The 108,665-nt window shown below is 62.9% G+C and carries 121 protein-coding genes, 2 tRNA genes and 4 pseudogenes (2 of these 127 only partly in view); 49 read left to right on the top strand and 78 right to left on the bottom strand.

Annotated features, from left to right (window positions below; translation table 11 throughout):
- The 9 genes from IVB18_RS24880 to IVB18_RS24840 all read right to left on the bottom strand — a co-directional run.
- Positions 1-86: the beginning of a hypothetical protein gene (locus IVB18_RS24880; protein ID WP_247991531.1), read on the bottom strand. 499 nt of this gene lie to the left of the window's left edge; 86 of the gene's 585 nt are visible here — the first part of the coding sequence; its start codon is at positions 84-86; its stop codon lies off the left edge, out of view.
- On the bottom strand, positions 86-313 hold the full coding sequence (locus tag IVB18_RS24875; RefSeq protein WP_247991530.1) for a hypothetical protein: 228 nt from the start codon (positions 311-313) through the stop codon (positions 86-88). Before IVB18_RS24875 ends, IVB18_RS24880 begins: the two co-directional genes overlap by 1 nt.
- 143 nt (positions 314-456) lie before the next feature.
- The gene (locus IVB18_RS24870; protein ID WP_247989419.1) at positions 457-1,740 is read right to left on the bottom strand and encodes an IS256 family transposase; all 1,284 of its coding nucleotides are present in this window, start codon (positions 1,738-1,740) and stop codon (positions 457-459) included.
- Positions 1,741-1,774: 34 nt separating this feature from the next.
- A complete protein-coding gene (locus IVB18_RS24865; RefSeq protein ID WP_247991529.1) occupies positions 1,775-2,047 on the bottom strand; it encodes a hypothetical protein in 273 nt (90 codons plus the stop codon).
- Between the two features lie 517 nt (positions 2,048-2,564).
- Positions 2,565-3,527 carry a hypothetical protein gene (locus tag IVB18_RS24860; protein ID WP_247991528.1) on the bottom strand — a complete coding sequence of 321 codons (963 nt, stop codon included), beginning with the start codon at positions 3,525-3,527 and terminating at the stop codon, positions 2,565-2,567.
- 230 nt (positions 3,528-3,757) lie between these two features.
- Complete coding sequence (locus tag IVB18_RS24855; RefSeq protein ID WP_247991527.1) at positions 3,758-4,600, bottom strand: bifunctional DNA primase/polymerase; 843 nt, start codon at positions 4,598-4,600, stop codon at positions 3,758-3,760.
- A gap of 259 nt (positions 4,601-4,859) precedes the next feature.
- Positions 4,860-5,834 carry an AAA family ATPase gene (locus IVB18_RS24850; RefSeq protein WP_247991526.1) on the bottom strand — a complete coding sequence of 325 codons (975 nt, stop codon included), beginning with the start codon at positions 5,832-5,834 and terminating at the stop codon, positions 4,860-4,862.
- Positions 5,812-6,069, bottom strand: coding sequence for a hypothetical protein (locus IVB18_RS24845; RefSeq protein ID WP_247991525.1), 258 nt, complete (start codon positions 6,067-6,069; stop codon positions 5,812-5,814). Before IVB18_RS24845 ends, IVB18_RS24850 begins: the two co-directional genes overlap by 23 nt.
- A gap of 15 nt (positions 6,070-6,084) precedes the next feature.
- On the bottom strand, positions 6,085-6,369 hold the full coding sequence (locus tag IVB18_RS24840; RefSeq protein ID WP_247991524.1) for a hypothetical protein: 285 nt from the start codon (positions 6,367-6,369) through the stop codon (positions 6,085-6,087).
- Between the two features lie 40 nt (positions 6,370-6,409).
- Between IVB18_RS24840 and IVB18_RS24835 the strand changes: the two genes are divergently transcribed.
- Both IVB18_RS24835 and IVB18_RS24830 read left to right on the top strand, forming a co-directional pair.
- Positions 6,410-7,251 (top strand): IS5 family transposase gene (locus IVB18_RS24835; protein WP_247801096.1). Its coding sequence is split into 2 segments (ribosomal slippage): positions 6,410-6,782 and positions 6,782-7,251, totalling 843 coding nucleotides; the frame shifts between segments, so codons are not numbered across the junction.
- Between the two features lie 94 nt (positions 7,252-7,345).
- Positions 7,346-8,187, top strand: a protein-coding gene (locus IVB18_RS24830) for an IS5 family transposase (RefSeq protein WP_247801096.1) whose coding sequence is annotated in 2 segments (ribosomal slippage) — positions 7,346-7,718 and positions 7,718-8,187 — 843 coding nt in all. Because the reading frame shifts where the segments join, the coding sequence is not laid out codon by codon here.
- A 368-nt stretch (positions 8,188-8,555) separates the two neighbouring features.
- On the opposite strand, the gene IVB18_RS24825 is transcribed toward IVB18_RS24830, so the two are convergent.
- A complete protein-coding gene (locus tag IVB18_RS24825; RefSeq protein ID WP_247991523.1) occupies positions 8,556-8,798 on the bottom strand; it encodes a hypothetical protein in 243 nt (80 codons plus the stop codon).
- A 145-nt stretch (positions 8,799-8,943) separates the two neighbouring features.
- Between IVB18_RS24825 and IVB18_RS24820 the strand changes: the two genes are divergently transcribed.
- Positions 8,944-9,153: a hypothetical protein gene (locus tag IVB18_RS24820; RefSeq protein ID WP_247991522.1), complete on the top strand. Its 210-nt coding sequence runs from the start codon at positions 8,944-8,946 to the stop codon at positions 9,151-9,153.
- Positions 9,154-9,486: 333 nt separating this feature from the next.
- Here the strand turns inward: IVB18_RS24820 and IVB18_RS24815 are convergent, their stop codons facing one another.
- Complete coding sequence (locus IVB18_RS24815) at positions 9,487-10,770, bottom strand: IS256 family transposase (protein ID WP_247989419.1); 1,284 nt, start codon at positions 10,768-10,770, stop codon at positions 9,487-9,489.
- A 999-nt stretch (positions 10,771-11,769) separates the two neighbouring features.
- Here IVB18_RS24815 and IVB18_RS24810 point away from each other — a divergent pair.
- A complete protein-coding gene (locus IVB18_RS24810) occupies positions 11,770-13,113 on the top strand; it encodes an IS1182 family transposase (RefSeq protein ID WP_247986834.1) in 1,344 nt (447 codons plus the stop codon).
- Positions 13,114-14,089: 976 nt separating this feature from the next.
- On the opposite strand, the gene IVB18_RS24805 is transcribed toward IVB18_RS24810, so the two are convergent.
- Entirely contained in the window at positions 14,090-15,376 is a 1,287-nt protein-coding gene (locus IVB18_RS24805) for a hypothetical protein (protein WP_247991521.1), read from the bottom strand.
- A gap of 484 nt (positions 15,377-15,860) precedes the next feature.
- On the opposite strand from IVB18_RS24805, the gene IVB18_RS24800 reads away from it, so the two are divergent.
- Together IVB18_RS24800 and IVB18_RS24795 are read left to right on the top strand one after the other, a co-directional pair.
- Positions 15,861-16,085 (top strand): hypothetical protein, encoded by a 225-nt coding sequence (locus IVB18_RS24800; RefSeq protein ID WP_247991520.1) that lies wholly within the window; start codon positions 15,861-15,863, stop codon positions 16,083-16,085.
- A 20-nt stretch (positions 16,086-16,105) separates the two neighbouring features.
- Positions 16,106-16,264 carry a hypothetical protein gene (locus IVB18_RS24795; protein WP_247991519.1) on the top strand — a complete coding sequence of 53 codons (159 nt, stop codon included), beginning with the start codon at positions 16,106-16,108 and terminating at the stop codon, positions 16,262-16,264.
- A 207-nt stretch (positions 16,265-16,471) separates the two neighbouring features.
- Here the strand turns inward: IVB18_RS24795 and IVB18_RS24790 are convergent, their stop codons facing one another.
- Both IVB18_RS24790 and IVB18_RS24785 read right to left on the bottom strand, forming a co-directional pair.
- Positions 16,472-16,648: a hypothetical protein gene (locus tag IVB18_RS24790; RefSeq protein WP_247991518.1), complete on the bottom strand. Its 177-nt coding sequence runs from the start codon at positions 16,646-16,648 to the stop codon at positions 16,472-16,474.
- Between the two features lie 220 nt (positions 16,649-16,868).
- Positions 16,869-17,177: a hypothetical protein gene (locus tag IVB18_RS24785; RefSeq protein WP_247991517.1), complete on the bottom strand. Its 309-nt coding sequence runs from the start codon at positions 17,175-17,177 to the stop codon at positions 16,869-16,871.
- A 237-nt stretch (positions 17,178-17,414) separates the two neighbouring features.
- On the opposite strand from IVB18_RS24785, the gene IVB18_RS24780 reads away from it, so the two are divergent.
- The gene (locus IVB18_RS24780) at positions 17,415-17,576 is read left to right on the top strand and encodes a hypothetical protein (protein WP_247991516.1); all 162 of its coding nucleotides are present in this window, start codon (positions 17,415-17,417) and stop codon (positions 17,574-17,576) included.
- A gap of 118 nt (positions 17,577-17,694) precedes the next feature.
- On the opposite strand, the gene IVB18_RS24775 is transcribed toward IVB18_RS24780, so the two are convergent.
- The 3 genes from IVB18_RS24775 to IVB18_RS24765 all read right to left on the bottom strand — a co-directional run bounded on the left by IVB18_RS24775 (position 17,695) and on the right by IVB18_RS24765 (position 19,162).
- Complete coding sequence (locus tag IVB18_RS24775) at positions 17,695-18,465, bottom strand: hypothetical protein (RefSeq protein WP_247991515.1); 771 nt, start codon at positions 18,463-18,465, stop codon at positions 17,695-17,697.
- A gap of 173 nt (positions 18,466-18,638) precedes the next feature.
- The gene (locus tag IVB18_RS24770) at positions 18,639-18,851 is read right to left on the bottom strand and encodes a hypothetical protein (RefSeq protein ID WP_247991514.1); all 213 of its coding nucleotides are present in this window, start codon (positions 18,849-18,851) and stop codon (positions 18,639-18,641) included.
- Positions 18,852-18,925: 74 nt separating this feature from the next.
- Entirely contained in the window at positions 18,926-19,162 is a 237-nt protein-coding gene (locus IVB18_RS24765) for a hypothetical protein (RefSeq protein ID WP_247991513.1), read from the bottom strand.
- 266 nt (positions 19,163-19,428) lie between these two features.
- Between IVB18_RS24765 and IVB18_RS24760 the strand changes: the two genes are divergently transcribed.
- The gene (locus IVB18_RS24760; protein WP_247991512.1) at positions 19,429-19,776 is read left to right on the top strand and encodes a DUF6481 family protein; all 348 of its coding nucleotides are present in this window, start codon (positions 19,429-19,431) and stop codon (positions 19,774-19,776) included.
- Between the two features lie 139 nt (positions 19,777-19,915).
- Here IVB18_RS24760 and IVB18_RS24755 read toward each other — a convergent pair whose 3' ends face one another.
- Entirely contained in the window at positions 19,916-20,158 is a 243-nt protein-coding gene (locus tag IVB18_RS24755) for a pentapeptide MXKDX repeat protein (RefSeq protein ID WP_247991511.1), read from the bottom strand.
- A 320-nt stretch (positions 20,159-20,478) separates the two neighbouring features.
- On the opposite strand from IVB18_RS24755, the gene dctP reads away from it, so the two are divergent.
- From dctP to IVB18_RS24720, 7 genes and pseudogenes are all read left to right on the top strand, one after another.
- Positions 20,479-21,501: a TRAP transporter substrate-binding protein DctP gene (gene dctP, locus IVB18_RS24750; RefSeq protein ID WP_247991510.1), complete on the top strand. Its 1,023-nt coding sequence runs from the start codon at positions 20,479-20,481 to the stop codon at positions 21,499-21,501.
- Entirely contained in the window at positions 21,498-22,052 is a 555-nt protein-coding gene (locus IVB18_RS24745; protein ID WP_247991509.1) for a TRAP transporter small permease, read from the top strand. The genes dctP and IVB18_RS24745 overlap by 4 nt, the downstream gene beginning before the upstream one ends.
- A complete protein-coding gene (locus IVB18_RS24740) occupies positions 22,049-23,407 on the top strand; it encodes a TRAP transporter large permease (protein WP_247991508.1) in 1,359 nt (452 codons plus the stop codon). Before IVB18_RS24745 ends, IVB18_RS24740 begins: the two co-directional genes overlap by 4 nt.
- Before the next feature lie 108 nt (positions 23,408-23,515).
- A pseudogene (locus tag IVB18_RS24735) lies at positions 23,516-23,911 on the top strand (TRAP transporter small permease); the annotation flags it as partial.
- Positions 23,911-25,175, top strand: a pseudogene (locus tag IVB18_RS24730) (TRAP transporter large permease). The pseudogenes IVB18_RS24735 and IVB18_RS24730, both read left to right, overlap by 1 nt.
- Before the next feature lie 22 nt (positions 25,176-25,197).
- The gene (locus IVB18_RS24725) at positions 25,198-26,181 is read left to right on the top strand and encodes a TRAP transporter substrate-binding protein (protein WP_247991506.1); all 984 of its coding nucleotides are present in this window, start codon (positions 25,198-25,200) and stop codon (positions 26,179-26,181) included.
- Between the two features lie 99 nt (positions 26,182-26,280).
- Entirely contained in the window at positions 26,281-27,207 is a 927-nt protein-coding gene (locus tag IVB18_RS24720) for a dihydrodipicolinate synthase family protein (RefSeq protein WP_247991505.1), read from the top strand.
- Positions 27,208-27,212: 5 nt separating this feature from the next.
- Here the strand turns inward: IVB18_RS24720 and IVB18_RS24715 are convergent, their stop codons facing one another.
- From IVB18_RS24715 to IVB18_RS24700, 4 genes are all read right to left on the bottom strand, one after another.
- Entirely contained in the window at positions 27,213-28,124 is a 912-nt protein-coding gene (locus IVB18_RS24715; protein WP_247991504.1) for a hydroxymethylglutaryl-CoA lyase, read from the bottom strand.
- Between the two features lie 7 nt (positions 28,125-28,131).
- Positions 28,132-30,135, bottom strand: coding sequence for an acetyl/propionyl/methylcrotonyl-CoA carboxylase subunit alpha (locus IVB18_RS24710; RefSeq protein WP_247991503.1), 2,004 nt, complete (start codon positions 30,133-30,135; stop codon positions 28,132-28,134).
- Between the two features lie 4 nt (positions 30,136-30,139).
- The gene (locus IVB18_RS24705) at positions 30,140-31,744 is read right to left on the bottom strand and encodes a carboxyl transferase domain-containing protein (RefSeq protein WP_247991502.1); all 1,605 of its coding nucleotides are present in this window, start codon (positions 31,742-31,744) and stop codon (positions 30,140-30,142) included.
- Positions 31,745-31,825: 81 nt separating this feature from the next.
- The gene (locus IVB18_RS24700; RefSeq protein ID WP_247991501.1) at positions 31,826-32,998 is read right to left on the bottom strand and encodes an isovaleryl-CoA dehydrogenase; all 1,173 of its coding nucleotides are present in this window, start codon (positions 32,996-32,998) and stop codon (positions 31,826-31,828) included.
- A 100-nt stretch (positions 32,999-33,098) separates the two neighbouring features.
- On the opposite strand from IVB18_RS24700, the gene IVB18_RS24695 reads away from it, so the two are divergent.
- A complete protein-coding gene (locus IVB18_RS24695) occupies positions 33,099-34,127 on the top strand; it encodes an AraC family transcriptional regulator (RefSeq protein ID WP_247991500.1) in 1,029 nt (342 codons plus the stop codon).
- 101 nt (positions 34,128-34,228) lie between these two features.
- Here the strand turns inward: IVB18_RS24695 and IVB18_RS24690 are convergent, their stop codons facing one another.
- The 3 genes from IVB18_RS24690 to IVB18_RS24680 all read right to left on the bottom strand — a co-directional run bounded on the left by IVB18_RS24690 (position 34,229) and on the right by IVB18_RS24680 (position 35,776).
- On the bottom strand, positions 34,229-34,525 hold the full coding sequence (locus IVB18_RS24690; protein ID WP_247991499.1) for a DUF3551 domain-containing protein: 297 nt from the start codon (positions 34,523-34,525) through the stop codon (positions 34,229-34,231).
- Positions 34,526-34,757: 232 nt separating this feature from the next.
- A complete protein-coding gene (locus IVB18_RS24685; RefSeq protein ID WP_247991498.1) occupies positions 34,758-35,252 on the bottom strand; it encodes an Lrp/AsnC family transcriptional regulator in 495 nt (164 codons plus the stop codon).
- A 218-nt stretch (positions 35,253-35,470) separates the two neighbouring features.
- The gene (locus tag IVB18_RS24680) at positions 35,471-35,776 is read right to left on the bottom strand and encodes an ETC complex I subunit (protein WP_247991497.1); all 306 of its coding nucleotides are present in this window, start codon (positions 35,774-35,776) and stop codon (positions 35,471-35,473) included.
- Between the two features lie 269 nt (positions 35,777-36,045).
- Here IVB18_RS24680 and IVB18_RS24675 point away from each other — a divergent pair, with 269 nt between their 5' ends.
- Positions 36,046-37,215: an OpgC domain-containing protein gene (locus tag IVB18_RS24675; protein WP_247991496.1), complete on the top strand. Its 1,170-nt coding sequence runs from the start codon at positions 36,046-36,048 to the stop codon at positions 37,213-37,215.
- Positions 37,216-37,237: 22 nt separating this feature from the next.
- On the opposite strand, the gene IVB18_RS24670 is transcribed toward IVB18_RS24675, so the two are convergent.
- Positions 37,238-37,432 (bottom strand): hypothetical protein, encoded by a 195-nt coding sequence (locus tag IVB18_RS24670; protein WP_247991495.1) that lies wholly within the window; start codon positions 37,430-37,432, stop codon positions 37,238-37,240.
- A gap of 303 nt (positions 37,433-37,735) precedes the next feature.
- Here IVB18_RS24670 and IVB18_RS24665 point away from each other — a divergent pair, with 303 nt between their 5' ends.
- From IVB18_RS24665 to IVB18_RS24655, 3 genes are all read left to right on the top strand, one after another.
- On the top strand, positions 37,736-37,978 hold the full coding sequence (locus IVB18_RS24665) for a hypothetical protein (protein ID WP_247991494.1): 243 nt from the start codon (positions 37,736-37,738) through the stop codon (positions 37,976-37,978).
- A 371-nt stretch (positions 37,979-38,349) separates the two neighbouring features.
- Complete coding sequence (locus tag IVB18_RS24660) at positions 38,350-38,490, top strand: hypothetical protein (RefSeq protein ID WP_247991493.1); 141 nt, start codon at positions 38,350-38,352, stop codon at positions 38,488-38,490.
- 46 nt (positions 38,491-38,536) lie between these two features.
- Complete coding sequence (locus IVB18_RS24655; RefSeq protein ID WP_247991492.1) at positions 38,537-38,815, top strand: hypothetical protein; 279 nt, start codon at positions 38,537-38,539, stop codon at positions 38,813-38,815.
- Here the strand turns inward: IVB18_RS24655 and IVB18_RS24650 are convergent.
- On the bottom strand, positions 38,779-39,525 hold the full coding sequence (locus IVB18_RS24650; RefSeq protein ID WP_247991491.1) for an outer membrane beta-barrel protein: 747 nt from the start codon (positions 39,523-39,525) through the stop codon (positions 38,779-38,781). The genes IVB18_RS24655 and IVB18_RS24650 overlap by 37 nt on opposite strands.
- Before the next feature lie 206 nt (positions 39,526-39,731).
- Here IVB18_RS24650 and IVB18_RS24645 point away from each other — a divergent pair, with 206 nt between their 5' ends.
- Positions 39,732-40,001 carry an RNA-binding protein gene (locus tag IVB18_RS24645; protein ID WP_247991490.1) on the top strand — a complete coding sequence of 90 codons (270 nt, stop codon included), beginning with the start codon at positions 39,732-39,734 and terminating at the stop codon, positions 39,999-40,001.
- Positions 40,002-40,065: 64 nt separating this feature from the next.
- On the opposite strand, the gene IVB18_RS24640 is transcribed toward IVB18_RS24645, so the two are convergent.
- From IVB18_RS24640 to IVB18_RS24610, 7 genes are all read right to left on the bottom strand, one after another.
- Positions 40,066-40,794 (bottom strand): outer membrane beta-barrel protein, encoded by a 729-nt coding sequence (locus IVB18_RS24640; protein ID WP_256477076.1) that lies wholly within the window; start codon positions 40,792-40,794, stop codon positions 40,066-40,068.
- Positions 40,795-40,987: 193 nt separating this feature from the next.
- Positions 40,988-41,064 (bottom strand) — tRNA-Pro (locus IVB18_RS24635).
- A gap of 111 nt (positions 41,065-41,175) precedes the next feature.
- Complete coding sequence (locus IVB18_RS24630) at positions 41,176-41,661, bottom strand: DUF192 domain-containing protein (RefSeq protein ID WP_247991489.1); 486 nt, start codon at positions 41,659-41,661, stop codon at positions 41,176-41,178.
- Between the two features lie 283 nt (positions 41,662-41,944).
- The gene (locus tag IVB18_RS24625) at positions 41,945-43,249 is read right to left on the bottom strand and encodes an IS701 family transposase (protein WP_247991488.1); all 1,305 of its coding nucleotides are present in this window, start codon (positions 43,247-43,249) and stop codon (positions 41,945-41,947) included.
- A 246-nt stretch (positions 43,250-43,495) separates the two neighbouring features.
- Positions 43,496-45,220 carry an IS1634 family transposase gene (locus IVB18_RS24620; RefSeq protein ID WP_247983724.1) on the bottom strand — a complete coding sequence of 575 codons (1,725 nt, stop codon included), beginning with the start codon at positions 45,218-45,220 and terminating at the stop codon, positions 43,496-43,498.
- Between the two features lie 183 nt (positions 45,221-45,403).
- Entirely contained in the window at positions 45,404-46,036 is a 633-nt protein-coding gene (locus IVB18_RS24615) for a cold-shock protein (RefSeq protein WP_247991487.1), read from the bottom strand.
- 198 nt (positions 46,037-46,234) lie between these two features.
- Positions 46,235-46,996 (bottom strand): Sir2 family NAD-dependent protein deacetylase, encoded by a 762-nt coding sequence (locus tag IVB18_RS24610; protein WP_247991486.1) that lies wholly within the window; start codon positions 46,994-46,996, stop codon positions 46,235-46,237.
- A 257-nt stretch (positions 46,997-47,253) separates the two neighbouring features.
- Here IVB18_RS24610 and IVB18_RS24605 point away from each other — a divergent pair, with 257 nt between their 5' ends.
- A complete protein-coding gene (locus IVB18_RS24605) occupies positions 47,254-47,418 on the top strand; it encodes a hypothetical protein (RefSeq protein ID WP_247991485.1) in 165 nt (54 codons plus the stop codon).
- Positions 47,419-47,492: 74 nt separating this feature from the next.
- Here IVB18_RS24605 and IVB18_RS24600 read toward each other — a convergent pair whose 3' ends face one another.
- On the bottom strand, positions 47,493-47,792 hold the full coding sequence (locus tag IVB18_RS24600; RefSeq protein ID WP_247991484.1) for a hypothetical protein: 300 nt from the start codon (positions 47,790-47,792) through the stop codon (positions 47,493-47,495).
- Positions 47,793-48,051: 259 nt separating this feature from the next.
- Between IVB18_RS24600 and IVB18_RS51670 the strand changes: the two genes are divergently transcribed.
- Positions 48,052-48,183, top strand: coding sequence for a hypothetical protein (locus tag IVB18_RS51670; RefSeq protein WP_256477075.1), 132 nt, complete (start codon positions 48,052-48,054; stop codon positions 48,181-48,183).
- On the opposite strand, the gene IVB18_RS24595 is transcribed toward IVB18_RS51670, so the two are convergent.
- The 6 genes from IVB18_RS24595 to IVB18_RS24570 form a co-directional block, all read right to left on the bottom strand.
- Positions 48,180-48,377 carry a hypothetical protein gene (locus IVB18_RS24595; RefSeq protein WP_247991483.1) on the bottom strand — a complete coding sequence of 66 codons (198 nt, stop codon included), beginning with the start codon at positions 48,375-48,377 and terminating at the stop codon, positions 48,180-48,182. The two genes, IVB18_RS51670 and IVB18_RS24595, sit on opposite strands and share 4 nt — an antisense overlap.
- Before the next feature lie 279 nt (positions 48,378-48,656).
- The gene (locus IVB18_RS24590; protein WP_346732675.1) at positions 48,657-49,007 is read right to left on the bottom strand and encodes a GrlR family regulatory protein; all 351 of its coding nucleotides are present in this window, start codon (positions 49,005-49,007) and stop codon (positions 48,657-48,659) included.
- 553 nt (positions 49,008-49,560) lie between these two features.
- A complete protein-coding gene (locus IVB18_RS24585; protein ID WP_247991481.1) occupies positions 49,561-49,698 on the bottom strand; it encodes a hypothetical protein in 138 nt (45 codons plus the stop codon).
- A gap of 295 nt (positions 49,699-49,993) precedes the next feature.
- Positions 49,994-50,290, bottom strand: coding sequence for an HU family DNA-binding protein (locus tag IVB18_RS24580; RefSeq protein WP_247991480.1), 297 nt, complete (start codon positions 50,288-50,290; stop codon positions 49,994-49,996).
- 369 nt (positions 50,291-50,659) lie between these two features.
- The gene (locus IVB18_RS24575; protein ID WP_247991479.1) at positions 50,660-50,887 is read right to left on the bottom strand and encodes a hypothetical protein; all 228 of its coding nucleotides are present in this window, start codon (positions 50,885-50,887) and stop codon (positions 50,660-50,662) included.
- The gene (locus IVB18_RS24570) at positions 50,881-51,114 is read right to left on the bottom strand and encodes a hypothetical protein (RefSeq protein ID WP_247991478.1); all 234 of its coding nucleotides are present in this window, start codon (positions 51,112-51,114) and stop codon (positions 50,881-50,883) included. Before IVB18_RS24570 ends, IVB18_RS24575 begins: the two co-directional genes overlap by 7 nt.
- A gap of 434 nt (positions 51,115-51,548) precedes the next feature.
- On the opposite strand from IVB18_RS24570, the gene IVB18_RS24565 reads away from it, so the two are divergent.
- On the top strand, positions 51,549-51,734 hold the full coding sequence (locus tag IVB18_RS24565) for a hypothetical protein (RefSeq protein WP_247991477.1): 186 nt from the start codon (positions 51,549-51,551) through the stop codon (positions 51,732-51,734).
- A 379-nt stretch (positions 51,735-52,113) separates the two neighbouring features.
- On the top strand, positions 52,114-52,416 hold the full coding sequence (locus tag IVB18_RS24560) for a hypothetical protein (RefSeq protein ID WP_247991476.1): 303 nt from the start codon (positions 52,114-52,116) through the stop codon (positions 52,414-52,416).
- Positions 52,417-53,121: 705 nt separating this feature from the next.
- On the opposite strand, the gene IVB18_RS24555 is transcribed toward IVB18_RS24560, so the two are convergent.
- From IVB18_RS24555 to IVB18_RS24530, 6 genes are all read right to left on the bottom strand, one after another.
- Positions 53,122-53,508, bottom strand: a complete 387-nt coding sequence (locus IVB18_RS24555) for a hypothetical protein (RefSeq protein WP_247991475.1) — start codon at positions 53,506-53,508, stop codon at positions 53,122-53,124.
- Positions 53,451-53,690, bottom strand: a complete 240-nt coding sequence (locus tag IVB18_RS24550; protein WP_247991474.1) for a hypothetical protein — start codon at positions 53,688-53,690, stop codon at positions 53,451-53,453. Before IVB18_RS24550 ends, IVB18_RS24555 begins: the two co-directional genes overlap by 58 nt.
- A gap of 3 nt (positions 53,691-53,693) precedes the next feature.
- Positions 53,694-54,134: a DUF3800 domain-containing protein gene (locus IVB18_RS24545; RefSeq protein WP_247991473.1), complete on the bottom strand. Its 441-nt coding sequence runs from the start codon at positions 54,132-54,134 to the stop codon at positions 53,694-53,696.
- A 42-nt stretch (positions 54,135-54,176) separates the two neighbouring features.
- The gene (locus IVB18_RS24540; protein WP_247986834.1) at positions 54,177-55,520 is read right to left on the bottom strand and encodes an IS1182 family transposase; all 1,344 of its coding nucleotides are present in this window, start codon (positions 55,518-55,520) and stop codon (positions 54,177-54,179) included.
- A gap of 592 nt (positions 55,521-56,112) precedes the next feature.
- Positions 56,113-56,709, bottom strand: a complete 597-nt coding sequence (locus IVB18_RS24535; protein WP_247991472.1) for a group II intron maturase-specific domain-containing protein — start codon at positions 56,707-56,709, stop codon at positions 56,113-56,115.
- The gene (locus IVB18_RS24530; protein WP_247983521.1) at positions 56,676-56,957 is read right to left on the bottom strand and encodes a helix-turn-helix domain-containing protein; all 282 of its coding nucleotides are present in this window, start codon (positions 56,955-56,957) and stop codon (positions 56,676-56,678) included. Before IVB18_RS24530 ends, IVB18_RS24535 begins: the two co-directional genes overlap by 34 nt.
- A 38-nt stretch (positions 56,958-56,995) precedes the next feature.
- Between IVB18_RS24530 and IVB18_RS24525 the strand changes: the two are divergent.
- Positions 56,996-58,126, top strand: a pseudogene (locus IVB18_RS24525) (IS630 family transposase).
- A gap of 5 nt (positions 58,127-58,131) precedes the next feature.
- Here the strand turns inward: IVB18_RS24525 and ltrA are convergent.
- From ltrA to IVB18_RS24510, 3 genes and pseudogenes are all read right to left on the bottom strand, one after another.
- Positions 58,132-58,832, bottom strand: a pseudogene (gene ltrA / locus IVB18_RS24520) (group II intron reverse transcriptase/maturase); the annotation flags it as partial.
- A gap of 574 nt (positions 58,833-59,406) precedes the next feature.
- Entirely contained in the window at positions 59,407-60,180 is a 774-nt protein-coding gene (locus IVB18_RS24515; RefSeq protein ID WP_247991471.1) for a reverse transcriptase domain-containing protein, read from the bottom strand.
- Positions 60,141-60,554, bottom strand: coding sequence for a hypothetical protein (locus IVB18_RS24510; protein WP_247991470.1), 414 nt, complete (start codon positions 60,552-60,554; stop codon positions 60,141-60,143). The genes IVB18_RS24515 and IVB18_RS24510 overlap by 40 nt, the downstream gene beginning before the upstream one ends.
- On the opposite strand from IVB18_RS24510, the gene IVB18_RS24505 reads away from it, so the two are divergent.
- Entirely contained in the window at positions 60,553-60,738 is a 186-nt protein-coding gene (locus IVB18_RS24505) for a hypothetical protein (protein WP_247985493.1), read from the top strand. The two genes, IVB18_RS24510 and IVB18_RS24505, sit on opposite strands and share 2 nt — an antisense overlap.
- Positions 60,731-62,941 (top strand): recombinase family protein, encoded by a 2,211-nt coding sequence (locus IVB18_RS24500; RefSeq protein WP_247991188.1) that lies wholly within the window; start codon positions 60,731-60,733, stop codon positions 62,939-62,941. Before IVB18_RS24505 ends, IVB18_RS24500 begins: the two co-directional genes overlap by 8 nt.
- Here IVB18_RS24500 and IVB18_RS24495 read toward each other — a convergent pair.
- Positions 62,929-63,489 (bottom strand): hypothetical protein, encoded by a 561-nt coding sequence (locus IVB18_RS24495; RefSeq protein WP_346732656.1) that lies wholly within the window; start codon positions 63,487-63,489, stop codon positions 62,929-62,931. The two genes, IVB18_RS24500 and IVB18_RS24495, sit on opposite strands and share 13 nt — an antisense overlap.
- 691 nt (positions 63,490-64,180) lie before the next feature.
- Here IVB18_RS24495 and IVB18_RS24490 point away from each other — a divergent pair.
- Both IVB18_RS24490 and IVB18_RS24485 read left to right on the top strand, forming a co-directional pair.
- A complete protein-coding gene (locus IVB18_RS24490) occupies positions 64,181-64,633 on the top strand; it encodes a VOC family protein (RefSeq protein ID WP_247991469.1) in 453 nt (150 codons plus the stop codon).
- Between the two features lie 287 nt (positions 64,634-64,920).
- Entirely contained in the window at positions 64,921-65,559 is a 639-nt protein-coding gene (locus IVB18_RS24485) for a glutathione S-transferase (protein WP_247991468.1), read from the top strand.
- Between the two features lie 130 nt (positions 65,560-65,689).
- Here the strand turns inward: IVB18_RS24485 and IVB18_RS24480 are convergent, their stop codons facing one another.
- The 3 genes from IVB18_RS24480 to IVB18_RS24470 are packed head-to-tail and all read right to left on the bottom strand — an operon-like array spanning position 65,690 to position 66,421.
- Complete coding sequence (locus tag IVB18_RS24480; RefSeq protein WP_247991467.1) at positions 65,690-65,857, bottom strand: hypothetical protein; 168 nt, start codon at positions 65,855-65,857, stop codon at positions 65,690-65,692.
- Between the two features lie 6 nt (positions 65,858-65,863).
- Positions 65,864-66,109, bottom strand: coding sequence for a hypothetical protein (locus IVB18_RS24475; RefSeq protein WP_247991466.1), 246 nt, complete (start codon positions 66,107-66,109; stop codon positions 65,864-65,866).
- Positions 66,110-66,166: 57 nt separating this feature from the next.
- Positions 66,167-66,421 (bottom strand): PilZ domain-containing protein, encoded by a 255-nt coding sequence (locus IVB18_RS24470; protein ID WP_247991465.1) that lies wholly within the window; start codon positions 66,419-66,421, stop codon positions 66,167-66,169.
- A 224-nt stretch (positions 66,422-66,645) separates the two neighbouring features.
- Here IVB18_RS24470 and IVB18_RS24465 point away from each other — a divergent pair.
- Positions 66,646-66,720, top strand: a tRNA-Glu gene (locus tag IVB18_RS24465).
- Positions 66,721-66,837: 117 nt separating this feature from the next.
- Here the strand turns inward: IVB18_RS24465 and IVB18_RS24460 are convergent.
- The 3 genes from IVB18_RS24460 to IVB18_RS24450 all read right to left on the bottom strand — a co-directional run bounded on the left by IVB18_RS24460 (position 66,838) and on the right by IVB18_RS24450 (position 70,499).
- Entirely contained in the window at positions 66,838-68,025 is a 1,188-nt protein-coding gene (locus tag IVB18_RS24460; RefSeq protein ID WP_247991464.1) for a 6-phosphofructokinase, read from the bottom strand.
- 161 nt (positions 68,026-68,186) lie between these two features.
- Entirely contained in the window at positions 68,187-69,332 is a 1,146-nt protein-coding gene (locus IVB18_RS24455) for a fructose-1,6-bisphosphatase (RefSeq protein ID WP_247991463.1), read from the bottom strand.
- Between the two features lie 816 nt (positions 69,333-70,148).
- Positions 70,149-70,499 carry a hypothetical protein gene (locus IVB18_RS24450; RefSeq protein WP_247991462.1) on the bottom strand — a complete coding sequence of 117 codons (351 nt, stop codon included), beginning with the start codon at positions 70,497-70,499 and terminating at the stop codon, positions 70,149-70,151.
- Here IVB18_RS24450 and IVB18_RS24445 point away from each other — a divergent pair.
- The 7 genes from IVB18_RS24445 to IVB18_RS24415 all read left to right on the top strand — a co-directional run bounded on the left by IVB18_RS24445 (position 70,498) and on the right by IVB18_RS24415 (position 76,303).
- Positions 70,498-70,701 carry a hypothetical protein gene (locus IVB18_RS24445; protein WP_247991461.1) on the top strand — a complete coding sequence of 68 codons (204 nt, stop codon included), beginning with the start codon at positions 70,498-70,500 and terminating at the stop codon, positions 70,699-70,701. The two genes, IVB18_RS24450 and IVB18_RS24445, sit on opposite strands and share 2 nt — an antisense overlap.
- Positions 70,702-70,839: 138 nt before the next feature.
- A complete protein-coding gene (locus IVB18_RS24440) occupies positions 70,840-71,466 on the top strand; it encodes a PilZ domain-containing protein (protein ID WP_247991460.1) in 627 nt (208 codons plus the stop codon).
- A 123-nt stretch (positions 71,467-71,589) separates the two neighbouring features.
- A complete protein-coding gene (locus IVB18_RS24435; protein ID WP_247991459.1) occupies positions 71,590-72,603 on the top strand; it encodes an acyl-CoA desaturase in 1,014 nt (337 codons plus the stop codon).
- Between the two features lie 135 nt (positions 72,604-72,738).
- Positions 72,739-72,981 carry a hypothetical protein gene (locus tag IVB18_RS24430; RefSeq protein WP_247991458.1) on the top strand — a complete coding sequence of 81 codons (243 nt, stop codon included), beginning with the start codon at positions 72,739-72,741 and terminating at the stop codon, positions 72,979-72,981.
- A gap of 312 nt (positions 72,982-73,293) precedes the next feature.
- The gene (locus tag IVB18_RS24425) at positions 73,294-74,334 is read left to right on the top strand and encodes a PrsW family glutamic-type intramembrane protease (protein ID WP_247991457.1); all 1,041 of its coding nucleotides are present in this window, start codon (positions 73,294-73,296) and stop codon (positions 74,332-74,334) included.
- Positions 74,335-74,402: 68 nt separating this feature from the next.
- Positions 74,403-74,981 carry an HdeD family acid-resistance protein gene (locus IVB18_RS24420; RefSeq protein ID WP_247991456.1) on the top strand — a complete coding sequence of 193 codons (579 nt, stop codon included), beginning with the start codon at positions 74,403-74,405 and terminating at the stop codon, positions 74,979-74,981.
- A gap of 236 nt (positions 74,982-75,217) precedes the next feature.
- On the top strand, positions 75,218-76,303 hold the full coding sequence (locus IVB18_RS24415; RefSeq protein ID WP_256477068.1) for a 3-deoxy-7-phosphoheptulonate synthase: 1,086 nt from the start codon (positions 75,218-75,220) through the stop codon (positions 76,301-76,303).
- Positions 76,304-76,359: 56 nt separating this feature from the next.
- Here the strand turns inward: IVB18_RS24415 and IVB18_RS24410 are convergent, their stop codons facing one another.
- Genes IVB18_RS24410 through epmA form a run of 3 tightly spaced genes read right to left on the bottom strand, consistent with a single transcriptional unit; the run spans position 76,360 to position 78,797 of the window.
- The gene (locus IVB18_RS24410) at positions 76,360-76,611 is read right to left on the bottom strand and encodes a hypothetical protein (protein ID WP_247991455.1); all 252 of its coding nucleotides are present in this window, start codon (positions 76,609-76,611) and stop codon (positions 76,360-76,362) included.
- 42 nt (positions 76,612-76,653) lie between these two features.
- Positions 76,654-77,748: a lysine-2,3-aminomutase-like protein gene (locus IVB18_RS24405; RefSeq protein ID WP_247991454.1), complete on the bottom strand. Its 1,095-nt coding sequence runs from the start codon at positions 77,746-77,748 to the stop codon at positions 76,654-76,656.
- Positions 77,745-78,797 (bottom strand): EF-P lysine aminoacylase EpmA, encoded by a 1,053-nt coding sequence (epmA, locus tag IVB18_RS24400; RefSeq protein WP_247991453.1) that lies wholly within the window; start codon positions 78,795-78,797, stop codon positions 77,745-77,747. Before epmA ends, IVB18_RS24405 begins: the two co-directional genes overlap by 4 nt.
- A gap of 162 nt (positions 78,798-78,959) precedes the next feature.
- On the opposite strand from epmA, the gene efp reads away from it, so the two are divergent.
- The 3 genes from efp to IVB18_RS24385 all read left to right on the top strand — a co-directional run bounded on the left by efp (position 78,960) and on the right by IVB18_RS24385 (position 82,349).
- Positions 78,960-79,526 (top strand): elongation factor P, encoded by a 567-nt coding sequence (gene efp, locus IVB18_RS24395; RefSeq protein ID WP_247991452.1) that lies wholly within the window; start codon positions 78,960-78,962, stop codon positions 79,524-79,526.
- 46 nt (positions 79,527-79,572) lie between these two features.
- A complete protein-coding gene (locus IVB18_RS24390) occupies positions 79,573-81,174 on the top strand; it encodes a M23 family peptidase (RefSeq protein WP_247991451.1) in 1,602 nt (533 codons plus the stop codon).
- Positions 81,175-81,440: 266 nt separating this feature from the next.
- Positions 81,441-82,349: an amino acid ABC transporter substrate-binding protein gene (locus IVB18_RS24385; protein ID WP_247991450.1), complete on the top strand. Its 909-nt coding sequence runs from the start codon at positions 81,441-81,443 to the stop codon at positions 82,347-82,349.
- A gap of 131 nt (positions 82,350-82,480) precedes the next feature.
- On the opposite strand, the gene IVB18_RS24380 is transcribed toward IVB18_RS24385, so the two are convergent.
- Complete coding sequence (locus tag IVB18_RS24380; protein WP_247991449.1) at positions 82,481-82,984, bottom strand: cupin domain-containing protein; 504 nt, start codon at positions 82,982-82,984, stop codon at positions 82,481-82,483.
- A 21-nt stretch (positions 82,985-83,005) separates the two neighbouring features.
- Positions 83,006-83,485, bottom strand: a complete 480-nt coding sequence (locus tag IVB18_RS24375) for a carboxymuconolactone decarboxylase family protein (RefSeq protein WP_247991448.1) — start codon at positions 83,483-83,485, stop codon at positions 83,006-83,008.
- Between the two features lie 54 nt (positions 83,486-83,539).
- On the opposite strand from IVB18_RS24375, the gene IVB18_RS24370 reads away from it, so the two are divergent.
- Positions 83,540-84,088, top strand: a complete 549-nt coding sequence (locus IVB18_RS24370; RefSeq protein WP_247991447.1) for a MarR family transcriptional regulator — start codon at positions 83,540-83,542, stop codon at positions 84,086-84,088.
- Positions 84,089-84,201: 113 nt separating this feature from the next.
- Here the strand turns inward: IVB18_RS24370 and IVB18_RS24365 are convergent, their stop codons facing one another.
- Positions 84,202-84,453 (bottom strand): hypothetical protein, encoded by a 252-nt coding sequence (locus IVB18_RS24365; protein WP_247991446.1) that lies wholly within the window; start codon positions 84,451-84,453, stop codon positions 84,202-84,204.
- Positions 84,454-84,615: 162 nt separating this feature from the next.
- Between IVB18_RS24365 and IVB18_RS24360 the strand changes: the two genes are divergently transcribed.
- Complete coding sequence (locus IVB18_RS24360; RefSeq protein WP_247991445.1) at positions 84,616-85,848, top strand: lytic murein transglycosylase; 1,233 nt, start codon at positions 84,616-84,618, stop codon at positions 85,846-85,848.
- 6 nt (positions 85,849-85,854) lie between these two features.
- Here the strand turns inward: IVB18_RS24360 and IVB18_RS24355 are convergent, their stop codons facing one another.
- The 3 genes from IVB18_RS24355 to recJ form a co-directional block, all read right to left on the bottom strand.
- Entirely contained in the window at positions 85,855-86,652 is a 798-nt protein-coding gene (locus IVB18_RS24355) for an aldolase (protein WP_247991444.1), read from the bottom strand.
- 109 nt (positions 86,653-86,761) lie between these two features.
- A complete protein-coding gene (locus IVB18_RS24350) occupies positions 86,762-87,571 on the bottom strand; it encodes a glucose 1-dehydrogenase (RefSeq protein WP_247991443.1) in 810 nt (269 codons plus the stop codon).
- 21 nt (positions 87,572-87,592) lie between these two features.
- Positions 87,593-89,434: a single-stranded-DNA-specific exonuclease RecJ gene (recJ, locus tag IVB18_RS24345; RefSeq protein ID WP_247991442.1), complete on the bottom strand. Its 1,842-nt coding sequence runs from the start codon at positions 89,432-89,434 to the stop codon at positions 87,593-87,595.
- Positions 89,435-89,722: 288 nt separating this feature from the next.
- Between recJ and IVB18_RS24340 the strand changes: the two genes are divergently transcribed.
- Positions 89,723-90,805 (top strand): methyl-accepting chemotaxis protein, encoded by a 1,083-nt coding sequence (locus IVB18_RS24340; protein ID WP_247991441.1) that lies wholly within the window; start codon positions 89,723-89,725, stop codon positions 90,803-90,805.
- Between the two features lie 466 nt (positions 90,806-91,271).
- Positions 91,272-92,015 carry an SDR family oxidoreductase gene (locus IVB18_RS24335; RefSeq protein WP_247991440.1) on the top strand — a complete coding sequence of 248 codons (744 nt, stop codon included), beginning with the start codon at positions 91,272-91,274 and terminating at the stop codon, positions 92,013-92,015.
- 8 nt (positions 92,016-92,023) lie between these two features.
- On the opposite strand, the gene IVB18_RS24330 is transcribed toward IVB18_RS24335, so the two are convergent.
- The 7 genes from IVB18_RS24330 to IVB18_RS24300 form a co-directional block, all read right to left on the bottom strand.
- A complete protein-coding gene (locus tag IVB18_RS24330; RefSeq protein ID WP_247991439.1) occupies positions 92,024-93,064 on the bottom strand; it encodes a L,D-transpeptidase family protein in 1,041 nt (346 codons plus the stop codon).
- Between the two features lie 131 nt (positions 93,065-93,195).
- The gene (locus IVB18_RS24325) at positions 93,196-94,215 is read right to left on the bottom strand and encodes a 4-hydroxythreonine-4-phosphate dehydrogenase PdxA (RefSeq protein WP_247991438.1); all 1,020 of its coding nucleotides are present in this window, start codon (positions 94,213-94,215) and stop codon (positions 93,196-93,198) included.
- Positions 94,212-95,753, bottom strand: a complete 1,542-nt coding sequence (locus IVB18_RS24320) for a tripartite tricarboxylate transporter permease (RefSeq protein ID WP_247991437.1) — start codon at positions 95,751-95,753, stop codon at positions 94,212-94,214. Before IVB18_RS24320 ends, IVB18_RS24325 begins: the two co-directional genes overlap by 4 nt.
- Before the next feature lie 11 nt (positions 95,754-95,764).
- Entirely contained in the window at positions 95,765-96,247 is a 483-nt protein-coding gene (locus tag IVB18_RS24315) for a tripartite tricarboxylate transporter TctB family protein (RefSeq protein ID WP_247991436.1), read from the bottom strand.
- A 57-nt stretch (positions 96,248-96,304) separates the two neighbouring features.
- The gene (locus tag IVB18_RS24310) at positions 96,305-97,297 is read right to left on the bottom strand and encodes a tripartite tricarboxylate transporter substrate binding protein (RefSeq protein WP_247991435.1); all 993 of its coding nucleotides are present in this window, start codon (positions 97,295-97,297) and stop codon (positions 96,305-96,307) included.
- Positions 97,298-97,372: 75 nt separating this feature from the next.
- Positions 97,373-98,632 (bottom strand): CoA transferase, encoded by a 1,260-nt coding sequence (locus tag IVB18_RS24305; protein WP_247991434.1) that lies wholly within the window; start codon positions 98,630-98,632, stop codon positions 97,373-97,375.
- 10 nt (positions 98,633-98,642) lie between these two features.
- The gene (locus IVB18_RS24300; protein WP_247991433.1) at positions 98,643-99,440 is read right to left on the bottom strand and encodes an enoyl-CoA hydratase/isomerase family protein; all 798 of its coding nucleotides are present in this window, start codon (positions 99,438-99,440) and stop codon (positions 98,643-98,645) included.
- A gap of 117 nt (positions 99,441-99,557) precedes the next feature.
- On the opposite strand from IVB18_RS24300, the gene IVB18_RS24295 reads away from it, so the two are divergent.
- The 3 genes from IVB18_RS24295 (at position 99,558) to IVB18_RS24285 (ending at position 102,121) form a co-directional block, all read left to right on the top strand.
- Positions 99,558-100,223 (top strand): GntR family transcriptional regulator, encoded by a 666-nt coding sequence (locus IVB18_RS24295; protein ID WP_247991432.1) that lies wholly within the window; start codon positions 99,558-99,560, stop codon positions 100,221-100,223.
- 143 nt (positions 100,224-100,366) lie between these two features.
- Entirely contained in the window at positions 100,367-101,338 is a 972-nt protein-coding gene (locus tag IVB18_RS24290) for an MBL fold metallo-hydrolase (RefSeq protein WP_247991431.1), read from the top strand.
- Between the two features lie 135 nt (positions 101,339-101,473).
- Positions 101,474-102,121, top strand: a complete 648-nt coding sequence (locus IVB18_RS24285) for a glutathione S-transferase family protein (protein WP_247991430.1) — start codon at positions 101,474-101,476, stop codon at positions 102,119-102,121.
- A 71-nt stretch (positions 102,122-102,192) separates the two neighbouring features.
- Here the strand turns inward: IVB18_RS24285 and IVB18_RS24280 are convergent, their stop codons facing one another.
- The 5 genes from IVB18_RS24280 to IVB18_RS24260 form a co-directional block, all read right to left on the bottom strand.
- Entirely contained in the window at positions 102,193-102,912 is a 720-nt protein-coding gene (locus IVB18_RS24280; RefSeq protein ID WP_247991429.1) for a haloacid dehalogenase type II, read from the bottom strand.
- A gap of 139 nt (positions 102,913-103,051) precedes the next feature.
- Positions 103,052-104,053 (bottom strand): class II fructose-bisphosphatase, encoded by a 1,002-nt coding sequence (glpX, locus tag IVB18_RS24275; RefSeq protein ID WP_247991428.1) that lies wholly within the window; start codon positions 104,051-104,053, stop codon positions 103,052-103,054.
- A 142-nt stretch (positions 104,054-104,195) separates the two neighbouring features.
- Positions 104,196-105,512 (bottom strand): homoserine dehydrogenase, encoded by a 1,317-nt coding sequence (locus IVB18_RS24270; protein ID WP_247991427.1) that lies wholly within the window; start codon positions 105,510-105,512, stop codon positions 104,196-104,198.
- Positions 105,513-105,540: 28 nt separating this feature from the next.
- Positions 105,541-106,761, bottom strand: a complete 1,221-nt coding sequence (locus IVB18_RS24265; RefSeq protein ID WP_247991426.1) for an LL-diaminopimelate aminotransferase — start codon at positions 106,759-106,761, stop codon at positions 105,541-105,543.
- Positions 106,762-106,990: 229 nt separating this feature from the next.
- A complete protein-coding gene (locus tag IVB18_RS24260; protein ID WP_247991425.1) occupies positions 106,991-107,269 on the bottom strand; it encodes a hypothetical protein in 279 nt (92 codons plus the stop codon).
- Positions 107,270-107,523: 254 nt separating this feature from the next.
- Here IVB18_RS24260 and phaC point away from each other — a divergent pair, with 254 nt between their 5' ends.
- On the top strand, positions 107,524-108,665 hold the 5' portion of the coding sequence (phaC, locus tag IVB18_RS24255; RefSeq protein ID WP_247991424.1) for a class I poly(R)-hydroxyalkanoic acid synthase. 667 nt of this gene lie beyond the right edge of the window; the window shows 1,142 of its 1,809 coding nt (coding positions 1-1,142); it begins with the start codon at positions 107,524-107,526; the stop codon falls past the right edge of the window.

Raw genomic sequence — 108,665 nt, 5'->3', positions numbered from 1 at the left:
TGCAGTAGTGCCGCATACATCGGATCGGCGTCCGCCAAGGACGGGATGCGGTATTCAGCCGCCTCTTTCTTCTTAAGCAATACCATCAAAACAAATCCTTCATTAAATTTACGAACGCCTCGCCCTTCACGACGCCAGCAATACGATGAGGTGCCTGTTGATGCGATGCCAACTGTCCCGGCAAAACAAATCGCTTCACCGTGCCTTCCGGCGTGTGCGCCGAAAGCTCGCGCCACCCGTGGACAAATTGAAAGCCATGGCCGCGGACGTCGTCCACGGCGTCGGACGCCCCGCCGATAGCGATCTCGGACATTACGTCCAGATATTCCAACGCCGAGCGCGGAATGGAGTCGGGTGCGTCGGTCGTTAGCACTGCACCGCCGGGAGTCATCGCGTTATAGGCCCGAGCATGATCGACGGGAGCTATCGCCAATTTTTGGTGACGGCCGGAGCCGGTCAGGCGGCGGCGGTTGCGGGCTGACGGTCGGTCGGCTTGGCGATGACCTCGATCCCGTTGTTGAATGTCACACCGAGAACGAGTTTTGGCAACTGGTTGTGGCCATCGAGACGACGCCAATTTTTCTGGGCGCCCTCGACCAGTTTGAAGACCATCGCGAGCGCGGTCTTGTTGGATAGACAGCCCTTCGATCGGATCGTGCGATGACGCACGGTGGCGAAGGTGCTTTCGATGGGGTTGGTCGTGCGCAGGTGTTTCCAATGCTCTGCCGGGAAGTCGTAGAAAGCCAGCAGCGTGTCTCGATCCTTGCGCAGGCAATCGGCGGCCTTCTCGTATTTCAGCGCGTAGCTCTCGATGAAGGCGTCGAACGCCAGCTCGGCTGTGGCCTTGGTTTCGGCCATCCATATCTCCTGCAACGCGCGTTTGGCTTTCGGCTGCTGGCTCTTCGGCAGCTTGGCAAGTACGTTGGCGGTCTTGTGCACCCAGCAGCGCTGCTCGCGCGTTTTCGGCCAGACCTCACCGGCCGCCTTCCAGAACCCGAGTGCGCCATCGGCGATGACGAGCTGCGGGGGCACGTCGAGCCCGCGCCGCTTCAGGTCGAGCAGCAGATCGCGCCAGTCGTGCGCGCTCTCACGGGCGCCATCGGTGAAGCCGACCAGTTCCTTGCGGCCCTCCGGCGTCGCGCCGATCAGCACGAGGATGCACTGCTTTTCGTCTTCGAGGCGGGCTTCGAGATGGATGCCATCAGCCCAGATGTAGACGTAGCGCTTGGCCGACAGATCGCGCTTCTGCCACGCGCCGTGCTCGTCGAGCCAGCCGTCCTTCAGTCGGCCGATGGCGGATGCCGACAACCCGGCAGCATCCTTGCCAAGCAGCGCCGCCAGCGCTTCGGAGAAGTCGCCAGTCGAAATACCCTTCAGATATAGGATCGGCAACAGCGTTTCGATCGACTTCGAGCGGCGCATGTAGGGCGACAGGATCGACGGCGAGAACCGGATGCGGCCAGGATCGGCAGCGGCCACCTCACGATCGCGTACACGTGGCTGGCGGACGGCGACCGGACCGATGCCGGTCATCACCTCGCGCTCCGGCAGGTGACCGTGGCGGACGACGCGCTGGTGGCCGTCCCGGGTCTTCAAATCGGCATGCTGGCCGAGAAAGTCCGCGACCTCAGCCTCGACCGCTTTGGCGAGAAGGGCACGTGCCCCGTTGCGCAAGACTTCTGTGAGTTGATCGTCGAAGATTCCTGGCTGAATCAGTTGGATGACGTTATCGTTGGACACGGCATATCGCTCCTTCGGTGGAGAAGTGGAGGCGTCAAGCACCCCCACGATATGCCGCCTTCCCGATTCCCGCCGTCACCAACTTTCGGCGACAGCTCTGATCGACGGCTTCGTGCAGTTTCGGTGCCGACATCAGCGTGGCAAGTAGGAGGCATACGTCGCGCTGATCCAATTCCGGCGCGATGCCGGGCGCGCCCACGGGCAGAAGGTCGGCCTCTTGCAAGCGCCGCGCGACGCCAGAACTGCGCGAGCGGGGAAAACCGATATGCGTCTCGATAGAATCGAGCACGCTGTTCAAAGTGGCCATACGGCCATACTCCTATGTTGGGAATTGCGATTGATGGGGGAAATAAAAAGCCGCTTGGCGGCTTCACGGCGCTTAGGCCGAAAAGGGTGCGCCGGGATCGAACCGGCGCGCGCCGAAGTCGTCACGTCGGGATCAGCATCCCTACAACTCAATACGGTCCGAGTTCAGGGTAGGGACGTGCGTCTACAAAGACATTGGCGGTCAGTTCAGAAACTTCACAGCGAGACGGCGCTCATCACGCCATACAACCGAGCAATCAATATCCAAGCCAGCACTTGGAACACGCAGGCCGAAAGCCGCGGGCACGAAAGGCGCGTTATCGATTTGGACGATCGCAGAGGAATCCGTGAGGTGGCGGACCTTGCACCGCACAGCACTGCCGTCGACCAATATCTGCGCAGCATAGACATTACGTCGCCGCTCGTTCGCCACGTCTCGCAGTCTCCCCCGCTCTAGCGCACGGGAGATATTGATCGGCGATTCCAGTCTCAAATGAGGCTAGACCATGGTTTCCTTGCTAGGCCGCGAGCTTTTTCTCCATCCCAGCCAACACCGCCAGCGCATCGTCCTGCGCTGCCACGGCCTTGCGCTCACCAACCTTGGTATTTCCCCAGCCATTAGCGGCGGCGATCTCGCGGGCCGTCAGGCCATCTAGGCTAGCCTCCAACACCGCCGCATGGGCCGCCAGTGCGGCAGCGATTTGCGGCGCGTCTAGCGCGGCGATAAGGGCATCTTCGGGGCCGCTCGCCGGGCCGGCGAAGCTGCCGGGTGTCGCTGTGACGTTGTGGTGCTGGCGATGCCCCACGAACTCGGCGCCCGGGGCGATGGCAGTCATGTACCTTGGAATACGACAGGCCAGCGGCAAACCCGCATTGGCCCAGGCCTCCCCGAACGCGTGCCCGCCGCCGACGCCAAGGCGGTCAATCTCCCGGCGCCTATTATCGTTGCATGCGGATAATGTCTGCGCCCAGCGGGCCGCGCGATTGCGCCGATAGTCTTGGCCTTCCGAGCCGCTCTCGACATAGCCCGATCGCTCGGGGAACGCGCCCGTGGCCGGAATGGAAAGGTGCCTGGCGTTATCTGCCTGCCGCTCTTCATCTGTCTTGCGGCGCTTGCCTTTGGGCTGGCGGAAAAGCTCTGCAGTGTCATGCCAGCGCCCATCAGATCCGAGCCAAGCGGTGATCTGCCCTCGCCTATCAATGCGCAGGCGCGCCCGCATCGGCGCATCAAGCTCCGCGGCAGTGATGGGGCCATATCCGTCGCGGGCGCGAATAGCGTCCTTCGCGGCGAGCCGAACCATTTCGTCGGGCGACGGCCGGATCTCGGCCACGCGGTCAACCTGGGTGCCGCTAGCACCGTTATCGTTCGCCGGCATCCAGGCCGACGTCACCGGTGGCGCGGCGTAATCTTGCAGGAGCCGCAAATCAGAGCGCCTGCCGGCGCGCGCAAGGCGGGACTCGAGTGGGGTGTGCCTTTTCATGAAAACCTCGACGTGGTGCTTATATCTGGCCGCTTCAGCGGCTCTAGTACGGCTTTCGCCGCCGAATGCTAAAGGCCGGCTATTCGAAAATCCGTACGGCCGGCGGGTTTTCTAGAAGTGTCACTAGTAAAAATAATCTCGAAATCTGCGGAATTTAGCTTGCTACTGTGCGGCCGGTCCGTAAGTACCATATCCAGAGAGAGTCAGGCCGCCCCTACCCCCGCCTCCTGTCATGCCCTGCACTTGCGCAGCAGCTTGGTGACGTCGATTAGCGGCGTGTTATCCCGCTCGGGCAGTGCACGCGGCTGTCTGGTGCCCGCGTCCAGGCCGCGCCTTATGGCTGCCCGGACCGCACGCTCGCCGTCGACTGCTATCAGCCCGCAACTATGAGCGGCGTTTAGCAAGCCATGCTCGGCCTCTCCTCGATCCAAGGCACCAGCACCGACCAGCGTGCCGAGCGTGAATGCGGTGCGGTTCAGCAGCGTGCCGCGTGAGCCAGCTGCTGCACCAGCCAACGCGGCAAGCTCTGCCAGCACAGCAGCGTCAACGTATCGGTCGTGGTCCGGCGCCGCGTATGGCTGGCTCGGGCGCGGCGTATAGGGCTTGGGCCGGATCATGGCCAATAGCCACTCGGGCGCCTCGGCGGGCGGCAGGTCGCGCTCCAGCACGTAGCCGGGATTGCCCGGCACGAGGACAAACCCGCCCTGGCCTCGCACGTCCCATGCCGCAGGCAGCCTGCCCGGTGAATTGCCCAGCCCGACATGCTTAAAGTAGAAGTGCTTCCCGCCGCTGCGGGTACGTACTGTTTTGGTCTGCGGCAGTTGGTGCGGCAGGTCTGCCTCGGTGGCGCCCTTATACGCGTCTATGTCCAGCACCCAGACGCCGGTCCGCTCGCCGGTAGGCATTCCGACTAGCGCATCAGGCCAGTCGAACCACCATCGTTGAATCACATGCTGAAAGACCGAGGCCGCCTTGAACCCGTTTGAAGTCAGCGGTCGTTTGTCGGCGGGCTTGCACGGGAACACCGGGACGCCTGCCGTGGCAAGTGAAAGGGCTAGGTCTATAAGGAGCATTTAGAGGAAACTCTTCGTGTCATTGCTCGGAGTCTTATCGACTCTGAACGCTACATTTTCCGTAGCGATCAGAGTCTGCACTAATCTCAACCGCCCCCGATCAAAGTGATAAGTGCGATCAGAGTTCTTATATTTTGATTTTATATCAATGGGTTATAGGGGCTCCAACTCTGATCGTTACTCTGATCGGTGAGGCTTAAGCGGTCAGACTTACCGACTCTGATCGGTCTTACCGGGTGCTGGTGTGGGGCGGTCATTTTTAGGCGGCACGGTCTACTGGTCGCCACGCTCCGTATGCGTAGCTCTGCACCAAGCCGTCCTTCGACATCTTGCGGAGGAGACTGCTTACGCCCTCCGATTTCATTCCAACCGCTTTTGCTATTTCACTCGGTGACATTGCCGCGTTTGTGCTGCGCATTGCCTCAAGGATTGCCCTGCGCTGCTCGGATTGTTTCACCTCGTCAGCGTCGCCAAGGACGGTCCAAAAGCCGCCGTCGAACTTCATGGCGACTTCGTATTCCTCCGCGTCGCGGCCGCGGCCATATAGCTTCGCGCCTTTCTCGTCGCGGTCGAGCACAATTATCATGTCGGCCGCACCGGTAACGCCGGTGGTGCCAGACACCTGCTCGATAGGGTCGCCAGACGAGCCTTCCATTTTTCTGAGGTGCGTGACGAGGATAGTTGTCAGACCGTGCTCGCCCGAAAACTCCTGAAGCGGCACTATCGCCGAGTAGTCCGACAGATACGGGTCTTGGTTGCCCCTGCGCTGCTCCTTAATCTTTGCGTGTGTGTCGATGATCAGGAGACGAGGATTCTCGGCGCGGCTGTGCCACTCCGTAACTTCCTTCATAAACCCGCGGTCCATTGTGGGCGCCGCCGTGCGGATGGTCAGGCGGTCAAGGCTCGGTCGCGGCATGCCAAGCTTGGGCGGGAGGAGCGTGACAATTCGCGACTTGGCTCTGCGAAAGTTGTCTTCAAGCGAATATTGAAGTACGTCGCCCTGCTCGCAGTCGACGCCAAGCACCTTCCCGCCCGTCGCGATTGCGATGGCCGTGCTATACGCGAGCCACGTCTTGCCCAGCTTCGGGCGGCCCGCCAAAATGATAAGGCCTTCCGGGATGTAACGCTTAACGGCCCATTTGAGCGGAGGGAATTCCGTCTGTAGGAGGTCTTCCGCGTTGTACTCAGTACGTCTATTGTCGTTAGCTGCCTTAGGCTGCGTCGCATTCGTCATTGTTAATTTTGCTCCAGGCCTGCGCTGCGGCGCGAGTGATTTGCTGATGAAGCTCACGAGTGAATGTTGCGGCCTTCACGCCGTGAATATTGGCGGCGTGAACAACGTATTGTCCGCCGCTTCCGGTCACCAACTTGAAGCCGAATATCCGGCAATCATCGGTCAGTTGCAGATCGAAATGAGCCACAGTCCGGCCCACACCGGGAGGCGCGGGTTTCATGTTAAGAACAAGCAATGCTATTCCCCCCAATCAAAAAACGACCGGCACCATGAACGGTGCCCCTAGGACGGGATGCGGCTCAAACCTGACATCCCATTGAGGCTTGGGCTTAGGAGCCTGCTGCGTCGGCTTGCTCTTTGTGGTCGAGGTCTGAACTTGCATCACTTCACCTCCGAAATGGTTTGCTATCTCAGCAGTACGAGTTTGCGGGCCGGACGCTAAAGGCGCTTCAGCAAAAATATGTGCGGGTTGCGCCTTGGCGCGCTGCTCCTCGCTTAGTGTCTGTCCGGGAACATCTTGAATCATCGGAATCATTTGTGATTCAAGGGTGGCGGTCCGATTCGAAGGGGCGCCCATGTGGACGAAGGAGAACCGCGGTCGTTACGACCGAAGCCGGCTACGCTATCCAAGCGATTTGACTGATGAGGAATGGGCGTTGGTGGAGCCGCTGATTGCGCCAGCCAAGCGAGGCGGCAACAAGCGCACGGTCGATGTGCGCGAGGTGATCAATGGCCTGATGTATGTGCTGAGCACCGGTTGCCAATGGCGAGCGATCCCGAAGGACCTGCCGCCACGCAGCACGGTGCACGACTATTTTGACTTGTGGGCTTGGAACGGCACGCTCGATCGCATCCATCACGCGCTCTATGTACAATGTCGAGAATTGGCTAACCGAGAACCCAGCCCGAGCGCCGCCATCATCGACAGTCAAAGCGTCAAGAGCGCGGAAAAAGGGGGGCGTGGATCGACCCGCATGGCTACGATGCGGGCAAGAAGATCAAGGGCAAGAAGCGCCACATCCTAGTCGATACTCAAGGCTTGCTGCTCCACGCCCTCGTGCATTCGGCGGACATCCAGGATCGTGACGGTGGGGTGCTGGTGATGGCCACGCTGTTTGGCCTGCATCCATTCCTGCTGAAGCTCTATGCTGACGGCGGCTATCAGGGGCCGATCTTTCAGTCCGCCGTTCGCAAAATCCTCCGGCAAATCGACGTCGAGATCGTCAAGCGCTCCGATACAGCAAAGAGTTTTGCGATCTTGCCCAAGCGATGGATCGTCGAACGCACCATCGCCTGGCTCAACCGCTGCCGCCGTTTGGCCAAGGATTGGGAGTGCCTCAACCGAAAGGCATTGGCGTTCTTGCGCCTCGCCTCAATCCGCCTCATGCTGCGAAAGCTCTGCCAAAAAACAGCATGATCCCGGACAGACTCTTAGTGTCTGTCCGGGAACATCTTGAATCATCGGAATCATTTATGATTCAAGGGTGGCGGTCCGATTCGAAGGGGCGCCCATGTGGACGAAGGAGAACCGCGGTCGTTACGACCGAAGCCGGCTACGCTATCCAAGCGATTTGACTGATGAGGAATGGGCGTTGGTGGAGCCGCTGATTGCGCCAGCCAAGCGAGGCGGCAACAAGCGCACGGTCGATGTGCGCGAGGTGATCAATGGCCTGATGTATGTGCTGAGCACCGGTTGCCAATGGCGAGCGATCCCGAAGGACCTGCCGCCACGCAGCACGGTGCACGACTATTTTGACTTGTGGGCTTGGAACGGCACGCTCGATCGCATCCATCACGCGCTCTATGTACAATGTCGAGAATTGGCTAACCGAGAACCCAGCCCGAGCGCCGCCATCATCGACAGTCAAAGCGTCAAGAGCGCGGAAAAAGGGGGGCGTGGATCGACCCGCATGGCTACGATGCGGGCAAGAAGATCAAGGGCAAGAAGCGCCACATCCTAGTCGATACTCAAGGCTTGCTGCTCCACGCCCTCGTGCATTCGGCGGACATCCAGGATCGTGACGGTGGGGTGCTGGTGATGGCCACGCTGTTTGGCCTGCATCCATTCCTGCTGAAGCTCTATGCTGACGGCGGCTATCAGGGGCCGATCTTTCAGTCCGCCGTTCGCAAAATCCTCCGGCAAATCGACGTCGAGATCGTCAAGCGCTCCGATACAGCAAAGAGTTTTGCGATCTTGCCCAAGCGATGGATCGTCGAACGCACCATCGCCTGGCTCAACCGCTGCCGCCGTTTGGCCAAGGATTGGGAGTGCCTCAACCGAAAGGCATTGGCGTTCTTGCGCCTCGCCTCAATCCGCCTCATGCTGCGAAAGCTCTGCCAAAAAACAGCATGATCCCGGACAGACTCTTAGGACCCACAACAAACAGTAAGGTTGGCGAAGAGGAATACTAAAGGTGGCAAAGAAATAATGGCCGGGACGGTGGCTATGGCTGCCAGGTGCTTGCCGGTGGTTAGGCAATCGCCAAATTTTTCTATGGGAAACAATGGCAGGAAAATTGCCTAACCTGTGCCTTAAGTGCCTGTAATTGTTGAAATCAATCAATCCTGCTGGGATCGCCAGTAATATCAGACGCTTACTGGCAACTAGCCCTATCAAAACGTGTTGCGCTTGTTGCGCAAAATTCCCCTTATTTCTCAACGGCTCCCCGCCCCTCCCGGCTAGTCGGCGCGACAAGGGGCGCAACATGATCGCGCTTTGGATCATGGGTGGCGCAGTGCTGCTGCTATCGCTTCCGCCAGAAAGCCCTGTTCGGCCATCGAACTGAAATCGGCATTTTGCTTGGCGGCTGGAGGCAGTTGCTGAAGTTGAGCCGCGACCGATCCATAAACGCAGTCGTCGTAGGCCTTGCGAAGTTGAACTACTGGCGCCGTGGGATCGGCCTGTTGCGCGGTCGCTGAGCTGCCAAGCAACGATATCCCTATGGCGGCGGCGATAATCTTCATGGTGCAATCAAAATTGGCCGCTCTCGATCAGCGCGCCCTGAAACGGGAATGCAACCGTAGGGCAAGACTGAGCGCGCGACAACCTTGTTAGCGATTTGTTAACTATGGTCTCGGCAAGCTTTAGAGCCACCGAGGGTCCGTAGCCGTGTTCAACACCCGAAACGCCATTCTCTTCGCGCTCATGACGGCCTTCATCGTCGGCATGAATTGGGCGCTGGTGGCGCTCTCCAAGGCGATGGAATTCTCGAACTTCATCGTCTTCGGCCTCTGCCTGATCGCAACCATGATCGCAGGCGGGTACGCATGGGATTGGTGGACGGCCGCCCCTCGCGACAATCACGACCGGCGCGCCTAGAACCCCGCGTTCAGGATGTGTTCTGGAGTTGCCGATCTGTTCCCATGCGCCGCCGGGTACTGGTCTGTTTTAACTCCTAGTGGCTTAAGTTGAATTTCGCGGTGGCCTAGTTTGTTCTCGAACGCCACAACCTGTTCTTAGGTGAATCGGTCTATGCACTTTTGAGTAATCCAAAATTTCCTGCCGCCTCAGTTGGCGGCCTCTTTCGGTTCACAGGATACTCAGCAGATAAGCCAGCTCCCGTTGATAACGCTCTGCGGATGAGTTCACCTGCAGTCGCTTGCCCTCCACCATATGGAGCTATCGCCAATTTTTGGTGACGGCCGGAGCCGGTCAGGCGGCGGCGGTTGCGGGCTGACGGTCGGTCGGCTTGGCGATGACCTCGATCCCGTTGTTGAATGTCACACCGAGAACGAGTTTTGGCAACTGGTTGTGGCCATCGAGACGACGCCAATTTTTCTGGGCGCCCTCGACCAGTTTGAAGACCATCGCGAGCGCGGTCTTGTTGGATAGACAGCCCTTCGATCGGATCGTGCGATGACGCACGGTGGCGAAGGTGCTTTCGATGGGGTTGGTCGTGCGCAGGTGTTTCCAATGCTCTGCCGGGAAGTCGTAGAAAGCCAGCAGCGTGTCTCGATCCTTGCGCAGGCAATCGGCGGCCTTCTCGTATTTCAGCGCGTAGCTCTCGATGAAGGCGTCGAACGCCAGCTCGGCTGTGGCCTTGGTTTCGGCCATCCATATCTCCTGCAACGCGCGTTTGGCTTTCGGCTGCTGGCTCTTCGGCAGCTTGGCAAGTACGTTGGCGGTCTTGTGCACCCAGCAGCGCTGCTCGCGCGTTTTCGGCCAGACCTCACCGGCCGCCTTCCAGAACCCGAGTGCGCCATCGGCGATGACGAGCTGCGGGGGCACGTCGAGCCCGCGCCGCTTCAGGTCGAGCAGCAGATCGCGCCAGTCGTGCGCGCTCTCACGGGCGCCATCGGTGAAGCCGACCAGTTCCTTGCGGCCCTCCGGCGTCGCGCCGATCAGCACGAGGATGCACTGCTTTTCGTCTTCGAGGCGGGCTTCGAGATGGATGCCATCAGCCCAGATGTAGACGTAGCGCTTGGCCGACAGATCGCGCTTCTGCCACGCGCCGTGCTCGTCGAGCCAGCCGTCCTTCAGTCGGCCGATGGCGGATGCCGACAACCCGGCAGCATCCTTGCCAAGCAGCGCCGCCAGCGCTTCGGAGAAGTCGCCAGTCGAAATACCCTTCAGATATAGGATCGGCAACAGCGTTTCGATCGACTTCGAGCGGCGCATGTAGGGCGACAGGATCGACGGCGAGAACCGGATGCGGCCAGGATCGGCAGCGGCCACCTCACGATCGCGTACACGTGGCTGGCGGACGGCGACCGGACCGATGCCGGTCATCACCTCGCGCTCCGGCAGGTGACCGTGGCGGACGACGCGCTGGTGGCCGTCCCGGGTCTTCAAATCGGCATGCTGGCCGAGAAAGTCCGCGACCTCAGCCTCGACCGCTTTGGCGAGAAGGGCACGTGCCCCGTTGCGCAAGACTTCTGTGAGTTGATCGTCGAAGATTCCTGGCTGAATCAGTTGGATGACGTTATCGTTGGACACGGCATATCGCTCCTTCGGTGGAGAAGTGGAGGCGTCAAGCACCCCCACGATATGCCGCCTTCCCGATTCCCGCCGTCACCAACTTTCGGCGACAGCTCCACCATATGGAAACTTCCGATCTTCAAGCGCGAGATCGGGATACTCTTTGCGCCGCTGATACGCCCTGCGGACACGAAGTCATCCGTAATTACGAATGAGTCGGCGGGGTTATCGTGGTCAAAGAACTTATGATACTTCTCCGCAATTGAAAGAGCCCGCTCAACGTACATGCGCGAAGCGCGGTCGGGGGTGGCCCTAAGCTGGCTCTTTGATCCGACCATTGTCATTACGATTGCAGCGACGCGCGGCGAGCTTCTTCCACCGGCTCTCTCATTCCACATCACAAAATCCCGGGTCGGGTTCGAGAGCAAATCCAGCGTCAATTCCGGTACTGGCCTGTTTTGGCCTTTTGAACGATTGTCCACTTTGGTACTTAGAAACACCTCAATAGAGGGGGTGATTCGTGTTTGGTATGATCTTCATCATGGCAGCCGTCGGGCTGACGATGGTCGGATTGATTGTCGCCCTGTTCGAGACCCGCGCGGCACTGGATCGCAGGCGACTCAAGGGGTGAGCGTAAATTTCCCAATAGACAGGGAGTAAGGCCGCCTCAGTTGGCGGTCGGGTTCCATATTGCGAGCAAGTAATGATTCCAATAAGAAGCCACGGCGCAGACGACACTTTGGTTTGCCCGGTCTGTGGCAGCCGAATGAGCCTGTCCCGACGACGGCCTCACCTCGACAAGGTGGGGGACTACGAAGCCCAGACATTTGAATGCAGCAAGTGCAGACACGAGATCACACGCGATGTCGGGATAGACGGCAAGCCACTAGAGTAAGCCGCCTCAGTTGCCGCCTCTTTCGTTTGGAATGCGCCGCAGATCAATCCCGCCGCCTAGGAGCCTGTCCGAGTAATCGGATTTTTCTCGACGAAGCACAAGCGTCGTGATTCAAACGGCGGATGAGCAAGACATTTCGTCCTTGGGACGTTGATCAGGTTTGGCTGCTGCCGCCGTCGGTCCAGGATTTGGTGCCTCCCGGGCACGTGGCCCACTTTGTTCGCGACACGGTTCGCACGGGTTTGGACCTGTCGGCGATCATGGATGCCTACGACGAGGAGCGCGGCTTTCCGCCCTATCATCCTGGCATGATGGTGGCGCTGCTGCTTTATGCTTACAGCCAGGGGATCTACTCGTCGCGCAGGATCGCTCGGGGCTGCGAGGAGCGGCTGGATTTTGCGGCAGTAACGGGGATGCAGCGTCCGGACTTCCGCACGATCAGCGAGTTCCGCAAGCGCCATCTGGCCGCGCTATCGGGCCTGTTCCGGCAGGTCTTGAAGCTGTGCCGCGAGGCCGGCCTTGTGAAGCTTGGCCATGTGGCGCTCGATGGCACCAAGATCAAGGCCAATGCCGGGATCAACAAGGCGATGAGCTATGGCCGGATGAAAGAGGCCGAACCGAGGCTTGCTGCCGAAGTCCAACGCTGGTTCGCCGAAGCCGCTCAGACCGACAAGGCCGAGGACCGCCAGTTCGGAGCCTTGAAGCGCGGCGACGAGATGCCGGACTGGATGGCCAATAAAGAGAAGCGGCTCGAGAAGATCCGGGCCGCCAAGGCCGCGCTGGAAGCCGAAGCCAAGGCTGCTGCCGAAACCAAAGCCGCCTCGAAGCCGGACGACGACGGCTCCGGCGACGGCGGCAGGGGCCGGCCGGGACGCAAGTCCAAGCCTGTCACGGCAGAGCCGAGCGACAAGGCGCAACGCAACTTCACCGATCCCGACAGCCGCGTGATGCCGACCAAAAACGGCTTCATCCAGGGCTACAACGCACAGGCCGCCGTCGATGGCGCCCATCAGATCATCGTGGCGCACACGCTGACCAACTCGCCGAGCGATCAGGCGCAGCTCGCACCCTTGCTCGATGCCATCAAAGCCAATCTCGGGACGAACCCGGATGAAGCATCGGCCGATGCGGGCTATTGCTCGCAAGCCAATCTTCGCACGCTCGTTCGACGCCGGATCGAGGGCTACGTCGCCACTGGACGGCAAAAGCACGGCACCAAGGCGGCCACGGCAAAAAGGAAGCTCAAATCCGGCACGCTGATCGCCAGAATGAGCACAAAGCTCAAGCGCGCAGGCTATCGAAGCCGGTATCGATTGCGAAAACAGATCGTCGAGCCCGTCTTCGGCCAGATCAAGCAGGCAAGAGGCTTCCGCCAGTTCCTCCTGCGCGGCATCGACAAGGTCAAAGCCGAATGGGCCATGATCTGCACCGCCCACAACCTCACAAAACTCGCAGCAGTACGCTAAGGAGAAACTTGTCTCCAAAAAAACGCTCAGAACTCGATTCGCTTGATCCCAAGTCCATTACCGGGACAGGCTCCTAGCGTAAGCATTCGCCCCGATTGCACCCACAAGCGCTGTCCGATCGCCCACCGCAGACGATAGCGCCGCATTCCCCTGCCGCCGCTTCAGCGCACTGATGATTGAATCGATGCGGGCGTCGCGAGCCGCGCCCTGCTCTGTCAGCGCCTTGGCTACTTCGCCATAATGCCGCGTCGGATCCGATCGCACAGCGCCCCATGCCGCGTTTGCAGCCTTCTTCGCGCCCGTGGCCAAGAAGCCGGTAATACTCATGCTCGGGTTGAGCATTACGCCGATTGCTCTCGCCGTCGGGTAACTAACGTGCTTGAGGCTGCTCGAGTCAAACGACATCAGTGCGCGCCTCTGGATACGATCGCCGCACTAGTGGTGTTCGCATCCTCGCTCGAAAAGCCCATCTGCCGCAAGTTTTCGCGGCGATTCCGCTTAGTCTATTATTTCTCAGGATACAAAACTAAAGGCGGACAGCTCATTGCGGCTACAAGCTGGTCAGAGCAGCGCCTGACACTCTCAAAAGACCGCTTTGGTTCGCACCGGGTTGGAAATCCGCAAATCTTTCCAGCCCGTAGGATGGGTAGAGCCCTTGAGGCTGGGCAAGTATTCATTGCGGCGGCCGCGTCGTAGAACATCGTTCTTATCGCGTGGGCCCAAGGCGACTTTGATGGAATTTCCTGACTGCCTCCTCGTACAACAACGGATAATTTTCTACGGCATTGAAGATGCATTGGATACTTGCCCAGCCTCCCTTGCGAAACCCATCAAGCCCTTCACCTCTCGGTGCTGGCATTTGAGCGAACATGCTCCCCTCCTGCTGATATATACGCATGTGTGGCGATGACGGCGGTCACTCGACCGACGCAATACGAGCGATGGGTTTCGCAAGGGCTCTACCCATCCTACGAGCCTAATCTTCGCCAAGCTGCCCGTGATGCGCCGCCCACCACCGGGCGATCGCCGCCGTAAGATCCCGCCACAGCTCCGTCGGTAGATCAGGCACCGCCACCCGGACGCTGTACTCATCCGTCGTCGCATCGTGAAACCACTCGGTCGCGGCGAAATCAAAACCAAAACTGCCGGCGTGTCGAATGGGAAAGCCGTCGCGGCTCAGGTCGCGGCTCATGTCTTCGGCGGCTTGCCGCGCGGTCGCCTCGTCGAGGGCATGCCTGCCGCGGAGCGTGACATAGAGGCCGTGGGTGAAATGGAGCTCGGCCGACAGCGCCGCTAGTTCGGAGGCGAAATATCGCGCCGTGTGACGGCCGTTGCGCAAGATCGCCGCGACGCGCTTTTTCGTGAGTGCCCAATAGGCCGCTGTGCCCACAAAGGGCGGAAAATGTGCCGGCAATGCCGCGCCACCGAGAAGCCGTACGGCATTGCCGGTTTCCGCCGCCAGGCATTCGGACATCAAACGGCTTGCCCTGAGATCCTTCCCGCTCCAGCGAACGAAAACCGCAGAGCCGAGCCGGCCGTATTCCACCCCGAGCGAATCCAGCTTGTTATGACTTCGCACCAACACGACGGGAATTTCCCATCGCGCGGCCCATCTCATGACACGCCGGATCCGGCCCGATCTGCCGGCGAAGCATGTCGTGTCGAAGATCAACAGATCGAGCGCCGAGCCGTTACAGCGCAAAGCCGATTCGAACGCCGCCGCAGGGGCGCACGAATCCAGCAGGAGAATCTGCGCCGAGGCTGCCGGAGCAAATGCTTCGTCCAGCGGCAGCCTGGAGGTGACAAGGCGCAAATGAGGGACAAAGCGCTCGATCAGCTCCAGCGTCTCGCCGTAGGAGCCCGGCAGCACCAGGATGTCGGCCTTGTCGATGATCTCTGCGGAGGCGAGCAGCAGCGCCGAGATCGCGGCCATGCCGGAGGCGGTATAGATCGTCTCGCTCGTGCAGCCGGTTTCAGGTTCATAGAACGAAGGGCCGCGCACCCTGAGATCCGCGCGCTGATAGTCGTAGCTGAACTCGAACGGACCGCTGGTGGGACACGCCGCGTGCGACCAGGCCGTCTCCGTCGCTTTCCAATCGTGCAGCGCATGTTCCGCGCGCAGTGCCGCGGCGATCCGGAATTTGGACTTGACGACTTCATCGACCGATTGCGCACGAGCCAAATGCAACGGGCTTCTCAGGCAATCATTCAGCAGCCCGATTTCCCGGTGCTTTCGTTCCAGATAGGCCTGAATGGTCTCCATGCGGATCTTGGCAATCGCGACTTGCCGTTCAACGCTTGGCGAGTGCATTGGCTCCTGGGATCGGCTCCCGCCACCAACCAGGCCCCTTCGGGGGCTTCTTGTTTGTTCACGGTCCGACTCCGCTTCGTTCCCAAAGCACGAATCGTAATCGCGAAAAGCGACACTGTGCGTTTCTTAACGCCTGGTTTCGGCGAACGGGATTGATCATGCGTCTAGCGTCACGAGCATGGGCCGAAACCGGTAAGCATCGATCGCGGCGTTCGACAGCAGCAGTCTGCGCCGCTCGCCGCGCAACATCAGAGATATTTCCAGGCAATCTCGAACGATTGCGCGCGCAACGCGGGATCGGTCATAGCCGTCCAACGTCAGCAAAGATCGGAAGTTCCTGGCTGCGAACCCGGCCAGGTAGATGCGCCTAGTCAAAATTCATGCGGGGCGGAACAACTCCTCGGCGCACAGGTAGTCTGGCAAAAGGGAGACAGCCATGAAACAGATCATCGCACTCGCCGCATTCGCCGTCATGTGCGGCTCCGCTCTCGCCCAAAATACCGGTCCTGCCCCACAGGCGGGCATGGAGAGACCAGAGAACACGAACGGGGCCACGGCAACGGGCTCGATGGATACCACCGGCATGAACGTGGGCCGCGCCGACCAATCCGAGATGAAGGACAAGAAGGCTCCAGCCAAACAGGATCGTAGGAGCAGATAACGAGACCGATGTGAGGGCCCATGAAGCCGGCAAAGTCACTCAAGCAACAGGCGCGTGTGGCGGAGAAGGCTGCCCAGAAGGCCGCCGACGAGTTTGTCGCAGGCCAGATGAAGGCGCTGGCCTCTGGGTTTCGGGCCCAGGCAAAAATCCTCAAGAAGAAAAGGAAGAAGCCGTCGTAGCGCGCGTGCCCTGCACGGCAATTTGGAGGCCACGAAAGGTTTGGCGTTTCTCGATTGAACAGCTGCGGAACAAGCGCGCGACCAGCGTGTTGAACCTGCGAACTGAGTGGTGCCGACTTGCCAGCCCCAGTCGGCTTTGAAGAACCCCGTGCTTGTCCCCCGAGCACGGGGTTTTTCTCATGGCTGCCGCAGCGCTTGGGTCGGATGTCACAGCAGCACACCCCGCGGGTCCGCAATGGACCAGCCTTGACGACGATAGCTCGTAACGCGCGCGATCAGCTCGTCCGCTCCGTCGCGGCGATCGCGGGCGAGGTGATGCCAGGCCAAAGCCAGTTCGATGAGTCTCTGCCGGTCGAGGCCCTCGGACGCGACCGCCTGCTTCATGGCCGCCTCAGCTTCGCGCTGTGGATCGTACTTGGTACACATGAGGCCGACTCTAACCGGCCGATCTGGACAAGCGCGTGGCAATTTTGTCCGTATGATTGCGGTGAAGACTGGCTTGCCGCCCGCCAATCCTGCGACTTGCATTAAGAAATGTACCACAAGACCGACACAACGATCGCCGTGCCGGTCTTCTGGTTTTCGTGATCGGATGCGGACAGGCTTAGCGGCCCGTGGTCGGGTTCGGAGGCGGGGCCGGCTGCGACGGATTTTGGCCGCTTGGCAGCAGCGTGTTGCCCGAGGGATTGATTGTCGTGTTCATTCCGCCATTGGCACCGGTTACGCCGCCCGTACCGGTGCCTGTGCCGGTGGTGGTTCCGGACGAACCGGATGAAGTGCCTCCCGACGTGCCGACGCCGCCGGAAGCCCCCGCCGATGCGCCGCCTCCGGCGGAGCCACCCGCGCCTTGTGCAAGAACGGTCGTCGACGAAATCGCCAGTGCCAGTCCCAAGGTGATCGTCGCCAATTTCATGAAACACTCCTTCTGATCGCTTGCTGACCGAAGGGCTAAGCCACGAGCCGCGCGAATGTTTCCAAAACCTCTCCCGCACGAAACAGTGAGGCCGAGCTTCATGCAGCCGGATCTGTGAATTGCGTCACAGCCTGGGAGCGGCGCCTCCGCTAAACAACGTCGCAACGCTCCGCTGAGCGCGAGAAGGCACAGCGTGACAAGACAAAGCGTGACAAGACATGGGTGGTCTTTCCCGTCATGATACAAGAAGCAGCAGCACAGGCTGACGTAGCCACACGACGACGAAAGCCCGATCTGTTCGGCGCCGCCTGCCTCGCAACCATCGGCATCGTGATGCTGGTCTGGATTGGCGGCCTGATCTGGGCCGCAATGGCCATGCTGAACTGGCTCGCGTCCTAGGATGCTGCCGCGAGCAGCGCGCCAGATGCCCGAGACGCCGTCGAATCGACGGCGGGTCCGCTGAAACAAAAGAGGCGGGCCTGCGCCCACCTCTTTCACCTCAGAATGCAATTTGGCCTTAGCGGCACGCCCTCGGATCGGCCATCACGTATTGGCCGTTCGGGTAGCGGTAGTAGCAATTGTCCTGCGCCCAATAATAGCCGGGCTGCGAAGCGGCCGTGGCGCCTGCGATCGCGCCGGTCGCCCCGCCGAGAACCGCGCCCGCGGCTGCACCGGTCGCGTTGCCCGAAATCAGGCCACCGAGCACGCCGCCGACGATGGCGCCACCAAGAGCACTTGCGCCGGGATCGGCCGGTGGGGGCGGCGGAGGCGGCGCATAGGCGACTGGAGGCAGCGACGCATAGGCCACCGACTCGTCGTCGATATAATCTTCGGAGATGTAGGCGGGCGGGCCGTCCATTCGCTGCGGATAATAGTACCAGACGCCGCCAACGTCCCACCACCAGCCAGAACGGCCGTTGTGGACCTCATGGCGCCAGCGCCCGCCATCCCAGGCGAGGTTGCCACGATAGCCATGTCCGTCCCAGTCGCGCACAGGCGCGGGACCGCGCGCCAGATAGCGTCCGGGCGGCGGGCCACCAGCGCCATGCGGACCAGCACCGGGACCGGCATGGACCGGGCCGCCGGGCTGCGGCGCTGGCCGGGCGGCTTGCTGCGGCGGGGGCCCCTTCCGCATGTTCTGCGGATAGTTCTGGGGCGCGCCGGCGCCTGGCCCTGGCGGCGGGCCGTCCCTTCTCGGACCTGCGTCTTGTGCCTGCGCGGAAAGCGCCAGCAATGCCATGGCCGAAACCAACGGAGTGATGATCTTCATGCGGCTGGACGCACTCATGCGTGCTTAATCCCCTGCTCTCTCGATTGCCGTGGTCCCTGCGCGATAGACGATTCGGGTCGCGCCTGGCTGATGCCGGCTGACATAACAGACCTGCGTGGTCGGCTAAGTCCCGTTACAAACGTTTAAGATCACGGCAATTTTTCGTCCGGGCGGGCCGCGCTGGACCGTTTCTAACGGGTCGGCTCGATCACATTGCAGTTGCTGCGCCCCGACATCAGGCAGTCCTGCATCTTGCTGGCGGCGGTGAGGTTGCGGGCGAGCCACCAGCCGACGCCCAGGATCACGATGGCGATGATCAGTCCGGCGATCGCCCCGCGGCGGTTGTCGCCGGCTTGAGGCTTTGGTTGAATTTTGGGCTTCTCAGCCGGTTCGGGCTTGGGCATGACGACCTGATCGCGCGCGAGACGGCTTTATCACCTCTGCGACGTCGCGTCACATCCCGATCAGCCGCTCCAGTTCAGCCTCGGGTCGGCCTGACCAAATCCTTGCGCGAGGTTTCGACGGCCGGGGTGGCCTGCTGGACCCGCGGCGCGCAGGTCGTGAGCACGAACGCGGTCTGGCTGCACTCCCAACCGGCGCCCAGAACGGGATTCTCGATCGGCTGCGGACGGGCCAGCAGTAACGCGGCGCCGGCCAGCGCCGCCACCACGACCGTGATTGCGAGAGCTTTCAGGCCCTGCCGGAAGAAAGTCATGCCCATGCTCCGTCTCGTAACGCGGCGGACGCTAGGCGCCGCCCCCGTCGCCCCTTATGAGGGACATCACAATTCGGCAGTCTTTCCGGGCTACGAAGAGATCGGCTGGTCTAGCGATTTTTCGTCTACCTGATCGGCTGCGATTATGGGTGGCTTTGCGACGCGCTTGGATGTACACGCTGGCGTCACGCGGCACGCGTTTAATGCGGCCTGCGTACCCACCGACTTGATGTAGGACTGAAAGCGAGGATGACAAGGTTCGTTCGATGAGTGGATTCAGGGAACCAGGCTTCACAGACCGGCAAAAGGCGGCGCAGGAAGCACGTAAAAATCTTTTGAACAAGTTCAAGTCCCAACCGGGGCCTGACGATCCAGCCGTCGTGGCGCGGCGTGCCGAGCGCGAGACGCTCGCGGCGAAGCGCGCCGAGGTGAAGGCTTCGCGCGAGGCCGAGAAGACCGAACAGAAGCGTCGCGAGGAAGAGGCCGCGGCACTGGAAGCCGCGCGGATCGCCCGCGAAGCGGAAGAAGCGGTGATGAAGGCGGCTGAAGCCGAGGCCGAGCAAAAGGCCAGGCGGGACGCCCGCTACGCCGCCCGCAAGGCCAAGCGGAAGTAGCGTTCAACTGAAGTTGAACTGAGGCGCGCCTCAGTTCATCCATCACTACGGGACGGTGTTACCGGGCTCGCGCGAAAGCGCGGCCCGATGACAGGCTCCGGTTCGCCTCATCGAGGCGCCCCGGCATGACGGCACGAGATCAATTCTTCTTCATCATCCCGTCGTCTTTCTTCATGCCGTCCTTCGACATCGTATCCTTCTTCATGCCGTCGTCCTTGGACATGGCATCCTTCTTCATGCCGTCCTTGGCCATCGTGTCCTTCTTCATCATGCCGTCGTCCTTGCCCATCTTGTCCTGAGCAAAGGCAGCCGGCGAAAGCGCCAGGCCAAGCGAGAGAGCGGCAGCCGAGACGCCGAGCACGATGCGGGTACGAATGGTCATGATTGTTCTTCCCTTCGAGATGGTGTTTGTCAGCGACGGATGCCGCTATCTGATCTCGACGGATTGCCGGCAGGCGTTGTTACGCGGCCGCTGACAAATTTTCCGCGGGCCAGCTGCCATCCTTCGTATGGCGTGGTCTCGCGTGGACCGGTGGACCGCGAGTGTGCAGCGCAGCAAGGCCGACACTTGCCGCGGCATTCGGTCTCGAACTATCAGATGAGAGAATATCGGGTGAAAGACCGGCTAGGATGGGCCTCAGCGTCGGTCTCAAAGACCCACCCAAATGACACCCAACAAGAACCGTCCAAGGGGATCAAGCCATGCTCACGCGCCGCCACCTGCTTGCGACCGCCGTCGCCGCACCCGCCATTCTTCGCTTCGGTACCGGTACCGCGCATGCCGCGACCACGCTGAAGATCTCGCATCAGTTTCCGGGCGGCACCATCGACAAGGGTGATTTTCGCGACCGGCTCTGCCGCATGTTCGCCACTGAGGTGGCCAAGCGCAGCAATGGCGACATCGCCGCGGAAATCTATCCGAACTCCTCGCTGATCAAGACCAACGCGCAGTTCTCCGCGATGCGTAAAGGCGCACTCGACATCAGCCTCTATCCGATGCCGTACGCCGGCGGCGAATTGCCGGAGACCAATATCGGCCTGATGCCGGGTCTCGTGACAACCTACGACCAGGGCCTGCGCTGGAAGAAGGAGCCGGTCGGCAAGGCGCTGACCGACTTCCTCGCCGACAAGGGCATCATCCTGCTGACCTGGGTATGGCAGGCCGGCGGCGTCGCCAGCCGTTCCAAGCCGATCGTATCGCCGGAAGATGCCAAGGGCATGAAGGTACGCGGCGGCTCGCGCGAGATGGACATGGTGCTCCAGACCGCCGGCGCCTCGGTGCTGTCGGTCCCGTCGAACGAACTCTACGCGGCGATGCAGACCGGCGCGTGCGATGCCGGCATCACCTCCTCCACCAGCCTGATCTCGTTCCGGCTCGAAGAGGTCGCGAAGTCGCTGACCTCGGGCGCAGGCGCCTCCTACTGGTTCATGCTGGAGCCGCTGATGATGTCGAAGGCGATCTTCGACAAGCTGCCGAAGAACCAGCAGGACGTCCTGCTCGCGGTCGGCACCGAGCTCGAAGCTTTCGGCCGCAAGGGCGCGCAGGACGACGACGTCGAGGTTGCCAAGGTCTACGAGAAGGCCGGCGCCAAGGTCAGCGCGCTCGATGCCACGACCGTCGGCAAGTGGCGCGACATCGCCCGCGACACCGCCTGGAAGGACTACGGCGCCAAGACGGCGACCGCGGCGAACCTGCTCAAGCTCGCCACCGACGTCGCGGCATGATCCACGGTCCGCTTCCGGATCGTGACAACCGGACCAGCGCTGCCGCGGGCAACAACCCTGCGGCCGTGCTCGATCGCGGTCTCGCCGTCCTCAACAACATCATCGTCGTGTTCGCGGCGCTCGCGCTGATCGCGGCCTGCGCCATCCTGAGCTACAGTGTGCTCAGCCGCGCGCTGTTCAAGGCCGCCAATTACTGGCAGGACGAGGCCGCCGTGTTCCTGCTGGTCGGCGCGACTTTCATGACGGCCGCCTATGTCCAGCAAAATCGCGGCCATATCGGCATCGAAGCCTTCGTCGGCCTGCTGTCGCCGCTGGCGAACAGGATCAGGCTCTGGCTCGTCGATGCCGTGACGCTTCTGTTCTGCGGCTTCTTCGCCTGGAAATCCTGGACGCTCGCGCACGAGGCCTATGTCGACGGCCAGGTCTCGAACTCGATGTGGTCGCCGCCGCTCGCCATCCCCTACTCGCTGATGGCGTTCGGCATGAGCCTGCTCTGCGTGCAGATCCTCGTGCAGCTTGCGCTGCCTTTCGCTGGGGGCCGGCGGCCATGAGCGTCTTCGGTATCGGCCTCGCCTACGGGATTGCGACGCTGCTCGTGATGTTCTCGGGCATGCCGATCGCGTTCGCGCTCGGCGCGGTCGCGGTCGTGTTCATGGGCATCTACATGCCCGCCGCCTCCCTCGATACGGTGACGCAGAACGTCTACGAGGAGATGGCCTCGATCACACTGCTGTCGATCCCGCTCTTCATCCTGAAGGGCGCAGCGATCGGCAAGTCGCGCGCCGGGCAGGATCTCTATTCGGCACTGCATGCCTGGCTGCATCGCGTGCCTGGCGGGCTCGGCGTTGCCAACGTCTTTGCCTGCGCGCTGTTTGCGGCAATGGCCGGCTCCTCACCTGCGACCTGCTCCGCGATCGGCTCGGCCGGCATCCCCGAGATGCGCAAGCGCGGCTATTCCGGCGGCTTTGCCGCCGGAATCATCGCCGCTGGCGGCACGCTCGGCATTTTGTTGCCGCCCTCGATCACCATGATCCTGTTTGCTGTCGCTGCCGAAAAATCGCTCGGCCGCCTCTTCCTCGCCGGCATCGGCCCCGGCCTGTTGCTGGTCTCGCTGTTCGGCGCCTATGCCGTGATCCGCTTCCGCCGGGAATATGCGGCAGCCGAAGCGATCTACAAGAACGGCGGCCCCCAAGCGGCGATCCTGGCCCGCGACGAGTACACGCTCGCCGAACGCTTCGGCGTGCTGCCCCGCGTGATCCCCTTCGTGCTGCTGCTGACCGGCGTCATGATCGCGCTCTATGGCGGCTACGCCACGCCGTCGGAGACCGCCGGCCTCGGCGGCCTGCTGGCGCTCGCACTGATCGCGGCGATCTACAGCGTGTGGCGGCCGCGCGACCTTGCGCCCATCATGAAGTCGACGATCCGGGAATCGACCATGCTGATGATGATCATCGGCATGTCGCTGCTCTATTCCTACGTAATGAGCTATCTGCACATCTCGCAGTCGGCGGCCGAATCCGTCGTCGCGATGCATCTGCCGCGCTGGGGCCTGCTGTTCGCGATCCTCGTCATGGTCGTCGTGCTCGGCTTCTTCCTGCCGCCGGTCTCGATCATCCTGATGACGGCGCCGATCATCCTGCCGCCCTTACGTGCCGCCAATTTCGACATCATCTGGTTCGGCGTCGTCATGACGATCGTGATGGAGATGGGGCTGATCCACCCGCCGGTCGGCCTCAACATCTTCGTCATCCGCAACGTCGCGCCCGATATCCCCCTAAGCGAGGTGATCTGGGGCACGCTGCCGTTCGTGCTCTTGATGATGGCGGCTGTGCTGCTGCTGTGCTTCGTGCCGGGGATCTCGACCGCGCTGCCGGACCTGGTGATGGGACCGGACGGCAGCAGGTGACGCAGGCGTAGGTGGGCTAAGGAGCGTATGCCTACCATCCATCGGATTCATTGAAAGACGTGGTGGGCACGGCGCAAGTGCGCCTTTGCCCACCTTACGATTTCTCCTTCCGCGATGACGCGACTCCGGCTCGACTTCGCGGTGACGATGCTGACGGAACGTCTTTCGCCACAGCACCAGAAGATCGCCAAGGTCATCTCGACCGGCCTCGTCGTCGTGTTCGGCATCGCGCTGATCGTCACCTGCGTGCTCTGGATGGACCCGATCGGACTGGCCCGCGCCGGGTTCGACGGCCGCAAGCTCGCCGCCGAAACCTTCAACTTCCTCTACACCGAGCACACCCAGACGCTGAACTGGCCGACCTGGATGCTCTATCTGACGCTGCCGATCTTCGCGGTGTCGATGACCGTTCACAGCCTCGCCAACCTGCTGGAAGATCTCGAACTGGTCCCGCGCACGCCGCCGAAGGGTTTTGCGCTCTCCGAGCTCAACGGGGTCAACTGATGATTACCTCGGCGGCCTTCGTCGCGATCATGCTGGTCGGCGTGCCGATCGGGCTCTGCCTGTGCCTCGCAGGCCTCGTCTACATCGCAGCATCCGGCAATCCGGTGCTGTTCCAGTCCTATCCGCTTCAGCTGTTCGGCGGCGTCGACAGCTACGGCCTGATCGCCATTCCGCTCTTCATCCTCATCGGCGAGATCATGAACGGCGCGGCATCACCCGGCGCATCGTCGACATGGCGATGGCTTTCGTCGGATCGCTGAAGGGCGGGCTCGCCTACGTCAACATCCTCGCCAACATGTTCATCTCCTCGATCCTGGGATCTGCGACCGCGCAGGTCGCCATCATGGCCCAGATCATGGTGCCGGAGATGGAGAAGAAGGGCTACGACAAGACCTTTGCGGCGGGATTGACCGCCTATGGCGGCATGCTCGGCCCGATCATCCCGCCGTCGGTGATGTTCGTGGTTTACAGCGTGCTCGCGCAGGTCTCGGTCAGCGACATGCTGATCGCCGGCATCGTGCCGGGCGTCATCCTCACCGTGATGTTTTGCCTCGTCATCGCGCTGATGGGATACATCTACAACTATCCGCGCGCGGACTATCAGACCCCGCGCCAGCGCGTGGCGACGATCCTGCGGACGTCGCCGACCCTGCTGATCCCGATCGTCATCGTCGGCACTATTCTCGGCGGCCTCGCCAACGCAACGGAATCCGCGGCCGTCGGCGCGGTCGCCGCCGCGCTGGTCGGAAAGTTCTGGACCAGGGAATTCGAGTTCTCGCAGCTGCCGCAGATGATGCTGCGCAGCGCCATCTATTCAGCGATCGTGCTGTTCCTGGTCGCCGCGGCGGCCGTGTTCTCGTGGGTCCTGATCTTCGGCAAGGTGCCGCTGGAAACCGCCGGCTGGATCCAATCGGCCGCCAAGGATCCGATCAGCTTCATGCTGATCTGCAACGTGGTCCTGCTGGTGATCGGCACGGTGATCGACGGCATTCCCGGCCTGATCATGACGGTGCCGATCCTGCTGCCGGTTGCAACCGAGGTCTATCATATCGATCCCCGGCATTTCGGCGTGGTGGTGGTGATCAACCTGGTGCTCGGATTGCTGTCACCGCCGGTCGGGCTCTCCTTCTTCGTCGCGGCCGCCGTCACCGGCGCCAAGCCCGGCAAGATGTTCATGGTGACGCTGCCGTTCTTCGTCATCTCCTGCGTCCTTCTGGTGCTGCTCTCGCTTTATCCGTCGCTCTCGCTGATCCTCATCAAATAGGCCCGTCCAAAGGAGCCCGACTATGCCGATCTCACGTCGCCGCTTTCTCGCCGCCAGCGCAGCCGTGCCGCTGTTCGCCCCGTCGCTGGCGCTGGCCCAGGCCAAGGAATTTCGCCTCGGCCTGATCACGCCCAACGGCCATTCCTGGAACAAGGCCGCGCTCAAATTCGGCGACGATCTCAAGGCCGCCACCAGCGGCCGCCTGACCGTGACCGTGTTCCACTCCGGCCAGCTCGGCAATGAGCCCGCGATGATGCAGCAATTGCAATCCGGTGCGCTCGACATGGGCTTCATCCAGGCCGCAGAGCTTGGCTCGCGCGTGCCGCACATCGCCGCGATCAATGCGCCCTACATCGTCCGCTCGACGCCTGCGGTCGCGAAATTCGTGCGGCATCCGACGGCCATCAAGCTGTTCGAGGTGCTGCCGCAGGAGACCGGAACGATTGGGCTCGGCTGGGGCATCACCGGCATGCGCGCCGTGTTCTCGTCCAAGGATCTGACGACGCTGGCCGACATCCGCGGCATGAAGCTGCGCATCAATCCGACCCCGGTCTATCGCGATTTCTACTCCTCGCTGGGAGCTGCTCCGACGCCAATCCCGACGCCGCAGGTGTTCGACGCGATGGCGAACGGCCAGGTCGATGGCCTCGAAGCCGATCTCGAATTCTCCTGGAACCAGCGCTTCGACAAGGTGTCGAAGGTGATCCTGCAGATGAACGCCGTCTTCATGCCGATGGCGGCGGTCGTCTCGGGCCGGGTCTGGCAGTCGCTGCCGGCTGCCGACCGCGAACTGATCGCCAAGACGGTGAAGTCGACACTGGACGCGCAGATCGACGAGCTCGCCTCCAACGAGCCAACTCTGATCGAGAACTTCCGCAACGCGCCGATCCCGATCCGGCAGGTGCCGGCCGGCGACACCGAGGCGGTGATTGCCGAGTTCGACAAGATCTGGCTGCCCAAGGCGCCGGTCCTGGCCGAATTGCGCAAGGTCGGCGCGACGCTCTGATCCCATCCGCCATCATCCTCACAACACCCGGCGGATGCAGCAATCCGCCGGCAAAATCACTTGGCAAATCCACTTGGCAAAATCACTTGGAGTAAAACCATGAGCCCGCGCATTTCCTGGCAAGGCGTCTTCCCGGCCGTGACCACGCAATTCCACGACGATCTCTCGCTCGACATCGATGCGACCGCGAAGGTGATGGACGGACTGATCCGCGATGGCGTGTCCGGCCTGATCGTCTGCGGCTCCGTCGGCGAGAACACCTCGCTCGAGCGCAAGGAGAAAGTCGCGATCATGGAGACGGCCAAGTCGGTCGCGGCCGGCCGCGTGCCCGTGCTATGCGGCATCGCCGAATTCACCACGGCCTTCGCGGTCGAAACGGTGAAGGAAGCCGCCCGCATCGGCATCGACGGCGTGATGGTGATGCCGGCCCTGGTCTATTCGTCCAAGCCGCACGAGACTGCCGCGCATTTCCGCGCCGTTGCCACCGCGACGGATTTGCCGGTCATGCTCTACAACAATCCGCCGATCTACAAGAACGACGTCACGCCGGACATCCTGGCCTCGCTCACCGACGTCGAGACCGTCGTCTGCTTCAAGGATTCCTCGGGCGACACGCGGCGCTTCATCGACACACGGAACATGGTTGGCGACCGTTTCGTGCTGTTCGCAGGGCTCGACGACGTCATCGTCGAGAGCATCGCCATGGGTGCGGTGGGCTGGGTGTCCGGCATGTCGAACGCCTTTCCGCGCGAGGGCGAGACGCTGTTCCGCCTCGCCAAGGCGGGACGCTATGCCGAGGCGATGCCGCTCTACGAATGGTTCATGCCGCTGCTGCATCTCGATGCGCGGCCGGACCTCGTCCAATGCATCAAGCTGTGCGAGCACATCATGGGCCGCGGCACCGCGCTGACCCGCCCGCCCCGCCTCGCGCTGCTGCCGCAGGAGAAGGCTGGGGTCGAGGCAATGATGGTCAAGGCGCTCAAGAACCGGCCGCGCCTGCCGGATGTGGGCCTGAAGGCGGCGTAGGCGCCTTACGTCGCCGCCCGCTTCCGCTTGGCGTTCAACGCGGACGCCACGCGGCTTGCCGGCGGGCGGCCCAGCAGGCGGCTGATCTCGTTGGTCGCCCCCAGCAGCTTCTCCATGTCGACGCCGGTCCTGATCCCCATGCCCTCGAGCATGTAGACGACGTCCTCGGTGGCGACATTGCCGGTCGCACCGGGGGCGTAGGGACAGCCGCCGAGACCACCTGCGGCGGCATCGATGACGCGGACGCCCTCCTCCATGCCGGCATAGAGATTGGCGAGCGCCTGGCCGTAGGTGTCGTGGAAGTGCATCGCAAGATGGGCGGCGGGAATGTTGGCGCTGACGGCGCGCAGCATTTCCTTCGCCTTGGTGGGCGTGCCGACCCCGATGGTGTCGCCGAGCGAGATTTCGTAGCAGCCGAGATCCCACAGCGTCCTGGCGAGATCGGCCACCGCCTTGGGCTTGATCTCGCCGTCGAACGGACAGCCCAGCACGCAGGAGATATAGCCGCGGACCCGGACGCCGTCCGCCTTGGCGCGCGCCAGCACCGGCTTGAACCGTTCGATGGATTCCGCGACCGTGCAATTGATATTGGCGCCCGAAAAGCCCTCGGACGCCGCCGCGAACACGGAGACGACCTCGGCGCCCGCCGCGCGTGCGGCGTCATAGCCCTTCTCGTTCGGCACCAGTACGTGAAATTCAGCGCCCTCCACATGGCTCACGCCGCGCAACACGGCATCCGAGCTCGCCATCTGCGGCATCGCCTTGGGTGAGACGAAGGCGCCGACCTCGACGGTGGTCAGGCCTGCTGCGACCAGCGCCTCGACGAAGGCAATGCGAGCCTCGACGCTGACGGGGGTCTTCTCGTTCTGGAGGCCGTCGCGCGGCCCCATTTCGATGATGCGAAGCTGGTCGCTCATGCCACCCTCACTCGCCTGACGGTTCGACCACGGCCAGCTCGACGCCTTCCTGGACGATATCGCCGACCTTGCATTTGATGGACTTGAGCACGCCGGCATAGGGCGCCCGCAGGGTCTGCTCCATCTTCATCACCTCCAGCGTCAGGATCGGCGCGCCCTTCTCGAGCTTTGCGCCCTCCTCGGCCAGCACGGCGACGACGGTGCCCGGCAGCGGTGCTGCGATCTTGTCCTCGCCGGCCTGCTCCTCGGTCTCGCCGCCGAACGGGTCGACCCAGTGCAGGTCAAAGCGACCGTTGCGTGTACGCAAATACAGCTCATGGCCGTCGATCACGGCCGCGACCTGTGACTTGACGCCGTCGAGCGTCAGGTCAAAGCCGCCGTCCCGCGGCGTGATCGCAAACCCCAGCTCGCGTTCGTCGATCACGAGCGTCGATGGTCCGCTGCCGTAGTTCAACGTGACCTCCAGTTCAGGCCCATGGCCGACGCGGAAGGCAAAGCTGCGCTGGCGGCGGCCGACCGGCATCCAGCCAAAGGTCTGCCAGGGCGAATTCGCATCCGCCTGTGCGGCTGTTCGCTCGTCGCTGACGATCGCGGCCACCGCGGCGCACAGCTCGAGCTCGCCGGGCGCTGATGCGGCCGGCGTCAGGGCCGCCAGCTCGCGCTCGATGAAGCCGGTGTCGATCGCGTTGGCCCGTACCTTCGGATGCGTCACCAGCCCCGACAGGAACGGGATGTTGGTGACGATGCCGCGGACGTCGGAGTCTTCCAGACCACGGTTCAACCGCTCGATCGCGACATCCCGCGTCGGCGCCCATGCGATCATCTTGGCGAGCATCGCGTCGTAATAGGGCGAGACGCTATCGCCTTCGCGATAACCGGCATCGACGCGCAAGCCGCCGGTCTCGGCCGGCAAGCGCCAGGTCGAGATCTTTCCGACCGACGGCATGAAATTCTTGGTCGGATTTTCGGCGTAGACACGCGCCTCGACAGCATGGCCGTTGAGCCGGATTTCGTCCTGCCTGAGCGGCAGCTTCTCGCCGAAGGCGACGCGCAGCTGCCACTCGACGAGATCAATGCCGGTGATCAGCTCGGTTACGGGATGCTCGACCTGGAGGCGCGTATTCATCTCGATGAAGAAGACATCCTTGCCGTCGGAGACGAATTCGATCGTGCCGGCGCCGACATAGTTCACCGCGCCCGCGGCCTTGCGCGCGGCGGCGCAGACGGTTTCGCGTTGCGCGGCGTTGAGCGTCGGCGACGGCGCCTCCTCGATCACCTTCTGGTGCCGTCGCTGCAACGTGCATTCGCGCTCGAACAGCGACAAGAGATTGCCATGGCTGTCGCCGATCACCTGCACCTCGATGTGGCGCGGATTGTCGACGTATTTTTCGATCAGCATCCGATCGTCGCCAAACGCCGCCTTGGCCTCGCGCTTGGCGCTGACGATCGCGGGCCCAAGCTCGGCCGCCGTGCGCACGATGCGCATGCCTCGACCGCCGCCGCCGGCGGACGCCTTGACCAGCACCGGGAAGCCGACCTTGTCAGCCGCCTTCGCCAGCATGGCCTCGTCCTGGGCCTCGCCGTGATAGCCCGGCACCAGCGGTACGCCGGCCTTCTCCATCAGCGCCTTCGATCCCGACTTCGAACCCATCGCAGTCATCATCTCGGCGGTCGGACCCACGAAGACGAGACCCGCATCCAGACAGGCTTGCGCGAATTCCGCATTCTCGGACAGGAAGCCGTAGCCGGGGTGCACGGCCTCCGCGCCGGTCTTTCGCGCGGCCTCGATCAGCCGCTCGACATTGAGATAGCTGTCGCGGGCCCGCGCGGGCCCCAGCAGCACTGCCTCGTCGGCCAGTGCGACATGCATTGCATCGCGGTCGGCCTCGGAATAGACTGCGACCGTGTGCAGGCCCATGGCGCGCGCGGTGCGGATGACGCGGCAGGCGATCTCGCCGCGATTTGCGATCAGAAGCGTGCGAAAACGCCGGTAGAGCTTTGAGCGGTCCATCGCATCACATCCTGAACAGGCCGAATTTCGTCGGTTCGGTCGGCGCATTCGACGCCGCCGAGAGACCAAGCCCGAGCACGAGCCGGGTGTCGGCCGGGTCGATCACGCCGTCGTCCCACAGCCGCGCGGTCGCATAATAGGGGTGGCCCTGGCTCTCATATTGCGCGCGGATCGGGCTGCGGAATTTGTCTTCCTCGTCCTTGGACCAGCTATCGCCCTTGGCCTCGATATTGTCGCGCCGGACCTGGCTCAGCACCATCGAGGCCTGCTCGCCGCCCATCACCGAGATGCGCGCGTTCGGCCACATCCACAGGAAGCGCGGGCTGTAGGCACGCCCGCACATGCCGTAATTGCCGGCACCGTAGGAGCCGCCGATCACGACGGTGAATTTCGGCACCGAAGCGGTCGCAACCGCCGTCACCAGTTTGGCACCGTCGCGCGCGATGCCGCCAGCCTCGTATTTCTTGCCGACCATGAAGCCCGTGATGTTCTGGAGGAAGACCAGGGGAATGCCGCGCTGGCAGCACAGCTCGATGAAATGCGCGCCCTTCAGCGAGCTCTCGCTGAACAGGATGCCGTTGTTGGCGATAATGCCGACCGGAAATCCCCAGACATGGGCGAAGCCGCAGACCAGCGTCGTTCCGTACAGCTTCTTGAACTCGTCGAATTCCGAGCCGTCGACGATGCGCGCGATGATGTCGCGCACGTCGAACGGTTTTCTGCCGTCGACGGGCACGACGCCGTAGATCTCTTCCGCGGCAAACAGCGGGTCGCGCGGCTTGTGCATGTTGAGATTCGGCCGCGTCGATGGCTTCAGCGTGCCGACGATGCGCCGGGCAATGCCGATCGCGTGCGCATCGTTCTGGGCGTAATGATCGGTCACCCCCGACTGGCGCGAATGCACGTCGGCACCGCCAAGCTCCTCCGCGCTCACGACTTCGCCGGTGGCGGCCTTCACCAGCGGTGGGCCGCCGAGGAAGATGGTGCCCTGGTTGCGCACGATGATGCTCTCGTCCGACATCGCCGGCACATAGGCGCCACCGGCGGTGCAGGAGCCCATCACGATCGCGATCTGCGGGATGCCCTGCGACGACATCTGCGCCTGGTTGTAGAAGATGCGGCCAAAGTGCCGCTCGTCCGGAAAGATCTCATCCTGGAGCGGCAGGAAGGCGCCGCCGGAATCGACCATGTAGACGCAAGGAAGGTTGTTCTGCCGCGCGATGTCCTGCGCGCGCAGATGCTTCTTCACGGTCATCGGGTAATAGGTGCCGCCCTTGATGGTGGCGTCGTTCGCCACGATCACGCATTCGCGGCCCGAGATGCGCCCGACCCCGGTCACGACGCTCGCCGAATGCACGTCACCGCCATACAGGCCATAGGCCGCAAGCGGCGACAGCTCCATGAACGCGGTGCCGGGATCGACCAGAAGGTCGACGCGCTCGCGCGCCAGCATCTTGCCGCGCGCGGTGTGGCGGTTGCGCGAAGTCTCGCCGCCACCGCCGGCGATCTGGCTGAGCTTCTCACGAAGATCGCCGACAAGCGCCCGCATGGCGTCCGAGTTGCGCGCGAAATCTGAAGACGACGGATCGATGCTGGAATGGAGTGGCATGTGGTCCCGCGTTTCTTGTGACGTGGTGAGAGGCCGCGACAGGTTGGATCAGTTTCGCGGCAATTCCAATTGCGCGGAGGCTTAGGCGGTCTCGACCATCAGCTCGCGGCCGATCAGCATGCGGCGAACTTCCGAGGTGCCGGCGCCGATCTCGTAGAGCTTTGCGTCGCGCCACAGCCGCCCGGTGGGAAATTCGCTGGTGTAGCCGATGCCGCCGAGCGCCTGGATCGCCTCGCCCGCCATCCACGTCGCCTTCTCGGCGGAATAGAGGATCGCGGCGGCGGCATCCTTGCGTAAGCTGCGGGCGTGATTGGCGCGGTCGCAGGCCCGCCCCACCGCATAAACATAGGCGCGCGTCGCCTGCCAGGTCGAATACATGTCGGCGAGCTTGCCCTGCATGAGCTGGAAATCGCCGATCGGCTGGCCGAACTGCTTGCGCTCGTGCATGTAGGGCACCACTGCGTCCATGCAGGCCGCCATGATCCCGAGCGGACCGCCGGAGAGCACCGCGCGCTCATAGTCGAGGCCGGACATCAGCACCTTGACGCCCTCGCCCACGCAGCCGAGCACGTTCTCTTCCGGCACCTCACACTCATCGAAGAACAAGGGATAGGTGTTGGAGCCGCGCATGCCGAGCTTGTCGAGATGCGGACCATGGCTAAAGCCCTTGAAGCCTTTCTCGACCAGGAACGCGGTCATGCCGCGCGGGCCGGCCTCCGCATCGGTCTTGGCGTAAACCACGAGCACGTCGGCATCGCCGCCATTGGTGATCCACATTTTCGAGCCGTTGAGCACGTAGCGGTCGCCGCGCTTGTCCGCGCGCAGCTTCATCGAGACCACGTCCGATCCTGCGTTGGGCTCGGACATCGCGAGCGCACCGACATAGTCGCCGGAGATCAGCTTGGGCAGATAGCGCTGTCGCTGCGCGTCGTTGCCGTTGCGGCGGATCTGGTTGACGCAGAGATTGGAATGGGCGCCGTAGGAGAGCCCGACCGCGGCCGAGCCGCGCGAAATCTCCTCCATGGCGACGACGTGGGCGAGATAGCCCATGCTGGAGCCGCCATATTGCTCCGGCGCAGTCATGCCGAGCAGGCCGAGGTCGCCAAAGCGCTTCCAGAGGTCCGCCGGGAACAGATTGGCCTTCTCGATCTCGGCGGCGCGCGGCGCGATCTCAGCCTCCACGAAGGCGCGAAGCGTGTCGCGCAGCATGGTGATGTCTTCGCCCAGATCGAAATCGATGCTCGGGATGTTCAAGGCGATTCCTCCATTTTTATCGGGCCCGAACCTACCCCCGCGCCGGCGCCGCTTCGGTCTAAAAGGTTGCATTTTCCGCCAAGTTTGGCGAGGATTTTTCATGCCGTTCCAAGCCGCGACCGCCACGCCCCGCCGCGCCATGACCCCTGCCGCCTTCGTCCGCGGCGTGGTCACCGCCTATGCGCGTTACGGGCGGGATCCGGCGGAGGCCCTGAGCCGGGGGCAGGTCACGGCGGACCTGGTCAAATCGACAGACGGGCGGGTGACGGCGGCCCAGTTCGAGGCGCTCGCGGGCCATGCCATGCGCGAACTCGACGACGAGGCGCTCGGCTGGTTCTCGCGCCGGCTGCCCTGGGGCTCCTATGGCATGCTGTGCCGCGCCTCGATCACCGCGCCCAATCTCGAGGTCGCGCTCAAGCGCTGGTGCCGGCATCACCGTCTCCTGACCGAGGACGTCCTGTTCGAGCTCGCCGTCAGCGAGGAGACCGCGATCATCTCCATTCGCGAGCAGCGCGACCTCGGTGCTCTCCGCGAGTTCTGCCTGGTCACCCTGCTCCGCTATGTGCTTGGCTTCTCATGTTGGGCCGTCGATTCCGCGATCGCACTCCGCGCCGCGGAATTTCCCTTTCCCGAGCCGCACCATGTTTCGGTCTATCCGACCATCTTCTGCAAAACCGTCCGCTTCGGCGGCGATCGCGCCGGCATTGTCTTCGACAAGCACTATCTCTCGCTGCCGCTCACCCGCAGTCCGGCCGACCTCGACAGCATGCTCAAAGGCGCGCTGCGGCTGACCGTACTGCCCTATCGGCGCGACCGGTTGCTGGTCGAACGCGTCCGTCGCGTGCTTCGCAATGCGCGCGGCCGCATTCTCGGTGCGGAGGACGTCGCGAGCGAGCTGGCGCTTTCCACCCGCACCATGCATCGCCGCCTGCGCGAGGAAGCGACCTCGCTGCGCGATCTCAAGGAAGAGGCGAAGTTCGAGCTCGCCAAGCAGGAATTGATGCGCGGCCGCACGCCGATCAAGCGGATCGCGGAGATCGCCGGCTTCCGCAACGAAAAGAGTTTTTCCCGCGCCTTCCGCACCTGGACTGGCGCCTCGCCGCGCGAGTTTCGCGACAAGTATCGCTGAGCCGCGTACGAGCGCGCTATCATCTGACCGTCATAATTTTGCGGCCTCCGAGAGAGACCCCGGAGGCCGCAATGTTTCGAAACCGATCTCGGATTCAGGTGTTAGTTCGAGTTGGTCTGTGCGCCGGGGCGAAGCTTGGTACGCGACCGCGTCTGCTTCGGCTGATAGGCGAGAGAGTCGTTCGTGCTCTTCGCGCCGCTCTGCGAGCACGAGCCGCCGATGCCACCGGCCGCGGCCCGACAGGCCTCCATCGTCGGAAAGCCGCAGCCGTGAGCGGCTTGGGCGCCATTGGTGATGCAGAAGTCGTCGGCCCGCGCGGCGGGTGCGGTCATCACCAGGAACGCAGATGCAAACAGCGTCGCAGCGGACGCGACAAACGTCTTCGAGGTCGAGGTCATGTTGTCTTTTCCTGCTTCAGGGTCCCACAAAAGAGTCCTCGGCATGCGACACACGCTGAGGTTCACACCTCGCATGTAGGCGGCGCCCCGGAACCGGCAATCACTTCTCAGCGCATTGCAGCACTTCCCAAATCACATGTCACAGTTAGGTGAGTTACTAAGCTTTAGGCACCCTTCGTGTCTTCGGGATTTTCTGCGAGCCTGACAGAATTACGCCTAAACGCGCGGTCCCCTACCCTGCCGACGCGGACGCCGCGATCTCCTGCAACGGCAGCGGCACGTCCTTTGCGACGCCCAGCACCGGGAAGCTGCGGACGTTCCTCACGTTCGGCATCGCGGCGAAATGCAGCAGCTGCTGGCGCATGTTCTCCACGCTCGGCGCCACGCATTTCAGGAGATAGTCGGTGTCGCCCGAAATTCGCCAGCACTGCTGGATGCGCGGGATTGCGGCGATCGAGCTCTCGAATGATTCCAGCACCGGCTGGGCCTGGCTGGCGAGCTGGATGGAGACGAACGACACCACCTCGTAGCCGAGCAGCCGCTCGTCGATGACGGCGCGAATCGCCCGGATCACGCCGCGGCTGAACAGGGATTTGAGCCGCCTCAGGCAGTTGGGCGCGGAGACGCCGACGCGCAGCGCGAGCTCGTTGTTGCGGACCCGCCCGTCCTGCTGCAGCTCGGATAGTATCTTCAGATCGACGCCGTCGAGCTGGTCACGCCCGGCCATACCCCCACCTCGTCATGATCCCGTCACGCCTCGCGGGAGAGCGAAGCACGCGGTGGAATCGCTGCCAAGGGATATGCTGGGGAACTTGGGGCGACCGGTCGCTCCCCGTCGTCATGGCCGGGCTCGTCCCGGCCATCCACGCCTAGCCACGCTGCATGAAGAACGTGGATGCCCGGGACAAGCCCGGGCATGACGGATTCATAGTTTGTGGATTGCTCTCAGTGCGTCCAGGGCTCGCCGCGGCGGAACGAGAAATTGTCGGCATACGCGGCCGATCGGCGTACCGACTCCTTGGGCTCGATCACCTGGTAGGCGATGCCCTTGCGCTCGCAATAGGCGACCGCCTCTTCCTTGGTGTGGAAGCGCAGCGTGATCTGCTGCTTCATGTCACCGGACGAGGTCCAGCCCATCAGCGGCTCGACCGCGCGCGGCTGCTCCGGCTCGTAGTCAAGCTGCCATTCCCGGGTCGTGGACTTCCCCGATTGCATCGCGTTCTTGGCGGGCTTGAAAATGCGTGCGTTCATTGGACGGCCGGATCCTTAATAGTCTGTGCGGCGAAGTCTGTGCGTCACCGAGGCAGTTGGTGGAAACCTCAGGGATAGTATAGAGACACCTTTCGGGAATTTGACCGGTGATTCCGTGACCCCTTGGGTTACTCTGCCGACGGGTATAGTCATTATGCCGAGCCGTGACAATCTCGCCCCCGCCGCACTCCCGGCGGGAAGCCCCGAGCGGTTACGACCGTCCCGCCGACGTTCGTGTTTGCCAGTGTCCCCTCCGAAAGCCCCTTCGCATGGCCTTCCTGAACATCAGCGCAACGCTTCCTGAAAAAGGTCGCGACCTCAGGCTCGACCTGTTTCGCGGCGTCGCGAACTGGGCGATCTTCCTCGACCACATCCCCGACAACGTCGTGAACTGGATCACGACACGCAATTACGGCTTTTCCGACGCCGCCGACCTCTTCGTCTTCATCTCCGGCTACACCGCCTCTTTCGTCTATGCGCGGATGATGCTGGAGCGGGGCTTCCTCGTCGGCGCCACCCGGCTCACCAAGCGCGTCTGGCAGCTCTACGTCGCCCACATCATCCTGTTCGTGATCTACATCGCCTCGATCAGCTATCTGGCGCTGCGCTTCGGCGATTCCGAGATGATCAACGAGTTCAACGTGGCCGGCCTCGTCGACAACGCCACCGAGACGCTGCGGCAGGGCCTGTTCCTGCGCTTCAAGCCACTCAATCTCGACGTGCTGCCGCTCTACATCGTGCTGATGGGGCTGTTCCCGCCGGTGCTCTGGTTCATGCTGCGCAAGCCCGACCTGACGATGGCGCTGTCCATCATCCTGTGGCTCTCCGCGCGTCACTTCGGCTGGAATCTGAACGCCTATCCGGCGGGACAATGGTACTTCAACCCGTATTGCTGGCAGGTGCTGTTCGTGTTCGGCGCCTGGTGCGCGATGGGCGGGGCGCGGCGCTCTATGACGCTGATCAACGCGCCGATCACGCTCTATCTGTGCCTCGCCTATATGCTGTTCGCGCTGCTCATGACCATGGCCGGCCGCTTCCCGAGCCTCGGCGGCAGCTTCCCGCAGTGGCTGTTCTCGGCCTTCAACCCGAACGACAAGACCAACCTCGCGCCCTACCGCTTCATCCACTTCGTCGTGATCGTGATCCTGGTGATCCGCTTCGTGCCGAAGGAGTGGCCAGGCCTGGAGTGGAAGGTGTTCGATCCGATCATCGTCTGCGGCCAGCAATCGCTCGCCGTGTTCTGCGTCGGCGTGTTCCTGTCGTTCGTCGGCCATTTCGAGCTGTCGATGAGCTCGGGCTCGCTGTTCGCCCAGCTCTTCGTCAGCATCGCCGGCATCGCGATCATGACGACGGTGGCCTACTACATTTCCTGGTCGAAGCGGCAGGACAAGCCGCTGAAGCCACCGCCGCCCAAGCCAGCAGTGGCGAAGGCTGCGTGAGCCCGGCGGCAGCGATGCCGCTTCAGGCCGCCTCTTCGCCGTCGTACTCTGTGAACCTTCGGTAGATCCAGTCGCGGCCGTCGTGGCGGCGCCAGACCTTGCCGTAAACGAGCTGCCCGTTGATCGAGCGGCGCGGCACGATCACGGTCCAGAGGTGCCAGATCTCGGCCCAGCTCGACTGCGGATTGACGGTTCGGACGTTGCGATCGAAAGACATGACGCAGAACTCACAAGATTCAAGCGCCGCGACGAACTGTGATCTTGTGTGAGCACGGATTGCAGGCAGCCCGTCGCGAGCCGGGACCAATCTGATAACAGTCGCCAAAGCGGCCGCAACAACCGCTCTCCCTTAACCTAACCGGTCAACCTTACTTCTCATGAGGGAGCGGCGAGACCGGTTGAAAGCCACTGCCGGTTCTTTTAGAATGGGCGCGAGACTTGAGAATGAGCGCGCCGTTTTGAGGACGCGTGGCGATTTTGAACTGACAGCGAATTTTCGACAGACACTGAATTTTGAAAAATGCTTACTGGCTGGGGCGACTACAATGAATTTGCAGTGTGCCTGTCTGCGCTTGGCGGTGCCATCGACGCCGCCTGCTGCGGTCGTCAAGACGTCCGTCGAGGCGCCGCCGAAAGCCTCGAACGACAACCAGATGGCCTGGCCGTTCGTACCGTTTCCGTTCGGCTGGTACGCATCGAATTGATCCCGGAAAAGCGCAACGCCGCGCAAGCGGAATATCATCGCTTGGCGGCGTCCGTTTAGGTATTGGGCGCTGAAATCCCCAATACACTCATTGGTCTCCGGCGACGCCCAAAGGTTCGATCAGGGATTGGTAATTCTGCGCCGGCCTGGTCGGCGCAATCCCTTGAAAACTCGCGCAGAAGTCGCGTGTCGCAGAGAAAGAACGCCAAAGCTTAAGGATGGGTTTGGGCTGGTTCGGGCAGGCGCTGCGGGACGCTTCTATCCGTACCCCCTCTGCACTGGCGGGCGCGTTCGCTCAGACGCCGGCGCTCGCACCGGACGTGCTGGTGGCGTTGGCGTCAAGCGTGCCTTGCGCGTTGTAGGTCTGTCCCGACTGACTGCCTTGCGTGCTCGCCGACGTCTCGACCTCAGTCGTGCCGTCGGAATAGGTGATGGTCGTGGTGGTGATCCCGTTGATGGTGGTGGAGACCTCGCTGACGATGGACTTAGCCGAGCTGCCGCCGCCTCCGGAACCCGAGCTTTCACCCGCCGATTGCGAGGATGAGGTCGCTGACGTCGACGAACGTGGCTGATGTCGACGCTGTCGCCGACGTCGATGATGCCTCGGAGGACGACGTCGTGGCGGTCGACGGGGACGTCGTCACCGCCGCGGTGGAGGAAGCAATCGCACTGATCGACATGAAAACCTCGCCTGAAGGAGACCTCGACGGGCGCGGCATCAATTGCGCGATCCGCCCTCTCCTTCAACGCGGCGCACGCCGAAAACAGGCGTCAAAACCACGACGAAATTGGCTGGCTATCAGCGCGAGCGATCAGGATCTGGTCGGGGCGGCCGGCGTTCGAACCGCCGCCCCGCGCGCTCAGTACTTTGCGATCAACGGGCCGCCGAAGCGATAGTTCAGGCGGACCAGGCCCATATCGACGTCCTGGCGAACGCGAACAGTGCCGGCAGCGCCACCACCGGGGACCGCCGTCAGCGTGGTGTCCCGGTCATTGAGGAAGATGTGGTCGTATTCGACGCCCACCGACCAGTTCGGCGCAAAACCGAACTCAAGGCCCGCGCCGACCGTGCCGCCCCAGCGCGTCTCCTTGGCGGTATCGATCACGGCCCCGGCGAAGATCACGTCGTATTTGTCGCTCACGACCGCGCCGCCGCCCTTCACATAGAAGAGGACGTTGTTCCAGGCATAGCCGACCTGGCCGGTGATCAGCCCGAAGGCGTCGATCCGGGTCCGGATGCTCCCCCCGCCAAGCGGGTTGCCGCCGACCGGCGTGACGTTGCTGCCCGAGAAGTCGGCCCAGTTGCCCTGCCCTTCGACACCAAAGACCCAGCTGGCCGATTGCCAGCGATAGCCGACCTGACCGCCGACGGTGCCACCGGTGGAATTATGACAGCCCTCCGGAATGGAGCCGCCCGGGAACACGAGGTCCCAGCAGGTGTGGGCGGAGCCGCCGCCACCATTGATACCGATGTAGAAGCCGCTCCAGTCATAGATCGCGGCAACCATCGGGGGGGCCTTGGTGTAAGGCCGCGCCGCGAGATCGGCGGAAAACGCGCTGCTGGCGCTCATCGCGAGGACGGCGATCGCAAGTGGCAATTTTTTCATTGGATAGTTTCCCCGGGGAGTAGCTGAGCATCAATTAGCACTCTTTTTCGATTCGAGCTGTCACCCGGGAGGCACACTCGCAAAGCGTGTGCGCTGGGCGACGGATTCCGGCCGGACCGCCGCAACCAATCGCCATGTGGCGAGTTGCCGCTTTTTCCCAGCTGAAGGCGTCCGAAAGTGTCTGTAATCAGCGCATGCCCGCCTGCATGGACAGCCAGATCGTCTCACGTCCACGTGAGATGGAGCGACGGCCGGTGAATTTTCACGAACGAGCAGAGACCAATGAACAGCAAGCCGCAAGGCAAGGGGATGCTGTGAGCCAAATTGATACGATTGAAAAACTATCCGATGCACAAGAGCCCAAAAATTCGCTGTTTGCGCTTTGTGGGCTCGGCGTGGCGGGGATCGCAATGCTGGGCTGGATCGGCGCCCTCGCCTGGATGGCCTGGCGCTTTGCCGGCTGGCTGATGTCCTGACATTTGAAACTTGGGCGGGTGGGCCGTGGGCCGCGCCAACGACATCCCGTTCGTCCCGGTCAAGTCAGAAGTGGTAATTCACGCCGATGGTCGCGGCGTGGATCGTATCTTTGAGGTTTGCCACGGTGACGCTATTGAGCGGACTGGTCAGCAGCACCGGGCCGTGCGTGCCGAAGTCGTAATAATTGTACTCCACATTGGCCGACCAATGCGGCGCGAACGCCCATTCGACGCCGGCGCCCGCCGTCCATCCATTGCGAGTGACGGTCGCGCTGGGATCGGTCGGAACGACAAAGACCGGAGCAATGAACGCGTCATCGATCTTCTCGCGGGTCCAGGCGGCGCCACCCCGCGCATAGACCAGCCAGCGTTCGGCATAGACGCAGCCGAGGCGCGCAGTCGCCGAGGCGAGAAAATCGTTCTTCAAGCCAAACTGCGATGGCACGATCAGGTTGCCAAGCGCCGGGAATCGAACACTGGCGCCGTGTCTGTTCGCAAGGCTTGTCCACGCGGCCCGGCCTTCGGCGCCGACCAGCCAGGTGGACGCAAATTGATAGTTGCAGCCGATCTGTCCGCCGCCCACAAAGCCGGGCGAGCTGAAATCGGCTGTCGCTCCAAGGCTGCTTATGGTGCGGTCGTCGCTTACGACGCCGCCGACGTGACCACCAACATAGCAGCCGGTCCATGTGAATTTGACCGGAGCCGGCGGAGGAGCCTTCATCGCAAGATCAGCCGCAGATGCCGCCGTCGCGGACAGGGCGACAACCGCCGCACCGCAGAGAGCTTTCAACATGTCCTGAGATTCCCCATTGCCCGCGCAGAGGTCGTAGCACGTGGTGCTGTCGCAGAGGTTGCATGCGGGCAACATTTCCCGGGAATTTCTCTGCCGGCTTGACCGCGCTCGGCAGCAACGGAACGGGATCCGCGCGTTGAAATCTCAAGGGATTGGAAATCTCAGGGGATTGAAGGAGATCCAACGTCGGGACTGGTCGGGGCAGCTGGATTCGAACCAACGACCTGCAGTACCCAAAACTGCCGCGCTACCAGGCTGCGCTATACCCCGAATGTCCGGCGAGCCCCGTCGATACACGCTTCCCAAGGCGCCAGCAAGCTTCCCAGGCCGCCGGCAAGCTCTCAAGCCGCCAGCAAGGCGGCAATGGCCCGCAGGATGGCCCTATTTGCCGCCGAACAGCGGGTGGCCGACACGGTCGCCGGGGCGGATGCCGTATTTCTGAGCAGTGCCGGCCGGCACCTCCAGGACGCCCTTGGCGAGGCCCTGTGACGAGATAATCTTCGTCGACATGGGCTCGGTGTTTTCCGCGATCCGCAGGATGCGGCCGTCGGCGCGGATGAAGATCATGTCGAGCGAGATGTAGGTGTTCTTCATCCACATCGACACTTCCTGCTCGGGGCTGAAGTCGAACAGCATGCCCTTGCCGTCCGCCAGTTCCTTGCGGTGCATCAGGCCGGTCTGCTTCTCCTGTTCCGTCGTCGCCATCTCGACCGAGAACACCTGCACACCGTTCTTGGTGACGATCTCGAGCGGCTGGAAGCTCGCGGCGCGGATTGGCGCGCTGGCGACGGCAAAGGCGGCGATGACGAGGATGGCGGCAAGCCAGCCCCGGCCGAGGGACCAGACGGCCTTTCGATCAGAATACATGGGAGGGCACTCGGAACAGCAATCATGGCCTAGCGGCGTGGAACTGCGACAATCCTTACGCGGCGATCGCCGGAAAAGCCAGATGGCGCACAGGCCGTCGGCCGCGCGCCTCTGCTCACGATTATGGGAGGTTTGGGCCTCGCGACCGCTAATTCTACTGCGTCACAAATTTCGGCGTGGTCGCATTTTGCTTTGGCCGCAACACGGGCATCGCGGCAAGGTTCTGGCGATCGCGTTGGCCAAACGGATGCGCATGGTCGCGATTGAGTTCGGGATGTGACGTTCAGGCCGCAACGGCAGTACCTCTGGGTCGGTAACCTGCGGGAAGGGCAAGTTGCGGGAAGATCGGGGCGTGACGAGGTCCTGAGGGGGGAATCGTCTCCCTTTCGGAGATCAGGAATCCGTAAGCTGCGATGCAGAGCGTTGCGTGATGATGGAAGCCACGCCATCCCCGACCTTCAAAATGCCCGAGGCCGACTTCTTGCTTGAGCTCCTGATAGTCGCGCTCAATGCGCCAACGCAGCTTGGCGAAGTAGACCAGACGGTGAAAGGCGATATCGGCGGGAAGCGTCGACAAAAAGTATTTGGTCGGCTCGGTCTCGTCCTTGGGCCACTCGATCAAGAGCCATTCTTGCGGGCACGGCTCGTGGCGCCTTTCGTCACGCCGCGCGGCACGCACCCGCACCCGCGCAAAGCGCGAAGACATGGTTTCCGCCGAACCTTCTCGCCATTCGATGGTGCGCCAGGCGCGCTTGGGCAGGCCGAGTGCAAGGTCTTTGACTGAGACCGGCCAATGCTTGGCGTCGCGCTGCAGGCGCTTTGGTGGCCGTCCGCGGCCCGACCAAGTCTTCGGCGGCAGCGGTCCCGTCCCGTCTGCCCACACCGTCGTATTCGACAGAATGCCCGCGACGTAAGCCAGCCCCAGGGCCGTGATGTCGGCGCGCAGATTGCTGTTATTGCCATAGCCGGCATCCAGCAGCGCCGCGCCACGCGGCAGACCAGCCGCGCAGGCCCAGTGCAGTTGCTCCAGCGCGATCTCATGCTTGGTCTTGAAGCCAATATCTTCAGGAACCCCCACCTTGCGCAGACGATCGCTATCCTCCGCCCATTCCTGCGGCAGATACAGCCGGTACGCCACCGGCAGGCTCGCATGTTCGTTGGCAATCGACAGCGACACCGCGACCTGGCAGTTGTCCTCCTTACCAAGTTGACCGCAATATTGCCGCGCAACACCGACCGACTGCCGCCCCTTCTTCGGCAGTCCAGTATCGTCGATAATCCACGCTTCGATCGGGCCGTGACGCTCGATCTCGGGCAAGACCTTCTCGCGCACCTTGGCCAAGACGCGTTCGTCGGACCAACGTCCCTCGCCGACAAAATGCAGAAGCGATTGATGCTGGGCGGCCACCCGCGCCGGTGCCGTGACCGCTGCGATCGGTTCGACGCTCTTGCGCTCGCCTCGCAGCATCAGCCCGGTGCAATAATCGCGAAGCGGCTGCTCTCGGTCTTTGTGCCCGATCACGCTCGCAAGCCCCTCGACATAGGCGGCAAATCGCGATTCACCGCTCTTAAACCTTCGGCGATCCATCCTCAGCCCCTACCGCTGGCCTGAATCCCGCCCACTACCTGATTCCCTGAATCCCAGGTACTGCGACTTTCTGACTCAGTAGAACTAAAGCATGATCCGGAAAAGTGCGAAGCGGTTTTCCCTCGCGACAAACGCGGAACGTGTTTGCGCGGAGATCATGCTTAAACCGAACTTCCCCTTGAGTAGCGACGTAAGCATTTGAGCTGGCGTGTAATTCCAGCGGGCGTGACGGCGCGTCTGCCTACATTATGGGGCGATAGGAATGCCGAGCCGATTGAAGACGTCTTGTTGTAGTGGGGTTGGACTTGTGAGCATAGCGGCCGGGGCGTCCTGACCGATGCGAACGATGTTGCGTGTGAGCGTGGCGAGATCCTGCAACAGCGTTCGAAAGCTGTGCACGGGCCGGCCATCGTGGGTGTGCTTGCGATTAGCCTTGGTTCTGGCCGCGGCCGAGACTCTGGCCTTGGCGACGGGCGAGACGCGCGCGGCGTCGGCGGCCTCGCGGTCGTGATCGTCGAACAGGATCGGGGCCAGCGCGCGGCGCATGTGCCAGACGATGTAATAAGCGAGCATGCAGAGGAAGACGTGGGCGCGCACGCGGCCAGCGAGGCGATGGTGGATCGGGCGCACCTCCAGTTCGACGGTCTTGATGGTGCGGAAGGCGCGTTCGACCTGGGCCAGGCTCTTGTAGGCACGCACCGTGGCGGCGGTGTCGAGGTTCTCGGCCGGCACGTTGGTCCGTAGCACATAGAAGCCGTCGAGCGACGCTTCGTTGGCGATGGCATCCTCGATCCGACTGAAGTCGAACGAAGTGTCGGTGATGGCGAGGTGGAAGTGCTTGGCCATCTTACGCTTGCCCAGCACGGCGCCGACCTTCAGACCGATCTCATCCTCGCCGCGCAAGGGGTTGCGCTGACGCTGCACGGCGGCCTTGACGCGGGCGAGATCCTTCTCGGTCGCCGCCAGCAACTCGCCGCGCTTGCGCCGACGCTCGTCGGCCAGATCCGGGTTGCGGCACACGATCAGGCGCTCGCCGGGGAAGTCGGGGGACGTGATCTCGGCCATATCGCGATCGTCGAACAGCGACAATTGCAGCGGGCCGCCGTCCTCGGCGAGCTTGCGGATCGCCGGCGCCCGCAGAGCGGTGATCCAATCGAGCCCGGCCGGCATCAGATCGGCTTCGATACGGGCGCTGGTGATCATGCCGCGATCGCCGACCAGTACCACACGCGACAGCTTGAAGCGGGCCTTCAGTTTGTCGACTTGCGCGGCCAGCGTGCTCGGGTCGGCGGTGTTACCTTCGAACACCTCCACCGCCACCGGGCAGCCGTCGGCGGCGCACAGCAAGCCGAACACGATCTGCAGCTTGTCGGAACGACCGTCGCGGCTGTAACCATGCCGCGCCAATTCGCAATGTCGCCCCTCCAGATAGCTGGAGGTGAGATCGTAGAGCACCAGCGAGCCGTCATGCAGATGGCGCTTGGCGAGCGTCGCCTCGATCCCCGGTTGGGCCGTGCCGAGCAGGTCGAGCGCTTCGTAAAGCTCGTCCTCGTCGACGGCGCTGAGATCGAGCAGTTCGCCCAGCGAATGCGCCGCCGTCGCCTCGCTGAGCTGGCGCGCCGTGGCCAGCTTGGCGGCCGGTTCGATCACCCGTGCCACGATCAAGGCCAAAGCCAGCCTGGCCAACCGTCTGGGCTTGTCCGGGACAAGGCGATGCAGTCCGAGCTGGCGCGCCATGCCGAGCACCGCGGCCACGTGGCCGTGCGGCAGCGAGCGCTCGATCCGCAGTTGCTCGGCCGGCGAGACCAGCTCCTCGCCTTTCAGGACGCGGCGCAGCGCATCGATCTTCTCATCCGGCCAATGCGACAGGTTGGCCAGCGTGCGCGACTTGATCTTGTCGCCCTCGCGATAGCTCTCGCGCAACAGGATCGCGGGCGGTGAGTTGCGGTTGGGAATGCGGGCGACGAACATGCCGGAATCGAATCACGGAAACCTGCCATTCGCAAGCCAAAAATCATCATTTACATGCCTACAAAATCAGCCCGATCCAAACTTCTCAAATCCTCTCAACGCTCTAACAAAAATCCCGAGGGGAAGTTCGGCTTAAACAACAACCTAAAGCGCGATGATGATTCATCCTCGTCTCATCGCGCTTTAGTGCGAAGAAACCGGTGACCCAGTCTCGGGATGGATCTCCGCCGCCATCATGCCCTTGGAGCCCGGCCCAAAGCGGACCAGCACGTACTGGCCGGGCCGCAACTCGGTCATGCCGAAGCGGCGCAGCGTCTCCATGTGCACGAAGATGTCGGGGGTACCCTCGCCGCAGGTGAGGAAGCCGAAGCCGCGCAGCCGGTTGAACCATTTGACCTGGGCCCGCTCCAGCCCGCTGGTCGCGGTGACCGTGACATGGGTGCGCGGCGGCAGCATCTGCGCCGGATGGATCGCGGTCGACTCGTCCATCGAGACCACGCGGAAGGCCTGGTAGCCCTTGGCGCGCTGGATGCACTCGACGACGATGCGGGCGCCCTCGTAAGCGGTCTGGAAGCCGTCGCGCCTGAGCACGGTAACGTGCAGGAGCACGTCCGGCCAGCCATTGTCGGGAACGATGAAGCCGTAGCCCTTTGAAGCGTCGAACCATTTGATGACGCCGTGGACCTCGACGAGGTTGGCGCTGGCCTCACCAAGTCCGGTGAAGGGACTGAGCGCGCTATCGCGACCGGCGCCGCTGTGTTCGCCCGGCGCGGGAACTCCGACCTTCTTGGACTCAAATCCGTCCGACGACCCCATAACCCCGGACCCCACACATGCCATGCAACCCGCCTCAATGGCGGCGTCGAATCACGCGTCTTTCGAGAATCTTCTCAGCTGGACGCGACGCGAATCTTTCGAATCAAAAGATAACACTCCCGGTTGAGAGGCATAGACAAAAAAGAGATTCGCCGGAACCTATGAACAGCTTGCACAGCCGCGAATCAAACTGATGCCTCAATTGCCGACAAAGGGCCCGAGCGTTTCGCCGATGTCATGGCGGATGACGAGGTCGGCGATGTCGTCCTGCTCGGTCGGCTCGCGATTGATGATCACCAAACGTGCACCGCTGTCCTTCGCCATCATCGGAAACCCTGCCGCGGGCCATACCACGAGCGAGGAACCGATCGCGATGAAGAGGTCGCAATGCTGCGACAGCTCGGTCGCGCGCTGCATTTCATCCTCGGGCATCGACTGACCGAACGAGATCGTGGCGGTTTTCACCGGCTCATCGCACACGGTGCAGTCGGGTGCGGCGCCCGCTTCATCGAAACGGCGCTTCACCCAGTCGAGCTGATAGGTCTGCCCACATCCGATGCAGCGCGCATAAGTGGTATTGCCGTGAAGTTCAATCACGTGGTCGGAGGCGAAGCCCGAGGCCTGGTGCAGATTGTCGATGTTCTGGGTGATGATCGCGGGAATCTTTCCGGCGCGGTAGAGCGAGGCCAGCGCACGATGGCCGCGGCCGGGCTTTGCCGCCGCAAACGTCGCCTCCATCGCAAAGCGGCGGCGCCAGGATTCGTCGCGCGCTTCCTGGCTGGCGACGAACTCCTCGAACGGGATCGGACGGTTGCGGGTCCAAATTCCGCCCGGCGAGCGAAAATCGGGGATGCCGCATTCCGTGGAGATGCCGGCGCCGGTGAAGGGAACGATGGTCTTCGCCTCGGCGATCATGTCGCCGAGCCGTTCAACGCCGCTGCGAAGATCTGATGCGATCAATCGCGACCTCCCGATTTGTTTTTCCGCTAGCGGCAACATGCGCAAGCGACAAGATTGTTGACGCTGTTGTCCACCGCCGAGACGGATTGCGAAGAGAAACACAGCCGGCAACTTTTTCCGCCCATCGCTTATCACAATCCTGCAATGCCTCCTCCCCATTGACGCCCCAATCAGAAGCGCCAATGCATGTCTTCGAATGCGACTCAGTGCGATGCGGCGGCAGTGCTTGAGTTCAGGTGCGAATAGAGGGGATGGACATGACCGAGGACGAAGAACGCAAAGCACGCGAACGCGACGAGATCACCGCACGTGTTGCCGCCTTCCGCGCCACGCAGGAAAAATTCAAGCGCGAGCGTGAAGAATATTTCGTGTCGACGCTCGAGAACGCGCGCAAGGTGGAGCGGCCCTCGCTCTGGCCGTAAGACGCCGCGCCGGATTTTCGCGCATGAAAAAAGCCCGGAGCAACGCTCCGGGCTTTTCGCTTATGAGTGGCTACTTACCAGTGCCGATAATAGTGGCGGTGCCCGTAATACGGCCCGCCGCCGTAATAGGCATACGGACCAGAACCGTAGTACCTCGGCCCGCCGTAGTAGTAGCCGTAGTCGGGGCCATAACCATAACCGTAGCCATAAGGATGGGACGCGGCGATCGCGCCCGCGGTGATCGCGCCGGCGGCCAGACCGAATGCGAGGCCCGGTCCGATGCCGCGACCGCGCGCCTCGGCAGGTGCCGGGGCCGCGATTGCGGTCACGCCGACCGCCGCGACGGTGGCGAGAACTGCCAATGTTTTCTTCATCATGCATCTCCTCCTTCGCGTCTGGCTGGACAACGCGGAGACCCTGCGATGGTTGCGGGCGGCCGTGGAACCGCAAGCCGCTAAAAAAATTTGTGCGGGGGGAACGAAGTCACCTCTTCCGTGTTGAATTTGCGAGTGCCAGGCCTCCGCTATCCGGTAGAGGTCAACGCACGACAGCCCCGTCAGTATCCACCGTGATGCTGGCGGGGTTTTCGGTTCCAGAACAGAAAATGGCAGCTTCGCTCGAGAGAGAACCAGGATGCCCGTCTGGCTCGAAATCCTGCTCAACCTGTCCGGCTTCGCCGGCTTCGTCGCACTCGCGAGCCGCGGTGCCGCGTGCCAGCGTTCAGACGCCGACGATCCGATTCAATCGGAACGGAAAACGCTCTAATTCGCGTGCGGTGTCTGGCCGGCGGTGCGCACCAGCCGGTCGGCCTTGACCGCGACATGCGTATCCTCGGCCTGCGGCCGCAGTGAGAAGCTGATCACAACGAAGGCGAGGCAAAACAACGTGCCGACCACGGCGACACGCCGGTAGGTGTGCCGGTCGCCTTGATAAAAGGCTGGTTCTGAAAAGGGTGTCATGACAAAGCGGTTCTTGGCAAAAGTTCTTGGCAAAGGTTCTTGGCAAAGCGGTTTCTTGGTTGTCGTTGCCAGAAACCTATCCCAACCCGCCGCAACTGCAACGCGATTGGGCTTTTAACCTAACCGAATAGGGTTATCGGCTTTCCCGCAAGCTTTCGTTAGAGCGTTTTCCAGCGAAGCGGCCGCCGGTTCGCGGGAAGAAAACGCGTCAAAACAAGAATCTAGAGCCCCGTTCCGATTCAATCGGAACGGAAAAGGCTCGAGGAACTTGCGAGCGCCTCAGATCTCGGCGAGCCACTTCAATGTCGCGCGAAAGCCCAGGCTGCGACGCCCCGTGACCAGCACGGTGCCGAACGCCTCGGCCTCCTCCCCGCTGAACGTCCCGGAAAATCCGCTCGTCGCCTCCTGCCCGCCGAACAGCGGCCGGATCAAGGGATCGGCGAACGGCGAATGCTGGTTGGTGACGAGTTCGCCTTTCCAGGTGCCGTTACCGACCGTGTACGACCCGCGCGACCAGTAATGCGGCCCGCCGCCGAGCAGCACGCCATCGCGCAGCACCAGCACGCTGCTGTCGCGGCCCTTCACGCCGTCGAGCATGTGAAGGTGGATGGAATAAAGGCCGTTCTTCATTGATGCGCCCGCCGTCGCAACGACGATAGCGCCGGATGCGGAGGGCGTCGAGACGGTGACGAAGAAGTTCTGGCGTTCTGCTGACCAGCTTTGTTCCAGCTTCACCCGCATTTCGTTCTCAAAGAACGAATCGGAATCGACGAAATCGATGCGGAGCAACTCCTAACAATTGGTTTGCGTCGCGCGAGCGAACGCCCGATCACATCGAATTCGGCGCGCTTGAAACGCGCTCGCATCGACATCAGCAGGCACGGCTTGTTCTGCATCCGACTCCATTTCGTTCTTAAAGAACGAATCGGAGTCGAGGAATTCGACACGAAGCGATTCCTAATGATCGATGAAAGCGCCGCTGCTCACTTCGCCGGCGGCAGAAATTTCGAGACGACCGCAAACACGATGACGATCTCGCGGCACGGCTCGCATCGGAAGCTGTTGGTCGAGCTCGCGTCATCGGCTTGGCGCATCGCGGGCATGTCATGCAAGCCGAACGCGGATGGCAGATGCTCGTTCCTACGCAGTCGGCGGCAACGTTCGAGATCGCTGACGACGCGCCTCAAGCCGCCCGCTTTGCGCTGTCCTTCGCCGCAAAGCATTCGAGGATCTGGATGCGGAGTTCTTCTGCGGCCGGGCCCTCGACCTTCCTGAGCTGATTCCAGAGCCTGATCACTTCACGCTGTTTCTCGATGGTCATGAGTCACCTCCAAGGCGACTAGAACAAAAACAGAACAAAAAGTCCAGCCCCGTCACCGCGGCGCGGTTGCTTTTTGGATTCTCAAACTTAAGTCAGGGATATTGCGGACGGCCAGGCGCTGAAATCCCATTGCCGTCAGCCAGAGCCCCGTGCGAAAGCGCGGGGCTCTTCTTCTCAATCGTTCGCTGATGGGAGCGTCTTCAGGTTCGCCGAGGCGGGCCATTGATGGCCAAACGCCCCCTTGGTCCGTCTGCCTGAGTGCCATCCGCATGGCACTCAGATCGCCGTGGCCGGATTAAACAGCGTCCTTGGCGACCTTCAGCGGCGAGGCCTTGACCGACTTGCTTGCGGGCTTCGCCGCGAATTCCATCGGCTCCTTCGTGAAGGGATTCACACCGCTGCGGGCTTCGGTAGCGGGCTTGTGCACGACCGACATTTTCGCGAAGCCGGGAATAACGAACTCACCGGACTCGTTCAGCTCCTTGTACCCGACAGTCGCCATGTACTCGATGACCGACTTCACGTCGCCCTTCGCAACTTGCGTGCCCTCTGCAATTGCATCAATCAATTGATTCTTGGTCATCTTCGCCATGTCTGGAATCCTCTGAATTTGGTGTGCGCGAGCTACGATGTAACTCTGCCTGGGACGTGGTAAAACTACGCAGCGCGCTGCTGTTCATACCAACGGTCATGAAACTCACCGGGCTTAAAACCTATCGAGGCCCAAAACGCAAGCAGCAGTTCGGCATGAGGTTCCGTACAACACCGGGGCAGGTGATGCCCACATCACCCGAAGTCACGAAAGCCCCACACCAAAATTCCAAACATCAGGACAAGAATGCAGGCCGAGCCAGCAACAACATTGAGCCCGACCTTGGCACCGGAGAGACCTGCCTACCAATTGCAATGCTCAAACAACAACCCAAAGCGCGATGATGATTCATCCTCATCTCATCGCGCTTCAGGGCACGTCACCGCTCTTGCGCGATTCACCAATTGAAACCGGCTTGTTGAGGAAATACTCCCGATTGCCCGTCGCCGCTTCCGCGTATTGATCGATGGCCACAATGACGGCCTGCACGTGCGCATAGCACCACCCCTCCCGCGTGGCTTTGCGTCGAACGTCCTCCAGGGCTTTCAGGAAGGGAGAAAGCTCAGACTCATCATCGAACCAGCGGAGCGCTACCACGTCCGGCCTCCAAGAACCCTGCCCTTGTTCTGATGGATCGCGCCCTTTTTCATCTCGTCCCGCTGCTCACAGAGGCCATCAATCCTGACCAGCATCCGGCCCAGCAACGCTTCCGCCGAGGCCGTACCGACGCCCGCCCGTTGAAGCTGGAGGATCTCCTTCCGTTGGCGCCCGACCTGGATGCGCATGTGTTCGATGTCCCGCCTGATGAAGTCCAGGTCCGGCATGTTCAGCTCCCGTCATGCAGAGATCGATTAGAACAAAAAGAGAACAATGAGTCCAGCCGCTAGGGCTAGGCGGAACCTGGGCAGCCCCACAAACTATGGATTCAATGCGGACGCGAACAGCGGAACGGCGAGCAAGGAAGACCTTTTGAGGCAGGCTTCCAAGGCCCCATCAGCCCCGCTCATGCCGGTGCGGGTTTTGCTTTTGACAAACGGAACGAACGGGATCGGCATCAATTGGTGCCAGGAGCAGACGCCGCCTGCTCGGAGTGGGAAGACCCCGCGCTCGCCCCCCCGACACGGGGTCTTTCTTTGAGGACCCTTCCTGCTGTGGATTGAAGCCATCCCGGCCCACCGGATCAGAGGTGTTACTTCAAGGCCTGCAAGCCCGCCCCAAGGTGGGTTCTCTTTTCAGGCCGCTTCCTGCATAATGCAGCATGGCAAAAACTAAAGTGACCTTTAGAACCGTCCGCGTTTCAGATGGCGACTGGAAAATACTGGCGGATTACCCGGAGAGCGAGCAGCGTGAAATCACAGGGTTCACCAGCAAGGCAGATGCGGACGACTGGATGAACGGCGACCGCAAGATCGCCTGGCTCCGCTCCCAGGGTTACGCCAAGTGACCCGATAAGTGACGCGATAGCTCTCCAACGCGTCGCCCTTCGCCGACGCGCGCATCGCTCCGCAACGAGACATTCATTGGCATCGCAAGGCTTCCCACGCGCGAAGAACGATTTGCCGTGGGCAAGCAGCTTCTTGATCGGCTTGAAGCGAACTGAGCTGGGGCTGTCACCGTAATTTGCCCCCTCAGAGAAACCGGTGCACGCGTCAGTCAAGATCGCGGCGCAGCCCGTCTGCGTCGAACACGGCATCCCTATCGGCTTATCCCGCCTAACGAGTCACCTCATCGTGAAACTTGTGGCCCAGCATGCGTTGTTGAGACTTCAGTAACCCAACGCCTCCAATCTCCCGTCAGTATCGTTGCGTTGGAGTATCCCCACAGTGTTGGATTTTGACGAGCTGCGTGAACTCGCGGCCGATGTTCGCGTTTTTGTCGACGTTGCCGAAGACAAAGCTGAAGCGCTGAGAGCCGTCATCGCGGCTTATGACGTGGTGTTGGCGATCTTCCCTTCTGAAGAAGGTATGGGCCTCCACGTCGTCAAAGGCCGCGAGATCCTGAACAAGATTACGAAATCACGGACCCATGCAATTTACAGCCACACGGCAATCGCGGTTCCTGACCTAGAACATGCAGAAGTGCTCAAGTACCTGACATCCCCCGTCGAGCAACGGATTGCAGCGTAGTTACAGGCGGCGATCCTGTCGGCCTCGGCCGCCGGGCAGTTCGCCGCGAGCAGGTCGCGACGGAGCGCATAGTCGCCGTCGTCAAAGAAGGTGCGCGCCCGGCCATTGCCGCGCTGGGTGACATGGTGGGGATAACCGGGGACGACGACACGGGCGAGACCGACTATGCCGCAGCATGCCTGCAAGCCCGGACAGCTTCAATTGAATGCACTGTCACCGTAATCTTGCACCGTAATCTGGCCAGGTGTCGACTGGACGGCGGGGGCTCGGCGGGAGCAACCTCTCGGCGTTCACTGGTACAGGAGACGAGCATGACCCTCATATGGCTTGGTGTGCTCCTTGTTTTCGGCGGCATACTCCAAATGGCGTATCAGCCAATCTGGCGAGGTCGATTAAGTGGTTCAAAGTGGCTTCGCTACGGGCGTGACACGCTGGAACCTGAAAGACCGGGTAGCGGCTTGGGCATCAAATCGAGTTGGCCTGGACTTGTGATGGTCGCGCTGGGCGGCGCTTGCTTGCTGGCCGGGGCTGCCGTCTGAGTTGAAACGGGCGTTCCGCATTATCTAGCCGGGCCCTCGGGTGCTGGAGCTATGTCTCTTCCTGCCCCATAGCGTCATTGCGCTGCTGTGCAACAACAAGTCGAAATGCTGTTCAAGAAGGCCACAGTTGTGCGCAAGATATTCGACGTGTCCAAAAATAGCGCCGTCAGTGGTATCCGGCCGCATACATTGACCGACAGGCGTCGAGATATGTGGTGACGTGCCCATGCGCCCTGATTAGGCCGGCAACGTCAATGTCCGTGCCAGCGAACTCGATCCCCTTCCGGTTGGATGGGTAGCGATACCGATCGCCCTCTGGATCAACGTCGTGGATGTGGGCGACGAGTTCTCGGCACTTCATACCCCAGTCGTCATTTGGCGGGGAACCGTAGCAATCCATGACCCGGTAAAGCTCGCCCCAGAGATCGAGAAGCCTGTGCCCGACCAACTGTGGGGCACTATCGTCCACCTGCGCGAAGTCGGCTATGGTCGCCTTCAGCGCCAGCTCAATTGAATGCCTCGCCAAAAAGAACAGCGGCTCAATGAGGTGCATGCCCCTTGCCCGTCTTCATACGCCTTCTTCGCCAGCTGTTCGAAGGCCCGTTCATAGGAGAACGCGAAGTAAGCCCATGTCCCGTCCCATCGCTCCCCGAATTCCCGCGGGTGAATAAACTTCGAGACGGCCGAATCCAGGTTTTCTATCTCGTCATAGAAGTCCTCAAACGGGTCGCTCATGCGTTAATCCCACGCCCGGTCGTGAAACCCCGTCGCAACAAAGCCTCGGTGAACGATCTTCTCGCACAGGATCTTTATCATCTGGTCCATTTCGTATTCCGGACCACCAGGTTCCTTCGACTTCAACAGTGCGACGCCATCACGCCGAGAATAGAAAGCGATGAGGTCGGCGAGCTGGATAGCCCTGCACGCCTTCTTATCGACTGTTCCTATTGAGTGAAGAACACTCTCCAGCCCGTAGTGCTTGCGAACCCAATGGAATTCCTTCTCCGCCTGCGCGTTGTTGTCGTGCCCCGCCTCCAGCAGGAATTTGATGCCCTCCGAGTGAACGCGTTTTCCTATGCGGATGTCCCTGAGAAGCCAGTCGCAAATAACCTGGAAGCAAAACGTATAGGGCGCTACGGTTGTTCTAGGAGCCTGTCCCGGTAATGGACTTGGGATCAAGCGAATCGAGTTCTGAGCGTTTTTTTGGAGACAAGTTTCTCCTTAGCGTACTGCTGCGAGTTTTGTGAGGTTGTGGGCGGTGCAGATCATGGCCCATTCGGCTTTGACCTTGTCGATGCCGCGCAGGAGGAACTGGCGGAAGCCTCTTGCCTGCTTGATCTGGCCGAAGACGGGCTCGACGATCTGTTTTCGCAATCGATACCGGCTTCGATAGCCTGCGCGCTTGAGCTTTGTGCTCATTCTGGCGATCAGCGTGCCGGATTTGAGCTTCCTTTTTGCCGTGGCCGCCTTGGTGCCGTGCTTTTGCCGTCCAGTGGCGACGTAGCCCTCGATCCGGCGTCGAACGAGCGTGCGAAGATTGGCTTGCGAGCAATAGCCCGCATCGGCCGATGCTTCATCCGGGTTCGTCCCGAGATTGGCTTTGATGGCATCGAGCAAGGGTGCGAGCTGCGCCTGATCGCTCGGCGAGTTGGTCAGCGTGTGCGCCACGATGATCTGATGGGCGCCATCGACGGCGGCCTGTGCGTTGTAGCCCTGGATGAAGCCGTTTTTGGTCGGCATCACGCGGCTGTCGGGATCGGTGAAGTTGCGTTGCGCCTTGTCGCTCGGCTCTGCCGTGACAGGCTTGGACTTGCGTCCCGGCCGGCCCCTGCCGCCGTCGCCGGAGCCGTCGTCGTCCGGCTTCGAGGCGGCTTTGGTTTCGGCAGCAGCCTTGGCTTCGGCTTCCAGCGCGGCCTTGGCGGCCCGGATCTTCTCGAGCCGCTTCTCTTTATTGGCCATCCAGTCCGGCATCTCGTCGCCGCGCTTCAAGGCTCCGAACTGGCGGTCCTCGGCCTTGTCGGTCTGAGCGGCTTCGGCGAACCAGCGTTGGACTTCGGCAGCAAGCCTCGGTTCGGCCTCTTTCATCCGGCCATAGCTCATCGCCTTGTTGATCCCGGCATTGGCCTTGATCTTGGTGCCATCGAGCGCCACATGGCCAAGCTTCACAAGGCCGGCCTCGCGGCACAGCTTCAAGACCTGCCGGAACAGGCCCGATAGCGCGGCCAGATGGCGCTTGCGGAACTCGCTGATCGTGCGGAAGTCCGGACGCTGCATCCCCGTTACTGCCGCAAAATCCAGCCGCTCCTCGCAGCCCCGAGCGATCCTGCGCGACGAGTAGATCCCCTGGCTGTAAGCATAAAGCAGCAGCGCCACCATCATGCCAGGATGATAGGGCGGAAAGCCGCGCTCCTCGTCGTAGGCATCCATGATCGCCGACAGGTCCAAACCCGTGCGAACCGTGTCGCGAACAAAGTGGGCCACGTGCCCGGGAGGCACCAAATCCTGGACCGACGGCGGCAGCAGCCAAACCTGATCAACGTCCCAAGGACGAAATGTCTTGCTCATCCGCCGTTTGAATCACGACGCTTGTGCTTCGTCGAGAAAAATCCGATTACTCGGACAGGCTCCTAGACGTGTCAGCCCGGTACATCGAATTGTCTTTGTAGTTTCCTTTTTCGGCCGACATGCTAACGCCGAAACTGACGTGCTTGCAGGCAACTTGCGCTATCCGTGCGACAAACGCCTGCTTACTAAGAACAGGCCAGCCCTTGAACTCACCACGAGTACCGTGGAGGTCGAGAGCATGAAGCACTGACACCTTCCTTTCAGTGAAATACGGCTCGACCTCCGTTTCGAATGCTGCCCAAGAATCTTCGCTCGCAAGGTAACCCGCGATTGTTGTTATCGGGTTCTGAGCGTCCTTCCCGCTGTCGTCGAGATAACAAACGAGCATAGCGACCTACTGGAGAACTTCGTTTCTCAATTCTGGAATTGTAGAGTCGAGGAAGGGCGCGGTAGCTTGGGCCATTCGGCAACGCCCCGTCTCCCTTCCCCGCTCATCAAACCGGACGTGCGGATTTGTCGAGTAGGCCGGCGGAATCTCACCGCCGGCCTCTCATAGATCCCAGCGTGAGACTCTCGCCTCACTGGGCTCCCATCAGGCGAACGAGCCGCGTATGCCGATCTTCCAGTGTGCGAACAACCCGGGACGTTCGCGAGATAGTCGTTCGAGAACGCGGCCGGTCTTGGCCTTGCGACCCATAAAGCGTTTGAACTTCCGCATCATCCAAGCCTCGATTGTCTGATTGACGTATCGAAGGATTGGCCCCAGAGCCGCCCGCGTGAATCGACCGTAATACTCAATCCACCCCCGCAGGAGTGGATTGAGCTGCCGAGCGATGTCAGCCATTGACACATGGGTCCGTCTTCGGAGGTTCAAATCCCGGATTGCCGCCCGCATAGACTTCAGCGCCGAAGCGCTGACCCCAGGCAGAAAACTGCAAAACACCGAGGCGTCTTGTGAGTTCTTTGCCCGTCGCGGCCGGAAGCAGTAGCCAAGGAAGTCAAACTTGACGTTCGAATAGCTCCCCTTCCGCCGGCTGTCCTTACAGTAGACAATCCTGGTTTTGGTGGGGTGCATCTCAAGCCCGCATTCTGCCAGGCGAGTTTGTAGCTCGGCCTTTAGGGCTTCCGCTTCTTGCTCGCTCCGGCAGTGCTTCATCACAGTGATTTTGACGTTTTGATACCGAGCCATTCGAGGATCGGCAAGCTTTCCGGCGGCACGAGGATTTCGATGCTTCTGGGGACGCCAGGTTGACGGCGAATGAAACCGTTTCGTTCGAGGGTGACGATCATCTGGTGGACCGAAGGCGGGCTGACGCGGAAATGGCGCTGCATGTCGGTTTCGGCGGGTGGGCGTCCGAACATGTGCGCGTAGGTGTAGATAAAGGCCAGGTAGTGTCCCTGCTTCTCCGTGAAGTGCGTGCCTGATTTTTGACTCATCGCTGGATTCGTCCCGGCCTCCGACAAGGAGGCGAAGCATGAATGTACGTTATCGGGTCGAATTGAGCCAAATCGAGCGGGACGAACTGACGGCGATGCTGGGCGGCGGGAAGCATGCTGCCCGCAAGCTCAAGCGGGCGCAGATTTTGCTGGCGGCCGATGCCGGCAGTTGCGACGCGGAGATTGCCCGGTCTGTCCGGGTCAGCCTGTCCAGCATCGGCCGGACCAAGCGCCGCTTCGTGGAAGGCAATCTGGAGCGGGCCTTGAGCGAGGAACCGCGTCCGGGCGCAGAGCGCAAATTGACCGGCAAGGAGGAGGCCCTGCTGGTGGCGACGGCGTGCGCCAAGCCGCCCGCCGGCCGCAAACGTTGGACGCTGACGCTGCTGGCGGACACGATGGTCAAGCTCACCGATCATGACAGCCTGTCGGGCGAGACCGTGCGTCGCCGGCTGGCCGAGAACGACCTCAAGCCATGGCGCAGGGACATGTGGTGCATCCCCTATGTCGACGGCGAATACGTCGCCCGCATGGAGGACGTGCTCGACCTCTACGCCGAGGCGCCGGATCCCGTCCGGCCGCTGGTCTGCTTCGACGAGACCCCCGTCCAGCTCATCGGCGAGGTCCGTCAGCCGATTCCAGCCGAGCCGGGACAGCGCGAGCGTTACGATTACGAGTACCGCCGCAACGGCACCGTCAATCTCTTCGTTACCTTCGACCCGCATCGTGGCTGGCGCAACGTCAAGGTCACCGAGCACCGCGCCGCCGTGGACTACGCCTACTGCATGCGCGAACTCGTCGACGTCCATTATCCCGACGCCGACTGCATCCGCCTCGTGTAGGACAATCTGTCGATCCATACCGCCGGCGCGTTGTATCAAGCATTTGCGCCTGCCGAGGCCCGTCGCATCCTGCGCCGCCTCGAATTCCACTTCACCCCGAAACACGCCAGTTGGCTCAATATGGTCGAGTGCGAGATCAGCGTGCTCCAGCGCCAGTGCCTCGGCCGCCGCATCGACGACCCAAAAAGGCTCCGAAACGAGATCGCAGCATGGCAAAAGCGGCGGAATAAAACCCGAGCCCGCATCAAATGGATGTTCACAACCGACAAGGCCCGCGCCAAACTCGGCCGCGCCTATCCAGCCACCGCCAAAGAGTCAAAATCACTGTGATGAGCCACTAGGCCATCGTCTGCATACCTACACCATGGGAGGTTGGGGTGCGCCCGTCCCATCCAGAGGTCGAAGTGTAGTGCAGGAAAAGGTTGGATAATATAGGGCTAATCACGCCACCCTGAGGGGTGCCGCGGGTTCGCTCGATAATTATTCCATCCTTGTCCATAGGTACCGTCAGCCATCGTTCGATGTAGAGCAGCGCCCACTTGCACGTCACGTGCTTCCGGACAGCCCGTAGCAAAAGTTCGTGGTCGATGTTGTCGAACAGACCTTTGATGTCGAACTCGAGAACCCAGTCGTATTTCCAGCACCGCTTGCGCGTGACGCCGATAGCATCGAGTGCCGATTTTCTCGGCCGATAGCCATAGGAGTCTGCCAAAAATATTGGGTCCAAGTCCGGCTCAATGAGTTGTTTGACAACCATCTGGGCCACTCGATCCGCTACGGTTGGCACACCTAAAATCCTCTGGCCTCCAGCCTTTTTGGGAATGGAGACGGCGCGCACCGGTGGAGGAAAGTAGCTTCCCGAGCTCATCCGATTCCAAAGCTTGTAGAGATTGTTCTGCAAGTCGGAGTCGAACTGCTCGATCGTCTGTCCATCCACACCGGCCGAACCCGCATTGGATTTGACCGCTTTGTAAGCGTCGTACACACGTTTCTTATCGATATGAAACGGCTTGTTTGTCGTGATCGTCGTCGTCATCCTGTTTCCAGTTGGTACGTCAATACGATTTGTCCTGACCCGACCCCTTTGCTCCGGCCCGATTACGGGGCCTTCACCGCTAGTACGGGTCGGTCCGCCCCAGGCCCTGGCTTCGGTACTCTCGCCTCGCAGTTTTGGCCGCTTCAGCTTCTCCCTTGGCATCCAGGGACTGGTTCCTGCAGTTCCACACGAAAGCCTGCATCCGCTTCACGCCCCCTATACGCCGACTGCTATCTGCCCAGTAACCAGGTAACCGACAGATTTATCCCAGAGGATGCGAGCGCCTCTGGTTTTGGCAGTGTCTAAAGCCTTTCGGCGCGTCACCGAGGGTTTGCTCACGCTCGTCTCTCGAATGCTCACCTGCCCGAATTTCATTCGGACTTTTGATCCAACGCTCACCACCACGCCTTTTGAACGCAGCAGCTTGGACTGGTTTGGGACCTGCTCCTGAAAGCCGATCCCGAGGGGCCCGCCCTCATCTTTCGCGCAGCTTATCCCCACGGTCAGTTGTTCACTGCAAACCCCCTTCCGTGTGCATCTGCAGCACACCCCGCATCCGGCTTTCCGACAGACTTCACTGCAGGTCCACGGGGACGGCGCGAGGTTGAATGCGGGTGAGGCGATGCACGCCGAGTTCTCCGAAGATGGTCTTCATGGAGAAACTGCGCGTACCGCTTCCGCTGACCTTGTGCCGCTTGGCGAGGAAGCGCCTGACACGGGTGTAGACGTGACGATCGACCGCCCGATAGGCCGGAGCAAGCGTCCCGTAGCTGAAGTAGGCCGACCATCCGGCCAACATGCCGTTTAGTCGGTGCTTTACTTGTGGCCACGAGCCCTTGTTTCCCGGCACCAGCACACCGCCGATCTTGGTCTTGATCCGCTTCAAGCTCTTTCTGGATGGACTTGCGCCGAGGTACTTTTGGCCGTTCGAACCGCTGTATTTCGGTCCGAACGTATAACCGAGGAAGTCGAAGCTTTCCGTGCGGGCGTCCTTCACCGAGGTCTTCTCCTCGTTGATGCTCAGCCCGAGTCTGGTCATCACCGCCGCCGTCCACGCCAAGGCCTCATGCGCGTGTCCGCGGCTGAGAATGACGAAGTTGTCGGCATAGTTGACAAGATGGGCGCGGAATGCCTCGTCACACCGCCTCAGCCGCCACAGCTTCAGGAAGCGGTTCATGTAGAGGTTAGCCAGCAATGGGCTGATCACGCCGCCTTGCGGCGTGCCCTGCTTGTTGCTCTTGCCACCAATCATGCGCCGTCTTCCGTTGCCATCCCGTTCCTCGGCCGGAACGCGCAGCCACAGCTTGATCAGCCGCAGCACGTGCCGGTCCGAGACGCGGCGCGCCACGCATCGGAGTAAGTCTCCATGCGGGATCGTGTCGAAGGAAGCGGCCACAGACTACCCATCACCGTGATATTCCAGATTCGCTGACCATCACCCGCGAGCGCCACGCCTTCGAAGGCCAGTCGCTGGCCGTGATCAGCAGCATCCGGCGGCGCGGCGTCCTCCTCGTTCTCGTGGTCTTGCCAGACGGTAGCCGCTCGCTGATTCCGGCCAATTGGACCGATTGGAACGCCGAGCAGGCAAGGCGAACGCCGGCGAACGATGCTGGTGGTGCCCACGATCTCGGCCGGCTTGGCGATTTGCTCCACCTGCGCAAGATCATTGACGCTCTCTACGACCGACCCGTCGAGTCGGTGCAGTGCAAGGAGCGCAACCATGCAACTGAACCTGGCCTTTCTCGACCGCCCCGATCTTCCACCGAACCCCTTTCCAGCAGCCCCGTCGGCGACGGCGTGGGAGCAGCTCGACGAAGCCTCGCGCGTCGCAGCGCTCGAGATCCTCGCACGTCTCATCGCCCGCATGATCTCGGCCAGGTCGACGAGGGAGGCAAGCGATGAATGAACGCGCCAAGATCACGGCCAGCCATCTGTCCCGCCAGGCCATCGTCTACCTGCGCCAGTCGAGCGCCGCCCAGGTCGAGCACAATCGCGAGTCGACCGATCGACAGTATGCGCTTGCCGCCAAAGCCCGTGAACTTGGCTGGCCCAATGATCGCATCATCGTCATCGATGAGGACCTCGGGCTCTCCGGTTCCGGCTTTGTTGCGAGATCGGGCTTCGCCCGCCTCACCGCCGAAGTCGCACTCGCCCACGTCGGCCTCGTGCTCGGACTCGAGGTCTCGCGCCTGGCGCGCAACAACGCCGATTGGCACCGCCTCATCGACCTCGGCGGCCTCACCGACACGCTGATCGGCGATGCAGATGGCATCTATCATCCAGCCCTCTTCAATGATCGCCTCCTGCTCGGGCTCAAGGGCACCATGAGCGAGGCCGAGCTGCATGTGCTGAGGGCCCGCCTCAACGGCGGCATTCGCAACAAGGCAGCACGCGGTGAACTCCGCCGAGGATTGCCGGTCGGCTTTGTCTGGGGCGAGGCCGATGGCGAGGTCCGCTTCCACCCCGACGAGGCCATTGTCACCGCCGTCCGCAACGTCTTCGCGCGCTTCGCCGAAACGGGCTCGGCGCGCCGCGTCTGGCTATGGTTTCGCTCGGAAGGGCTCACATTCCCTCTGCAGATGCACCAGAACGCAGAGATCCGCTGGGTCGAGGCCAGCTACACCGCCATCCACCACGTGCTCACAAATCCCGTCTATGCTGGCGCCTACGCCTATGGCAAATCACGCCAGGAGACGATGCTGGATGCAGCGGGTGCACGCACAAAGCGCGTGCGACAACTGCCGCGCTCCGAGTGGCAGGTACTCATCCCGGACCATCATCCGGGGTTCATCGATTGGCAGACCTATGAGGCCAACCAGGATCGCATCGCCAAGAACACCCGCCCCGGACCGCACAAAGTGGGTGGCGCCGTGAGGGAGGGCAGCGCCCTGCTGCAGAGCCTTGCCAGCTGCGGGCACTGCGGACGCCGCTTGCACACGCACTATCGCGGGCGCAGTTCCGCACCGGGGTATCATTGCCCCGGCAAGATCCTGGTCGAGGGCCGCGGCGTCTATTGCCTCAACATTGGCGGCATTCAGATCGACGAGGCCGTCACGCGGGCCTTCATCGCCGCCCTCGAGCCGGCAAAGCTCGCTGCCACGCTCGCCGCTGCCGAGCGGCTCGAAGCAGATCGCGATACCTCGCTCAAGCAATGGCGTCTCGGCGTCGAGCGAGCAAGCTACGAAGCGAGCCGCGCCGAGCGCCGCTACCGTGCCGTCGATCCAGACAACCGGTTGGTCGCTCGCGGCCTGGAGCGCGAGTGGGAGGAGAGCTTGAGCGCACTCGAAGCCGCCAAGGCCGAGCTTGCACGCCGCGAACGGGAGCGTCCACGCGTGCTCTCCCAAGAGGAGCGCGACCGTCTGCTCGCGCTCGGGCCCGATCTTGCCACCGTCTGGCACGCGGCAACGACCACGCCGCGTGACAGGAAAGAGCTGCTGCGAGCATTGCTCGAGGAGGTCATCATAAAGGTCGAGCGCGACAAGGCTGCAGCCCACCTCACGCTGCGCTGGAAGGGCGGCGCGCTCAACGAGATCGATCTCGCGCTGCCGCGCTCGCGGCCGGCCACGATACGCACCGATGAGGACACGATCGCGCTCGTCCGCCGGCTGGCGGGGCATTATCCCGACGCCGTGATCGCCGGCATTCTCAATCGCCAGGGGCGCGCCACAGCATACGGCCATCGCTTCGAGGCAAGCCGCGTCGGCAATCTGCGTCGCCACTGGGATATCCCGTGCTTCGAGCCGAAGGCCGAGCAAGCCGGAGGCGAACTGCTGACCATCAGCAAGGCCGCGGTCGTGCTCGGCGTCGCCCCTTCGACTTTGCACCGCTGGCTCAACGACGGCATCATTCCGGGCGAGCAGCTGACGCCCGGCGCACCCTGGCGCATTCGCCTGACCGATGACCTCATCGCCCGATTCAGCGAGACTGCTGGGGACGGCTTCGTGACCATGCACGAGGCAACCCGCAAGCTCGGTGTCTCGCGCCAAACCGTGTTGCAGCGTGTCAAGCGCGGCGAGCTCGAAGTCGTGCACGTCACGAATGGCAGGAAAAAGGGAATCCGGATCAAGGTGATAACCCGGCAATCCGAACTCTTCGATCAAACCTCATGAACCAGGGGGCAATATGAAGCGGTGTCCAAGTAGCGCGACAGATCGGCGTCGACCACATCGGTGAAGCCCTGCCGGATCAACCGGTTGGTCTTTCCGATGGCATCGACAGCGCTGCGTTTTGGCCTGTACCCATAAGCACTGTCTTCCAGATCCGCCTCGAAGATCGGTTCCAGCACCAGCTTGGCGGCGGTCTGCGCCACCCGATCGCGAATCGTGGGAATCCCCAACGGGCGTTCTCCACCTCCCGGTTTCGGGATCATCACCCGCCGCACCGGCGCGGGCCGGTACGACATCGAGGTAAGGTCCTCGCGTAGCGCCGCCAACCACTGATCCACTCCGGACCGCTCAATGTCCGCAAAACTCACCCTGTCCACCCCAGGCGCGCCGTCATTGGAACGAGCGAGTTCCCAGGCATGGGCCAGAATGTCCGGCCGACATATCTTGTCGTAGAGCAGATAGAAGCGGAAAGCGGGCTCCGCCTTCGCCTTGCAATAAAGCTTTCTCTGAAGGGTCCTGATCTTATCCGGCGTTTCGAGGCTCATCGCCAATCACCGTTTCCTTTCCTTCTTCGAAAAGCACGTCTGAAGCAAGGGACCTTCCCTCCGCCGGCGTTACCCGGCCTCGACAGTACAACGTCCCTCTCCGACTCCCGCGCGGGCCGCCATCCTGTGATGGCGTTGAAGTACAATCCTCGTCCACGCGGGTCTCCCTGATGACCCGTATCTCTCTTCCAACGTGCCGCGCCCAATACCCCGGCGGATCGAACAGGTGCGCTCGTCGATTGCTTCCCTGTTCGTGCGGCCTTCCCATCACCGTGGCGGGTCGGCATCCGCGTCTTGCCTTTCGAGGCCTGCTCAGGCTTCACTCACGTTACGGCCCGCTGGATTGCTCAGCCGCCCAAAGCGACCTTTGTCACGAGGCTCCGACCCAGCCGGTCACCCAGCCAAGTCGCTCGTCAGCTACCAGATCAATCGACAATTATCCGGGTGGAATCCTCCTCCACTAGAGACACACGCCTTCAGGGCGCACACGGCGACAGTGCATTGAACTCATTCGCCATCGCCACCCTGCTGACTCTGCGGCTTGGTCAGGCTTGGCTGGTTTACTTCCACCAGCCGTTTCGCCCTCACGCGCATGTGCAATCGCCCCCTGCCCCTCATCCCATTTTCCTGCTATCTGATGCTCCCGCCGGTCCGGCCCAAACCAAAAACCCTCCATCCATCCAAGGGAGCAAGAAACATGCGTTACCTTCACACCATGCTGCGCGTGCGCAATCTCGATGTTGCGCTGAAGTTTTATCAGGATGCGCTGGGACTGAAGGAGGTGCGGCGGATCGAGAACGACAAGGGGCGATTCACGCTGGTGTTCCTGTGCTCGGCGGACGACCTCGACGCACTGAAGAAGCAGCCCTCGAGCCGCGGCGCGCCGCTGGTCGAGCTCACCTACAATTGGGACGAGGAGAAATACGGCGAGGACCGCTTCTTCGGCCATCTCGCCTATGAGGTCGACGACATCTACGCCACCTGCGAGAAGCTGATGAAGGCCGGCGTCACCATCAACCGGCCGCCGCGCGACGGCAACATGGCCTTCGTCCGCTCGCCCGATCTGCACTCGATCGAGCTGCTCCAGAAGGGCGAGCCGAAGCCGCCGCAGGAGCCGTGGTCGTTGATGCCCAACACCGGCCATTGGTAACGCCCTCGCCGCTGGAACAAGCCCTCGCGGCTCGCGTTTTCTCCTCATGGAGCGATTGGAGGAGGACGCGATGGGACGCGGACTATTGTTGTGGCTGCTGGGCGTGCCGATCCCGGTGATTATCCTGCTGTGGCTGTTCTTCGGCCGCTGATCGCCTGATCATCCCAGCGTAAAAGCTCCGCCCATGGCGGAGCTTTTTGCATGAGGGCCGCGCCGCAATCGCCGTCGCTCAGGCTGGCGAATTCCGCTATCACCCGCGCCAAGCCTAATGTTGCGGGAGAAGAAACGTGCCGGACACACAGCTGACGATCTGGGGCCGCGCCAACTCGGTCAACGTGCAGAAGGTGCTGTGGTGCCTCACTGAGCTCGCTTTGCCCTATGAGCGCATCGACGCCGGCATGCAGTACGGCAAGACCCGCGAGGCCGACTATCTCGCGATGAATCCGAATGCGCGGATCCCGACGCTGGTCGAGGGCGACTACGTGCTGTGGGAATCCAATTCGATTCTGCGCTATCTCTGCCTCGCGCATGGCCGCGGCACGCCGATCTATCCGGAGGCGCCGAAGAGCCGCGCTGGCGTCGACCGCTGGCTCGACTGGACGCTGTCGAGCGTGCAGCCGGTCGACCGCCCGGTGTTCTGGGGCATCGTGCGCACGGCACCTAGCGAGCGCGACATGATCCAGGTGCAGAGGGATGCCGATGCGGCCGCCGAGGTCTGGGCGATCGCCGATCGCCTGCTCGCCGTGCGCCGCTTCATGGAGGGCGACCAGTTCACGCTCGCCGACATCGCGGTCGGCGCCTATGCGCGGCGCTGGCTCGGGGTCGAGGGCATCAGCCGGCCGGCGCAGCCGCATCTGACGCGCTGGCTCGCCGAACTCGGCAAACGGCCCGGTTTTGCACAGCATGTCGCACCGCCGATGTCGTGAGCCGGTGACGCGGCTTAAGGCACGATGACATCGCGCTGAATCGCCATTCTGCCGCGCGCGTCCGGCGTCATGGCAACACTTGACGGCTACTGTGCATGGGGTTGTTTTCGCGTTTTTTGTTTTGGGACCGCTAGCGCCAGCCGCGCTCGACCAGCAGCACGCCGACGATCAGCACGATGGTCACGACCGCGGTGGCAAGCCACGCGGTCCAGCTCAGGCCGCGGCCGACCCACCACAGCAGCGCGCAATACACCAGCAAGGGAACGAGGAGGTCGAGCCGCAGCAGATCCGGCGACATGCGGCCTCAGCGCCGGACGGTGGCGTCGATGCTGATCGAGCCGCCGATCTTCACGCAGGTGCCGGTGCCCTCGACCATCATGAAGCGCGGGCCATAGGACGCACAGGAATTCACCTTTGCCCTGCCGGTCGCGCCCTTCAGTGGCAAGGTCTTGCCGGCCTGCGGCCGCTCGGCGGCGGGAAGGCGCAGGCTCTCGGCCGCTGCTGCGGATGTCGTTGCGAAGCAGGTGAGGATGAGGACGATTGCGCGCATCCCTCGCGTTCTAGCCCGGACCCGGGCCGCGCGCCATCCGGGTCGCGCAGGCAGATCTTAGAGGAACTTGATGCCGGCCGATTTGCCGCGGCGCCAGACCACCTGGCAGCTCCGCCCGGTGCGCGCATCGCGCGAGAACGCCATCCGGATCACGCCGGGAAGCTGGCTTGCGTCTTCGTCCAGCGTGATCTTCGCGCCGGAGCTGGAGATGTCCTGGACCAGGCAATGCCGCGCCGCGAATCCGCCGTCCAGCGTGATCCAGGCATGCCGCGACAGCAATTTGCGGTCTGCGCGCTTCTTGGGCAGTGGCATGGCTGAAATTCTCCCCCTCCAGCGCTATCTCAGGGAACCCTAAGAAACGGTTGAAATCACCCCCGAATGATCCCGGGGTCGGGGCTGTCCACCGGGTCAAAAGACCGTTCCCGAACGGCTTGCCCACGGCCCCAAAGGCCACTATACGTTCGCCCGCCGCGGCCGCCGGGCACGACTCCTGCGGCCCACGGCCGTGCCGCCAAAAGCGGCGGGGCGTTGCGTTTGCTCCCTTCGTCTATCGGTTAGGACGCCACCCTTTCACGGTGGAGAGAGCGGTTCGATTCCGCTAGGGAGCGCCAGCATCGCGGAATGGCTTTGGTTTGCTTCCGCGTTTTGCGTGATTTGGCAAACCGGGTCTGACGGGAGCCCGTCACGGCGCATTGAACCCCTGGATACCGTGTTCTCGAGCAACCACCCTAAGACGCGCGGTTGAGAAAGATCGGCAGCCCCCGCTTGTTGGAATAAAGAGGACGGTAGCGCTCGGTGTTGTATGTGCTGGCGACGTCCAACATGCGCGGTCCGAGCCTGGCATCAGGGATGGGCACGAGGTCGTAGCGGCCCTCGACCAGCGCCGACATGAGGCCGGTCTTGCCTTCCAAGATGGCATCGTAGGCCATGTTACCGAAAGTCAGGGCGACGAGCTTGTCGATGAAATCAGGGTCGCCCGATCGTAGATCGTAGGTGAGATCAGAGACGATGGTCTCCTCGCCGGCGCGCCGCTTGATCTCGTCGGCAAGCGCTTCGGCCACGCTCGCCTTCTTGCGGTGACCGTAGGCGTCAGGTTCGCCGTATTCCTGGGCCTTGTAGCCCTCCCACTCGGCGCCTTCGCTCAGCACGATCAGCGCGTAGTTGCTTGGGTTGGCGCGCTTCTCCTCGAGCAGCAACTGGATCAGCTTGTCGAGATTGACCTTGTACTCCGGTATCACGCATCGGATCGAGGTCGCGTATGCGGTATAGAGTGCCGTAAATCCGGCGTCGCGGCCAAAGACGCGGAAAATGCCAACGCGCTCGTGTGAGCCGACTGTGGTACGCTGCCGCTGGATGGCATCGCTGGCGCGGGTGATCGCGGTCGAGAAGCCGATGCAGTACTCGGTGTTGCGGACGTCGTTGTCCATCGTCTTCGGAATGGCGATGATCTTGACGCCTAATCCGTTGAGCTTGTCCGCATAGCTGAGCGTGTCGTCGCCGCCGATGGCGATCAGGTGTTCGATGCCGAGCCCCGATAGGTTCGCTAGTACCTGGCCGGTGAGGTCCCAGGACTTGGTTGCGATGCCGCCCTTGGTACTCTCCGAGACTGGAAGGTCCCGGCCCGCGAGATGATCGGGCAGCTTTTTCACGTTTGAGGGATTGGTGCGGCTCGAGTGCAGCACGGTGCCGCCGCGTCGGTCGATGATGCGCGTGTTTTCTCGATTGAGCGGGATGAGGTAGTGCGATTTGCTGGCGGGGTCGTCGAGGTTCAAGTGAGTGAGGCCCTCCCAACCCCGGCGGAGACCGACGACCTCGATGTTGTCCTCGCTGCCGCGATAAGTCACGGTCTTGATGATAGAGTTGAGGCCGGGGACATCGCCGCCGCCCGTGAGAACGCCGATGCGTTTTTTCGCCATGCTCACCTCCCAGGATTAGCATCGCAATAGTGCCTGCGTCACGCCATTGGCGTTTCGCACGCAGACTTCGCATGACGCCGCAGTGCAATCATGCTTTCGATTAAATGCGCTGTCGCCGCAACTCAACGATTCTCACTGCTGCCGGCCTGGCGCAGCGTTCTCTACTCGGCCGCTTCCGGCTTGCGCTCCTCGCGCAGCTGAAAACGCTTCAGCAGTGCGGACACGGTGTCGCGGAAGCCGCCATACTCCAGCTCGGAATAGGGCAGCATCGCAGCGCCGGACCAGCCTTGGCTGCGCATCTCGATCGCCTTGCTTTGTGCGCGCCGGCGCACCTCGTCCCATGCCAGGTTGTCGAAGAAATCGGTATAGGACTCGGCAAAGCGGCCTTCCTTGTCGATCGAAAAGCCAGCGCAGGAAACGATCGGCAGGCAGTACATGCCAGTCACCGGTGTATTGAGCGGCACGGGCATGAGCGGCATGACGTGCGAGCCGCGCGCATCGCCGCCTACGAAGTGCGCCTTGGCGAAGGGAGAGATGATTTCCTCGGGCGCGGGGAAAATTCCCTGGTTCCTGATGATAGCGACCGGATCATCCTTGCCAGTGTACTTGCCCGCAATCGCGTGAAGACGCTGCGCCGACACGGCGGCGGCGACTTCGCCATATGTTTGAGAAACGATGCGATCGATGCCGAAGCGCTCGTTGTCGCGCAGCAGCGCGGCAATGTGGTAGCTGTCCGCGGGAGCGTCGAGTTCGATCACGCTGTCGCCTCCCGTATGGTCCATGTCGATGACGTGGAAACGGAAACCCTTGATCATCGGGGGCAGCATCAGCCCGGCGCAATACATGGGATCGGCGAAGGCGAGGTAGATTGGCAGATTATAGGCGCCCGGCCCGCATTTGTCGGCGGCGAACACCATGAAGGACTCCGCCGGTCTCGCTCCCGACAGGCTGTGGTCGAAGCTGAGTTCGGCGACGCCCGGGCCGGAACCGCGAATGTTTCCGGACGGTGCGTCTGCGAGAAGATCCTGGCCGGCGCCGTAGAGCCCGGAAGTCTTCGCGACCGCAGTGGCGGCGAGAAACGCCTTCCAGGCGAATTGATGGACCTCGGAACTGCCTTCGCCCCGCGTGTGCGTCATGATGATCGCGATGTCATCGCCGGTGTGGCAGATGAAGGCGTCGATCAAAAGACCATTGCAGATCGCTTTCGCGGCCTCGCCCTCGACAGCTGCCATCATGCGCGAAGACGGTTTCGTATGCCCGCCGACGGACCCAATGTCAGCCTTGATCACCGAAAGAGTGAGTCTCATGAGCATCCCTCCCAGCAGCACAATTCAGCGCCTCGGCCACGACGCTTGGCTTGCGCCGGGGCGACGGCGCTGCTCATTCACGGCAAGAACACCTGATGTTGCGATAAGTTCCAGCTGGAGGGTTGATAGCCCTCTGCAACCGAGCGGTTGATTTCGCTCGATTATCGCCCTTCGCTAGGGAGCGCCAGCATCGCGGCTGCGGTGATGCCTGTCCGGCTACTCCCCAGCACTGTCTTGCCCGAGATCGCGTGCGCAACACGGTACCGTTTGCCGATGGCGATGAACGGCATCTCGATGAACCGTCACGACAGCCACGCCATCGGCGTGGCGCATAGGGACCGGCGAACGAGAGCGCGAACAGGGCTGCGATCACCGCCGCAAGCGATCGCGGGCCAAAGCGCCGACAAACGCCAGAATGATCACCAGCGTTGCAAAGCACTCCACCGTCATCGACCAAATCGGTCCATTGATGTCGTGCCTGATCATCAACGCATTGAGCAGGACGCTGAGCGGCGAAAAGTCCGCTCGAAGCCGTGAACCTCCCGGCCCCTTACGTCCGACAAACCTCCGATCGGAACCACCAAGCGCGCGGCCCAAGATCGTGGCAGTCGCCGCGGCGTCAACCGAGTGAAGGACCGGGCCGGACCTATGGAGCTGCGCAGATCCGCCTCGGAAGACCAATCCGGCGTTCCCTCTCCCCCGCCTGCGCTGCCGCCCTGGCTGCGCCACACGACACGGCATCTGCCGGAGCGAGGCGCCAGGATGCTGGAGCACATGGCGCGCAGCCGGGCTCTTCGCGACCACCAGGCCGCAGACTCACCGGCGGCACTGGAGCCCTCCCGCAAAGGCGCCGGGGACTATCTGAGCGGCTTCATCAGTCACATGGTCCTGTTCGGACTTATCGGGCTCGTCTTCCAGTCGCGCTTTCCCCTTTGTCTCGGCGCCTTCTTGTTCTTCACCGACGGTGAGTTCGTCGAATGGATGCTTCGGAAATTCGGCATCCGGTTCGAGCCCGACACGATCGGCCCTGATGTCATCAGATGTTTCGCCTTCTTCTTCGGATGGGGGATGCTCTGCTGGCCTATGGAGAGACGCCGCACCGGCGTGGCTGTCGCTGTGGATGCCGCCGACCGCGTCGCTGTCGTTTATTGCCGGCGTCGCTCTCATGATTGCCGCCGCCGCAGCCGTCTCGGCCGCCATCATGCGGCGCATCTTGCCATGGGTCGGACTGCGGATTGGGCCGAACAGCCTGGGCTGGACGGCGATCCAGATGCTGGTCGGTCTCGGCCTGCTGGCTCTTGCCGACTATTCAACTTCAATGATCACGAATGGGCTCGGAGGCGTTCAAGCCACTCCTTCGCTGCGCTGACGCACATGCCACCGGTTTATTACCGCCCCTCGCATTTACCGGAAATTTACCCCTTCTCCTGAGTGCCGGTATCATTTGCTTAGAATTTGATTGCTACCGTGGAAATACGGAAAACAATCCACAACACGATTGGCGTTCATGTCCGTCGCAGAATTCCTCAGGCAGCGTGCAGTGGACGTCAACGTGAGCGGCAGCTATTCGCTGCATCGCTGGTACGATTGCGAGGGCAAGCTGCGAACCTTCGCCTGCCGCACCAAGCGCGTCTCGCCGTTCCGCATGATCGTGGACGTGCCGGTCGTCGGCAAGGTCGGCGAGCGCGTGACGTCCTACTTCCAGGATTTCGGCGAGTTCGAGTGCACCATCAGTGCGACGCTGAAGACGGGCTTCCTGATGGAACTCGACATGACACGGGCGCGGCGCGCCTGGATGTCGGAAAAGCTGACCTGGCTCGAAAAGAAGCAGAAGGACGCCAGCGTCGAGGAGCTGCGGCGTGACGCGCGGTTCGTGCCGCAGGTCTCGCATACGTCCCTGACGTTCGCCGACGGCGGTACCCATCCCTGCTTCATTATCGACGTCTCCACCGCAGGCGCCGCGGTGTCCTGCGAATTCGACCCCCAGATCGGAACGCCGCTCGCGGTCGGTGCCTGCGTGGGACGCGTCATCCGGAAATTCGCCGACGGGTTTGCGGTGAAATTCGCCGAAAAACAGCAGCGGGACGACCTCGCCCGCCTGATCGTCCGCTCGGCCGTGCCGCAGCCGGCCTGAGGACCCTCCGGGCAAACTTTAACTCTTTTTTAACTAAATGCTGGAGGTCGCCATCCCCACGCGATAGGGTGTGAGCCAGTACGTCCGCAATCACTGCGGGCCTTGAGTATTGGAAGTACTGGAATGTCCATCGCTGACGCAGAGTTCGTCCAGGCAGAGATCGCCGAGAACGGGCTCGCCGCGGCCAAGCCGCAACTGCCACCCGGGGTCGTCACCGAAGGACCGCTCGTCGAGGCCAAGCTGCGCGAGAGCTACCTCCTCCTCGGCATCCTCTATGTCGGCGCAGTCGCTGGCATCACCTGGGCCGTCACGCAAGGCCTCGGCAAGGTAGAGATCGCGGTCTTCGTTGGCATGTTCGCGCTGACCACGTTCGGCATCGGCGCCGGCATGCATCGCCTGTTCGTTCATCGCAGCTTCCGCTGCGGCCCGGTCATGCGAACGTTCTTCTGCGTCATCGCCCAGATGGCGGTGCAAGGCTCGATCGCCAAATGGGTCGCCAACCACCGCCGCCACCATCTCTACGCCGACGATGCCGGCGATCCTCACAGCCCGCAATATGACGGCTTCGGCAACCGCTATGTTAGCGCGCTCAAGGGCTTCTTGCACGCCCAGGGCAGCTGGGTGTTCGACCAGGCGACCACTGACAACGAATACTACGCCAAGGACATTCTTGCCGATCCGATCGCGATGTTCTTCGTCCGGACGCGCTGGGTCTGGTACGTGATGTCGGCCGTCTTCATCCCGGGCGTATTCGGTTACGCTTTCGGCGGCCTTCATACGATGATCGGCTGCGTATTGTTCTCCGGCCTGTTCCGCGCCTATCTGCTGATCCTCGTCAGCCAGCTCACCGGCTCGGTATGCCACGCCTACGGTTATCGCCGCTTCGAGGTCGACGACGCCTCGACCAACGAGTTCGTGACCACGATCCTCACCTTCGGCGAGGGTCTGCACAACAACCATCACCGCTTCCCGCGGGACGCCTATATCTCGCATGCCTGGTGGGAGATCGATCTCAACGGCCTGATCATCCTGGGCCTCGAGAAGGTCGGCCTCGTCCACGACGTCTTCCATGCCTCGCACCGTCAGCTGGAGCGGACGTCCGAAGCGCGGGCGCAGACCGCCTCGACCGCGCGCTGACCGGCAGGCAGCGGCCGTCCCCCGGCCGTTTTGCCTCCGCACCGCCGCCCTATCGCGGCCCCATTGCGGGATCAGCTTTTGAAGGTCCGCGCCGCGTGCCGGCCTTTATTTGCAGACTTGCGATCGGGGGACCGAATGGCAGTCGACAAGATCACCTGGGACAGGGTCGGCCGGGTCACCGAGCCCGGACGCTACATATACACGTTCGGCTGGCTCACCATCACCGCCGGCGATCTCGATATCTGGAAGCAATATCCGCAGGCGGCGTTCACGCTGCTCGCGCAGCAGCCGTCGCCGGATGACGCGACCGGCGAGGAATTCCATCTCGGCGCTTTCGACGTTGCGCCCGACGCGCGGCCGCCCTTCAGAACCCACTGAAGCTGCCACAACAGTCATTTCGCGTAAGCCGCCTCTGGACTCGCCGTCCGGCTATGTGCATCGTGAATCGAAGAAATCTTTGCATTTCCTTGATCCAACTAACCAATCGCGATCCGCACCGGCGGCGCGATCGTTGCCATTGACGACGAACAGGTCCAGTCATGCAATTGATTGCGCTTCTATTCTTCTCGGTGACGGCGCGGATGAGCGGAAGCTGTCGCGCTTGTTAAGCGACGGGACAGCAAGTGCATGACACATGGTCGCATCGGTGGAAGTAGATAAGCCGGTCAAGGAGACCTATTTTCGACGCCGATGTACCTGATTGAAGCACTGCCCACCGTCATCGGAACCGCCGCCATCGCGCCGGCGCTTCTGATGCTGTGGCTTGTCATTGCCGCAGAAGAACGCCCGGGACCGCCAGCCCAGGTCTGGACCGCGTTCCTGCTCGGCGCGGCCAGCATTTCGCTGCTGGGCCTCGCACGCGCCCCTTTTGCCAAGATGGTCGCAGCCCCCGACAATCCCTGGGCGGCGCTGGCCATGCATTCGGTGTTCGGCGTCGCCCTGCCCGAGGAAGCCGTGAAGGTGATCGCCATCGTGCTGGTCTCCTCGACCAAGCGGCGCACTTTCGCCAATCCAATGGACACCGTGGTCTACGGCGCCGCCGTCGGCCTCGGCTTCGCGGCCTACGAGAACCTCGCCTATCTCGTGCAGCATGCCGAGATGTGGCGCTCGCTGGCGGCCTTGCGCAGCGTGCTGACGGTGCCGTTCCACGGCGCGCTCGGCATCATTGCGGGCGCCTATCTCACGATCGCGCGCGCCGGCACGGCGCTGGGCGCGAACCGCCATCATCGCGACTGGGCCCGTCTCTCCAGCCGCCTCCTGATGCTGGCGGGCCCGCTCGCCCTGCATTCGGCCTTCGACTTCCCGCTGCTCACGCTTCAGCAGATGCCGGATCTGGATCCGACGCTCCGGATGTGGCTGGGCGCCGCGAGCCTGCTGATCGGCTTCAGCTCGATCGCCTTCGCCATGCGCCTGGTCCGGCGCGTCGCGCGCCATCACGCGCCCCGAACCAAGGTGGCGCGCGAACGGCTGAGCCAGTTGCGCCGGATGTGGGCGCTGCTGCTCTCCGGCGGCGGCATCGGCTTCCTCGGCCTCGCCTTCGTGCTGACCTCGATTCACCACTGGCTCATCAACCCCGAGCGCAACCTGACGCTGGCCCTGATCCCGATCGGCCTCACCTCGATCCTGCTCGGCATCGCACTTCTGGTTGTCACAAGTGCGATCTACATTCTCGGCCGCAACCGAATCCGCACCAGCGCGGAAGGTTTTTCCTCGGTGCCCGGCGGCGGCTGAGCCGCGGGATGGCAAGCGCGGTGCGCGCATACTAGATTGAGCCACATCTACTACTGCGAGAGGCCACCATGACATCGCCCGAGGATCTTTCACGGCTGCAATCCGCCATGAGCCAGACGGTCAAGGCGCACTGGAAGGCTTTTCTGTTCGAGGGCATCCTGCTCGCCGTTCTCGGCGTCGCCGCGCTGATCCTGCCGCCGCTTGCGAGCCTTGCGATCGCGATCTTCCTCGGTTGGATGTTCCTGATCAGCGGCATCGGCGGGCTGATCGTGACCTACTGGGCCCGCAGCACGCCGGGCTTCTGGTGGTCGCTGATCTCGGCCGCGCTGGCCGTGCTCGCCGGCATGCTGCTGCTGGCGCGGCCGATGCAGGCCGTGCTGACGCTGACCATCGTGCTCGGCGCCTATTTCCTCGCCGAGGGCGTCGCCACCATCATGTACGCGCTGGAGCATCGCCGCGAGCCGAGCGGCCGCTGGTCGTGGCTGCTGATCTCGGGCCTCGTCGACATCGCGATCTCGTTCTTGGTGATCACGGGGCTGCCGAGCTCGGCGGAATGGGCGATCGGCGTCCTCGTCGGTATTAACCTCGTGTTCGGCGGCGCCACCCTGATCGGCATGGCGCTGGCGGCACGCAACAGCAACACCTGAGCCGCCTCATCGCTTCCCCAGGCGATTCGGGGGTGACAACCCCCGACCGCTGCGCTATAGACCCACCCATGATCACCCTCGTCACCAGCTATTTTTGGTACTTTAGCTACGACAGCTCGCTGGCGGCGGGAGGATCGCGCTCAATCTGACACATTGCAGCAAACGTCCGAACAAGCCGCCAGACCTGGCGGCTTTTTTATTGGCCGGCAGGTTCTCAAGACAGACAGGAGCCCGCCGTGCTGAGCACGACCGACGATCTTCGTATCCGCGAACTGAAAGAGCTGAACACGCCGGAAGAGGTGATGCGGGAAGTCCCGCGCACGCTCACCGCGACGCGCGTGGTGATGGCGGCGCGCAACGCCGTTCATGCGATCCTCAATGGCCAGGACGACCGGCTTCTGGTCGTGGTCGGCCCCTGCTCGGTGCATGATCCCAAGGCCGCACTCGAATACGCCGAGCGCCTCGCGAGCTTGCGCGAAGATCTCGCCGACCAGCTCGAAATCGTGATGCGGGTCTATTTTGAGAAGCCACGCACCACGGTCGGCTGGAAGGGTCTGATCAACGACCCCGATCTCGACGGCAGCTTCGATATCAACAAAGGCCTGCGGCTTGCGCGAAACGTGCTGTCCGCAGTCAACAATCTCGGCCTGCCGGCCGGCACCGAATTCCTCGACATGACGACGCCGCAATATATTGCGGACCTCGTGTCCTGGGCCGCGATCGGCGCGCGCACGACCGAGAGCCAGATCCATCGCGAACTGGCCTCAGGGCTGTCCTGCCCGGTCGGTTTCAAGAACGGCACCGACGGCAATGTGCGTATCGCGGCGGACGCGGTGAAGTCGGCTTCGCATCCGCATCATTTCATGGCGGTGACCAAGCGCGGCCGCTCGGCAATCGCCTCGACTGCGGGCAACGAGGACTGCCACATCATCCTGCGCGGCGGCAACAAGCCGAACTACGACGCGGAAAGCGTCGCGGCGGCTTGCAACGAGCTCGCCAAGTCAGGCGTCTCACCGCTTGTGATGGTGGATGCGAGCCACGCCAATTCAAGCAAGAAGCCGGAGAACCAGCCGCTGGTCACAGCCGACATCGCCGGCCAGATTTCCGGTGGCGAGAACCGCATCATGGGCGTGATGATCGAGAGTAATCTCGTCGCCGGCCGCCAGGACGTCATGCCGGGCAAGCCGCTCACCTACGGCCAGAGCATCACCGACGGCTGCATCGACTGGGCGACCACGGCAACCGTGCTCGAGCAGCTCGCCGACGCGGTCGAGATCCGGCGCAACACCAAGCGCGCCGGGCTGCACGAGCGGTCAGCCTAAGCCAGGCAAGCGCGGGCGGGGCGATGCTGTCGCGCCCTGCCCGCCGGTGCCGAGGCCTAGCAGCCGCGGCAGATGCTCTTGATCTTCTTGTCGAGCGCCGCGTCTTCCTTGTTCACGGGATTGTTCGGGTCGCTCAGATTCTTCTCGTTCGGTACGTCGCCGGCCCGCGGCTGGCGATGACCGACCGGCGCCGACGGCAGCGATCCGGACGTGGCGCCGCCAGATGTCGACCCCTTGGTGCCGGTCTGCGCGACCGCTGCGCCGCCGAGCAAGACCACGAGCGATGCGGCCACAATGATCTTCTTCATTTCGTTCCTCCATTCCTCAAGCCGGCTCTCTATCACGACCGCTCAGGTCTCGGGCGGATAGAGATGAACGTCGCCGCAATAGTCCACGATACGATAGCGCGTTTCCGATGCCGCATCACGCGCATCCGGTGCGGTATTTTGCGCCGCCAACACGTAATTCGGACCCACCGGCGATTTGCCGGCACCGCCGGGAATGTCGATGACATAGTCAGGCTGGCACAGTCCCGACGTCCGTCCGCGCAGCTGCCGCATCAAGTCCTGCCCTTGCGCCAGCGTCGTGCGCAGATGCGCGGTGCCCGGCGCGAGATCGCCGTGATGCAGGTAATAGGGCTTGATTCGGCATTCGACGAAAGCTCGCATCAAATCCGACAGAGCGGTGACGTCGTCGTTAACGCCGCGCAAAAGCACGGATTGGCTTACCATCGGGATCCCGGCATCGACCAGCCGCGCGCAGGCGGCGCGAGCCCGGCCCGTCAGCTCTCGCGCATGGTTGGCATGCAGCGCAACCCAGGTGGTCGCGCCCTCGACCTTCAGCGCCGCGACCATCTCGTCGCTGATGCGCGCGGGGTCGGCTACGGGCACACGGGTGTGAAGGCGGATGATCTTGACGTGATCGATCCCCGCGAGTTCGGCCATAATCTCGCTCATACGTCGCGGCGACAGCATCAGGGGATCGCCGCCGGTCAGGATCACCTCCCAGATCTCGCTGTGCGCGCGGATGTAGTCGATCGCCGCGCGATACGCGCTGTCCGAGAGTGCGTTCTCCTTGCCGGGACCGACCATCTCGCGGCGGAAGCAGAAACGGCAATAGACCGCGCAGACGTGAACGAGCTTGAACAGCACCCGATCGGGATAGCGATGCACGATGCCGGGGACCGGCGAATGCGGGTGGTCGCCGATCGGATCGGCGTTCTCGCCGGGCTGTACCTCCAGCTCGGCGGCGCTTGGAACAAACTGCCGCGCGATCGGATCGTCGGGATCCGAAGCGTCGATCAGCTCGACCAGCGCCGGCGTGATCGCAACCGCATAGCGCGCGGCGACGCGCTCGAGCGCGGGCAGCGCCGCCACAGGCGCGAGTCCCTCGCTCACCAGCTCAGCCGGCTCGCGCAACGTGCGTGCAAGGTTCGTCTTCATCATGCCTCACCCACAGGCGGCGTCCACACCACCTGATCAATCCGTAACGCGCCGCTTGCCAGCATCACCAGCCGGTCGAAGCCGAGCGCGACGCCGCTCGCCTCCGGCATTGCGGCGACCGCGGCCAGAAAATCCTCGTCCAGCGGATAGGCCTCGCCGTAGCGACGCTGCTTCTCGGCCATCGACTCCAGGAAGCGCCGGCGCTGCTCCTCGGCATCGGTCAATTCACCAAAGCCGTTGGCAAGCTCGACGCCGCAGGCGTAGACCTCGAACCGCTCGGCGATCCGCGGATCGTCAGCCTTCGCACGTGCCAATGCTGCCTCTGGAGATGGGTATTCGAACAGGATGGTCAAACGCCCCTGCCCCAACTGCGGTTCGACATGCTCGACCAGGACCTTGCTGAAGATGTCTGACCAGGTGTCGTCCTCGACGACGCGGACCCTGCCGGCGGCCGCGGCGGCGAGCGCCACACGGTCGCCCTCGCCGCCAGAGATGGTCGCCAGCAGGTCAATCCCCGCGAACCGCTCGAAGGCACCGGCGACCGTCAAAAGCTCCGGTTCGGCGAAGGGGTCGGCGGTCCGGCCGCGGAAGGAGAACTGCCCGATCCCGGTCGCCTCCGCCGCGCGGGCGATCACGACGACGCAATCGGCCATGATCGCGTCGTAGGGCGCGCCGGCCCGGTACCACTCCAGCATGGTGAATTCGGGCAGATGTAAATCGCCCCGCTCGCGGTCGCGGAACACTCGGGCAAACTCGAAGATTCGGGGCTCGCCGGCCGCCAGCAGCTTCTTGCAGGCAAATTCGGGCGATGTCCGCAAATAGCGGGTGGTACGGGTGCCGTCCGGTCGCATGATCTCGGTCCGCGGGGCGTGCAGATGGGTCTCATTGCCGGGGGAGACCTGGAGCACGGAGGTTTCGACCTCGACGAAGCCCTGTTCGGCGAAAAAGCCCCGTAGAGCTCCGGTGATGGCCCCCCTTGCCCTGAGGAACGGCCGCCGGTCCAGGTGCCGCAAGGGGGACCAGAACGGCGAAATCGGCTTGTCCCCAGCCATTAAGCGACCGCCCCGCAGGCCAGCAAAATGCTGGCATTCAACGACAAAATGCGTATGTTGCGGCCCGAAACGGGCGCCGAGGTCTGATTTGAGGCCCCAGGTCCCCCATCAATTTGACCACGTCCTGGCCGGTGCCGGGCCAAGTAAGCAGGAAATGTCGCTTTGAAAGTCATCGCCAGTTCTATTCGCAAGGGCAACGTGATCGAGCAAGACGGCAAGCTATATGTCGTCGTGACCGCCGAGAACATCCATCCCGGCAAGGGCACCCCGGTCAGCCAGATCGAAATGCGCCGAATCTCGGACGGGGTAAAGATCTCCGAGCGCTACAAGACCACCGACCAGGTCGAGAAGGCCACGATCGAAGAGCGCAACTTCACCTTCCTCTATGAAGATGGTGACGGCTACCACTTCATGAACCCGGAAACCTATGATCAGGTCCAGGTGTCCAAGGACGTCATCGGCGACTCGGCCGCCTATCTCCAGGAGAGCATGACGGTCAAGCTGTCGACGCACGACGTCAACGTGGTATCGATCGCGTTGCCACAGCGCGTGACGCTGGAAGTGGTCGAGACCGAGCCCGTAACCAAGGGCCAGACCGCCTCCTCCTCCTACAAGCCCGCGATTCTCTCCAACGGCGTGCGCACCACGGTGCCGCCGCACATCGCAGTCGGCACCCGTATCGTGGTGATGACCGAAGACGGCTCCTACTCCGAGCGTGCCAAGGACTAGGAAAGGGATCGAGGGATCAGGACAGGTAGCGCCGGGGGGCGAGACAGTGGGTAGGACGGGTTTCCGCTTCGTCTCGCAGCTTCTGGCGTTGCTTTCGCTCCTCGTCACAGCCCCGCTTGCCGCGGACGAATTCCGCAGCCCCTCGCTTACGGCCTTGCGCGTCGATTGGCGCGCAGCGCTCGACCAGCTCCGCGCCGAGATCAACAGCCGCCCCCAGATTGCCGGCGATTTCATCTTCGTGCCCCGCCGCTCGGTGCCGCGCTACGATCCGCGCGCGATGCCGGCGCTGGTGCAGCTCAACGCGATCTCCTCACAATTCTTCACCGGCATTGCGCGCAGCTCTGTTCCCGTGCTGCTGCCGTTCGACGCCGCCGCTTACCTCGAGGCGCAGCGCAGCGGCGCGCCGGCGACGCTCGCACTGTCGCGCTACCAGGCCGATTTCAATCCCGTCGACTTGTTCGACGCCGGCCCCGCCGGCTACAGCGCGAGCTTTTCGTTGGAGCCTGGCGCTGGCGACGGCATGCCGACACGCGTGTTCGCAAGGCCGGTCGAGGTGCAGATCACGGGCTCAGCGCTGATCTACGACATCGCTGATCCCAGCGGCGGCAAGGGCGAGCCTGTCAAACCGCTCGCCACGCTCTATCCGGACCTGCGCAGATTCATCCGCGAAGGCTATGTGCGCTACGCCTTCACCCGCTTCGGCGTCGCCTATGTGGTGTCGATCCAATGCCTCGACAGCGTGGCGAAGCCGCGCCGGCTCGCCTGCAAGGAAGCCTATCCTGTCGCCGAGCGTTTCCTGAGGGCGCTCCGCGTCGCCGGCGGCCAGCGTATGCGGCCGCTGACGGACGTTGCCTCCAACGTCATCGATCGTCCCTCAGCGCGTTCGGCAGATTTCATCTACCGGCCGAGCGGCGACATCATCCCGAACACCGGCTACCGCAATAAGAGCGGTCATCCCGATGTAATGACCTATGCCCAGATTCGCTTTCCCCTCGAAAAGGCGCCTGCTTTCGTGCGCTCGCAATCCTATGCCAAGCGCGACAAGATGGAGAGCACGACCGCCTATCCCTGGCGCGACAATTTCTGCGAGTCCCGCAGTTTTGAGGTCTGGCAATGCGGCGGCGGTTACGGCCACCAGGGCGAGGACATCCGCGCGGCTGAGTGCCCGCCGCAGAGCGAAGGCGGCGAGCGTTGCGACCCCAAGCGACGTAGCGTGGTCGCCGTGCGCGACGCCATGGTGATCCGCGGATCCAGGGACCAGGCCGCGACGCTCCAGGTCAACAGCCGCACCGAGCACATTCGCTTCCGCTACATGCACATGAACCCGCAGGCGATGAACGCCGATGGGCTGCTCAACGGCCGCATCGTCGCCGAGGGTGAGAAGATCGGCGTGGTCTCGAACTATCTCGACCATCCCGCCGGCACCTCCATGCATTTGCATTTCGACGTCCAGCTGTTCACCCGCGACGGCTGGATCTGGGTCAGCCCCTACGTCACGTTGGTCTCCGCCTATGAGCGCCTGATCCGCGCCCGCGGCCGCGAGGTCGGGCCGGAGATCGCAGGCGCCCCGCAGCCCGTGGCACATGCGCTGCCGGAGGACGTGTTCAAGCCGGACCTGCGCGAGGGATCGAGCGGCGAGGAGAATTGAGGGGCTGCTCGCGCCTCATCACACAGCGCGCCTCGATAACAATTCGATGACAGGCTCCTCAGCGGGCGAGGCCTGACCAAGACCAGATTCCGGACCAACTGCACGTCCTAGCCTCCTCTGGCCTCAGAATTGCTTGGCTGCCGGCTGGCAAGGCGAACCCCGATGTCCATGCTGATTTCGAACCCGCGATCGACGGGACTTCGACAGCGGACGTTCGCGTTCTTGCCTTCGCAAGCGTTGCATCGAAGCAAAATGAAGGGAAGCACATGCGTTTTCTCACCACGGCGGCCATTCTGGCCGTCGCGTGCGCCACGCCGGTTCATGCGCAGGAATTGAGCGGCACGCTGAAGAAGATCAAGGAGACTGGCGCGATCACACTCGGGATACGCGACAGTGCCGTACCCTTCAGCTACATCGACGACAAACAGAAGATCGTCGGCTATGCAATCGACATCTGCATGAAGATCGTCGACGAGATCAAGGCCGAGCTCAACCTGGACAAGCTCGAGGTCAATGAGAACATCGTCACCTCGTCCAGCCGCATCCCGCTGATGGCGAACGGCACCGTCGATCTCGAATGCGGCTCGACGACCAACAACGCCGATCGCCAGAAGCAGGTATCCTTCACCAACACGCACTTCCTTACGGCAAGCCGCTTCGTGTCCAAGAAGGCGCTGAAGCTCGACCAGGTCGACGACCTCAAGGGCAAGGCCGTCGTCTCGGTCTCGGGCTCGACCAACCTGACCCAGCTCAACAAGGCCAACGCTGCACGCTCGCTCGGCATCACTGTCATGAATGCCAAGGACGTCCCCGAGGCGTTCCTGATGGTCGAGACCGACCGCGCTCAGGCATTCGTCATGGATGATATCCAGCTTGCGGCCATGATCGCCGCATCGAAGGATCCGTCGATCTACGCGATCAGCTCGGGCGCCTTTTCGGATCCGGAGCCTTACGGCATCATGCTGCGCAAGGACGACGCACCGTTCAAGGCGGTGGTCGATCGGGCGACCGCCAAGCTCTACAAGAGCCCGGAGATCGAGAAGATCTACAACAGGTGGTTCATGGAGCCGGTGCCGCCGCGCGGCCTGAACTTCCACGTCCCGATGCCTGCCTCGATGAAGAAGTCCTTTGAGAGTCCATCCGACAACCCTGATCCAGCGTCTTACGGAGGCTGACGAAAGATATCGTCCGAGGATAGCGGGGCATGCTGGTTCTATAACTCGGGTGAGCGAAGCGAGGTGCAGGATACCAGCTAAGACTGTTCCCGGGTGTCGCTTCGCTCACCCGGGATTCTAGTCTGCACGAACTACTCCAACAACGTCGTCAGCTGCGCGCCCTCGTCCGCCACGAACACCGCGATCAATTCCGCAGGCTCTGTGGCACTGGCGTTGGCCGACACCAGATGCGTCGAGCCCGGCGGCTCGAAGAAGGACTGGCCGACCCCAAACGTCTCGACCGGGCCACCGCCAAGCTGGGAGCGGATCTCGCCCTTGGTAATGTAGGCCGTCACCGAGCCTGCGTGACGGTGCGGCCGCGAAAACCCGCCGGGACCGTAGAACACGCGCACGATGGTGACGCGCTTGCCGGGCACATTGGGCAGCGCGTAGGAGCCGATCGGCTCGACCTTATCGAGCGGCGAGCTCTCGGCAGCGTTCGCGCAGAGCGGCGCCAGCACATCGGAGACCGTGTCCATCGCGACCGGCAACACCTTGCCGATCGCAAGTGCGCAAGCGAGCCCGCCGACCACGGCAAGCAAGGTCATGCGTGATGTCAATTGCCGCGGCGTGGCGGCCAGGATCATTGTAGTCATGTCGATCTCCTCTCCCCGTACTCAGGATGCCACGGCATTCGCCACGACTGGCCGCTTGGCAGGTGTCCAGCGGTACGCCGCACCAAAACGGTTCCAGACGTTGATCGAGGCAATTGCCGAGGTCAGGTACATCAGCTCTGTCTCGGAAAATTCGCGGCTCGCTTCGGCGTGGACTTCTTCGCTGACGCCGTCAGGCAGAAAGGTCAGCGCTTCCGCCCAAGCCAAAGCCGCGCGCTCGCGTGCGGAGAAGACGGGCGCCTCGCGCCAGACTGCGACCAGATTGAGCTTGTCCACGGGCACGCCGATGCGCTCCGAGAGCAGGATGTGATGCTGCACGCAGAAGGCACAACCATTGATCTGCGACGCGCGCAGCTTGACCAGTTCGAGGAGCTGCTTGTCGAGGCCCGCCTTGGCCGCCAGTTGGCCGAGTGCCAGCACCAGATCATAGGCATCGGGCGCGAGCCGCTTGAAATCTTCGTATTCGCTGCGCGCGTGCGCCATTGCCGTTCACCTCGTCTTATTATAAGAGCACTTATATCTTATAAGAGTTCTCATATGGCGCGCAAGACGGCTGACATCACGAGATCGCAACCGCGGCGGAAGACGCCTTCCCCGGAGGACGCTGACTGGCCGGCCGCCGACGGTGCGCCGCGCGTGCCCGCCCCTGGCGAAGGCAAGCGTGGCGAGCAAGGCTATCTCGGCTATCTGCTGCGCCAGGCCCACGCAGCAGTCCGGCTGAAGATGGAGCGAACGCTCGCCGATCTCGGCGTAACCTCGCCGCAATTCGCCGTGCTGACCATGCTCAACGCCTATCCCGGTCTGTCGGGTGCCGACGTCGCCCGCCTCACCTTCCTGACGCCCCAGACCGTCGGCGTGATCATTCGAAATCTCGAACGCGACGGCGCGATCGTGATGACGCCGCATCCCGTCCACGGCCGCATCCAGCAATGGACACTGACGCCGCGCGGCGCGACGCTACTGAAGGCATGCCGGGAGCGTGTGCTGGAGCTGGAGAAACGCCTCGCCAGAGGCCTGGACACCAAGGCGGAAACCACGATACGGCGGTGGCTCGCCGGCATCGCAGCCGAATTGCAGGAAAGCTAGGCGGGACCCGTGTGCTGCTCGCCCCCCGGGCGAGGCCTAATCGCCGCCTCCGTCGCCCCCATCGGCATCAGAGAAGCCGCCGGTAGGGATATTGATATTGCGGGAACGGCGCCCTACCCGCCCTTCAACGCATTCTTAACCTCGCCGTCCGGCCAGCTCTCACTCTCTGCGATCACGCGCACGCGGCTGTGATCGGAGGCATTCACCAGCGCGTGCGAACTGACCTGATCCTCGCTGCGCTCCAGGCGCAAGTCGGTTTCCGGCTTCCAGTTCAGCGTCAGCGCCAGATCACCGGGAAATATCTGCCACCGGGATCCGTCGTCCAGCTCAACGACATGGCTTTCCGCATGCGCGCGTATCTTCATTCAACCCCGAATCGATTGCCGTGACCGGGAGGAATGCGGGAGTGCGACAGTTGTTCCGGGGAACGGCGGGCCGAAAGCTGCTCCGCTCGCGGCCGGAACCGCGCTTACTGCACGCCTCAGGAGCCGACTCACAGAGGCTCGGTTTCCCGCTAGAATGTCTGCATGAAACAAGCTGATTCCTCGGCCAACCGCACCCGTCGCGCCCTGCTCGAGTCCGCGCTTGGCGGTGCTGCCCTGCTCGCATTCCCGACGCGTATCCTTGCCGCGACGCCTCCCGGCTTCGACGAATGGCGCGAAGGTTTTCGTGCGCGTGCCATGGCAAAAGGCATTTCGGCCGCGACGTGGCAGCGCGCGATGGCGCGCGTCGAGCCCGACATGAGCGTGTTCAAGCAAATGCGCAACCAGCCGGAATTCCACGAGCAAGTCTGGCAATACATCAACCGCCGCGTCTCCGACTGGCGCATCATCAACGGCAAGATCGCGCTCAAGAACAACGAGGCGTTGCTCGCGCGGATCGAGCGTGATTTCGGCGTCGAGCGCGGCACGCTGCTGGCACTGTGGGGCGTGGAGTCCGCATACGGCGATCCCCTGGTGCAGCAGAACCACATGACGCCAGTGTTTCCCTCGCTCGCCGCGCTCGCCTGGAACGAGCCGCGCCGAAAAGCCTATTGGGAAACCGAGCTGATCAACGCGCTGCGTATCGTCGACAAAGGCTGGAGCACACCGCAGGAGATGCAGGGCTCCTGGGCCGGCGCGATGGGCCATTCGCAATGGATGCCGGAAGTCTGGCTCAATGTCGGCATCGACTATGACGGTGACGGCAAGGTGTCGCCGTTCGGCAGGCCCGACGACGCGCTGGGATCGACCGCAAAGTATCTCGTCAATCGCGGCAAGTGGCGCCGTGGCGAGCACTGGGGCTACGAGGTGCGAGCGTCCGGCGATATGAGCGGCAACCGGACCTATGCTGCGTGGCAGGCGGCCGGGGTCACGCGCGCCGATGGTCAGCCGTTTCCGCAATCGAATGCTTCGGCACAGCTGTGGACGCCGGTTGCAGGCGGGCCCACGTTCCTGCTGGGGCCGAATTTCTATTCAGTGAAGAGCTACAATCCCTCGATGAACTATGCGCTGGCGATCTGCCATCTCGGCGACCGCTGCCTCGGCGCGCCGCCCTTCATCCAGCCCTTCCCGGGTTCCGAACGCGCGCTCACGCTCGCCGAGGTGCAGGAGATGCAGACGCGATTGACCAAGGCCGGCTTCGACACCGGCGGCACCGACGGCCGTGTCGGCAACGATACGATGAAGGCGATCAAGGATTTTCAGCAGAAGGCCGGGATCGCGCCCGCGGATGGCTACGGTGGGCTGAAGGTCCTGGCGAAGCTGCGGCAGGGGTCGTAAGGCAGCTCAGTGCCGGTATTGCGGCTCCTCGGCATCCAACTGGCGGCGGATCGCCGCAAGATGCAGCCGCGCGGATTCAGAATCGCCCTCGCGCATCTGCTTGTAGGTTGCTGCGGCAATCGCAGGATCGACCGGCAGCACCTGTCGTCCCGTCGACATCGCCAACACCTGCACCTCGGCGGCGCGTTCGAGATAATAGAGGTCATCCCAGGCCTCCGCGATAGTGGGCGCCAGCACCATCACGCCGTGATTCTTCATGAAGACGATGTCGGCATCGCCGACGGCCGAGGCGATGCGCGCGCCTTCGCTGTTGTCGAGCGCGAGGCCGTTGTAGTCGCGATCCACCGCCGTACGGCCATAGAATTTGAGCGCGGTCTGGCCGGCCCAGATCAGGGGATCGCCCTCGGTCATCGACAGCGCGGTGGCGTAGGGCATGTGGGTGTGGAACGCGACCTTGGCGCGCGGCAGGCGCTTGTGCATCTCGGCGTGGATGTAGAACGCGGTCGCCTCGGGCTCGCCGTCTCCGTCGAGCACGTTACCGTGGAAATCGCAGATCAGGAGCTTCGACGCCGTGATCTCGCGGAAGGCGTAGCCGTACGGGTTGACCAGGAAGAGATCGTCATGGCCCGGCACGATGGCCGAGAAGTGGTTGCAGATGCCCTCTTCAAAACCGTTGCGTGCGGCCATGCGAAAGCATGCTGCAAGGTCCTCGCGCGCAGTGCGGATTGCGTCGGTGGCGAGATCCGGCCGGTTCGAGCGGACGGGTTCGGCCGCGGATGAGGAAGCGTGAAGGCCGTGCGCCATGGCGAAGGAAACCTTTGTCGGTTCGAGAGCTGGCCGCCTTGTACAGGGGCGACGCCTGCGCGTCAGCCCCTGCGGGCGCCACCCTGCCCTTCGCGCATCGCGGCCCGATTCAAGCCCGCCGCGGCACGCCGCCCGCGTTCATGCCGCCGTCGATGACGAGCTCGCTGCCGGTGACGTAGCGCGAGGCATCGGAGGCCAGATACAGCACGCCACTGGCGATCTCGGCGGCCTGACCGGCGCGGCCGAGCGGTGTGACGACCCGGGCGCGCTCGTCGGGGTCGATCGGCGCATTGCCTTGGTTGCCGGTCGCGCCTGTCGGGATCTTGCCCCAGATCGGTGTGTCGATGATGCCGGGATGGACCGAGTTCACCCGAATGCCGTCGCCGGCGGCCGCGCACTCCATCGCGATCGATTTTGCGAACATCCGCACGCCGCCCTTGGTCGCCGAATAGGCCGACAGTCCGGGCGAACCGCGCAGGCCCGCAAGAGACGACATCATGATGACCGAGCCGCCGCCGGTCTTGCGCATCAGCGGCAGGCAATGCTTGACCGAGAGAAACACGCCGTCGAGATTGATCGCGTTCTGCTTGCGCCAGTCACCGAGCGTCATGTCGACGATCGAAGCCACGGCAATGCCGATGCCAGCATTGGAGACGAGAATATCCAGCCGGCCGTAGCGCTTCGCGACGTCTGCCACGATCTCCACCCAGCGTTCCTCGCTGGTGACGTCCTGCGCCAGAAAGATCGCCTTGCTGCCGGCCTTGGTGATGCGCTTGGCGAGCTCGGGGCCTCGCAATTCGTCAATGTCGGTGGCAATGACGGTTGCGCCCTCGCGTGCGAACAGCTCGACGACGGCCTCGCCGATGCCCGATGCGCCGCCTGTCACCAGCGCGACCTTGCCCTCAACCTGCCCTACCATGTTCACTCCCATTTTTGTTGTTTATCTAATCACGGATGGCCCTTGGTCCGGTAGCGCCACGTCGATGACGCGAAATTGCACGCGCTCGGCGCCCTGGTAGCGATCGACCGACAATGATCCTGCGACATGCAGCTGCTGACCACGGTTGGCGACCAGTGCATTGCCGAGCTTCTGGCCGACCGAACGGAACGCGATGCCGTTGACGATCGCGCCATCGCCGGACTTGAAGCGCAGTCGCAGATGCGCCTGGCCGACCTCGTCGGCGTAGACGAGCTGATGCGCCGGCAACGCCAGCACGACGTCCGGATTGCCGCTCCCGAACGGACCTGCGCGGTTGAGCGTGGCCGCAAGCTCCGTCGTCACCGCGCGCGCGGAGACCGCGCCGTCGATATAAAGCTCGTTGACATGGCGCACCTCCGCGACGTCGCGCGCCAGCGTGCTTTCGAGATAGGCGCGAAACTCGGCAAGCTTCTCCTTCCGCAGCGTCACGCCCGCAGCCATCGCGTGGCCGCCGCCTTTCAGCAAAATGCCGTCGGCCACTGCCTGCCGCACCGCCTTGCCGAGATCGACGCCGGCGATCGAGCGGCCCGAGCCGGTGCCGATGCCGCCGGGCTCGAGCGCTATCGCAAAGGCGGGCCGCGAAAACTTTTCCTTCAGGCGGGAGGCAACGAGGCCGACCACGCCGGGATGCCAGCCTTCGGAGGCCGTGACGATGACGCCGAGTTTGTCCTCGAACCCGATCGAGGCGAGCGCCTCGGCTTCGGCCTGCGCTTCAGCCGCCTGCTCGATGACGCGGCGCTCGCTGTTGAGGCGGTCGAGCTCGGCCGCGATCCGCGCGGCCTCGACGCTGTCGCCTTCGAGCAGCAGCCGCACGCCGAGATCGGCACGGCCGATGCGACCGCCGGCATTGATGCGCGGCCCCAGCATGAAGCCGAGATGCCAGGCTTCCGGCGGCCCGTTGAGCCGCGCCACGTCCATCAGCGCGGTATGACCGACATGGTCGCGCCGCCGCATCGCGATCAGGCCCTTGGCGACGAAGGCGCGGTTGAGCCCGATCAGCGGCGCCACGTCCGCGACCGTGCCGAGCGCGACGTGATGGAGCATGCCGAGCAGATCGGGCTCAGGCATCTCGCCGCTCCAGAAGCCGCGCTGGCGCAGCTCGCGATTGACGGCAACCAGCGTCACCAGCACGAGTCCGACCGCTGCGAGATGGCCGAGGCCGGAGAGATCGTCGGGGCGGTTCGGATTGACCAGCGCGTCGACCTCGGGAAGATCAAGGCCGGATTGATGGTGATCGATCACGACCACGGACTGGCCGAGGCGCTTGGCTTCGGCGAGCGGCTCGATGCTGGTGGTGCCGCAATCGACGGTGACGAGCAGCGTCGCGCCCTTCGCGGCCAGCGCGCGGACCGCTTCGGTGTTCGGGCCGTAGCCTTCAAAAATCCGGTCGGGAATGTGGATCAGCGGATCGAGCCCGCAATGGCGCAGATGCCAGGCGAGCAGCGCTGCCGAAGTGGCGCCGTCGACGTCGTAATCGCCGAAGATCGCAACCTTCTCGCCCCGCACCGCCGCGTCCGCGATCCGCTTCGCGGCGGCCTCCATCTCCGTCACCGTGTAAGGGTCCGGCAGCAGCTTGCGGATGGTCGGGTCGAGGAAATCGGACACAGCGTCGATGTCGACGCCGCGGCCGGCCAGCACCCGCGCCAGCAGCTCGGGCAATTGGTGGCGCTGCACGATGGCGAGCGCCTTCGCGGCCCCGCGCGCGTCCAGCCGGTCGCGCCACAGCTTGTCGGTGAGCGAGCGTGCCACGCCCAGGAAGGCTTGGGGCGCTTCGACGGGCAAGGCGGTGGCGGGCGGCGTCATGATTCGAGAGACTGGCTGTTGGAAACTCGGGGCCCGGACCATCACGCAGGCGTCCGGATGCTGACTTAAGGGGATTGGCCGGGAATCCCTCGGGATTTGCAACGGCAGCCGTGCACAAAGCGGTGGATGGCCGCTCTACGGGCCGGATTGACTACCATTTAGGCATTCCGCCGAACAGCAAATTAAGCAGGCGTTAGGCGGAATCCTCGAAAAAGACTCGTATTCGATCTGTAATTTGTTGTTCCGGGTTCTTTGCAGATCAGGCCTCATTGCCAAGGGAAGTCCCCGATGTCTGCTGCGCTGGGTCTGAAAGCCAAGCCGATCGCGAACGGAACCACTGAGCCCGATGATGATTCCGACATCTCCGCGCTGATCAACCGCCTGACCGCTGAGGTCAACCAGATCGCGGTCGACAAGACCAAGTCGATCCAGCAGATCACCAACCAGATGAAGATGCTCGCGCTGAACGCGCTGATCGAAAGCTCGCGCGCGGGCGCGCAAGGCGCAGGCTTCGCCGTGGTGGCGCAGGAGGTGCGCGGCGTCGGCCAGCAGGTCGAGACCATCGCCCGCGAGCTCGAGACGCAACTGACCAAGCGCACCGGCGATCTCGTCGCCTCGATCGAGCGGATGAGCCACCGCTCGCGCGGCGAGCGCATGGTCGATTTGTCCCTGAACGCGATCGAGCTGGTCGACCGCAACCTTTATGAGCGCACCTGCGACGTGCGCTGGTGGGCGACCGACTCCGCCGTGGTCGATTGCGCGGCCTCCCCGAGCGCCGCGGCCGTCTCCCATGTATCGCAGCGACTGGGCGTGATCCTCGGCGCCTACACCGTCTATCTCGATCTCTGGCTCTGCGACCTCGACGGCAACGTCATCGCCAGCGGTCGCGCCGACCGCTTTCGCGTCGTCGGCCAGAACGTCGCTCACACCAAATGGTTTCGCGAGGCGCGCGACTTGCGCTCCGGCGACGACTATGTCGCGGGCGACGTCGAGAACCAGCCGCTGCTCGGCAACGCGCAGGTCGCGACCTACTGCGCCAGCGTCCGGGCCGGCGGCCAGGCCAACGGCGCGCCGATCGGCGTGCTCGCCATTCATTTCGACTGGGAGGCACAGGCCCGCGCCATCGTGCAAGGCGTGCGCGTCGGCGACAACGACAAGGCGCGCGTGCTGCTGGTCGATTCGAATTTTCGCGTCATCGCGGCCTCCGACGGCCAAGGCATCTTGAGCGAACGTATCTCGTTGTCGCTCAACGGCCAGCGCTCCGGCTTCTATCAGGACCGCACGGGCACGCTGGTCGCATTCCATGCGACGCCGGGCTACGAGACCTATCGGGGCTTGGGCTGGTACGGCGTGATCGTCTGCGGGGCGTGAGGCGGCCGGTTCGCAGGCCCAACTAAAAATCGCGAAAACAACCCCATGCACAGTAGCCCGGGGTGCCAGTATGAGCATTGCGTGCTCTGTCAGACCATTTGACACGTCGGGCAAAACAGCGGCAACCTGAGATCATCGTGCAGTCCGCAAACGCGGCCGTTCACCTCGTCTGAACACAAGCGCCTGCGCGGGCGCTCCCTGGTGGACCCCCCAACGTTGCGACGCCTATATGCGCTTCTCCGCGACGTAGGCTGACGTCACCAAAGGGGAATAATCCCTTACCAATCCTTGTCGTATCGCAACGAAATCTCTGGAGCATTTTTCGGCAAGGCACGCCCGTTACAGGCAAGAGCTTGCCTCATTGCTCGGGTAAAAGTCGCTTCGCATCGCGTTCATCGACGTGAGAGCGTGAGTATCACTTGGCATTCACCGTCTCACGTTCGCAAAAATACTGAGGGGACATGCCATGAAGATCGTCGTGATCGGCGGAACCGGGTTGATTGGATCCAAGCTCGTGGCGAAGCTCAAGCAGCAGGGCCACGAGGCCGTGGCAGCCTCGCCAAGCTCCGGCGTGAACGCCGTAACCGGAGAAGGACTCGCTGCGCCGCTGGCTGACGCGGATGTTGTGGTCGACGTGGCCAACGCACCATCCTGGGAGCCTGCCGCCGTGCTCGAATTCTTCGAGCGGTCAAGCACGAACCTCGTCGCGGCCGAGGCCGCAGCGGCCGTCAAGCATCATGTGGCGTTGTCGATCGTGGGGACCGATCGGTCGCCCGACATCTCCTATTTTCGTGCCAAGCTCGCCCAGGAGACCATCGTCAAGGCATCTTCGGTCCCCTACTCGATCGTCCGCGCCACCCAGTTCTTTGAATTCCTCGGCGCCATTGGTGAAGCGGGGGCGGTTGGGAGTAATATCGTCGTTCCCTCCGCGCTGTTTCAGCCGATCGCGGCCGACGACGTGGTCGATTGCCTCGCGGAGATCGCAACGGGACGGCCGATCAATGGCACGATCGATATCGCGGGCCCCGAGAAGGCTCCCTTCAATGAGTTCGTTGCGCGCCGTCTGAAGGCGTCCGGCGACAGTCGTCCAGTGATCGGAGACCCAGGCGCGCAGTATTACGGCGCCCCTATTAATGACACATCGCTGAACCCGCTCGGCGAGGCGCGGCTTGGGAAAACGCCGCTCGCAACATGGCTCGCGCGGCTGTGACGCTGGCATCAACGGGAGCCCTCGACGAACGCGACCGGCGTACCTTTCGAGACGCTGGCTGCGACGCGTTCGGCGTCCCAGTTGGTGAGACGCACGCACCCGTGCGACTGCGCCTTGGAGATCTTGTCCGGCGACGGCGTCCCGTGAATGCCGTAGCCTTCGGCGGAAAGGTTGATCCACACCGTGCCGACCGGATTGTTCGGACCGGGCTTGATGGTGAAGGGCTTGCGAGAACGAACGTCCTTGAAGTGATAATCTGGATTGTAGCGGTAGGTCGGATTTCGGCTGACCTCCGTGACCTTCAGCGTGCCCGAAGGCGACGGCTTCTCTTCGCTGCCTACGGTCGCCGGATAGAACCCGATCAGCGCATTCGACTTGTCGAAAAGTTTTACCGTCTGCCGGCTCTTGTCGATCTCCACCCTGTCAGCCTTGGCAGGCGCAGCGCCCTCTTCGCTAGACGTGTCCACGACGACGATGATGTCACTGGTGCGATCGAAATGGCGCCCCGGGTTAAGCGCCGCCAAGAGCTGCTCGCTCATGTGAAATTTCTCAGCCAATCCTTCGCGCGGACTGGTAAAGCTGAGCTTCGGGATATCCTTCATGTCCTCCATCTTCGACGGAAGTTTGCGAAGGAACGGGCCCGCCACATCCTGCTCGGTGATGGTGTAAGTCGCCGTCACTTGCCGGTCATCCGCCTGGAGCGCCTTCCAGACGTCCTCCGTCAAAGCGTCCGAACTCGGCAATTGCTGCGCTTCCGCATAGGCGCGCAGCGCTTTCTTCGCGTTCTCTCCGAACTTGCCGTCGATCTCGCCGGGCGAGAAATGCGCCCGATCCAGAAGAACCTGTAGCCGGACCCCCGCCGGGGTCGGCTTCTCGTTCGACAGGGTCTTCTTCCCCGGCTGGGCGGAATCAATGGCGGCTGCGTTCATCTCGGCGCCGAGCGCAGGCGCGGCCATCAGGGCGAAGACCAGAAAGATGCCGATCTGCCAGGTGCGGTAAACGGACCAAGCGGTATCCCGCGCCGTTCGCAGCGGCCCGTCGTCGACCATGTTGCAGCTCCGAGGTGGAGACGTTCATCGGGATGGCAACTCGGCTCGACGGCGGAAGTTTCCAGGTTTCCCGGGACGTGCGAGCCCCTGCAAGCCGTCGATCCAACGCATGTCAGCCACCGGCGCAGCCGTCAAACGCCGCCTTTGGCTCCCCGGCGACGCGCAGCCATCTCGGCCGCGAGCAGCACCGCGGCGCGGCTCGCGCCGATGGACGCAACGCCCTGGCCTGCGATGTCATAGGCGGTGCCGTGCGCCGGCGTGCAGATCGGGAACAGGAAGCCACCGAGCAAGGTCACGCCGCGATCGAAGCCCATCAGCTTCATCGCGATCTGACCCTGGTCGTGATACATCGTCAGCACCGCATCGAAGGCGCCGCCCTTGGCGCGCAGGAACACCGTGTCGGCCGGAAACGGTCCCTCCGCAGCGATGCCGTCGCGCTGGCCGGCCGCGACCGCGGGAGCAATGATGTCGATCTCCTCGCGGCCGAAATTGCCGCCATCCCCGGCGTGCGGATTGAGCCCGGCGACAGCGATGCGTGGCCGCGCAACGCCGGCGTTGCGCATGCAGGAGTCGGTTAGCTTGAGCGCGAGTTGGATGCGTTCGCCGGATAGTCGCGCGGCGACATCCTTGAGCGGAATGTGCGAGGTGACGCGTGCATTCCAGAGTTCACCAAGCACGTTGAACTCGCTTGCCGGGGTCTTGAGACCGGCGACCTCCGCGGAAAACGCGATCTCGTCGTCATAGTCGGCGCGGGCGAACCGCATCGCCTGCTTGTTGAACGGCGTGAAGCAGACCGCATCGACGCGGCCGTCGCGGCCAAGCTCCAGCGCGCGCTTGTAGTTTGCCAGCGCGAACTGGCCACCGGCAAGGCTCGCAACGCCACGCTCGACCTGCCCGGGATCAAGATGGCCGAGATCGACGAACAGCGCATCGCCCTCGGTCGCGCGGAGATCGGCACCTTGCTCTATCGTCTTGAGCTCCGGCCTGACGCCGGCGATACGGGCGCCTTCGTCGAAAACGCGCCGGTCGCCGATCACGACGAGCCGGCCACGGGCGCGGATGTCGTCCTGCGCCACGAGCTTCGCCGTCAGCTCCGGGCTGATGCCGGCGGGATCTCCCATCGCCAGTGCAATGAGCGGCCTTGAGGTCATATGATCACCTTTTCCTGGCTTGGAGTCTGATCGCCGGGCGACACGGGCTTGCGCGGCAGCAAACGCGCAAACTGCAGCACAAGCGGAAGCAGCAGCAGCACGATGCCGGCCACGACCAGGCACGTCACGAGGCGGTTGGCAAAAAAGATCCCGAGCGATCCCTTGGACATCAGCATCGATTGGCGGAATGCGTCCTCGGCCTTGTCGCCGATCACGATCGCGAGCACCAGCGGGGCCAACGGATAGAACAGCTTCTTGAAGAGATAGCCGACGATCCCGAAGCCGAGCATCATGACCACGTCGAGATAGGAGTTCGACACGGAATAAGCGCCGACGACGCAGATGATCACGATCAGCGGCGCGATAATCACGAAAGGAATCCGCAGCAGGGCGGCAAACACCGGGACGGTGAGCAGCACCAGCGCGACGGCGACGATGTTGCCGACATACATCGAGGCGATCAGGCCCCAAACGAAATCCTTCTGGTCGACGAACAGCATCGGCCCGGGGTTGAGGCCCCAGATCATCAGCCCGCCCATCATGACCGCCGCGGTGGCCGAGCCGGGGATGCCGAGCGAGAGCATCGGCAGCAGCGCGCTGGTGCCGGCCGCATGATCGGCCGTCTCCGGCGAGATGATGCCTTCGACCTCGCCCGTGCCGAAGTACCGGCCGCGACGCGAGAAGCGCCGGGCGATGCCGTAGCTCATGAAGGACGCAGCGGTCGGACCGCCAGGCGTAATCCCCATCCAGCAGCCGATCGCCGCGCTGCGCAGCAATGCGACGCTATGGCGCGGCAGTCGGGCGACCGCGCGAAATACCTCGCGCCAATCGATCTTCGAGGAGACGGCGCGGGCGTGAAACTCCTCTTCAACAGCGACCAGGAGCTCGCCGATGCCGAACAGGCCCATCACCGCGACGACGAAGTTCACCCCCTTCACCAGTTCGTCGATCCCCATGGTGAGGCGCACGCTGCCGGAGACGGTGTCGATGCCGATGGCGGCGATCGCAAAGCCGATCGCCAGCGCTACGACGGTCTTGATCGGCGCAGCACCGCCCATGCCGACGAAGCTGGCAAAGGCGAGGAAATAGACCGCAAAATATTCCGGCGGCCCGAAGGCGAGCGCGACCTGCGCCACCCAGGATGCGAGGAAGGTGATCAGGATGACGCCGACCAGCGCGCCGAACGCCGCCGAGCCGAAGGCGGTGGCGAGCGCCGTCGTCGGTCGGCCATCGCGCGCCATCGGGTAGCCGTCGAACGTGGTGGCAACCGACGACGGCTCGCCGGGGATGTTGAACAGGATCGAGGTCACGGAGCCGCCGAACAACGCGCCCCAATACATGCTCGAGAGCAGGATGATGGCCGAGACCGGCTGCATGCCGAAAGTCAGCGGCAGCAGCAGCGACACCCCGTTCGGTGCGCCCAGCCCGGGCAGCACGCCGACGAGAATGCCGAGCAGCACGCCGGTCACCATCAACGCCAGATGCGGCACAGTGACCGCGATGCTGAAGCCGTGCAGGAGCTCCCCGAGATTGTCCATCGCCCTCTCCGTCAGAACCCGAACGCGGTGCCGAGCGCGCCGTGCGGCAGCGACACCTGGAACATGCGCTCGAACACCACGTAGAGCCCGAGCGACGTCGCAACCGCCATCATCGACGAACGGAGCAGGGATTGATGCTTCGGGAGTGCGAGCACCGCGAAGATATAGAAGGCCGACGCGATATATATCCCGATCAACGGTATGACCGCGACGAACACCGCCGCAGGCACGAACAGCCCCGCGAGCCGGCGCAGCTCGGTCTGCGTGATTGCGACGGGAACGCTTGCGAGCGTCGCGCCCGGCAGGACGCCGCGCGCCAGGTTGTAGAGACTCCCGAGAACGATGATGATTCCGATCAGGAACGGAAACGTACCGGAATCCACCCCCGCGCTCGACCAGCCGATACCGTTGTCGAGACTCGAGACGGTCACCGTGACACCAAAACTGCCGGTCAGGACGGCGGTCGCGAGTTCAAGAGCGCGGCGCGATATCATCAGCGGCTCCAGCCGGGCGCGAGATAATGGGACGTCATTGCCTGGTCGCTCGCCTTCTCACTTGATGAGCCAGCCCTGCTCGCCCGCCACCTGCTTGAGGTGCTCGAGGTCCTCCTTGATGAACTTGTCGAACTCGGCGCCGGTCAGGAACGTGTCGACCTGCGAGGTCTTCTCGATGTAGTCCTTCCATTCCGGCGTGGCCTGCACCTTTTTCATGAGGTCGACATAGAATGCGGCCTGGTCGGGCGTGATCTTGCCGGGCAGCCACACCGTCCGCGGCTGCTCATATTGCGCGATGTCGAGGCCCTGCTCGACGCAGGTCGGGACGTCGCTCCAGTCTTCGGTCGCGGTGATCTTGGGGCCCTGCGGCAGCCGCTTCGGGCTGAAGGCACACAGCGGACGCTGCGTGCCGCCGCGCCATTGTCCGAGGCTCTCGCTGGGATTGTTGACGTGGGAATCGATGTGCCCGCCGGCAAGCTGCACGGCGGCCTCGGCGCCGCTCTTGAAGGGGATGTAGGTCAGTTTGATGTGACCGGCTTTCTCGATCATGCGGGTCAGCACCTCGTCGGTGTCCTTCGACTGCGCCCCGCCCATCTTGAATTCACCCGCTGCGGCTGCCTTGAGATAGTCGCCAGCCGTCTTGTAGGGCGTATCCTGCTTGACCCAGAGCAAGAACTCGTCCTGCGCCATCGCCGCGATCGGAGTGAGATCGGTGTAGTTGAAGGCGACCTTGGAGACGAGCGGCTGCTGCCAGGCATTCGATGTGCCGAAGATCACCTTGTGGGGATCGCCGGCGGAGGCCTTGCCGTAGACATAGCCTTCCGCGCCGCTGCCGCCGCCCTTGTTGACGACGACGATCGGCTGGTCCGTCAGCTTGTACTTGGTGATGATGTTCTGCACTGCGCGGGCGAGATTGTCCGTGCCCCCGCCGGGCCCGGCGGTGGCCACGAACTCAATCGGCTTTTGCGGTTGCCAGGCCGCGCTGGCGGGAATCGTGCCGGCCAGCACGATCGCCGCTGCGGACAGCAAGAGTGTCGACGTATTGCGCATGTTTTCCTCCAGCCAAATTTTTGTTTTGTTTTTTGTCTTGGTATTCTTGTCTTGGTTTTTTGCAGCGACGTCAGGTCAGGCGACGCGTTCCTCCCGCCTGGTCGATGCCGACACGATCGCTCCTTGTTTTTCGAGCGCTTCAATCTGCTGTTCGTCGAACCCGTGCTCTGTCAGCACCTCGCGCGTATGTTCGCCATAGACGGGCGCGCCGGAACGGACCTTGCCCGGTGTCTTCGAGAATTTGACGGGAAGCCCAATCGTCTTCACCGGACCAAGCGTCGAATGCTCGACTTCGACGACCATCTCGCGCGCCAGCGTCTGCGGATCGCTCAGCGCCTCCAGCATGTCGTGCACGGGTCCACACGGCACACCCTTCTCGTCGAGCGCAGCAAGCCAATGCGATCGCGGTTTGGTGCGAAAATGCGCGCTCAAGACTGCTTCAAGCTCCTTCAGATGCGCCATGCGGTCGGCCCCGGTGACGAAGCGCGGATCGGATGCGAGCTCGCTCGCACCGAGCGCTTCCAGCATCAACAGCCAATGCTTCTTGTTGGCGCCGCCGACCACGAGCCAGCCGTCCGAGGCTTCAAAGGCCTGATACGGCGCATTGAGCGGATGCGCCGAACCCATCGCGCGCGGCGCCGTGCCGGCTGCGAGCGCAATGGTCGATTGCCAATAGGTCTGCACCAGGGCAGCTTCGTAGAGCGACGTCTCGACCCACTGCCCCTCGCCGGTCTTGAGACGATGCGTATAGGCGGCGAGAATCCCCATGCTCGCGAGCAGGCCGGCCGTGATATCCGACAGGGGCGGTCCGCACTTCACCGGCGGACCATCGGGACGCTCGCCGGTAAAGCTCATGATGCCGCTCATCGCCTGCGCGACCAGATCAAATCCCCTGCGATGCTTGTAGGGGCCGGTGCGGCCAAAACCCGACAGCGAGCAATAGATCAGCGCCGGAAACTCCTTGTGCAGCGCCTCGTAACCGAAGCCCAGGCGCTCCATGGCGCCGGGCGCGAAATTCTCGACCAGCACGTCGGCGTTCGCGATCAGCCGCCGCAGCACCTGTTTGCCGCCGTCGGTTTTCAGATCCAGCACGATGCCGCGCTTGTTGCGGTTCATCATCAGGAAGGACGCCGCCTCGCCGCCGATCTTCGGCGGCACCGAATGGCGGGTATCATCGCCATTGGGTGATTTTTCGATCTTGATGACGTCGGCGCCCATGTCGGCGAGCATCAAGGTACAGGTCGGCCCCGCCATGACATGGGTGAGATCGACCACCTTGAGGCCTGCGAGCGGACCCGAGCGGCGAGAGCTGGATTGCGATTGATCCTTTTGCATCGGGCCCGTCCTATTGGCCGCGCCATTGCGGCGCGCGCTTGTTGAGAAATGCGTCGAGGCCCTCGCGAAAATCCTGGCTGGTGTAGCACATCAGGATCAGGTCCTGCCCTTCCTCCCGCGTCAGCCGCTGTTGCAGGCGGGCCACCGCCTGCTTGGTCGCAGTGAGCGTCAGCGGCGCATGACCGGCGAGAAGCCGGGCGACCTCGTCGGCACGCCGGTCGAGCGCAGCGATATCCTCGACGACTTCAGTCAGCAGTCCGACGCCGGCGGCTTCTGCGGCTTCGATGAGGCGCGCGGTGAAGATCAGATCCTTGACACGCGCAGCGCCGATGAGGGCGGTGAGACGGCTGACATTGGACATCGACAGGCAATTGCCGAGTGTCCGGGCGATGGGAAATCCGATCTTGGTGCTGCTGGTGCCGATGCGCAGATCGCAGGCTGCGGCGATGCCCGCCCCTCCGCCGGTGCAGAACCCGTTGATCGCCGCGATCGTCGGCACCCGGCACTGCTCGAGCGTGGAGAGCACGCGATCGATCCGGTTCTCGTAGTCGAGCGCGTCCTGCGGTGTCTTGAACTCGCGGAACTGGTTGATGTCGGTGCCTGAGGCGAAGGCCTTGTCGCCTGCACCGCGCAGCACCAGCACCTTGATCGCATGATCGCTATTGGCCTCTTCGCAAATCGCGGCGAGCCGCTCGTACATGGCGAAGGTGAACGCATTGCGGGCCTGCGGGCGGTTAAAGATGATCCGCCCGATGCCGTCCTCAAGCTTGAAGAGGAGGTCGTCCGACTCTTGGGCCTCTAGGTCCATTTCCTCGTGTCCCCGTGTTTTTTACATTTTTGAATGCAAAATTGCGGATTTTCAAGCTGGAACTTCCATTCCTCAACATATAAAATACATTTTGCATGCAAATCGGAGCTCGAGCCCATGCTTCATGAGGAAGTCGTCGGCCGCATCCGCGCCATTCTGCTCGACGGCGAGATCCCGCCCGGCGCCCGGATTCCCGAGCGTGAGCTGTGCGACCGGCTTCAGATCTCGCGCACGCCGCTGCGCGAAGCGCTCAAGGTGCTCGCCGCCGAGGGCCTCGTGCAGTTGCTGCCCCATCGCGGCTCGCGTGCGGCAAAGCTGACCGACAAGGACATGCGCGACCTGTTCGAGGTCTGCCAGGGCCTCGAGGCCCTCGCCGGCGAACTCGCCTGCGAGCGCATCACCGACGCCGAGATCGACGACATCGCCGCCGCGCACGCGGCGATGGTGCAGCATTATCGCGAGGGTGACTTGATCCAGTACTATCGCGGCAACCGTGCCATTCACGAAGCCATCGTCACCGCGGCCGGAAATCCCGCGCTGACCGGGCTCTACGCGTCCGTGACGGCGCGCATCCGTCGCGCGCGCTACGTCACGCCGATGACGCCGCAGCGCTGGGCGCTGGCCGTGAAGGAGCACGAAGCGATCCTGAACGCGCTCCAGCGGCGCGACGGCATCGGCCTCTCCCACATTCTGCGCGCGCATCTGCGGCACAAGCGTGAAGAAGTTCTGCAAGCGGGCTTTGCCGAAACGGAAGGGAGCGAGCCCGCGCTGAGAATTGCGTGAACATGGATATTCGAATCAATTCTACTTGATAGGCTTTCCGAACCGGCGCAGCATGCCTAGTACCGAGCCTGCGCCACATAACTCGCTGGGCCGGTCGCAACGCGAAAAATCGCGTAGGTCAAACGAGAAATTGGAGGAAACCAATGACACCGAATGTCTCACGTCGATCCCTGCTCGCACTCGGTGCTGGCGTTGGCGCCAGCGCAATGCTCGGCAGCAGCGCACTTGCGCGTGCTCCGAAACTCGGCACCCAGACGCCCTACTGGCACCGCTTCAACCTGGGCAACGCTGAAGTGACTGTTGTGTCCGACGGACCGCTGCCCCTCGGTGATCCCTCCGGGACCTTCACCGGCGTTCCCAAGGAAGAGGTGAAGAAGATGCTCGCCGACAATTTCCTGTCGCCGGACAATGTCGTGCTCGAGCAGAACTCGCCGATCGTGAACACCGGTGACAAGCTCATCCTGTTCGACACCGGGATGGGCAGCTCGAAGATGTTCGGCACCACCACCGGCCGACAGCAGAAGAGCATGGCTGAAGCAGGCATCAAGCCGGAAGACATCGATGCCGTGGTTTGCTCGCACGCCCATATCGACCACATCGGCGGCATCGTGGACGCCAACAACAAGCCGCTGTTCCCGAACGCGCAAATCTACATCTCGCAGACTGATTTCGACTTCTGGACTGACGAAGCCAAGCTTGGCAACCCGGAAAAGGACTTCGTCATTCACGCCCGCAAGAACCTGCTGCCAGTCCGAGACCGGATCGTGTTCTTCAAGGACGGCCAGGAATTCCTGCCCGGCATTCAGGCGATCGCGGCGCCCGGTCATACCGTCGGCCATACCATCTTCATGGTCTCGTCGGCCGGCAAGTCCTTTGCCTTCCTCGGCGACCTCTCGCACCATTCGGTGCTGCTGCTGGAACGGCCGCGGATGGAGTTCTCGTACGACACGGATCCGAGGCAGGCGGCCGAGTCGCGCGTAAGACTGCTCACCATGCTCGCGGCCAACAAGACCCCCGTGATGTCCTATCACTTCGCATGGCCGGGCTACGGTCATGTCGCCAAGGCCGGCGACGGTTTCCACTACTATGCCGAGCCGATGCAGATGACGTTGTAATTCGTCAGATCAGGTCCGGGTGGCACTCGTGCCGCCCGGACCGAACGATGCCCGCTATTCGGCGGGCTCCGCGACAGGGGTTTGCACGTGACTGCGCCAGTCCTGGCGCCGGGAAATATCCTGGGACCGCGCTTCATGGCGATCGAGCTGTATGGCTACCGATACAGCGTCTATTCCTGGATCGCCCGACTGGCCCTCCACGAAAAGGGCAAGGCGTACGATTGGATCGAGGTAAACCCCTTCGCTGAGAACATCCCTGCAAGCTACCTTGCAACGCATCCCTTCAAGCGCGTGCCGGCGCTGGTTCACACTGGGTTCGTCGTTTACGAAACAGGCGCCATCACGCGCTACGTGGATGAAGCGTTTGAAGGTCCCAAGCTTCAGCCGGCGGAGCCGAGAGAGCGCGCGCGTTGCAATCAGATCATGTCGATTGCGGACAGCTACGCTTACTGGCCTCTGGTGAGACAAGTCTTCTCTCACGGAGTTTTCAGGCCGCTAACGAAAGTTCAGGCGGACGCGAACGAGTTTCAAAAAGGTCTCGAAGCAGCGCCGAGAGTCCTCTCGGCATTGGAGAAAGCCGCCGGCGAGGGCCAATACCTCTGCGGCAATCAACCATCACTCGCTGATATCCATCTCGCGCCGATGATTGGCTACTTCGTACTGGCCCCTGAAGGCAAAACGCTTCTTCACAAGCACCGCAGGCTCAGTGACTGGTGGGCAGGTTTCTCCAAGAGATCTGCTTTCGTGGACACCACGCCGCAATTGCCGTCGGCATTGCCGTGAAAGCTGCTCTCGGCCAAGGAATCCCTGGGTTCGTCAACGCATCCGCCCGGGGCAAGGCGGGGCGCTCCCCGCTAGCACCCCAGCCTATCAGCGATCCCGCCAAAATCCCTGGCGACAATGTCCCAGCTGCCGGTGGATTCGAAATCCACCTTCTGCAACGGCCCATACTCCGTCGGCCGCGCCACGAACGCGGTCTTCAGCCCGTTCTTCTGTGCGGCCGCGAGATCGCCGTTGTGGGCGGCGACCATCATCACCTCTTCGGGCTTGAGCCCGAGCAGCCGCGCGGCGCCGAGATAGGTTTCGGGGTCGGGCTTGTAGTGCTCGAACAGTTCGGCCGACATGACGAGATCCCACGAAAGGCCTGCAAACTTCGCCATGTTGGTGAGCAGCGCGACATTGCCGTTCGACAGCGGCGAGATGACGAATTTCGATTTCAGCCGCGTCAGGCCGGCGACGCTGTCGGGCCAGGGATGGAGACGATGCCAGCCCTTGGTGAGGTGATCGAGATCGGCCTCGGTGAGGCCCTTGATTGCAAACTGCGCGACCAGCTTCTCCAGCGAGCGGCGGTGCAGATCGTCCAGGATGACGTAGCCGCGCTCGGGGTGCTTACGCACGTCGTCCATGGAGGCCATGTACATGCCGCGCCAGCCGTCGACCAGCGCGGTCCAGTCGGCGCTGATGCCGCGGCCCCTGCTCCACCACATGAAGTCGGTGATCAGGCTGGTGCGCCAGTCAACGACCGTGCCGAACACGTCGAAGACGAGGGCTTTGACGGCGGTAAGATCGGACATGTGCGCATCCTCCACGCTCGTCATTCCGGGATGCGCCGTTAGGCGCAGGCCCGGAATCCATAACCACGGCTGGTGATTATGGATTCCGAGCTCGACGCTTCGCGTCGCCCCGGAATGACGGCTGTTGTTACTGCGTTGATCAATCCAAATGGAACTTCGCCAGTTCGCGGTGCTCGGCCTTGATGTAGCGCACGGTACCGGTGACGGAGCGCATGACCACCGTCTCGGTCTCGATCACGCCGTCCTTGCGGAATTTCACGCCCGAGAGCAGCGAGCCCGTGGTGACGCCGGTGGCGGCGAACAGGCAGTCGCCCTTGGCCATGTCTTCGATGCCGTAGATCATCTTGGGATCGTTGACGCCCATCTTGGCAGCGCGCTCGCGCTTCTCGTCGGAGTCGAGGATCAGGCGGCACTGCATCTGGCCGCCGATGCAGCGCAGCGCCACGGCCGCGAGCACGCCTTCCGGCGCACCGCCGGTGCCGAGATACATGTCGACGCCGGTGTTGTCGGGGTCGGCGCAGTGGATCACGCCGGCGACGTCGCCGTCGGTGATGAGGCGCACGGCGGCGCCCGTCGAGCGCACGCTCTCGATGATGCTGGCGTGGCGCGGACGGTCGAGCACGAGCACGGTGATCCCCTCCGGCGCGACGCCCTTGGCCTTGGCGAGACGGAGGACGTTTTCCGCCGGCGTGGCATCGAGCTCGACGACACCCTTGGCATAACCCGGGCCGATTGCGAGCTTCTGCATGTAGACGTCGGGCGCGTGCAGCAGCGTGCCGCCGTCGGCCATCGCCATGGTGGCAATCGAGCCCGGCATGTTCTTGGCGCACAGCGTGGTGCCTTCGAGCGGGTCGACCGCGATGTCGACCCGCGGGCCGGTGTTCATGCCGACCTTCTCGCCGATGAAGAGCATCGGCGCCTCGTCGCGCTCGCCCTCGCCGATCACGATGGTGCCCTCGATCGGCAGCTTGTTGAGCTCGCGCCGCATCGCGTCCACCGCGGCCTGGTCGGCCGCTTTCTCATTGCCGTGTCCGCGCAGCCGCGCCGAAGACACCGCTGCCCGCTCCGTCACCCGCACGATCTCCAGCGTGAGAATGCGCTCGAGCAACGCGTGCGGCGGGACTGAAATATGGGTCGACATCGGCTCACTCCTTCAAACAGTTCGGGACAGAAGTCTCTGCCCGCAACAACTCGCAACGCCCTCGGTTCGTTCGAACGAACCGCCCTCATTGTTTGAGCATGCTCTTTCCGGAAAACCGCTTCACACTTTTCCGGAGCATGCTCTAGTTCTTCTCGATCCGGATCACCTGCGGCCGGCCGCTGATCACCTTATCGTGCTGCACGGCGGCGAGCGCCCGGCGCACGGCGTCCTCATGCGTCGCATAGGTGATCAGGATGACGGGCACGAGCACCGCCTTGCCGTTTGCCGGCGCCGCGCCGCCATTGGGATGGCGCTGCACGATCGATTCGATCGAAATCTTCTGTTCTGCAAGCCGGGTCGCGATCGCAGCCGCAGTGCCCGGGAAATCGCGCGCCAAAAGGCGGATGTAGTAGCCGCCCTCATGCCGCTCCATCGGCGCTTTCTTGGTGTCGCGCAGTTGCGAAATCGGCCGGCCGAACGGGTTGGCGCGGATGCCGCGCGCGACATCGGCAATATCGGCGACGACGGCGGATGCGGTCGCAGCTCCTCCTGCGCCGGGGCCGACCAGCGTAATCGGCGGAATGCCCTCGCCATCGATCGTGACCGCATTGGTGACACCCATCACCTGCGCGATCGAGGAGGATTTTGGAACCATGGTCGGATGCACGCGCTGCTCGATGCCCTTGGCGGTGCGAACCGCAACGCCGAGCAGCTTGACGCGGTAACCGAGATCGGCGGCCGCGCGCAGATCTTCCGGCGCGATGGACGAGATACCTTCGACATACACCGCGCTTTGAGCAACTTTCGTGCCGAAAGCGAGGCTGGCGAGAATGGCCAGCTTCTGTGCGGTGTCGTGGCCGTCGACGTCGAAGGACGGGTTGGCCTCGGCATAGCCGAGGCGCTGCGCATCCTTGAGGCATTCGGCGAAGGACAGCCCTTCCTGCTCCATCCGCGTCAGGATGTAGTTGCAGGTGCCGTTGAGGATGCCGTAGACGCGGTTGATGCCGGTTCCCGCAAGACCCTCGCGCAACGTCTTGATGACGGGGATCGCGGCGCCGACGGCTGCCTCGAAATTCAGCGCGCCGCCGTGCTTTTCGGCGGCCTTTGCCAGTTTGAGCCCGTGCTTGGCGAGCAACGCCTTGTTGGCTGTGACGACAGACTTGCTGGCGTTCAGCGCAGCTTCGACCGCCGACAGCGCGGGATCGCCGGCGCCGCCCATCAGCTCGACGAAGCAGTCGATGCCGGGATGGGTTGCGAGCGCCATCGGATCCTTGACCCATTCGACGCCGCGCAGATCGACGCCGCGCTTCTTCGCCTTTGAGCGCGCGGTGACGGCGACGACGCGAATGCCCCGGCCGCTGCGGCCCGCGAGCACGCGGCTTTGCGTTTCAATCAAACGGACAACTTCGGCGCCCACGGTGCCGAGCCCCGCTATGCCCACTTTCAGGGGTGCGACCATGATGCTTCAGAAAACCTGTCGAAGAGAATTAGCGCCGGTTGGCGAGCGGAACGACGTTGTGCAACGTTTCGATGCCGCTTTCAAGGAAGCGGCGCACGCCGCGCGCGGCCTGCCTGATCCGTTGCTCGTTTTCCACCATGGCGATGCGGACATATCCTTCGCCATGCTCGCCGAAGCCGACGCCGGGCGAGACCACGACGCCGGATTTCTCCACCATCAGGGTCGCGAACGCCATGCTGCCGACGCTGCGGAACGCTTCCGGCAGCGGCGCCCAGGCGAACATCGAGGCATCCGGCGGCGGGATCTCCCAGCCGGCGCGGCCGAACGACTCCACCAGCGCCTCGCGGCGCTTGCGGTAGGTGTCGCGCATCTCCTTGATGCAATCGTCCGGGCCGTTCAGCGCCGCGGTCGCTGCGACCTGCACTGGCGTGAAGGCGCCGTAATCGAGATAGGATTTGACGCGGGCGAGTGCTGCGATCACGCGCTCATTGCCGACCGCAAAGCCCATGCGCCAGCCGGCCATCGAATAGGTCTTCGACATCGAGGTGAACTCGACGGTGACATCGATCGCGCCGGGCACCTGGAGCACCGAGGGCGGCGGGTTGTTCTCGTCGAAATAGACTTCGGCATAGGCAAGATCGGACAGGATCAGGATCTCGTGCTTCTTCGCAAACGCCACCAGGTCCTTGTAGAAGTCGAGGCTCGCGACATAGGCCGTCGGGTTCGAAGGGTAGCAGACCACTAGCGCCAGCGGCTTCGGGATCGAGTGCACGATCGCGCGCTCCACCGCCTCGAAGAACTGCGGCGTCGGCTCCGATGGCACCGAGCGGATCACGCCGCCCGCCATCAAAAAGCCGAAGGCGTGAATCGGATAGCTCGGGTTCGGACAGAGAACGACGTCGCCCGGCGCGGTGATCGCCTGCGCCACGTTGGCAAAGCCTTCCTTGGAGCCGAGCGTCGCCACCACCTGGGTGTCGGGATTGAGTTTTACGCCGAAGCGGCGGGCGTAATAGCCGGCTTGGGCCCTGCGCAGCCCGGGGATGCCGCGGGAGGCCGAGTAGCGATCGGTGCGCGGCTTGCCCAGCGTCTCCTTCAGCTTCTCCAGCACGTGCGGCGGCGCCGGCAGGTCCGGATTGCCCATGCCGAGATCGATGATGTCGGCGCCGGCATTCCGCGCGGCTGCCTTGGCCCGGTTGACCTGCTCGAACACGTAAGGCGGAAGGCGGCGGATGCGGTAAAATTCTTCCATGGCTCTCTGGGCTCCGGGCAACCGGGTCAGGACAGAATCGAAAGCGCTGTGACGGCCCCCGAAAGGCACCCGGCCCTTGCGCGAAAATACCTCTACGTCAAAGACTTAGAGTAATTTCCCGCGACAAGGGCTGAACTCCTTCGCCCCAACTCTCGGCTGAACTCAGGTCTTTTTAGCACGGAGTGGCGGGGGCGCCAGCGATTACGTTGCAGCGCCTCACTTGACGCCTTTACTTGGCGTCCTTGGCAGCGGTGGCCTGGCGGTCGCGGGCAGCAGCAAGCTCGGCCTCGATCTTGGCGCGCTGATCCGGCGGGATGGTCGCTTGATTACGGTCCGGCGGCAGGTCGTGCACCGGCAGGTAGGCGCCGGGCTCCTTGGGATGCGCCTGCGCATCGGCGGGCGAGAGGTCCGCGAGCTGGCTCGAACAGCCGCCCAGCGCCCACGCCGCCGCGATCAGCAGCGCGCAGCAGGCAAGCCGCGTCTTTTGCAGGTCCCTCAACGCCAACACTTGGGAAATCCCCTACTCGTCCCAACGCACGGCTGCTAGACCTTAACCCAACAACCTGCCCAAGCTCAAACCATTGCTGCCCAAACATGGTGCGAGCGAGAACACATCCAAGGTCCATCAACCCGCCCGGTGCGGCTTGATTGTGACGGAACCAAGAAACTTTGTCGCAGTGCAGCACATCTTCGAGAGCGTTTAAGACGAAACGTGCGAGCTTCGCGGTGACGAATACGGAATGAATCGTTACTGTTCTGCTCATGAATACCGCCACGACTGACACGCCCGGATCCGAGACGAAGTTCAATGCGGAAGCCTTCGCGATGAATGTCGCGCGGGCGATGGAAAGCGGAGGCAAGGCGCTCGCCGCGTACCTGAAGCCGCGCGAAAGCGGCGAGGTGCAGGATCGCCCGCCGGCGGAGCTCGCCGAAGTCGTCAAGACCTTCACGTCGGTCGCCGAATACTGGCTGACGGACAGCTCGCGATCGTCCGATCTCCAGACCAAGCTCGCCAAGGACTATCTCGACCTTTGGGGCTCGGCGGCGCGCCGCATGGCCGGCCAGGACGCTCCGCCCGCGATCGCGCCCTCGCCGCGCGACAAGCGCTTTGCCGATCCGGAATGGAAGTCGAACCAGTTCTTCGATTTCGTGATGCAGCTCTATCTGCTCACGGCCAAATGGGCGCAGGAGCTGGTGAGCGACGCCGAGGGGCTAGATCCGCAGACGCGCCGGAAGGCCGAGTTCTACATCCAGCAGGTCACCAACGCGCTGTCGCCGTCGAACTTCGTGCTGACCAATCCGGAAGTGCTGCGCGAGACGGTTGCCAGCAGCGGCGAGAACCTCGCGCGCGGCCTGAAGATGCTGGCGGAGGACATCGCCGCCGGCAAGGGCATGCTGAAGATCCGCCAATCCAATCCGGACAACCTCGTCGTCGGCGTCAACATGGCGACGACGCCGGGCAAGGTGATCTACCAGAACGAGATGATGCAGCTCATCCAGTATTCGCCGACGACGGAGAAGGTGCTGCGCACCCCGCTCCTGATCGTGCCGCCCTGGATCAACAAGTTCTACATCCTCGATCTCAAGCCGGAGAAATCCTACATCAAGTGGTGCGTCGACCAGGGCATCACCGTGTTCGTGATCTCATGGGTCAATCCCGACAAGCGGCTCGGCAACAAGAGCTGGGAAGACTACATGAAGGAAGGCGTGCTCACGGCGATGGACGTCATCGAGCGCGCGACCGGCGAGTTGAAGGTGCATACCGCCGGCTATTGCGTCGGCGGCACGATGCTCGCGACCACGCTGGCCTGGCTCGCCGAGAAGCGCCGCCAGCGCGTGAGCTCTGCGACGTTCTTTGCAGCACAAGTGGACTTCACCCATGCCGGCGACCTCCTCGTCTTCGT

This window comes from Bradyrhizobium sp. 186 (assembly GCF_023101685.1).
GTDB lineage: Bacteria > Pseudomonadota > Alphaproteobacteria > Rhizobiales > Xanthobacteraceae > Bradyrhizobium.
The sequence above is the reverse complement of the archived record's forward strand: the minus strand, read 5'-3'. Positions and strand labels throughout refer to the sequence as shown.

Coding starts and splice junctions, on each gene's coding strand:
- IVB18_RS51670 (WP_256477075.1), top strand. CDS start 48,052: ATGCCCGTCTGGCTCGAAATCCTGCTCAACCTGTCCGGCTTCGCCGGC.
- dctP (WP_247991510.1), top strand. CDS start 20,479: ATGCTCACGCGCCGCCACCTGCTTGCGACCGCCGTCGCCGCACCCGCC.
- IVB18_RS24410 (WP_247991455.1), bottom strand. CDS start 76,611: ATGAAGAAGATCATTGTGGCCGCATCGCTCGTGGTCTTGCTCGGCGGC.
- IVB18_RS24740 (WP_247991508.1), top strand. CDS start 22,049: ATGAGCGTCTTCGGTATCGGCCTCGCCTACGGGATTGCGACGCTGCTC.
- IVB18_RS24375 (WP_247991448.1), bottom strand. CDS start 83,485: ATGGCGCACGCGCGCAGCGAATACGAAGATTTCAAGCGGCTCGCGCCC.
- IVB18_RS24270 (WP_247991427.1), bottom strand. CDS start 105,512: ATGGTCGCACCCCTGAAAGTGGGCATAGCGGGGCTCGGCACCGTGGGC.
- IVB18_RS24710 (WP_247991503.1), bottom strand. CDS start 30,135: ATGGACCGCTCAAAGCTCTACCGGCGTTTTCGCACGCTTCTGATCGCA.
- IVB18_RS24475 (WP_247991466.1), bottom strand. CDS start 66,109: ATGCGCGCAATCGTCCTCATCCTCACCTGCTTCGCAACGACATCCGCA.
- IVB18_RS24285 (WP_247991430.1), top strand. CDS start 101,474: ATGGCGATCGAGCTGTATGGCTACCGATACAGCGTCTATTCCTGGATC.
- IVB18_RS24795 (WP_247991519.1), top strand. CDS start 16,106: ATGAAGCCGGCAAAGTCACTCAAGCAACAGGCGCGTGTGGCGGAGAAG.
- IVB18_RS24760 (WP_247991512.1), top strand. CDS start 19,429: ATGAGTGGATTCAGGGAACCAGGCTTCACAGACCGGCAAAAGGCGGCG.
- glpX (WP_247991428.1), bottom strand. CDS start 104,053: ATGTCGACCCATATTTCAGTCCCGCCGCACGCGTTGCTCGAGCGCATT.
- IVB18_RS24265 (WP_247991426.1), bottom strand. CDS start 106,761: ATGGAAGAATTTTACCGCATCCGCCGCCTTCCGCCTTACGTGTTCGAG.
- IVB18_RS24330 (WP_247991439.1), bottom strand. CDS start 93,064: ATGGTCGACGACGGGCCGCTGCGAACGGCGCGGGATACCGCTTGGTCC.
- IVB18_RS24790 (WP_247991518.1), bottom strand. CDS start 16,648: ATGAAGCAGGCGGTCGCGTCCGAGGGCCTCGACCGGCAGAGACTCATC.
- IVB18_RS24320 (WP_247991437.1), bottom strand. CDS start 95,753: ATGGACAATCTCGGGGAGCTCCTGCACGGCTTCAGCATCGCGGTCACT.
- IVB18_RS24470 (WP_247991465.1), bottom strand. CDS start 66,421: ATGCCACTGCCCAAGAAGCGCGCAGACCGCAAATTGCTGTCGCGGCAT.
- IVB18_RS24785 (WP_247991517.1), bottom strand. CDS start 17,177: ATGAAATTGGCGACGATCACCTTGGGACTGGCACTGGCGATTTCGTCG.
- IVB18_RS24500 (WP_247991188.1), top strand. CDS start 60,731: ATGAATGAACGCGCCAAGATCACGGCCAGCCATCTGTCCCGCCAGGCC.
- IVB18_RS24340 (WP_247991441.1), top strand. CDS start 89,723: ATGTCTGCTGCGCTGGGTCTGAAAGCCAAGCCGATCGCGAACGGAACC.
- IVB18_RS24385 (WP_247991450.1), top strand. CDS start 81,441: ATGCGTTTTCTCACCACGGCGGCCATTCTGGCCGTCGCGTGCGCCACG.
- IVB18_RS24725 (WP_247991506.1), top strand. CDS start 25,198: ATGCCGATCTCACGTCGCCGCTTTCTCGCCGCCAGCGCAGCCGTGCCG.
- epmA (WP_247991453.1), bottom strand. CDS start 78,797: ATGGCTGGGGACAAGCCGATTTCGCCGTTCTGGTCCCCCTTGCGGCAC.
- IVB18_RS24480 (WP_247991467.1), bottom strand. CDS start 65,857: ATGTCGCCGGATCTGCTGCGGCTCGACCTCCTCGTTCCCTTGCTGGTG.
- IVB18_RS24580 (WP_247991480.1), bottom strand. CDS start 50,290: ATGGCGAAGATGACCAAGAATCAATTGATTGATGCAATTGCAGAGGGC.
- IVB18_RS24440 (WP_247991460.1), top strand. CDS start 70,840: ATGTCCGTCGCAGAATTCCTCAGGCAGCGTGCAGTGGACGTCAACGTG.
- IVB18_RS24615 (WP_247991487.1), bottom strand. CDS start 46,036: ATGGGGTCGTCGGACGGATTTGAGTCCAAGAAGGTCGGAGTTCCCGCG.
- IVB18_RS24600 (WP_247991484.1), bottom strand. CDS start 47,792: ATGAAGAAAACATTGGCAGTTCTCGCCACCGTCGCGGCGGTCGGCGTG.
- IVB18_RS24875 (WP_247991530.1), bottom strand. CDS start 313: ATGTCCGAGATCGCTATCGGCGGGGCGTCCGACGCCGTGGACGACGTC.
- IVB18_RS24650 (WP_247991491.1), bottom strand. CDS start 39,525: ATGAAAAAATTGCCACTTGCGATCGCCGTCCTCGCGATGAGCGCCAGC.
- IVB18_RS24540 (WP_247986834.1), bottom strand. CDS start 55,520: ATGAGCAAGACATTTCGTCCTTGGGACGTTGATCAGGTTTGGCTGCTG.
- IVB18_RS24550 (WP_247991474.1), bottom strand. CDS start 53,690: ATGAGCGACCCGTTTGAGGACTTCTATGACGAGATAGAAAACCTGGAT.
- IVB18_RS24770 (WP_247991514.1), bottom strand. CDS start 18,851: ATGCCCAAGCCCGAACCGGCTGAGAAGCCCAAAATTCAACCAAAGCCT.
- IVB18_RS24780 (WP_247991516.1), top strand. CDS start 17,415: ATGATACAAGAAGCAGCAGCACAGGCTGACGTAGCCACACGACGACGA.
- IVB18_RS24435 (WP_247991459.1), top strand. CDS start 71,590: ATGTCCATCGCTGACGCAGAGTTCGTCCAGGCAGAGATCGCCGAGAAC.
- IVB18_RS24765 (WP_247991513.1), bottom strand. CDS start 19,162: ATGACTTTCTTCCGGCAGGGCCTGAAAGCTCTCGCAATCACGGTCGTG.
- IVB18_RS24405 (WP_247991454.1), bottom strand. CDS start 77,748: ATGATGAAGACGAACCTTGCACGCACGTTGCGCGAGCCGGCTGAGCTG.
- IVB18_RS24335 (WP_247991440.1), top strand. CDS start 91,272: ATGAAGATCGTCGTGATCGGCGGAACCGGGTTGATTGGATCCAAGCTC.
- IVB18_RS24290 (WP_247991431.1), top strand. CDS start 100,367: ATGACACCGAATGTCTCACGTCGATCCCTGCTCGCACTCGGTGCTGGC.
- IVB18_RS24665 (WP_247991494.1), top strand. CDS start 37,736: ATGCTTACTGGCTGGGGCGACTACAATGAATTTGCAGTGTGCCTGTCT.
- IVB18_RS24570 (WP_247991478.1), bottom strand. CDS start 51,114: ATGCCGGACCTGGACTTCATCAGGCGGGACATCGAACACATGCGCATC.
- IVB18_RS24305 (WP_247991434.1), bottom strand. CDS start 98,632: ATGCAAAAGGATCAATCGCAATCCAGCTCTCGCCGCTCGGGTCCGCTC.
- IVB18_RS24625 (WP_247991488.1), bottom strand. CDS start 43,249: ATGGATCGCCGAAGGTTTAAGAGCGGTGAATCGCGATTTGCCGCCTAT.
- IVB18_RS24855 (WP_247991527.1), bottom strand. CDS start 4,600: ATGCTCCTTATAGACCTAGCCCTTTCACTTGCCACGGCAGGCGTCCCG.
- IVB18_RS24300 (WP_247991433.1), bottom strand. CDS start 99,440: ATGGACCTAGAGGCCCAAGAGTCGGACGACCTCCTCTTCAAGCTTGAG.
- IVB18_RS24620 (WP_247983724.1), bottom strand. CDS start 45,220: ATGTTCGTCGCCCGCATTCCCAACCGCAACTCACCGCCCGCGATCCTG.
- IVB18_RS24805 (WP_247991521.1), bottom strand. CDS start 15,376: ATGGAGACCATTCAGGCCTATCTGGAACGAAAGCACCGGGAAATCGGG.
- IVB18_RS24280 (WP_247991429.1), bottom strand. CDS start 102,912: ATGTCCGATCTTACCGCCGTCAAAGCCCTCGTCTTCGACGTGTTCGGC.
- IVB18_RS24365 (WP_247991446.1), bottom strand. CDS start 84,453: ATGAAGATACGCGCGCATGCGGAAAGCCATGTCGTTGAGCTGGACGAC.
- IVB18_RS24715 (WP_247991504.1), bottom strand. CDS start 28,124: ATGAGCGACCAGCTTCGCATCATCGAAATGGGGCCGCGCGACGGCCTC.
- IVB18_RS24810 (WP_247986834.1), top strand. CDS start 11,770: ATGAGCAAGACATTTCGTCCTTGGGACGTTGATCAGGTTTGGCTGCTG.
- IVB18_RS24450 (WP_247991462.1), bottom strand. CDS start 70,499: ATGAGAGCGACGCCGGCAATAAACGACAGCGACGCGGTCGGCGGCATC.
- IVB18_RS24825 (WP_247991523.1), bottom strand. CDS start 8,798: ATGAAGATTATCGCCGCCGCCATAGGGATATCGTTGCTTGGCAGCTCA.
- IVB18_RS24685 (WP_247991498.1), bottom strand. CDS start 35,252: ATGGCCGGGCGTGACCAGCTCGACGGCGTCGATCTGAAGATACTATCC.
- IVB18_RS24850 (WP_247991526.1), bottom strand. CDS start 5,834: ATGACGAATGCGACGCAGCCTAAGGCAGCTAACGACAATAGACGTACT.
- IVB18_RS24670 (WP_247991495.1), bottom strand. CDS start 37,432: ATGTCTTTCGATCGCAACGTCCGAACCGTCAATCCGCAGTCGAGCTGG.
- IVB18_RS24755 (WP_247991511.1), bottom strand. CDS start 20,158: ATGACCATTCGTACCCGCATCGTGCTCGGCGTCTCGGCTGCCGCTCTC.
- IVB18_RS24530 (WP_247983521.1), bottom strand. CDS start 56,957: ATGAGTCAAAAATCAGGCACGCACTTCACGGAGAAGCAGGGACACTAC.
- IVB18_RS24695 (WP_247991500.1), top strand. CDS start 33,099: ATGCCGTTCCAAGCCGCGACCGCCACGCCCCGCCGCGCCATGACCCCT.
- IVB18_RS24295 (WP_247991432.1), top strand. CDS start 99,558: ATGCTTCATGAGGAAGTCGTCGGCCGCATCCGCGCCATTCTGCTCGAC.
- IVB18_RS24630 (WP_247991489.1), bottom strand. CDS start 41,661: ATGTATTCTGATCGAAAGGCCGTCTGGTCCCTCGGCCGGGGCTGGCTT.
- IVB18_RS24860 (WP_247991528.1), bottom strand. CDS start 3,527: ATGAAAAGGCACACCCCACTCGAGTCCCGCCTTGCGCGCGCCGGCAGG.
- IVB18_RS24555 (WP_247991475.1), bottom strand. CDS start 53,508: ATGCACCTCATTGAGCCGCTGTTCTTTTTGGCGAGGCATTCAATTGAG.
- IVB18_RS24315 (WP_247991436.1), bottom strand. CDS start 96,247: ATGATATCGCGCCGCGCTCTTGAACTCGCGACCGCCGTCCTGACCGGC.
- IVB18_RS24605 (WP_247991485.1), top strand. CDS start 47,254: ATGACCGAGGACGAAGAACGCAAAGCACGCGAACGCGACGAGATCACC.
- IVB18_RS24645 (WP_247991490.1), top strand. CDS start 39,732: ATGGACAGCCAGATCGTCTCACGTCCACGTGAGATGGAGCGACGGCCG.
- IVB18_RS24590 (WP_346732675.1), bottom strand. CDS start 49,007: ATGAAGAACGGCCTTTATTCCATCCACCTTCACATGCTCGACGGCGTG.
- IVB18_RS24565 (WP_247991477.1), top strand. CDS start 51,549: ATGGCAAAAACTAAAGTGACCTTTAGAACCGTCCGCGTTTCAGATGGC.
- IVB18_RS24420 (WP_247991456.1), top strand. CDS start 74,403: ATGACATCGCCCGAGGATCTTTCACGGCTGCAATCCGCCATGAGCCAG.
- IVB18_RS24310 (WP_247991435.1), bottom strand. CDS start 97,297: ATGCGCAATACGTCGACACTCTTGCTGTCCGCAGCGGCGATCGTGCTG.
- IVB18_RS24865 (WP_247991529.1), bottom strand. CDS start 2,047: ATGGCCACTTTGAACAGCGTGCTCGATTCTATCGAGACGCATATCGGT.
- IVB18_RS24455 (WP_247991463.1), bottom strand. CDS start 69,332: ATGAGACTCACTCTTTCGGTGATCAAGGCTGACATTGGGTCCGTCGGC.
- IVB18_RS24430 (WP_247991458.1), top strand. CDS start 72,739: ATGGCAGTCGACAAGATCACCTGGGACAGGGTCGGCCGGGTCACCGAG.
- IVB18_RS24505 (WP_247985493.1), top strand. CDS start 60,553: ATGCAACTGAACCTGGCCTTTCTCGACCGCCCCGATCTTCCACCGAAC.
- IVB18_RS24640 (WP_256477076.1), bottom strand. CDS start 40,794: ATGTTGAAAGCTCTCTGCGGTGCGGCGGTTGTCGCCCTGTCCGCGACG.
- IVB18_RS24585 (WP_247991481.1), bottom strand. CDS start 49,698: ATGACCATCGAGAAACAGCGTGAAGTGATCAGGCTCTGGAATCAGCTC.
- IVB18_RS24460 (WP_247991464.1), bottom strand. CDS start 68,025: ATGGCGAAAAAACGCATCGGCGTTCTCACGGGCGGCGGCGATGTCCCC.
- IVB18_RS24445 (WP_247991461.1), top strand. CDS start 70,498: ATGATTGCCGCCGCCGCAGCCGTCTCGGCCGCCATCATGCGGCGCATC.
- IVB18_RS24595 (WP_247991483.1), bottom strand. CDS start 48,377: ATGACACCCTTTTCAGAACCAGCCTTTTATCAAGGCGACCGGCACACC.
- IVB18_RS24840 (WP_247991524.1), bottom strand. CDS start 6,369: ATGATTCCGATGATTCAAGATGTTCCCGGACAGACACTAAGCGAGGAG.
- IVB18_RS24370 (WP_247991447.1), top strand. CDS start 83,540: ATGGCGCGCAAGACGGCTGACATCACGAGATCGCAACCGCGGCGGAAG.
- IVB18_RS24745 (WP_247991509.1), top strand. CDS start 21,498: ATGATCCACGGTCCGCTTCCGGATCGTGACAACCGGACCAGCGCTGCC.
- IVB18_RS24510 (WP_247991470.1), bottom strand. CDS start 60,554: ATGGTTGCGCTCCTTGCACTGCACCGACTCGACGGGTCGGTCGTAGAG.
- IVB18_RS24360 (WP_247991445.1), top strand. CDS start 84,616: ATGAAACAAGCTGATTCCTCGGCCAACCGCACCCGTCGCGCCCTGCTC.
- recJ (WP_247991442.1), bottom strand. CDS start 89,434: ATGACGCCGCCCGCCACCGCCTTGCCCGTCGAAGCGCCCCAAGCCTTC.
- IVB18_RS24325 (WP_247991438.1), bottom strand. CDS start 94,215: ATGACCTCAAGGCCGCTCATTGCACTGGCGATGGGAGATCCCGCCGGC.
- IVB18_RS24705 (WP_247991502.1), bottom strand. CDS start 31,744: ATGCCACTCCATTCCAGCATCGATCCGTCGTCTTCAGATTTCGCGCGC.
- IVB18_RS24775 (WP_247991515.1), bottom strand. CDS start 18,465: ATGAGTGCGTCCAGCCGCATGAAGATCATCACTCCGTTGGTTTCGGCC.
- IVB18_RS24680 (WP_247991497.1), bottom strand. CDS start 35,776: ATGAACGCACGCATTTTCAAGCCCGCCAAGAACGCGATGCAATCGGGG.
- IVB18_RS24425 (WP_247991457.1), top strand. CDS start 73,294: ATGTACCTGATTGAAGCACTGCCCACCGTCATCGGAACCGCCGCCATC.
- IVB18_RS24380 (WP_247991449.1), bottom strand. CDS start 82,984: ATGACTACAATGATCCTGGCCGCCACGCCGCGGCAATTGACATCACGC.
- IVB18_RS24350 (WP_247991443.1), bottom strand. CDS start 87,571: ATGGTAGGGCAGGTTGAGGGCAAGGTCGCGCTGGTGACAGGCGGCGCA.
- IVB18_RS24355 (WP_247991444.1), bottom strand. CDS start 86,652: ATGGCGCACGGCCTTCACGCTTCCTCATCCGCGGCCGAACCCGTCCGC.
- IVB18_RS24660 (WP_247991493.1), top strand. CDS start 38,350: ATGGTCGTGGTGGTGATCCCGTTGATGGTGGTGGAGACCTCGCTGACG.
- IVB18_RS24535 (WP_247991472.1), bottom strand. CDS start 56,709: ATGGCTCGGTATCAAAACGTCAAAATCACTGTGATGAAGCACTGCCGG.
- IVB18_RS24720 (WP_247991505.1), top strand. CDS start 26,281: ATGAGCCCGCGCATTTCCTGGCAAGGCGTCTTCCCGGCCGTGACCACG.
- IVB18_RS24800 (WP_247991520.1), top strand. CDS start 15,861: ATGAAACAGATCATCGCACTCGCCGCATTCGCCGTCATGTGCGGCTCC.
- IVB18_RS24690 (WP_247991499.1), bottom strand. CDS start 34,525: ATGACCTCGACCTCGAAGACGTTTGTCGCGTCCGCTGCGACGCTGTTT.
- IVB18_RS24675 (WP_247991496.1), top strand. CDS start 36,046: ATGGCCTTCCTGAACATCAGCGCAACGCTTCCTGAAAAAGGTCGCGAC.
- IVB18_RS24490 (WP_247991469.1), top strand. CDS start 64,181: ATGCGTTACCTTCACACCATGCTGCGCGTGCGCAATCTCGATGTTGCG.